Origin of the sequence: Sphingomonas sp. BK580 (assembly GCF_014194975.1) — a bacterium.
In the GTDB taxonomy this organism is placed as follows: Bacteria; Pseudomonadota; Alphaproteobacteria; order Sphingomonadales; family Sphingomonadaceae; genus Sphingomonas.
On record NZ_JACIAY010000007.1, the window covers coordinates 114,630 to 223,793 of the forward strand.

At 72.4% G+C, this 109,164-nt stretch carries 110 protein-coding genes, 1 tRNA gene and 3 pseudogenes (2 of these 114 running past the window's edge); 38 read left to right on the forward strand and 76 right to left on the reverse strand.

All coding sequences use genetic code 11. From position 1 onward, the window contains the following. The 3 genes from FHY05_RS13680 to FHY05_RS13690 form a co-directional block, all read right to left on the reverse strand. Nucleotides 1-15 carry the 5' end (the start) of a metallophosphoesterase gene (locus FHY05_RS13680; protein ID WP_221191198.1) on the reverse strand. The gene continues 1,125 nt to the left of window position 1, outside the view, so only the first 15 of its 1,140 coding nucleotides appear in the window; it begins with the start codon at nucleotides 13-15; the stop codon falls past the left edge of the window. Between the two features lie 40 nt (nucleotides 16-55). Beyond that, nucleotides 56-1,042, reverse strand: coding sequence for a nitronate monooxygenase family protein (locus tag FHY05_RS13685; RefSeq protein WP_183945134.1), 987 nt, complete (start codon nucleotides 1,040-1,042; stop codon nucleotides 56-58). 87 nt (nucleotides 1,043-1,129) lie between these two features. Then, nucleotides 1,130-1,408, reverse strand: a complete 279-nt coding sequence (locus FHY05_RS13690) for a hypothetical protein (RefSeq protein WP_183945016.1) — start codon at nucleotides 1,406-1,408, stop codon at nucleotides 1,130-1,132. A 77-nt stretch (nucleotides 1,409-1,485) separates the two neighbouring features. Here FHY05_RS13690 and FHY05_RS22560 point away from each other — a divergent pair, with 77 nt between their 5' ends. Continuing rightward, on the forward strand, nucleotides 1,486-1,614 hold the full coding sequence (locus tag FHY05_RS22560) for a hypothetical protein (protein ID WP_260181558.1): 129 nt from the start codon (nucleotides 1,486-1,488) through the stop codon (nucleotides 1,612-1,614). A 60-nt stretch (nucleotides 1,615-1,674) separates the two neighbouring features. On the opposite strand, the gene FHY05_RS13695 is transcribed toward FHY05_RS22560, so the two are convergent. The 5 genes from FHY05_RS13695 to FHY05_RS13715 all read right to left on the reverse strand — a co-directional run bounded on the left by FHY05_RS13695 (nucleotide 1,675) and on the right by FHY05_RS13715 (nucleotide 7,484). Continuing rightward, nucleotides 1,675-1,947, reverse strand: a complete 273-nt coding sequence (locus FHY05_RS13695; RefSeq protein WP_183945017.1) for a hypothetical protein — start codon at nucleotides 1,945-1,947, stop codon at nucleotides 1,675-1,677. A gap of 131 nt (nucleotides 1,948-2,078) precedes the next feature. Next, complete coding sequence (locus FHY05_RS13700; RefSeq protein WP_183945018.1) at nucleotides 2,079-3,116, reverse strand: sensor histidine kinase; 1,038 nt, start codon at nucleotides 3,114-3,116, stop codon at nucleotides 2,079-2,081. 7 nt (nucleotides 3,117-3,123) lie between these two features. Next, nucleotides 3,124-3,573, reverse strand: coding sequence for a response regulator (locus FHY05_RS13705; RefSeq protein WP_183945019.1), 450 nt, complete (start codon nucleotides 3,571-3,573; stop codon nucleotides 3,124-3,126). Continuing rightward, the gene (locus FHY05_RS13710; protein WP_183945020.1) at nucleotides 3,570-5,078 is read right to left on the reverse strand and encodes an ATP-binding protein; all 1,509 of its coding nucleotides are present in this window, start codon (nucleotides 5,076-5,078) and stop codon (nucleotides 3,570-3,572) included. The genes FHY05_RS13705 and FHY05_RS13710 overlap by 4 nt, the downstream gene beginning before the upstream one ends. Nucleotides 5,079-5,132: 54 nt before the next feature. Then, nucleotides 5,133-7,484 (reverse strand): PAS domain-containing protein, encoded by a 2,352-nt coding sequence (locus FHY05_RS13715; protein WP_183945021.1) that lies wholly within the window; start codon nucleotides 7,482-7,484, stop codon nucleotides 5,133-5,135. Between the two features lie 361 nt (nucleotides 7,485-7,845). On the opposite strand from FHY05_RS13715, the gene FHY05_RS13720 reads away from it, so the two are divergent. From FHY05_RS13720 to FHY05_RS13730, 3 genes are all read left to right on the forward strand, one after another. Then, nucleotides 7,846-9,174: a sorbosone dehydrogenase family protein gene (locus FHY05_RS13720; RefSeq protein ID WP_183945022.1), complete on the forward strand. Its 1,329-nt coding sequence runs from the start codon at nucleotides 7,846-7,848 to the stop codon at nucleotides 9,172-9,174. Between the two features lie 54 nt (nucleotides 9,175-9,228). Then, nucleotides 9,229-9,369: a lmo0937 family membrane protein gene (locus tag FHY05_RS13725; protein WP_183945023.1), complete on the forward strand. Its 141-nt coding sequence runs from the start codon at nucleotides 9,229-9,231 to the stop codon at nucleotides 9,367-9,369. Nucleotides 9,370-9,464: 95 nt separating this feature from the next. Then, on the forward strand, nucleotides 9,465-9,608 hold the full coding sequence (locus tag FHY05_RS13730) for a lmo0937 family membrane protein (protein ID WP_183921672.1): 144 nt from the start codon (nucleotides 9,465-9,467) through the stop codon (nucleotides 9,606-9,608). Nucleotides 9,609-9,764: 156 nt separating this feature from the next. Here FHY05_RS13730 and FHY05_RS13735 read toward each other — a convergent pair whose 3' ends face one another. The 17 genes from FHY05_RS13735 to FHY05_RS13815 form a co-directional block, all read right to left on the reverse strand. Continuing rightward, on the reverse strand, nucleotides 9,765-10,598 hold the full coding sequence (locus FHY05_RS13735) for a protein phosphatase 2C domain-containing protein (RefSeq protein ID WP_183945024.1): 834 nt from the start codon (nucleotides 10,596-10,598) through the stop codon (nucleotides 9,765-9,767). 28 nt (nucleotides 10,599-10,626) lie between these two features. Beyond that, a complete protein-coding gene (locus FHY05_RS13740; RefSeq protein ID WP_183945025.1) occupies nucleotides 10,627-12,015 on the reverse strand; it encodes a dihydrolipoamide acetyltransferase family protein in 1,389 nt (462 codons plus the stop codon). A 6-nt stretch (nucleotides 12,016-12,021) separates the two neighbouring features. Continuing rightward, complete coding sequence (locus tag FHY05_RS13745; protein ID WP_183945135.1) at nucleotides 12,022-13,026, reverse strand: alpha-ketoacid dehydrogenase subunit beta; 1,005 nt, start codon at nucleotides 13,024-13,026, stop codon at nucleotides 12,022-12,024. Nucleotides 13,027-13,207: 181 nt separating this feature from the next. Further along, nucleotides 13,208-14,485: a 3-methyl-2-oxobutanoate dehydrogenase (2-methylpropanoyl-transferring) subunit alpha gene (locus tag FHY05_RS13750; RefSeq protein ID WP_260181559.1), complete on the reverse strand. Its 1,278-nt coding sequence runs from the start codon at nucleotides 14,483-14,485 to the stop codon at nucleotides 13,208-13,210. A 280-nt stretch (nucleotides 14,486-14,765) separates the two neighbouring features. Then, nucleotides 14,766-14,978, reverse strand: coding sequence for a hypothetical protein (locus tag FHY05_RS13755; protein WP_183945026.1), 213 nt, complete (start codon nucleotides 14,976-14,978; stop codon nucleotides 14,766-14,768). Then, the gene (locus FHY05_RS13760; RefSeq protein ID WP_183945027.1) at nucleotides 14,975-15,187 is read right to left on the reverse strand and encodes a hypothetical protein; all 213 of its coding nucleotides are present in this window, start codon (nucleotides 15,185-15,187) and stop codon (nucleotides 14,975-14,977) included. Before FHY05_RS13760 ends, FHY05_RS13755 begins: the two co-directional genes overlap by 4 nt. 286 nt (nucleotides 15,188-15,473) lie before the next feature. After that, complete coding sequence (locus tag FHY05_RS13765) at nucleotides 15,474-16,373, reverse strand: flagellin (protein WP_183945028.1); 900 nt, start codon at nucleotides 16,371-16,373, stop codon at nucleotides 15,474-15,476. Between the two features lie 6 nt (nucleotides 16,374-16,379). Next, a complete protein-coding gene (gene flgK / locus FHY05_RS13770) occupies nucleotides 16,380-17,717 on the reverse strand; it encodes a flagellar hook-associated protein FlgK (RefSeq protein WP_183945029.1) in 1,338 nt (445 codons plus the stop codon). Beyond that, complete coding sequence (locus FHY05_RS13775) at nucleotides 17,714-18,070, reverse strand: rod-binding protein (protein WP_183945030.1); 357 nt, start codon at nucleotides 18,068-18,070, stop codon at nucleotides 17,714-17,716. The genes flgK and FHY05_RS13775 overlap by 4 nt, the downstream gene beginning before the upstream one ends. After that, complete coding sequence (locus FHY05_RS13780) at nucleotides 18,070-19,170, reverse strand: flagellar basal body P-ring protein FlgI (protein WP_183945031.1); 1,101 nt, start codon at nucleotides 19,168-19,170, stop codon at nucleotides 18,070-18,072. Before FHY05_RS13780 ends, FHY05_RS13775 begins: the two co-directional genes overlap by 1 nt. Next, entirely contained in the window at nucleotides 19,170-19,898 is a 729-nt protein-coding gene (locus FHY05_RS13785) for a flagellar basal body L-ring protein FlgH (protein ID WP_183945032.1), read from the reverse strand. The genes FHY05_RS13780 and FHY05_RS13785 overlap by 1 nt, the downstream gene beginning before the upstream one ends. Nucleotides 19,899-19,906: 8 nt before the next feature. Beyond that, entirely contained in the window at nucleotides 19,907-20,698 is a 792-nt protein-coding gene (gene flgG / locus FHY05_RS13790; protein WP_183945033.1) for a flagellar basal-body rod protein FlgG, read from the reverse strand. A gap of 14 nt (nucleotides 20,699-20,712) precedes the next feature. Next, the gene (locus FHY05_RS13795) at nucleotides 20,713-21,465 is read right to left on the reverse strand and encodes a flagellar basal body rod protein FlgF (RefSeq protein ID WP_183945034.1); all 753 of its coding nucleotides are present in this window, start codon (nucleotides 21,463-21,465) and stop codon (nucleotides 20,713-20,715) included. Between the two features lie 32 nt (nucleotides 21,466-21,497). Further along, nucleotides 21,498-22,778 (reverse strand): flagellar hook protein FlgE, encoded by a 1,281-nt coding sequence (locus FHY05_RS13800; protein ID WP_183945035.1) that lies wholly within the window; start codon nucleotides 22,776-22,778, stop codon nucleotides 21,498-21,500. Between the two features lie 41 nt (nucleotides 22,779-22,819). Beyond that, nucleotides 22,820-23,542, reverse strand: coding sequence for a flagellar hook assembly protein FlgD (locus tag FHY05_RS13805; RefSeq protein WP_183945036.1), 723 nt, complete (start codon nucleotides 23,540-23,542; stop codon nucleotides 22,820-22,822). Between the two features lie 2 nt (nucleotides 23,543-23,544). Beyond that, nucleotides 23,545-23,955, reverse strand: coding sequence for a flagellar basal body rod protein FlgC (gene flgC / locus FHY05_RS13810; RefSeq protein WP_132908352.1), 411 nt, complete (start codon nucleotides 23,953-23,955; stop codon nucleotides 23,545-23,547). Nucleotides 23,956-23,959: 4 nt separating this feature from the next. Next, the gene (locus FHY05_RS13815) at nucleotides 23,960-24,316 is read right to left on the reverse strand and encodes a flagellar basal body protein (protein WP_183945037.1); all 357 of its coding nucleotides are present in this window, start codon (nucleotides 24,314-24,316) and stop codon (nucleotides 23,960-23,962) included. Between the two features lie 635 nt (nucleotides 24,317-24,951). Between FHY05_RS13815 and FHY05_RS13820 the strand changes: the two genes are divergently transcribed. The 9 genes from FHY05_RS13820 to FHY05_RS13860 all read left to right on the forward strand — a co-directional run bounded on the left by FHY05_RS13820 (nucleotide 24,952) and on the right by FHY05_RS13860 (nucleotide 31,498). Continuing rightward, on the forward strand, nucleotides 24,952-25,677 hold the full coding sequence (locus tag FHY05_RS13820; RefSeq protein WP_183945038.1) for a motility protein A: 726 nt from the start codon (nucleotides 24,952-24,954) through the stop codon (nucleotides 25,675-25,677). Continuing rightward, nucleotides 25,674-26,195 carry a hypothetical protein gene (locus FHY05_RS13825; RefSeq protein WP_183945039.1) on the forward strand — a complete coding sequence of 174 codons (522 nt, stop codon included), beginning with the start codon at nucleotides 25,674-25,676 and terminating at the stop codon, nucleotides 26,193-26,195. Before FHY05_RS13820 ends, FHY05_RS13825 begins: the two co-directional genes overlap by 4 nt. Next, on the forward strand, nucleotides 26,192-26,710 hold the full coding sequence (locus FHY05_RS13830; RefSeq protein ID WP_183945040.1) for a flagella basal body P-ring formation protein FlgA: 519 nt from the start codon (nucleotides 26,192-26,194) through the stop codon (nucleotides 26,708-26,710). Before FHY05_RS13825 ends, FHY05_RS13830 begins: the two co-directional genes overlap by 4 nt. A 78-nt stretch (nucleotides 26,711-26,788) precedes the next feature. Then, nucleotides 26,789-27,085 carry a flagellar biosynthesis anti-sigma factor FlgM gene (flgM, locus tag FHY05_RS13835; protein ID WP_183945041.1) on the forward strand — a complete coding sequence of 99 codons (297 nt, stop codon included), beginning with the start codon at nucleotides 26,789-26,791 and terminating at the stop codon, nucleotides 27,083-27,085. Continuing rightward, nucleotides 27,072-27,383, forward strand: a complete 312-nt coding sequence (locus tag FHY05_RS13840; RefSeq protein WP_183945042.1) for a flagellar protein FlgN — start codon at nucleotides 27,072-27,074, stop codon at nucleotides 27,381-27,383. The genes flgM and FHY05_RS13840 overlap by 14 nt, the downstream gene beginning before the upstream one ends. A gap of 183 nt (nucleotides 27,384-27,566) precedes the next feature. Continuing rightward, on the forward strand, nucleotides 27,567-28,433 hold the full coding sequence (locus FHY05_RS13845) for a lytic transglycosylase domain-containing protein (protein WP_183945043.1): 867 nt from the start codon (nucleotides 27,567-27,569) through the stop codon (nucleotides 28,431-28,433). 4 nt (nucleotides 28,434-28,437) lie between these two features. Next, nucleotides 28,438-30,501 carry a flagellar biosynthesis protein FlhA gene (flhA, locus tag FHY05_RS13850; RefSeq protein WP_183945044.1) on the forward strand — a complete coding sequence of 688 codons (2,064 nt, stop codon included), beginning with the start codon at nucleotides 28,438-28,440 and terminating at the stop codon, nucleotides 30,499-30,501. Continuing rightward, nucleotides 30,498-31,274 (forward strand): sigma-70 family RNA polymerase sigma factor, encoded by a 777-nt coding sequence (locus FHY05_RS13855; protein WP_183945045.1) that lies wholly within the window; start codon nucleotides 30,498-30,500, stop codon nucleotides 31,272-31,274. Before flhA ends, FHY05_RS13855 begins: the two co-directional genes overlap by 4 nt. A 71-nt stretch (nucleotides 31,275-31,345) precedes the next feature. Next, the gene (locus FHY05_RS13860; RefSeq protein WP_183945046.1) at nucleotides 31,346-31,498 is read left to right on the forward strand and encodes a hypothetical protein; all 153 of its coding nucleotides are present in this window, start codon (nucleotides 31,346-31,348) and stop codon (nucleotides 31,496-31,498) included. 285 nt (nucleotides 31,499-31,783) lie between these two features. Here the strand turns inward: FHY05_RS13860 and FHY05_RS13865 are convergent, their stop codons facing one another. After that, nucleotides 31,784-32,611, reverse strand: a complete 828-nt coding sequence (locus tag FHY05_RS13865; protein ID WP_183945047.1) for a flagellin — start codon at nucleotides 32,609-32,611, stop codon at nucleotides 31,784-31,786. 456 nt (nucleotides 32,612-33,067) lie between these two features. Next, on the reverse strand, nucleotides 33,068-33,892 hold the full coding sequence (locus FHY05_RS13870) for a flagellin (RefSeq protein WP_183945048.1): 825 nt from the start codon (nucleotides 33,890-33,892) through the stop codon (nucleotides 33,068-33,070). 279 nt (nucleotides 33,893-34,171) lie between these two features. On the opposite strand from FHY05_RS13870, the gene FHY05_RS13875 reads away from it, so the two are divergent. Genes FHY05_RS13875 through FHY05_RS13905 form a run of 7 tightly spaced genes read left to right on the forward strand, consistent with a single transcriptional unit; the run spans nucleotide 34,172 to nucleotide 41,032 of the window. Continuing rightward, entirely contained in the window at nucleotides 34,172-35,443 is a 1,272-nt protein-coding gene (locus tag FHY05_RS13875; protein WP_183945049.1) for a sigma-54-dependent Fis family transcriptional regulator, read from the forward strand. Further along, the gene (fliE, locus tag FHY05_RS13880) at nucleotides 35,440-35,796 is read left to right on the forward strand and encodes a flagellar hook-basal body complex protein FliE (RefSeq protein ID WP_183945050.1); all 357 of its coding nucleotides are present in this window, start codon (nucleotides 35,440-35,442) and stop codon (nucleotides 35,794-35,796) included. Before FHY05_RS13875 ends, fliE begins: the two co-directional genes overlap by 4 nt. A gap of 1 nt (nucleotide 35,797) precedes the next feature. After that, a complete protein-coding gene (gene fliF, locus FHY05_RS13885) occupies nucleotides 35,798-37,540 on the forward strand; it encodes a flagellar basal-body MS-ring/collar protein FliF (protein WP_183945051.1) in 1,743 nt (580 codons plus the stop codon). Continuing rightward, nucleotides 37,537-38,565, forward strand: a complete 1,029-nt coding sequence (gene fliG, locus FHY05_RS13890; RefSeq protein ID WP_311721295.1) for a flagellar motor switch protein FliG — start codon at nucleotides 37,537-37,539, stop codon at nucleotides 38,563-38,565. Before fliF ends, fliG begins: the two co-directional genes overlap by 4 nt. Then, on the forward strand, nucleotides 38,558-39,304 hold the full coding sequence (locus FHY05_RS13895; RefSeq protein ID WP_183945052.1) for a flagellar biosynthesis protein FliH: 747 nt from the start codon (nucleotides 38,558-38,560) through the stop codon (nucleotides 39,302-39,304). Before fliG ends, FHY05_RS13895 begins: the two co-directional genes overlap by 8 nt. Then, nucleotides 39,298-40,629, forward strand: a complete 1,332-nt coding sequence (locus FHY05_RS13900; RefSeq protein WP_183945053.1) for a FliI/YscN family ATPase — start codon at nucleotides 39,298-39,300, stop codon at nucleotides 40,627-40,629. Before FHY05_RS13895 ends, FHY05_RS13900 begins: the two co-directional genes overlap by 7 nt. Beyond that, nucleotides 40,622-41,032 carry a hypothetical protein gene (locus FHY05_RS13905; protein ID WP_183945054.1) on the forward strand — a complete coding sequence of 137 codons (411 nt, stop codon included), beginning with the start codon at nucleotides 40,622-40,624 and terminating at the stop codon, nucleotides 41,030-41,032. The genes FHY05_RS13900 and FHY05_RS13905 overlap by 8 nt, the downstream gene beginning before the upstream one ends. A gap of 149 nt (nucleotides 41,033-41,181) precedes the next feature. Here FHY05_RS13905 and FHY05_RS13910 read toward each other — a convergent pair whose 3' ends face one another. From FHY05_RS13910 to FHY05_RS13925, 4 genes are all read right to left on the reverse strand, one after another. Beyond that, nucleotides 41,182-41,499 (reverse strand): hypothetical protein, encoded by a 318-nt coding sequence (locus FHY05_RS13910; protein WP_260181563.1) that lies wholly within the window; start codon nucleotides 41,497-41,499, stop codon nucleotides 41,182-41,184. A 258-nt stretch (nucleotides 41,500-41,757) separates the two neighbouring features. Next, nucleotides 41,758-42,177 carry a hypothetical protein gene (locus tag FHY05_RS13915; protein WP_183945055.1) on the reverse strand — a complete coding sequence of 140 codons (420 nt, stop codon included), beginning with the start codon at nucleotides 42,175-42,177 and terminating at the stop codon, nucleotides 41,758-41,760. Beyond that, nucleotides 42,174-43,244, reverse strand: a complete 1,071-nt coding sequence (locus FHY05_RS13920) for a hypothetical protein (protein ID WP_183945056.1) — start codon at nucleotides 43,242-43,244, stop codon at nucleotides 42,174-42,176. Before FHY05_RS13920 ends, FHY05_RS13915 begins: the two co-directional genes overlap by 4 nt. 313 nt (nucleotides 43,245-43,557) lie before the next feature. Beyond that, nucleotides 43,558-44,184 (reverse strand): TIGR02281 family clan AA aspartic protease, encoded by a 627-nt coding sequence (locus FHY05_RS13925; RefSeq protein ID WP_183945057.1) that lies wholly within the window; start codon nucleotides 44,182-44,184, stop codon nucleotides 43,558-43,560. 254 nt (nucleotides 44,185-44,438) lie between these two features. Here FHY05_RS13925 and thrS point away from each other — a divergent pair, with 254 nt between their 5' ends. The 6 genes from thrS (at nucleotide 44,439) to FHY05_RS13955 (ending at nucleotide 51,821) form a co-directional block, all read left to right on the forward strand. Then, nucleotides 44,439-46,439 (forward strand): threonine--tRNA ligase, encoded by a 2,001-nt coding sequence (gene thrS / locus FHY05_RS13930; RefSeq protein ID WP_183945137.1) that lies wholly within the window; start codon nucleotides 44,439-44,441, stop codon nucleotides 46,437-46,439. Between the two features lie 327 nt (nucleotides 46,440-46,766). After that, a complete protein-coding gene (locus FHY05_RS13935; RefSeq protein ID WP_183945058.1) occupies nucleotides 46,767-47,357 on the forward strand; it encodes a Uma2 family endonuclease in 591 nt (196 codons plus the stop codon). Nucleotides 47,358-47,403: 46 nt separating this feature from the next. Next, the gene (locus FHY05_RS13940; protein WP_183945059.1) at nucleotides 47,404-47,745 is read left to right on the forward strand and encodes a hypothetical protein; all 342 of its coding nucleotides are present in this window, start codon (nucleotides 47,404-47,406) and stop codon (nucleotides 47,743-47,745) included. Between the two features lie 83 nt (nucleotides 47,746-47,828). Continuing rightward, a complete protein-coding gene (gene infC / locus FHY05_RS13945; RefSeq protein ID WP_132910175.1) occupies nucleotides 47,829-48,362 on the forward strand; it encodes a translation initiation factor IF-3 in 534 nt (177 codons plus the stop codon). A 211-nt stretch (nucleotides 48,363-48,573) separates the two neighbouring features. After that, nucleotides 48,574-51,384, forward strand: a complete 2,811-nt coding sequence (locus FHY05_RS13950) for a TonB-dependent receptor (RefSeq protein WP_183945060.1) — start codon at nucleotides 48,574-48,576, stop codon at nucleotides 51,382-51,384. A 221-nt stretch (nucleotides 51,385-51,605) separates the two neighbouring features. Continuing rightward, entirely contained in the window at nucleotides 51,606-51,821 is a 216-nt protein-coding gene (locus tag FHY05_RS13955) for a hypothetical protein (protein ID WP_183945061.1), read from the forward strand. 711 nt (nucleotides 51,822-52,532) lie between these two features. Here the strand turns inward: FHY05_RS13955 and FHY05_RS13960 are convergent. The 18 genes and pseudogenes from FHY05_RS13960 to FHY05_RS14045 all read right to left on the reverse strand — a co-directional run bounded on the left by FHY05_RS13960 (nucleotide 52,533) and on the right by FHY05_RS14045 (nucleotide 68,319). Next, nucleotides 52,533-53,654 (reverse strand): OmpA family protein, encoded by a 1,122-nt coding sequence (locus FHY05_RS13960; protein WP_183945062.1) that lies wholly within the window; start codon nucleotides 53,652-53,654, stop codon nucleotides 52,533-52,535. Between the two features lie 120 nt (nucleotides 53,655-53,774). Beyond that, nucleotides 53,775-54,275, reverse strand: a complete 501-nt coding sequence (locus tag FHY05_RS13965) for a DUF2793 domain-containing protein (RefSeq protein WP_183945063.1) — start codon at nucleotides 54,273-54,275, stop codon at nucleotides 53,775-53,777. Nucleotides 54,276-54,632: 357 nt separating this feature from the next. Next, complete coding sequence (locus tag FHY05_RS13970; RefSeq protein WP_183945064.1) at nucleotides 54,633-56,732, reverse strand: phage tail protein; 2,100 nt, start codon at nucleotides 56,730-56,732, stop codon at nucleotides 54,633-54,635. A gap of 252 nt (nucleotides 56,733-56,984) precedes the next feature. Further along, a complete protein-coding gene (locus tag FHY05_RS13975; protein WP_311732481.1) occupies nucleotides 56,985-57,326 on the reverse strand; it encodes a peptidoglycan endopeptidase in 342 nt (113 codons plus the stop codon). 295 nt (nucleotides 57,327-57,621) lie between these two features. Continuing rightward, nucleotides 57,622-58,412, reverse strand: a pseudogene (locus FHY05_RS13980) (DUF2163 domain-containing protein). Then, the gene (locus FHY05_RS13985) at nucleotides 58,409-60,688 is read right to left on the reverse strand and encodes a DUF2460 domain-containing protein (RefSeq protein ID WP_183945065.1); all 2,280 of its coding nucleotides are present in this window, start codon (nucleotides 60,686-60,688) and stop codon (nucleotides 58,409-58,411) included. The pseudogene FHY05_RS13980 and the gene FHY05_RS13985 overlap by 4 nt, the downstream one beginning before the upstream one ends. Beyond that, nucleotides 60,688-61,236 carry a tail tape measure protein gene (locus tag FHY05_RS13990; protein WP_183945066.1) on the reverse strand — a complete coding sequence of 183 codons (549 nt, stop codon included), beginning with the start codon at nucleotides 61,234-61,236 and terminating at the stop codon, nucleotides 60,688-60,690. The genes FHY05_RS13985 and FHY05_RS13990 overlap by 1 nt, the downstream gene beginning before the upstream one ends. After that, the gene (locus FHY05_RS13995; protein WP_183945067.1) at nucleotides 61,229-61,441 is read right to left on the reverse strand and encodes a phage tail assembly chaperone; all 213 of its coding nucleotides are present in this window, start codon (nucleotides 61,439-61,441) and stop codon (nucleotides 61,229-61,231) included. Before FHY05_RS13995 ends, FHY05_RS13990 begins: the two co-directional genes overlap by 8 nt. Beyond that, nucleotides 61,438-61,767, reverse strand: coding sequence for a GTA-gp10 family protein (locus tag FHY05_RS14000; RefSeq protein ID WP_183945068.1), 330 nt, complete (start codon nucleotides 61,765-61,767; stop codon nucleotides 61,438-61,440). The genes FHY05_RS13995 and FHY05_RS14000 overlap by 4 nt, the downstream gene beginning before the upstream one ends. Then, nucleotides 61,764-62,165 carry a phage major tail protein, TP901-1 family gene (locus FHY05_RS14005; protein ID WP_183945069.1) on the reverse strand — a complete coding sequence of 134 codons (402 nt, stop codon included), beginning with the start codon at nucleotides 62,163-62,165 and terminating at the stop codon, nucleotides 61,764-61,766. Before FHY05_RS14005 ends, FHY05_RS14000 begins: the two co-directional genes overlap by 4 nt. 360 nt (nucleotides 62,166-62,525) lie before the next feature. After that, nucleotides 62,526-62,933 carry a DUF3168 domain-containing protein gene (locus tag FHY05_RS14010; protein ID WP_183945070.1) on the reverse strand — a complete coding sequence of 136 codons (408 nt, stop codon included), beginning with the start codon at nucleotides 62,931-62,933 and terminating at the stop codon, nucleotides 62,526-62,528. Beyond that, nucleotides 62,921-63,109 (reverse strand): hypothetical protein, encoded by a 189-nt coding sequence (locus FHY05_RS14015; protein ID WP_183945148.1) that lies wholly within the window; start codon nucleotides 63,107-63,109, stop codon nucleotides 62,921-62,923. Before FHY05_RS14015 ends, FHY05_RS14010 begins: the two co-directional genes overlap by 13 nt. Continuing rightward, nucleotides 63,106-63,621, reverse strand: coding sequence for a hypothetical protein (locus FHY05_RS14020; RefSeq protein ID WP_183945071.1), 516 nt, complete (start codon nucleotides 63,619-63,621; stop codon nucleotides 63,106-63,108). Before FHY05_RS14020 ends, FHY05_RS14015 begins: the two co-directional genes overlap by 4 nt. Before the next feature lie 366 nt (nucleotides 63,622-63,987). After that, nucleotides 63,988-64,992, reverse strand: coding sequence for a phage major capsid protein (locus tag FHY05_RS14025; protein ID WP_183945072.1), 1,005 nt, complete (start codon nucleotides 64,990-64,992; stop codon nucleotides 63,988-63,990). 487 nt (nucleotides 64,993-65,479) lie between these two features. Then, entirely contained in the window at nucleotides 65,480-65,896 is a 417-nt protein-coding gene (locus FHY05_RS14030; RefSeq protein ID WP_311732482.1) for an HK97 family phage prohead protease, read from the reverse strand. Then, a complete protein-coding gene (locus tag FHY05_RS14035; protein ID WP_183945073.1) occupies nucleotides 65,893-66,225 on the reverse strand; it encodes a DUF6127 family protein in 333 nt (110 codons plus the stop codon). Before FHY05_RS14035 ends, FHY05_RS14030 begins: the two co-directional genes overlap by 4 nt. Next, nucleotides 66,222-67,308: pseudogene (locus FHY05_RS14040) on the reverse strand (phage portal protein). The gene FHY05_RS14035 and the pseudogene FHY05_RS14040 overlap by 4 nt, the downstream one beginning before the upstream one ends. A gap of 600 nt (nucleotides 67,309-67,908) precedes the next feature. Then, nucleotides 67,909-68,319: a low affinity iron permease family protein gene (locus FHY05_RS14045; protein WP_183945140.1), complete on the reverse strand. Its 411-nt coding sequence runs from the start codon at nucleotides 68,317-68,319 to the stop codon at nucleotides 67,909-67,911. Between the two features lie 185 nt (nucleotides 68,320-68,504). Here FHY05_RS14045 and FHY05_RS14050 point away from each other — a divergent pair, with 185 nt between their 5' ends. Continuing rightward, entirely contained in the window at nucleotides 68,505-68,909 is a 405-nt protein-coding gene (locus FHY05_RS14050; RefSeq protein WP_260181564.1) for a GFA family protein, read from the forward strand. Between the two features lie 130 nt (nucleotides 68,910-69,039). Here FHY05_RS14050 and FHY05_RS14055 read toward each other — a convergent pair. The 4 genes and pseudogenes from FHY05_RS14055 to FHY05_RS14070 all read right to left on the reverse strand — a co-directional run bounded on the left by FHY05_RS14055 (nucleotide 69,040) and on the right by FHY05_RS14070 (nucleotide 72,566). Beyond that, nucleotides 69,040-70,294, reverse strand: a pseudogene (locus FHY05_RS14055) (DNA-packaging protein). A 38-nt stretch (nucleotides 70,295-70,332) separates the two neighbouring features. Further along, on the reverse strand, nucleotides 70,333-71,583 hold the full coding sequence (locus FHY05_RS14060) for a hypothetical protein (protein ID WP_183945074.1): 1,251 nt from the start codon (nucleotides 71,581-71,583) through the stop codon (nucleotides 70,333-70,335). A 146-nt stretch (nucleotides 71,584-71,729) separates the two neighbouring features. Beyond that, nucleotides 71,730-72,137: a hypothetical protein gene (locus FHY05_RS14065; RefSeq protein WP_183945075.1), complete on the reverse strand. Its 408-nt coding sequence runs from the start codon at nucleotides 72,135-72,137 to the stop codon at nucleotides 71,730-71,732. Nucleotides 72,138-72,492: 355 nt separating this feature from the next. Next, nucleotides 72,493-72,566: transfer RNA gene (locus FHY05_RS14070), tRNA-Gly, on the reverse strand. A gap of 570 nt (nucleotides 72,567-73,136) precedes the next feature. Here FHY05_RS14070 and FHY05_RS14075 point away from each other — a divergent pair. Continuing rightward, nucleotides 73,137-75,365 carry a TonB-dependent siderophore receptor gene (locus FHY05_RS14075; protein ID WP_183945076.1) on the forward strand — a complete coding sequence of 743 codons (2,229 nt, stop codon included), beginning with the start codon at nucleotides 73,137-73,139 and terminating at the stop codon, nucleotides 75,363-75,365. A gap of 250 nt (nucleotides 75,366-75,615) precedes the next feature. Continuing rightward, nucleotides 75,616-76,095: a DUF1440 domain-containing protein gene (locus FHY05_RS14080; RefSeq protein ID WP_183945077.1), complete on the forward strand. Its 480-nt coding sequence runs from the start codon at nucleotides 75,616-75,618 to the stop codon at nucleotides 76,093-76,095. A gap of 414 nt (nucleotides 76,096-76,509) precedes the next feature. Here the strand turns inward: FHY05_RS14080 and FHY05_RS14085 are convergent, their stop codons facing one another. The 5 genes from FHY05_RS14085 to FHY05_RS14105 form a co-directional block, all read right to left on the reverse strand. Continuing rightward, nucleotides 76,510-77,952, reverse strand: a complete 1,443-nt coding sequence (locus FHY05_RS14085) for a hypothetical protein (RefSeq protein ID WP_183945078.1) — start codon at nucleotides 77,950-77,952, stop codon at nucleotides 76,510-76,512. Nucleotides 77,953-77,996: 44 nt separating this feature from the next. Further along, nucleotides 77,997-79,391, reverse strand: a complete 1,395-nt coding sequence (gene lpdA / locus FHY05_RS14090; protein WP_183945079.1) for a dihydrolipoyl dehydrogenase — start codon at nucleotides 79,389-79,391, stop codon at nucleotides 77,997-77,999. A 76-nt stretch (nucleotides 79,392-79,467) separates the two neighbouring features. Beyond that, a complete protein-coding gene (locus FHY05_RS14095; protein ID WP_132910401.1) occupies nucleotides 79,468-79,806 on the reverse strand; it encodes an acyl-CoA thioesterase in 339 nt (112 codons plus the stop codon). A gap of 62 nt (nucleotides 79,807-79,868) precedes the next feature. Further along, nucleotides 79,869-80,099, reverse strand: a complete 231-nt coding sequence (locus FHY05_RS14100) for a hypothetical protein (protein ID WP_183945080.1) — start codon at nucleotides 80,097-80,099, stop codon at nucleotides 79,869-79,871. 13 nt (nucleotides 80,100-80,112) lie between these two features. After that, nucleotides 80,113-81,474, reverse strand: coding sequence for a pyruvate dehydrogenase complex dihydrolipoamide acetyltransferase (locus FHY05_RS14105; RefSeq protein ID WP_183945081.1), 1,362 nt, complete (start codon nucleotides 81,472-81,474; stop codon nucleotides 80,113-80,115). A 145-nt stretch (nucleotides 81,475-81,619) separates the two neighbouring features. On the opposite strand from FHY05_RS14105, the gene FHY05_RS14110 reads away from it, so the two are divergent. Beyond that, nucleotides 81,620-82,072, forward strand: coding sequence for a universal stress protein (locus FHY05_RS14110; RefSeq protein ID WP_183945082.1), 453 nt, complete (start codon nucleotides 81,620-81,622; stop codon nucleotides 82,070-82,072). 185 nt (nucleotides 82,073-82,257) lie between these two features. On the opposite strand, the gene FHY05_RS14115 is transcribed toward FHY05_RS14110, so the two are convergent. Further along, nucleotides 82,258-84,036, reverse strand: a complete 1,779-nt coding sequence (locus FHY05_RS14115) for an ABC transporter transmembrane domain-containing protein (RefSeq protein ID WP_183945083.1) — start codon at nucleotides 84,034-84,036, stop codon at nucleotides 82,258-82,260. 156 nt (nucleotides 84,037-84,192) lie between these two features. Between FHY05_RS14115 and FHY05_RS14120 the strand changes: the two genes are divergently transcribed. Further along, on the forward strand, nucleotides 84,193-85,437 hold the full coding sequence (locus tag FHY05_RS14120) for a polyhydroxyalkanoate depolymerase (protein WP_183945084.1): 1,245 nt from the start codon (nucleotides 84,193-84,195) through the stop codon (nucleotides 85,435-85,437). A gap of 178 nt (nucleotides 85,438-85,615) precedes the next feature. On the opposite strand, the gene dprA is transcribed toward FHY05_RS14120, so the two are convergent. Both dprA and plsY read right to left on the reverse strand, forming a co-directional pair. Further along, nucleotides 85,616-86,707: a DNA-processing protein DprA gene (gene dprA / locus FHY05_RS14125; RefSeq protein WP_183945085.1), complete on the reverse strand. Its 1,092-nt coding sequence runs from the start codon at nucleotides 86,705-86,707 to the stop codon at nucleotides 85,616-85,618. Between the two features lie 14 nt (nucleotides 86,708-86,721). Then, entirely contained in the window at nucleotides 86,722-87,357 is a 636-nt protein-coding gene (gene plsY / locus FHY05_RS14130) for a glycerol-3-phosphate 1-O-acyltransferase PlsY (RefSeq protein WP_409321782.1), read from the reverse strand. Nucleotides 87,358-87,464: 107 nt separating this feature from the next. On the opposite strand from plsY, the gene murI reads away from it, so the two are divergent. Continuing rightward, a complete protein-coding gene (gene murI / locus FHY05_RS14135) occupies nucleotides 87,465-88,247 on the forward strand; it encodes a glutamate racemase (protein ID WP_183945086.1) in 783 nt (260 codons plus the stop codon). A 421-nt stretch (nucleotides 88,248-88,668) separates the two neighbouring features. Further along, nucleotides 88,669-89,913 (forward strand): 5-aminolevulinate synthase, encoded by a 1,245-nt coding sequence (gene hemA, locus FHY05_RS14140; protein WP_183945087.1) that lies wholly within the window; start codon nucleotides 88,669-88,671, stop codon nucleotides 89,911-89,913. A gap of 410 nt (nucleotides 89,914-90,323) precedes the next feature. Here the strand turns inward: hemA and FHY05_RS14145 are convergent, their stop codons facing one another. Next, nucleotides 90,324-91,487 carry an NAD(P)/FAD-dependent oxidoreductase gene (locus tag FHY05_RS14145; protein ID WP_183945143.1) on the reverse strand — a complete coding sequence of 388 codons (1,164 nt, stop codon included), beginning with the start codon at nucleotides 91,485-91,487 and terminating at the stop codon, nucleotides 90,324-90,326. A 156-nt stretch (nucleotides 91,488-91,643) separates the two neighbouring features. Next, the gene (locus tag FHY05_RS14150) at nucleotides 91,644-95,072 is read right to left on the reverse strand and encodes an amidohydrolase family protein (protein ID WP_183945088.1); all 3,429 of its coding nucleotides are present in this window, start codon (nucleotides 95,070-95,072) and stop codon (nucleotides 91,644-91,646) included. A gap of 159 nt (nucleotides 95,073-95,231) precedes the next feature. Between FHY05_RS14150 and FHY05_RS14155 the strand changes: the two genes are divergently transcribed. Beyond that, entirely contained in the window at nucleotides 95,232-95,975 is a 744-nt protein-coding gene (locus tag FHY05_RS14155; protein WP_183945089.1) for a Crp/Fnr family transcriptional regulator, read from the forward strand. A gap of 36 nt (nucleotides 95,976-96,011) precedes the next feature. Here the strand turns inward: FHY05_RS14155 and FHY05_RS14160 are convergent, their stop codons facing one another. The 5 genes from FHY05_RS14160 to crcB form a co-directional block, all read right to left on the reverse strand. Further along, entirely contained in the window at nucleotides 96,012-96,650 is a 639-nt protein-coding gene (locus FHY05_RS14160; RefSeq protein ID WP_183945090.1) for a trimeric intracellular cation channel family protein, read from the reverse strand. A gap of 7 nt (nucleotides 96,651-96,657) precedes the next feature. After that, nucleotides 96,658-97,041 carry a PaaI family thioesterase gene (locus FHY05_RS14165; RefSeq protein WP_183945091.1) on the reverse strand — a complete coding sequence of 128 codons (384 nt, stop codon included), beginning with the start codon at nucleotides 97,039-97,041 and terminating at the stop codon, nucleotides 96,658-96,660. Continuing rightward, nucleotides 97,038-97,487 carry a PaaI family thioesterase gene (locus FHY05_RS14170; protein WP_183945092.1) on the reverse strand — a complete coding sequence of 150 codons (450 nt, stop codon included), beginning with the start codon at nucleotides 97,485-97,487 and terminating at the stop codon, nucleotides 97,038-97,040. Before FHY05_RS14170 ends, FHY05_RS14165 begins: the two co-directional genes overlap by 4 nt. A gap of 178 nt (nucleotides 97,488-97,665) precedes the next feature. Beyond that, nucleotides 97,666-98,796: an RluA family pseudouridine synthase gene (locus tag FHY05_RS14175; RefSeq protein ID WP_183945093.1), complete on the reverse strand. Its 1,131-nt coding sequence runs from the start codon at nucleotides 98,794-98,796 to the stop codon at nucleotides 97,666-97,668. After that, the gene (gene crcB / locus FHY05_RS14180) at nucleotides 98,793-99,167 is read right to left on the reverse strand and encodes a fluoride efflux transporter CrcB (RefSeq protein WP_183945094.1); all 375 of its coding nucleotides are present in this window, start codon (nucleotides 99,165-99,167) and stop codon (nucleotides 98,793-98,795) included. The genes FHY05_RS14175 and crcB overlap by 4 nt, the downstream gene beginning before the upstream one ends. 485 nt (nucleotides 99,168-99,652) lie before the next feature. On the opposite strand from crcB, the gene FHY05_RS14185 reads away from it, so the two are divergent. Beyond that, nucleotides 99,653-99,874 carry a hypothetical protein gene (locus FHY05_RS14185; protein WP_183945095.1) on the forward strand — a complete coding sequence of 74 codons (222 nt, stop codon included), beginning with the start codon at nucleotides 99,653-99,655 and terminating at the stop codon, nucleotides 99,872-99,874. Nucleotides 99,875-99,938: 64 nt separating this feature from the next. On the opposite strand, the gene FHY05_RS14190 is transcribed toward FHY05_RS14185, so the two are convergent. The 6 genes from FHY05_RS14190 to FHY05_RS14215 form a co-directional block, all read right to left on the reverse strand. Then, nucleotides 99,939-100,505 (reverse strand): glycine zipper 2TM domain-containing protein, encoded by a 567-nt coding sequence (locus FHY05_RS14190; RefSeq protein WP_183945096.1) that lies wholly within the window; start codon nucleotides 100,503-100,505, stop codon nucleotides 99,939-99,941. Nucleotides 100,506-100,599: 94 nt separating this feature from the next. Beyond that, nucleotides 100,600-101,028: an OsmC family protein gene (locus FHY05_RS14195; protein ID WP_183945097.1), complete on the reverse strand. Its 429-nt coding sequence runs from the start codon at nucleotides 101,026-101,028 to the stop codon at nucleotides 100,600-100,602. A gap of 107 nt (nucleotides 101,029-101,135) precedes the next feature. Continuing rightward, nucleotides 101,136-101,441, reverse strand: coding sequence for a glycine zipper 2TM domain-containing protein (locus FHY05_RS14200; RefSeq protein WP_183945098.1), 306 nt, complete (start codon nucleotides 101,439-101,441; stop codon nucleotides 101,136-101,138). A gap of 295 nt (nucleotides 101,442-101,736) precedes the next feature. Further along, entirely contained in the window at nucleotides 101,737-102,525 is a 789-nt protein-coding gene (locus FHY05_RS14205; protein WP_183945099.1) for a crotonase/enoyl-CoA hydratase family protein, read from the reverse strand. Nucleotides 102,526-102,612: 87 nt separating this feature from the next. Beyond that, entirely contained in the window at nucleotides 102,613-105,420 is a 2,808-nt protein-coding gene (locus FHY05_RS14210; protein ID WP_183945100.1) for a TonB-dependent receptor, read from the reverse strand. A 464-nt stretch (nucleotides 105,421-105,884) separates the two neighbouring features. Then, the gene (locus FHY05_RS14215; RefSeq protein ID WP_183945101.1) at nucleotides 105,885-106,091 is read right to left on the reverse strand and encodes a hypothetical protein; all 207 of its coding nucleotides are present in this window, start codon (nucleotides 106,089-106,091) and stop codon (nucleotides 105,885-105,887) included. A 186-nt stretch (nucleotides 106,092-106,277) separates the two neighbouring features. Between FHY05_RS14215 and FHY05_RS14220 the strand changes: the two genes are divergently transcribed. Genes FHY05_RS14220 through FHY05_RS14230 form a run of 3 tightly spaced genes read left to right on the forward strand, consistent with a single transcriptional unit; the run spans nucleotide 106,278 to nucleotide 107,844 of the window. Further along, nucleotides 106,278-106,934, forward strand: a complete 657-nt coding sequence (locus FHY05_RS14220) for an HAD-IA family hydrolase (RefSeq protein ID WP_183945102.1) — start codon at nucleotides 106,278-106,280, stop codon at nucleotides 106,932-106,934. Then, nucleotides 106,931-107,146 carry a hypothetical protein gene (locus FHY05_RS14225; protein ID WP_183945149.1) on the forward strand — a complete coding sequence of 72 codons (216 nt, stop codon included), beginning with the start codon at nucleotides 106,931-106,933 and terminating at the stop codon, nucleotides 107,144-107,146. Before FHY05_RS14220 ends, FHY05_RS14225 begins: the two co-directional genes overlap by 4 nt. Then, entirely contained in the window at nucleotides 107,143-107,844 is a 702-nt protein-coding gene (locus FHY05_RS14230; RefSeq protein ID WP_183945103.1) for an ATP12 family chaperone protein, read from the forward strand. The genes FHY05_RS14225 and FHY05_RS14230 overlap by 4 nt, the downstream gene beginning before the upstream one ends. 124 nt (nucleotides 107,845-107,968) lie before the next feature. On the opposite strand, the gene gmk is transcribed toward FHY05_RS14230, so the two are convergent. Both gmk and FHY05_RS14240 read right to left on the reverse strand, forming a co-directional pair. Continuing rightward, nucleotides 107,969-108,628 carry a guanylate kinase gene (gene gmk / locus FHY05_RS14235; protein ID WP_183921647.1) on the reverse strand — a complete coding sequence of 220 codons (660 nt, stop codon included), beginning with the start codon at nucleotides 108,626-108,628 and terminating at the stop codon, nucleotides 107,969-107,971. 193 nt (nucleotides 108,629-108,821) lie between these two features. Beyond that, nucleotides 108,822-109,164, reverse strand: partial view of a metallophosphoesterase family protein gene (locus FHY05_RS14240; RefSeq protein ID WP_311732483.1) — the end only. It continues 440 nt past the right edge of the window; only the last 343 of its 783 coding nucleotides appear in the window; its start codon lies off the right edge, out of view — the gene reads right to left on this strand; the stop codon is at nucleotides 108,822-108,824.

Below are 109,164 nucleotides of genomic sequence, written 5' to 3' on the forward strand. Positions count from 1 at the left end.
CCTCCCCCGGCCCAACCAGCGACGCGCGTCCGCGTTGCATCGCCCGCGGCGCGGGTCAGCCGGCGCGGCGCTCCAGCGCGTGCGCCGCCTCGGCCATCAGCGCGGCGATGATATCCGCGATCGGCTCCTCTTTGGTGACCATGCCGACCGACTGGCCCGCCATCACGCTGCCGTGCTCGACGTCGCCGTCGATCACGGCGCGGCGCAGCGCGCCCGCCCAATAATGCTCGATCTGCAGCTGCGCCTCGGCCATCGCCACCCGCCCCTCGTCGAGCGAGGAGGCGACCTCGCGCTGCTTGGCGGTGAACAGCTCGCCACCCGCGTTCTTGAGCGCACGCACCGGGATCACCGGCAGACGCGGGTCGATCTGCACGCTCGCCACCGCATCGCGCGCACTGGCGCGGATGAACGCCTGCTTGAACCTCGGGTGCGCGATCGACTCGGTGGCGCAGACGAAGCGCGTGCCGAGCTGGACCCCCGCCGCACCCATGTCGAGATAGCCCGCGATCGCCTCGCCGCGGCCGATCCCGCCGGCGACGAACACCGGCACCTGCTCGGCGATCTCGGGCAGCATTTCCTGCGCGAGCACGCTGGTCGAGACCGGGCCGATGTGGCCGCCCGCCTCCATCCCCTCGATCACCAGCGCGTCGACGCCCGAGCGGATCAGCTTCCTGGCGAGCGCCAGCGTCGGCGCGAAGCAGATCACCTTCGCGCCGCCCGCCTTGATCGCCTCGAGCGAGCCCTTGGGCGGCAGCCCGCCGGCGAGCACGACATGGCCGACGCCGTGGCGCGCGCACACCGCGACCAGCTCCTCCAGCGCGGGGTGCATGGTGATGAGATTGACGCCGAACGGCCTGTCGGTGAGCGACTTGGTGCCGGCGATCTCGGCGTCGAGCAGCTCGGGCGTCATCGCGCCGCAGGCGATCACGCCGAAGCCGCCCGCGTTCGACATCGCCGCGACGAGATGGCGCTCGCTTACCCAGGACATCGCGCCCGCCATGATCGCCACCTCGCTGCCGAGGAAGGCGACACCGCGCGCCATGCGGCGGTGGAGGCGCGCGGCGCCGCTCGTGGCGTCGTTAGCGGGGGCGGCGGCGGGAGCGAGCGTGTCGGTCATGCCCTGCCCTAATCAAGCCGGGCGGCGACGGCAATCACCCGCGCCGCGGCGGCCGGCGCGGGCCGCGCTCGCCTGCTTTCTCCGCATCATGGCCGCGGTCGGCGGATGCACGCCGCTGCGCGGAGACAGCGCGGCGATCGACCCCGGGGGAGTGACGATGCCGGACGACAGATGGCCGCGCCGGCGCCGCGCGGCGCTGCTGCTGGTGCTCGTCGCGGCGAGCTGCTCGCGGGATCGCTCGCGCTGGCGCTCAGCCTCCTTCGCTGTCCAGCGGCCAAGAGACTGAACCAAAGCGAGAAAATACGGAAAATGCGGCAGTACGACTCGCTTTTAGCGGCGCCCGCGCAGGACTAATCTAGGCGAACAACATGACGGAGGGGATGATGGACGGCATGATGTCGACGCGTCGGCGCTACTCGGTACTCGCGGTGCTCACCGTGGCGAGTTGGAGCACGGTCGCGGTGGCGGCCGAGCTGGTGCTGCAGTTGGCGCGCTGAGGCGCGCCGCCGACGGGTCGGCGCGGTACCCGGGGGGGCGCCGCGCCGACCGAGGTCCGGTCAGTTGCTGTCGCTGTTGTCGTTATTGTCGTCGCCATTGTCGGCGACGAGCAGCACGATGCCGGTCAGCGCGGCGAGGATGCCGATGCTGATCAGCGTGGTGGTCGGCACCTCGGCGCCGATCCTGCTGGCATCGGTGCTGCCACTGGCGGCGCGCGCCGCGTGCGCGACCGAGAGCGAGGACGCCGGGTTGGCAGCGGGCGCGGCGACCGCCGCGACGGGCAGCGCGAGCATCGCGGCGACACCCGCGACAAAGTTGATGAGACGCGACATTCGGTGATCTCCCTGACGGCGCCACCTCTGCGCGCGGCGCGTGGGGCTTCCTAGAACAGGCTGTTGTTGCAGTCATTTGACAATTGCGGCGGGTGGGGCAGCCGATCCTCCCCGGCGAGGTAGGATTGTTGTTACCGGATCGCCGCCGCCAGCACCGCGCGTGTGCCCGGGTGCGCGGCGTCATAGTCGAGCGCCGCGTCCAGGCTCTGCGCCATCGCCCGGATCAGACGCGAGCCGACGCCGGTGCCCTTCGGCCCGTCGTCGCCGATGCCGATCCCGTCATCCTCCACCACCAGGCGGAAGCGCAGTTCGCCGTCGCGCGCCAACGCGATGCGTACCTCGCCGTCGCCCCCCGGATAGGCGTATTTGCAGGCGTTGCTGACGAGCTCGGTGACGATCACGCCGAGCGACACCGCGCGGTCGGTCGGCAGCCGCAGCGGCTCGGCGGCGAGCGACAGTCGGCGCGGCGCCTCGCTGGTCGACCAGGTCGCGCCGAGTTCCTCGATCAGCTGCGCGAGATAGTCGCGCATCTCGACGTGCTCGACGTCGTCGCCCGTATAGAGCCGGCGATGCACCTGCGCGATCGCGCTGATGCGGCGCTGCGTGTCCTCGAGCGCGGCGCGCGCGCCCGGATCCTGCAGCGCGCTCGACTGCATCCGCACCATCGCGGAGACGAGCTGGAGCGAGTTGGCGACGCGGTGATTCACTTCCGCCAGCAGCGCCTCCAGCCGCGCGTTGCTGGCGCGCAGGTCGGATTCGGCGCGGGTCTTCAGAGCCTCGATCTCGGCGCGCGCGAGCACCTGGCGGAAGGTGGCGTCGAGCAGGTCGAAGAAGTCGTCCCCCGGCGTCTTCACCACGTAGTCCGCGGCGCCCGCCCGCAGCGCGGCCACCGCGACCCGCGTCTCCTCCGAGCCGCTGACGTAGACCACCGCGGGCGGTGCTGGCAGCGCGTGGAGCCGCTCGAGCGTCTCCAGGCCGTCGATCCCCGGCATGTAATGGTCGACGGCGACCAGGTCGAACGGCTCGGCCGCCGCGGCCGCCACCCCCGCCTCGCCGCCGTCCGCGGTGGTGACGTGATAGCCGCGCCGCTCGAGCGCGCGCGCGACCAGCCGGCGGATGCCGGCGTCGTCGTCGATGTAGAGGATGCGGGTCGCCGCGGGGTCGCTCACGGCGGGCTCAGTTCGTCCCGTCGAGGTCGGGTACCTGGATCACCGAGAGGAACAGCCCGAGCTGGCGGATCGCCTGGGCGAAGCTCTCATAGTTGACCGGCTTGGTGATATAGACGTTGGCGCCCAGGTCGTAGCAGCGCTGGATCTCGCGCGAATCGTCGGTGGTGGTCAGCACCACCACGGGGGTGCGCTTCACCGGACCGTCGCTGTTCTTGATCCGCGTCAGGATGTCGGTGCCGCTCATATCGGGCAGGTTGAGATCGAGCAGGATCAGCGCCGGGCCGCTCAGCGCGGGGCCGACCGGATCGTTGAAGATATAGTCGAGCGCGCTCGTGCCGTCGGTGAAGTGACGGATCTCGTTGAGGATGCCGGCACGGCGGATGTTCTTCTCGATGAGGCGCGCGTGGCCCTCGTCGTCCTCGATCATGACGATGCCGACCGACTGATGCGCGTTCATTCGCTTTTACCCTGTGATTCAAGTGTCAACGGTAGCGATAGCGTGAAGGTCGCGCCCTGTCCCAGGTTGGACTCGACTCCGATCGTGCCGCCGAGCCGGAACACCAGCGCGCGCACCGTGGCGAGCCCGATCCCCTCGCCCGGCTTGTCCTGCGCGCCCGAGCGGCGGAACAGGTCGAACACGCGCGCGTGGTCGCGCGGGTCGATGCCGCGGCCGTTGTCGGCGATGGCATACACCAGGCGCTGCGCCTCGCGCCGCCCGCTGACCGTGATCCGGCCGGGTACGCCGGGGCGGAGGTATTTCACGGCATTCTCGATCAGGTTGGAGAAGACCTGGTCGAGCGAGAAGCGGTCGCTGATCACCTCGGGCAGACGGCCGTCGATCTCCAGCGTGGCGTCGGCCTCGGCGAGCCGGTGCGTGAGCGTGTCGCGGATCTGGCCGATCAGCTGGCCGACGTCGATCCGCTCGGGCGCGAGCTGGCGCCGGCCCTGCCGCGAGAGCTGGAGGATGGCGTTGATCAGCCGGTCCATCTTCTGCGTCGAGGCGCGGATGAAGCCGATCGCCTCGGGCAGGTCCTCGCGCGCGGACAGTTTCGCGTCCTCGCTGAGCAGCTGCGGCGCCTCGGCCTCGACCGAGTCGACCAGCGCGCCGAGCTGGCCGGTCGCCGCCTCCAGCTCGGCGGTGAAGCCCATCACGTTGACCAAGGGCGAGCGCAGGTCGTGGCTGACGATATAGGCGAAGCGTTGGATCTCCTCGTTGGCGCGGGTGAGATCCTCCGTCCGCTCGGCCACCATCTCCTCCAGGCTGTCGGCGAGCGCCTGGGTGGCGTCGCGCGAGCGCGCCAGATCGCGGGTATAGGCCAGTACGGTCAGCAGCGCGATCACCGCCAGCGCGCCGAGCAGCACCGCGGCGAGCACCAGCACGGCGTAGAAGGCGCGCTCGGTGACCCGCAGCTCGCGGTCGCGGATCGCGAGCAGGCGGCGCTCCTCGCGCGCCATCCGGTCCATCAGGAAGCGCACCGCGCGCATGCTGCTCGCCTCGGTGTCGGCGCGGAAGGCGGCGAACGCGGCGGGCTGGTCGCCCCGCTCCACCAACGCCATCGTCTCGGCACGGCGCTGCGACAGCGCGCCGAGCTGGAGCCGCAGCCCGGCGATCGTGTCGCGCTGGCGCGGGTTGTCGGCGGTGAGCCGCGCCAGCGTGGTCAGCCGTCCCGGCAGCTCGGCAGCGGCGCGATGATAGCCCGCGCGATACGCCGGCACGGCGGGGGCGAGCAGCGCGCCGCGCCGCGTCGCCTCGGCCTCCTCGATCACCCGGCGCAGCTCGAGGATCGCTTTCTCCACCTCGTAGGTATGGACGACCGCGCGGGTATGGACCTGGTTCTGCCGCGTCACCCAGGCGGCGCCGCCGCCGGCGGCGAGCAGCGCGACGAAGCCGGGCACCAACAGCGCGGTGAGCCGGGGCGCGATCTTGCCCGCGGGGGGGAGAAGGAAGCGGGGTGTTGCCACGGCCGCCCGGTTAGCGCGGGAACGGCGCCGATGCCAGCCGCGACACGCGTCGCCTCACCCCTGGCCCGCGCTCGCCGAGACGGGGACGGCGATGGTGCAGTGCGCGCCGTCCGGCTCCAGCGTCAGCGCCGCGCGCGCGCCGAGCTGATACGGCAGCGCCTGCTCGATCAGCTCGCGCCCCTGCCCGCCCCCGCGCGTGCCGCCGCCCGCCGGCATCGCCACGCCCCGCTCGCGCCAGTCGATGTGGAGCCACGGCCGCGCCCCGGGCGCCGCCGGTTCGAGCCGCCACGTCACCGTCAGACGCCCCCCCGGCTGGCCGAGCGCGCCGTATTTCACCGCGTTGGTGGCGAGCTCATGCAATGCCATGGCGAGCGTCTGCACCGTCGAGGAGCGCAGCCGCACGCCGGTGGGTCCTGCGAGCGTGGCGCGCTCGATGCCGCCCATCGCGGCCAGCTCGGCGCGCAGCAGGTCGTCGAAGGTGACGCGGTCGACGTCGTTGAGCCGCGACAGCAGCGCCTGCACGCGCGCCAGCGCGTCGAGCCGGTCGGTGAAGCGCGCGCGGAAGTCGGCGAGGCCGGTGCTGGTCCGCGCCGTCGTGTCCGCGATCGAGCGTACCACGCCCATCAGGTTGCGCGTGCGGTGCTGCAGCTCCGCGATCAGCACCGCCTGCCGCTCCTCCCACGCGCGCCGGTCGGTGACGTCGACCATCGCGCCGACCATTCGGGTCGGGCCGTCGGCGTCGTAGAAGAAGCGGCCGCGCAGGTCGTGCCAGCGCACCGTGCCGTCCGGCAGCAGGACGCGAAGCTCGCGGCTGTATTCGGTCCGCTCGACCAGCGCGCTGCGCAGCGCTTCCTCCGCACCGTCGCGGTCTTCGGGATGCAGCCGGTCACGCCACGCCTCGTAGCTCGGCACCACCTCGCCGATGGCATAGCCCTGCATGCGGAAATGCTCGTCCGACCAGTGCACCTTGCCCGAGCGCACGTCCCAGTCCCACAGACCGAGCCGGCCGACCTCCACCGCGCTGCGCAACCGCTCCTCGCTGCGGCGAACGGCTTCCGCGGCCTCGCGCGCATCGGTGATATCCTCGCCGATGCCGCCGATCAGCGTCACCGCGCCCGTGTCGTCGCGGATCGGGAAGGCGGTGTCGCGGATCCAGCGAGTCGCGCGATCGATCGGCCGGAGGATGCGATAGTCGAAGCCGACATGCTCGCCGCCGCGCACCCGCGCCATCGCCGCCTCGGCCAGCGCGCGATCCTCGGGGTGGACGAGATCGAGCCAGCTCTGCACCGCGTCGCCCGCGATCGCGCGATCGCGGCTCAGCCCGTAGACGGTCTCGAACGCGGGGGTGAGATACTCCCAGCGCAGCGTCGTCGCGTCGCGGATCCAGAGCACGTCGTGCGACGCGTCGCCGAACTGGCGCAGCCGCTCCTCGCTGCGGCGCACCTGATCCTGCGCGGCGGCGTCGCGCAGGCGGAGCAGCTCCTCCTGCGCGCTCTTCCAGGCGCCGATGTCCTTGGTGGTGGTCGCGACGCCGTCGTCGAGCTTGACCACGGTCTGCAGGAACCAGCTGTCGAACTGCTCGTGGACATTGTGGCGCTCGTCCTGGCGCGGCTCGCCCGTCTCGGTGACGTGCTTGAAGGTGGCGAAGATGCCCTCCTCCACCACGCCGGGGTTGCGCTCGAGCAGGCTCTGGCCGCGTACCTCGCCGTAGCGGCTCTCCGAGGTGTGATTGTTGAGCAGCCAGCGGAAATCGACGATCTCGCCGCGCTCGTCGCGCACCGCCTCGAACACCTGGATCATGTCGGTGGAGGCGTCCATCGTCGCGCGCAGCAGGTCGCGCCCGCGCGCCAGCTCGGCGGTGCGCCGGCGCAGCACCAGCGCGCTCGCGGCGAACCGGGCGAGACTGCCGAGCAGGCGCGCGTCCTCCTGATCGAACGCGCGGTCGCCTCCGTGCGCGACGAGCCACAGGGTGCCGGCGGCGCGCCCTTCGTGGTGGAACGGCACGAGCAGCAGCTCGCGCGTCGGCGGGTCGAGCACGGGGCCTGGAAACAGTTCCTCGGGTCGCTCGAACAACAGCGTGGCCCCGCGCGCGATCGCGACACCGCACGGGCTCGCGTCGAGCGGCATCTCGCCACCGCGATAGCCCGCCCAGGCACCCGACAGCGCCTCCCAGCGGAAACTTTGCGGCTCGCGGAGGCTGACTCCGGCAGAGCCGGCGACGCGATGCGCGACGATCAGGTCGGTGAGCCGCTGCAGCAGCTCGGCGGGATGATCGGCGAGGTCGCGCGCCAGCGCCGACAGGATCGCCGCCTCGGTGGCGTGGTCGGGCGCGCGCGTCGGGCGCGCCGCGAGCGCGGCCGCGGCATCGCGCGCGAGCGTGACGGCGCTGACCGATCCACCGTGCATAGAGCTCCTCGTCCCCGCCAGACGCGGAGCTTACACGGCCGTCGATGCGTCGTCACGCCGGGCAGGTTCACGCCGCGGCGACGGGACGCGGGGCGAAGCGCCGACGCCGCAGCGTCGTCCCGAGCGGACCGAGCGCGACGATCATCTGTCGCGCGCGACGCCGCCTCGATACCGCGGCCCGTCGCGAGGCGCCGATCTGCGCCCCGCATCGATCGTCGTACGTGGCGGTACCGCCGAGACGCCAGCCCTATCACGCCCCATCGTCCCGCCGCCTGCGACGCCAGGCGGTGCACCGACGGCCCCCGCCGGCCGGGACACGCGACGGTGGCGCGGCGAGCGGCTTGGCCCTACATCTGACGACATGCGCAGACACATCCTCGCCGTGCTCGGCCTCCTCGTCCTCGCCGCGATCGGCGTCTTCGCCTATCTCGCCTGGCCCGACGCCGCGCGGCTCGACCTCGCCACGGTGACCGGTGCGCGGCCGACGATCACGCCGCCGCGCGAGCAGATGCTGCCCACCGTCAAGACCGCCGACCCGATCGGCTGGAAGGGGGGCGAGGCGCCCACCCCCGCCGCGGGGCTGCGGGTCGCCGCTTTCGCGACCGGGCTCGACCATCCGCGCTGGCTCTACCGCCTGCCCAACGGCGACGTGCTGGTGGCCGAGACCAACTCGCCGCCGCGCGAGGGCGGCGGCATCCAGGGCTGGGTGATGCGCCACCTGCTCGGCAAGGTCGGCGCGGGCGGCCCCTCGGCCAATCGCATCACGCTGCTGCGCGACGCCGACGGGGACGGTCGCGCCGAGATCCGCACCGTGTTCATGACCGGGCTCACCTCGCCCTCCGGCATGGTGCTATTCGACGGCCAGCTCTACGTCGCCAACACCGACTCGCTGGTGCGCGTGCCCTATACCGAGGGGGCGACCAGCATCACCGCCAAGCCCGAGCTGGTGGTCAAGCTGCCCGGCGGCGGCAACCACTGGGCGCGCAACGTCATCGCTGCCGAGGACGGGCGCACCTTGTACGTCTCGGTCGGTTCGGCCTCGAACGTCGCCGAGGGGGGGCTCGCGCGCGAGAAGTTCCGCGCCGCGATCCTCCAGGTCTATCCCAAGGAGAAGACCTTCCGCGTCTTCGCCACCGGGCTGCGCAACCCCAATGGCATGGCGCTGGTGCCCGGCACCAACCGGCTGTGGACCGTGGTGAACGAGCGCGACATGCTCGGCTCCGATCTCGTCCCCGACTATCTCACCGCGGTGGAGCTGGGCGACCAGTTCGGCTGGCCCTGGTATTATTGGGGCGGCTATACCGACACGCGGGTCGAGCCGAAGAACCCCGAGCTCCAGCAATATGTGAAGCGTCCCGACTATGCGCTGGGGCCGCACGTGGCGGCCTTGGGGCTGAGCTTCGCGGGCGACGCCAAGCTCGGCGGCCAGTTCGCACAGGGCGCCTTCGTCGGCGAGCACGGCTCGTGGAACCGCAAACCGCTGTCGGGCTACAAGGTCGTGTTCGTGCCGTTCGACCCGGCCGGCTGGCCGGTGAAGGCGGCCAAGCCGGTCGACGTGCTGACCGGCTTCGTCACCCCCGACGGCGATGCGCATGGCCGTCCCGTCGGCGTGATCACCGATCGCGCCGGCGCGCTGCTCGTGGCGGACGACGTCGGCAACGCGATCTGGCGAGTCACCGCCGCGCGCTGACCCGGGCCGCGCCCACCCGCGCTATAATGAGCGCGGGCGGGTGCGGAGAGAGCGATGCTGTGGACAGTCGTCGTCATCCTGGTGGCCCTGTGGCTGCTCGGGTTCGGCTTTCACCTGACCGACGGGTTGATCCACCTGCTGCTGGTGATCGCGCTGATCGCGGGCCTCGTGCAGCTGTTCACCGGGCGCCGCTGAGCCGCACGCGCGCGGCTGTAACGAAATGTTGCCAGCATGCGGAACAGCAGCCCTGTAGCGAGTGTTTTCGTCTTATAACTCAGGAGGTTACCTCGATGCTCTGGACGATCGCCGTCATTCTCCTGGTGCTCTGGCTGCTGGGCTTCAGCCTCCACGTCGCCGGCGGGCTCATCCACATCCTGCTCGTGGTGGCGATCATCGTCGGGCTGGTGCAGCTGTTCAGCGGCCGCCGGGTGTAGGCGGCGAGTCCTCGACGACCGCAGCCCACGTCGTCCCCGGCTCGACCCGGGATCCATCCCGCCCCGCACGCCTCGCGGCTGCCCGCGCGGAATCGTGGATCCCGGCTCAAGGCCGGGGCGACGACCATAGGACGGGCCGCCCCGCCGACCGGTCCCCTAGAGACGGGGATGAGGCCCCACCCGCACCCATAGCGCGGTGGCATCGTCGCTGCGCTTGAAGCGTGGGAAACGGCCGCAGGCGGCGTCGTCCCGCTCGATCGCGCGCAGTTCCACGGCCAGTGCCGCGAGACCGCGCGCGCGTACCGCGTCCATCAGTGCGGGCGCGTCATAGGCGCCGTAGCTGTCGACGAGCGCGGCGAAGCCGTCGCTCATGAGCAGCAGCCCGTCACCGGGCGCGACCGCGACGCTGGCGTGATCGGTCGCCGCCGCCGCGGCCGCCGCGTCGACGCCGAGCACGCGCCGTCCCGGCCGCTCGCGCGCGGCACGACGGTCCGCGGTCACCGCCGGCGTTCGCACCGTACCGAGCGCGTCTCCCAGCGCCGCCGCCTCGGCGCTCTCCGCGGCGCGGTCCGGCGCAGGGGTGAGCCAGTCGACCGCACCGTCGGCGCGCGCGCGCAGGATCGCGCAGTCGCCCGCCCAGGCCACCTCGAGCGTGTCGCCGACGAGCTGGACCGCGGCGAACGAGGCGCTCGGCAGCTCCCACGCGCCGACCGGTTCGCGCTGCCGCTCGGCGGTGTAGCGCGCCGCCACCGTCTCATACGCCGACGCGCAGGTGGCGCGCAGGTCGGCGCCCTCACCCAGCGCGAACGCGGCGTCGACGGTCGCGGCGAGCCAGGCCGCACCGCCGCGGTCGCCCAGCAGCCCCGGCGGGGCGAGGTCGGTGGCGCCGTCGATCACCCAGGCGCAACGCGCGCTCGCGCCGGCGCGGTCGTCGTTGGGCGTGGCGCTGTCGCCGCACAGGCTGAGCGACTGGAGCAGGTCGAGGTGCATGGCCCCGACCCTAGCCGCCCCCGCCGGCTCAGTCGACGAAGAGCAGCGCCGGCGCCTCGATCAGCCCCTTCAGCGCCTGGACGAAGCTGGCCGCGTCATGCCCGTCGACCACGCGGTGATCGCAGCTGATCGACAGGTTCATCAGCTTGGCCCGACGGATCGCGTCGCCGCGCCCGGCTTCCTCGGGGGCGACGAAGACGGGGCGCTCGACGATCTTGTTCGGGCCGATGATCGCCACCTCGGGGCGGTTGATCACCGGCGTGGTCGCGATGCCGCCGAGCGGGCCCAGCGAGGTGAGCGTGATCGTGCCGTTGCCGAGCTCGTCGGGGCGCAGCTTGCCCGCGCGCGCCGCGGCGGCGAGTCGCGCGATCTCGGTGGCGAGCTGCCAGACGTTGCGGTCCTGCGCGTCGCGGATCACCGGCACGGTCAGCCCGGCGTCGGTCTGCGCCGCCATGCCGAGATGGACGCGGCCGTGGCGCGTCACCACGCCGGCCTCGTCGTCGTAGCGCGCGTTGAGCATCGGGAAGTCGGGCAAGGTGCGGCACAGCGCCACGATCAGCAGCGGGAGCAAGGTCAGCTTGGGCCGCTCGCCGCGTCGCGCGTTGAGCTGCGCGCGCAGCGCCTCCAGCCCGGTGACCTCGATCTCCTCGACATAGGTGAAGTGCGGGATGTGGCGCTTCGCCGCGGCCATGTTCTCGGCGATGCGCCGGCGCACGCCGATGACGCGGACCTGCTCGTCGTCGCGCGCGCGGCTGGCGTGGGGCGCGTGATAGCCGTCGCCGGCACCGTAGCGGAGGAAGGCGTCGAGATCGGCGTGGCGCACGCGATCGCCCTCGGCGACACGGACCTGCGCGAGGTCGACGCCGAGGTCGCGCGCGCGGGCGCGGACGGCGGGCGAAGCGAGGATGGGACGACTCAACTCCTTCCCAGGACGGGGAGGAAGACCATCCGCGGCAGGCTGATGGTGGAGGGGGGCGTCCCCGGGCGGGGCGGTGATTGTGGTGGACGTCGCGGCCGGGAGCGTTCGCTGCGCCCCCGCTCCACCAACGGCTTCGCCGGCGCGCTCCTCCGGCCCCAAATCTTCCGCTTCGAGCGTCTCACCTACTCCCGGATTCTCCGCCTCGAGCGTGTCCTCCTGCACCGCAGGCGGCTCGTCAGCGACACCGCCCCCCTCCCCCTCGGTCTCGATCACCACCAGCGGCGCGCCGATCGAGACCTGATCGCCGACCTCGCCCGCGCGCTCGACCACCACGCCCGCGACCGGGCTCTCCATCTCGACCGTGGCCTTGTCGGTCATCATGTCGGCGAGCTGCTGGTCCTCCTCGACGCGGTCGCCGACCTGGACGTGCCAGGCGACGATCTCGGCCTCGGATATGCCCTCGCCGATGTCGGGCAGCTTGAAGGTGAAGCGCGCCATGTGCGTTTAGTCCTTGAGTATCTTCTTGAGCGCCTGGCCGATCCGCACCGGTCCGGGAAAATAGGCCCATTCCAGGCTGTGCGGATACGGCGTGTCGAAGCCGGTGACCCGCTCGACCGGCGCCTCGAGATGGTAGAAGCAGCGCTCCTGCACCAGCGCGGCGAGCTCGGCGCCGAAGCCGCCGGTGCGGGTCGCCTCGTGCACCACCATGCAGCGGCCGGTCTTCTTCACCGAGCGCTCGATCGCCTCGATGTCGAGCGGGACGAGCGTGCGCAGGTCGATGATCTCGGCGTCGATGCCGGTGTCCGCCACCACCTGCGCGCAGACGTGCACCATCGTGCCATAGGCGAGCATCGTCACCGCCTCGCCCTCGCGCACCACCTTCGCCCGGCCGAGCGGGACGGTGTAATAGCCAGTCGGCACCTCGCCGCCGGGATGCTTCGACCAGTTCTCCGCCGGGCGGTCCCAATGGCCGTTGAACGGGCCGTTGTAGATCCGCTTGGGCTCGAGGAAGAGCACCGGGTCATTGTCCTCGATCGCGGCGATCAGCAGGCCCTTGGCATCATAGGGAGTCGAGGGGATCACCGTCTTGATCCCCGAGACGTGCGTGAAGATGCCCTCGGGTGACTGCGAGTGGGTCTGGCCGCCGAAGATGCCGCCGCCATAGGGCGATCGCACCGTGATCGGCGCGGTGAAGTCGCCGGCCGAGCGATAGCGCAGCCGCGCCGCCTCGGAGACGAGCTGGTCGAGCGCGGGATAGATGTAATCGGCGAACTGGATCTCGGGCACCGGGCGCAGGCCGTAGGCGCCCATGCCGATCGCGACGCCGACGATGCCGATCTCGGTGATCGGCGTGTCGAACACGCGGGTCTTGCCGTATTTCGCCTGCAGCCCCGCGGTGGCACGGAAGACGCCGCCGAAATAGCCGACGTCCTCCCCCATCACGATCACGTCGGGGTCGCGCGCCATCATCTCGTCCATCGCCGAGTTGATCGCCTGGATCATGTTCATCCGGGTGGTGGGTGCCTCAACGGCGGTCTCTAGCGTATCGTTCACCCAACCCACTCCGTCATTCCCGCGCAGGCGGGAATCCATGACCGCTGACGTCGCGACACTTGCGAGAACCACCGCGTCTGGATCCCCGCCTCCGCGGGGATGACGACGATGGGCGTGGCGCGGTGAGGCGCCATCGTCACTTCCGCGCCCACGGCCGGCCGCTCGCCGCTTCCTCGTCGATCATCATCTGCCGCTGCTCGCGCAGGTGCCAGGGCATCTCCTCGAACACGCCGTCGAACAGCGAGTCGAGCGGTTGCGCCAGGCCGTGGCCGAGGATGCCGTTGGCCTCCGCGGCCTTCTGCGCGGCGCGGACCTCCTCGGTGACCGCGCGGTCCATCGCTTCCTGCTGCGCCTCGTCCCACTCGCCGATCGCGACGAGATGGTCCTTGAGCCGGCGGATCGGGTCGCCCAACGGCCAGGCCGTCGGCTCGCCGGTGGAGCGATATTGCGAGGGGTCGTCCGACGTAGAGTGGCCCTCGGCGCGATAGGTGAAATGCTCGATCAGCGTCGGCCCGACGTTGGTGCGCGCGCGCTCCGCCGCCCACAGCGTCGCCGCATAGACCGCGAGCGGGTCGTTGCCGTCCACCCTCAGCCCCGCGATGCCATAGCCGATCGCGCGCGCCGCGAAGGTGGTCGCCTCCGCCCCGGCGAAGCCCGAGAAGCTCGAGATCGCCCATTGGTTGTTGACGACGTTGAAGATCACCGGCGCGCGATACACGGTGGCGAAGGTCAGCGCGGAGTGGAAGTCACCCTCCGCGGTGCTGCCCTCGCCGCACCAGGTCGCGGCGATGCGCGTGTCGCCCTTGGAGGCCGAGGCCATCGCCCAGCCCACCGCCTGCGGGTATTGCGTGGTGAGATTGCCCGAGATCGAGAAGAAGCCGAAACGCTTCTCCGAGTACATGATCGGCAGCTGCTTGCCCTGCAGCTTGTCGCCAGTGTTCGAGTAGATCTGGTTCATCATGTCGACCAGCGGGCAGCCGCGCGCGATCAGCAGCCCCTGCTGGCGATAGGAGGGGAAGCACATGTCCTCGGCGTCGAGCGCGTGCGCCGCGGCCACCGACACCGCCTCCTCGCCGAGCGACTTCATGTAGAAGCTGGTCTTGCCCTGGCGCTGCGCGCGGAACATGCGCTCGTCGAAGGCGCGCACCGTCGCCATGTGGCGCAGCATGCGGCGCAGCGTGTCGGGGCTGAGCCGCGGGTTCCACGGGCCGACGGCCTGATGCTGCTCGTCGAGCACGCGCACCATCGTATAGGCCAGATCGGTGAAGTCGCGCGGGTGCGCGGCGGTGTCGGGGCGCGGCGCGGCGCCGGCGGGGGGCACCTCCAGGTCGCCGAAATCGGCCGCGTCGCCGGGGCGAAAGCGCGGCTCGGGCACGTGCAGCGTCAGCGGCTTCAGGTTGCGGGCGTCGCCCAAGGTCCACTCTCCTGGCACCCTGGTCCTGCCGGGGCGCTTCGCCGCGGCTTGTAATTATATTTCAAGCCTAGCGGAAGCCCCCTGTTGATGCCGCGCGGTCGACGGCGGGGACGCACCGGTGGCGCCGGAGAACGCGACCGCTCGAGCGGAGGACGAGCGGTCGTCGCCAGTCCGGCGTCCCCCCGAGCTCGTGTCAGGAGGACGCGATCAGGAGAGGACGATCATCTCTCTCGAAGGCCGTGGCCGGAGGCCGCTCCCTCGAAGAGGGAGCAGCCGCTCCTCATCCGCGCGGCGGCACCCCTGCACGGCCTGCGCGATGGCGGTCATAGGCCTTCTTCGCCACGTAGGCGCCACCCAGCGCCATGCCGAGCGGCCCCATCCGGGTGACCGCGCGCGTCGCCAGCGCGCCGACGACCGCGCCGCCGACGCCGCCGCGGCCGTCGCGCCGATCCAGCTCGCGCCCGAGCAGCGCGCCGATGATGGTCCTGATCATGCTTTCACCCTCTCCGAGATCGTGTCGCCGAGCGTCTCCAGCCCCTTCAGCACGCCCCAGCCGACCGCGTAGGTGATCGCGACGGGCAGGACGAACTTGAGGACATTCGCGGTGATCGCGCCGTAGAGCGCCCCGTCCGCCGCGCTGTCGTCGCCGGACATCGCGTCGATCGCGCCGCCGACCAGCGCGCCGATGGTGGTGGCACCCATGTGGAAAGACCCTCGCCGTTGCGCTGCATCAATGCGGCGCGGCGACGCCGGTTCCTCGGCGCTCGCACGTGTGCCGGCTCGGCACGGGTCGTCCGATCTGCAGGAAGAGGTTCGTCGGTCCCCCCGGGTGGGGAGGATGCAGCTTCTTGGGCTGACGAGGGGCGTCACCGAGCGTCAGGTCAGGGACACTCCCGCGCCGCGGTGTCCCGCCGCGCGCGTCGCGCGCCGGGACAAGCCGAAGCCCCACACCTCCCTCGCGGGAGAGGATCCGCGGGAGGGCGCGACGTCAGCGCAGGTAGGTGAACAGCGACAGCTGCGACAGTTTGGAGAAGCTCGCCTGGGTGGCCGAGAGGATCGTCATCGTCTTGGACAGCTCGGTGTACGCCTGGGTGACGTCGGTGTCCTCCAGCGTGGAGCGCAACTCGGCCCGGTCGACGCCGGCGTTGGTCAGCAGGTTCTGCTGCAGGTCGACCCGCGCCGCGCGCGCGCCGACCGAGGCCTGCACGGTCGAGACCTGGTCGCTCGCGGTCTTGAGCGAGTCGATCGCGGCGCGCGCTTTCTCGCCGGTCGGCTCGCCCGCCTGCAACGCGGTGGCGAGTGCCGACAGCATCGCCAGCGTGTCGCCCTTGCTCGAGGTGAAGATGCGCGCCGCGGTCTCGGTCGGCTGGATCGACAGGCCGTTCTCGCCGATCGGCACCTCCGACAGGCTCGGCGCGGTGTTGTAGGTGAACGTGCCGTCCTTGTTGTCGATCACCGCGGGGGTGCCCGCCGCGCTGCCGAACAGCGGCTGGCCGCGCAGGTCGTTGGTGTTGCCGAGCGACACCAAGGTGGCGATCACCGACTGGAGCTGGTCGCCGATCACCTTGCGGTCGCCGGCGCCGAGCGTGTCGGTGGCGGCGTTGTTCACCAGCTCGGTGGCGCGCTGCATCTGCTCGGTGATCGAGCCCATCGTGCCGTCGGCCTGCTTGAGCAGCGAGCCGGCGAGATCGAGGTTGGTCTTGAACGCGGCGGCGTCGGCGTCCTTGCGGTCGAACTCGGCGAGCTGCTGCGCCACCGCGACATTCTCGGACGGCGAGCTGATCTTCTTGCCGGTGGCGATCTGGGTCTGCAGCTTGGTCGCGGTCGTCATCAGCGCGCCCATCCGGGCGGCGGAGCGATCGTAGAGGAGGTTGCTGGAGATCTGCATGACGGCTTACCTGATCTCGAGGATCGACTGGAAGGTCTCGCGCGCGACCTGGATCACGCGGCTGGACGCCTGATAGGCCTGCTGGAAGCGGACGAGGTCGACCGCCTCCGAGTCGAGGTTCACCCCCGAGGCCTCGGACCGCGCGGTCACCGCGCCGTCGTAGATCGCGGTCTGCGCGTCGCCCACCAGCCGGCGCTGCTTGAGCGTGGCGGCATTGTCGGTGGTGAGCGCCTGGACCTTGCTCTCGAACTGGTTGCCGGTGCGCAGCGACGCGAGCGCGGCGAGGTTGGACGAGTCGCGCACGCCGCCGCCGGTCTTGGCCGCGGCGATCTGGCTGCCGTCGGTCAGCGCGACCGAGAAGTCGGCGGGGTCGCTGGTGTTGGCGAAGAAGGGCTTGCCCTGCGTGCCGGTGAGATCCTGCCCCTGCTTCTGCAGGTCGTTGACGCTGGTGGTGAGATCGGTGGCGATCGCGCCGAGCTGGTCGCGCGTGGCGGCGATCCGCTGCGCGCCCTCGATCATGCCCGCCAGCGCGCCGCCCTCGGGATTGGCCTGGACCGCGACGCCGCTCGGCTTGAGCACGTTGAGCACCGCGTTGCCGCCGGTGCGCGCGTAGCTCATCTCGCTCGCTTCCTTCGGGTCGACCAGCACCGGGCCGTTGCTGGCGCCGGCACGCACGGTGGCGCGGCCGAAATCGTCGACCTGGACGTTGACCTCGGTCAGCGCGCTCATCTGCTGGAGCAGGTCGTCGCGCTGGTCGGCCAGCCCCGCCGCCGCGGCCGAGCCCGGCTGCGACTTGACGATGCCCTGGTTGACCTTGAGCAGCGCCTGGCTGAGCCGGTTGAGCTCGCCCACCGTCTGCTGCGCCTTGGTGTCGAGCTCGGCCATGCCGTCGTCGAGCGCCTTGGCGGTGACCTTGAACGAATCGGCCAACGTCGCGGCGCTGCCCAGCATGCCGGCGCGCAGCGCGCTCGACGTCGGCTCGGCCTGGAGCGCGGTGCTCGCCGCGAAGAAGCCGGTGAGATTGGTGGAGAGTGCGCCGCCGGTCATGGCGCCCTCGATCCGCTCGAGCCAGACGGTGCTCGCCTCGGTCTTCTTGGCGTCCGAGCTGGCGCTGCGCACCGATGCTTCGAGATAGGGGCTGCTGTTGCGCGCGATCCCGTCGACCACCGCGCCCATGCCGTTGAGCGACGAGTTCCAGCCGTTGCTGGTCTGCACCTCGCGGATCGTCGCGCTGCGCCGCACGTAGGACGCGTTGCCGGCGTTGGCGATGTTCTCCGACGTCGTCGTCAGCGCGGTCTGGTACGCGCGGACGCCCGAAGCGCCGATGGAGAGCAGATCACTCATTCCACCGGCGTGCCATGATTCCCGTTAAGATCCGGTTGAAATTGCGCCAGGAACTTGCTCATCGCGGCGCCGATGCCGATCGGTTTGTGGGTCGCCATCTCCTGCACCACCTTCTGGTCCGACATGTCGCGGAAGGTGGTGAGCGCCTTGCTGTCGAACAGCGGGTCGGCGAGTTTGGCCTGGCGCATCGACTTCAGCATCATGCCGGTGAAGACCGATTCGAACTGCTGCGCGGCCTTGTCGAGGTTGGCCTTGGTGGCGGTGCGGCTGAGCCCGGTGTCGAGCCCGGTCTTGCCGGTGATCGCGACGCCCCCAACACTCGCAGGGACTCCGTTGACGGGTGAGTCGCCCATCAGAGCACCACCAGCTCGGCCTTGAGCGCGCCGGCCTCCTTGAGCGCCTCGAGGATCGCGACCAGGTCGGCCGGGCTCGCGCCGATCGCGTTCACCGCCTTCACCACGTCGGCCAGCTTGGGGCCCGGGTTGAGCAGGAACATCGGCTTCTTCTCCTCCGAGACCTGCACGTTGGAGCGGTTCTCCAGCGCGGTCTGGCCCTGGCTGAGCGGCGCGGGCTGGCTGACGCGCTGGCTCTCGTCGATGCGGACGGTGAGCTTGCCGTGCGTCACCGCCGCGGCGCCGACCCGCACCGCCGAGTTGATCACCACCGTGCCGGTGCGCGCGTTGACGATCACCTTGGCGGGCGGCTCGGCCGAGGCGACGTCGAGGTTCTCGATCTCGCTCATCAGCGTGGCGCGCACGTCCGCGCCGGTCGGCGCGCGCACCGCGACCGACACCGCGTCGATCGCCTGCGCGGTGCCGGCACCGAACTTGCGGTTGATCGAGGCGGCGACGTTCTGCGCGGTGGTGAAGTCGGCGCGCTGGAGGTTGTAGGTGACGAAGGGCGTGTCGGCGAAGCCGGTCGCGACCGCGCGCTCCACCGTCGCGCCCTCGGGGATGCGGCCGGTCGAGGGGATGTTGACGACGATCTTGGAGCCGTCCGCGCCCTCGGCGCCGAGCCCGCCGACCGCGAGATTGCCCTGCGCCATGGCGTAGACCTGGCCGTCGGCGCCCAGCAGCGGGGTCAGCACCAGGCTGCCGCCGCGCAGGGACTTGGCCTTGCCCATCGAGGCGACGGTGATGTCGATGCGCTGGCCGGGCTTGGCGAAGGCGGGCAGCTCGGCGGTGATCATCACCACCGCGGCGTTCTTGAGCCCTGGGTTGACGCCCGCGGGCAGCTGGAGCCCGAAGCGCGACGCCACCGCCTTCACCGACTGGACGGTATATTCGAGATTGTCGTCGCCGGTGCCGGGCAGGCCGACCACGACGCCGTAGCCGGTCAGCTGGTTGGCGCGGATGCCCTGGAAGCCGCCCAGATCCTTGATCCGGTCGGCGTGGGCGGGGCCGGCGACGGCGGCGGCGAGCGCGGCGAGCGCGAGGAGCAGCTGGCGGATCATCAGAACGGGCTCACGACCTGGAAGAAGCGGGACAGCCAGCCCTGCCGGCTGGACCGCGCGACGTCGCCCTTGCCGGTATAGGCGATCTGCGCGTCGGCGACTCGGGTGGAGGGCACGCGATTGTCGCGGTCGACGTCGGCGGTGCGGACGATGCCCTTGATCTGGACGAACTCGTCGCCGCGGTTGAGCGTCACCCGCTTCTGCCCGCGCACCAGCATCGTGCCGTTGGGGTAGACCTCGGCGACGGTGACCGACATCTCGCCCGAGAGCGAGTTGGCCTGGTCGGCGGTGCCGCTGCCGTTGAAACCGCGCTTGCCGCTCGAGCCCACGTCGGTGCCGCTGACGATCCCGCCGAGCGGGCCGGTCGACGGCGGGGTGAGCGAGAAGCTGCCGTCCGAGGCGAGCTTGGACGAGGACGACTTGGAGGCGGCGGTGCGCTCCACCAGCACGATCGTCAGCGGGTCACCGACGCGGCGCGCGCGCCAGCCCTCGTAGAGCGCGGCATAACCGTCCGCCACCTGGAAGATCGCGCCGTTGGCGGCGGGCGGCGCGGGCGGCTGGGCCGGCGCGTGCACCGCGGAGAAATCCTCCGCCGGCTTCTTCTTGAGCACCTTGCCGAGCAGCCCGGCGTGCGCGGGCGCGGGCACCAGCGCGGCGGCGGCGAGCGCACCCAGTGCGGCGCCCAGAGCGACGCGTGCGCGGCGGCGGAGGGTGGAGGGACGAGTCATGTGCGATTCTATGACATGTTCTGGTTAACGTATTTCAGCATGTCGTCGGTGGCCGAGATCATCTTTGAATTGACCTCATAGGCGCGCTGGGTCTCGATCATGTCGACCAGCTCTTCCACGACGTTGACGTTGCTCGCCTCCAGCGTGCCCTGGCGGATGCGGCCGCGGCCGTCCTCGCCCGCGACACCGAGGTTGGCGGCGCCGCTGGCGGCGCTCTCGGTGAGGAAATTGTCGCCGGTCGCGGTGAGGCCCGCCGGGTTGGGGAAGCTCGCGACCTGGATCTGGCCGAGGTTCTGCGCCTGATCCTGCCCCGGCACGGTGGCCGAGACGGTGCCGTCGAGCCCGATCGTGATCTGCGTCGCGTTGGCCGGCACGGTGATGCCGGGCATCACCTGATAGCCCTGGCTGGTGATCAGCAGCCCCTCGGGCGAGCGCGAGAAATTGCCCGCGCGCGTGTAGCCGAGCTGGCCGCCGGGCATCTGCACTTGGAAATAGCCGTCGCCGTCGAGCGCGAGGTCGAGGCTGTTGCCGGTCTGGTTCATCGAGCCCTGCGTCTCGGTGCGCGACGTGCCCTGCACGCGCACGCCGGTGCCGAGGTTGAGCCCGGTGGCGTACTTGCTCTCCGCGGTCGACTGCGCGCCCGCGGCGGTGACGACCTGGTACGACAGCGTCTCGAACGAGGCGCGGTCGCGCTTGAAGCCGGTGGTGCTGACGTTGGCGAGGTTGTTCGAGATGACTCGCATGCGCGTGTCCTGGGCGTCGAGCCCGGTACGCGCGATGTGCATGGCGGACGTGGTCATGGTCTAATCCTTCCTCAGCCCGGCAGGCGCATCACCGATGCGCTCGACTCGTCCATGGATTTGGCCTCCTTGAGCAGGTTGGCCTGGAGCTCGTAGCTGCGCTGGTTCTCGATCATGTCGACCAGCGCCTCGGTCATGTTGACGTTCGATCCCTCGAGCGCGCCCGCGGTGACCTTGCCGTCGAGATTCTCGGGCAGCGTGCCGCCGCCGCGCACGTGGAGCAGGTTGTCGAGCCCCTTCACCGTGTCCGACCCGGCGGAGGAGACCAGCTTGAGCCGGTCGATCACCTGCGGCTGTCCACTCTTGTCGCCCTGCGGCACGATCGAGACCGAGCCGTCCAAGCCGATCGACACCGACTCATACGGCGGCAGCGTGATCGGGCCGCTCGACCCCATCACCAGGAAGCCGTCGCCGGTCTGCAGCGTGCCCGATTCGGAGACGGTGAAGTCGCCGCGGCGGCTGTACGCCTCGCTGCCGTCGGCGCCCTGGACGGTGAGCCAGGTGTCGCGGTCGCCCAGCGCGACGTCGAGCGGGCGGCCGGTCTGCTGCATCGCGCCCGGCGCGCGGTCGGCGTCGCGCACCTCCTCCGAGGTGGGCGCGCGCGCCGACAGCTGCGACGAACCGTCGGAGAGGATGATGCGGTCGAACGAGACGCGGTCGGCGCGGAAGCCGGTGGTCGACGCGTTCGCCATGTTGTTGGCGATCGCGGCCTGCGCCTGCATGTGCGCGCGCAGGCCCGTCGCCGCGGTGTAGACCAGCTTGTCCACTTACGTCCTCTCCTAGAACCCCGCCCCTGCGCTTACGCGCGGATGTTGAGGATCGACTGCGAGACCTGAGTCGCCGTATCCAGGGCCTTCGCGTTCGCCTGGAAGTTGCGCTGTGCCGCAATAAGGTTAACAAGCTCTTCGGTGATATCGACGTTCGAGCCCTCGAGCTGGCCCGACTTCAGGCTGCCGAAGCCCTCCGCCGCGGCGAAGCCCAGCGTCGCCTTCCCCGAGATGCCGGTCGCCTGCCAATAGTTGCTGCCCGCCTGGCGCAGACCGGTCGGCGCCGAGAACTTGGCGATCGCCACCTTGCCCAGCGGTACGATGTCCGAGTTGGAGTAGCTCGCCTTGATGATGCCGGCGTCGTCGACGGTGATGCCGACGAGCTGGCCGACCGCGACGCCGTCCTGCGTGCGCGCGCTCACCGCCGAGGCCGCCGCGGTCTGGGTCGAACCGGTGAGGTCGAGCGTGATGCCCTGCGCCGCGGCGCCCGAGGCGGGGATGAAGTCCTCGAACTGGATCGTCTGCGCGCCGGTCAACGCGCCCTTGGTGTCGTACACCTGGGTGATCGGACCGGCCTGGGCCTCGCCCTTCGGCGTCAGCATCTGGTCGCCGACGTACGTGAAGACCTGCCACGTGCCGGTGTTCGGCGGCGTCGCGTTGGGCTGTCCCTCCGCGGTGCGGACGTAGTAGCTCGTCATCGTCATCGGGTTGCCGTTGGCGTCGTAGATGCGCGTCGCGACCGAGTTGTTGTACGTCGTGGTGTCGGTGCGCTTGAAATCGGCCGGGTCCTTCACCGTCGCGGTCGACGGGATCTGCACCTTGGTGGCGACGTTGTTGGTCATCTTCGGCGTGCCGCTGGTCGGCTGGATCTGCAGGTTGGTCAGCGACTTGTCGCCGGTCGCCGTGACGTTGCCGTCGTTGTCGACCGGGTAGACCATCAGGTAGCTGCCCTGCGCGTCGATCACGTTGCGGCTCTCGTCCACGGTGAAGGCGCCGGTGCGGGTGTAGTTGACCTGGTCGGACAGGCCGGTCGACTTCACCACGAAGAAGCCCTCGCCCAGGATCTGCATGTCGAGCGCGCTCTTGGTCTGGTTCGACGAGCCGTCGCTGAACTGCTGCACCGTGCCCTTCACCGACACGCCCGAGCCGACCATCTTGCGCGGGTCGGTCGAGACGTTCGACGAGATCACGTCCGCGAAGGCTGTGCGGCTCTTCTTAAAACCGTTGGTGGAGACGTTGGCGAGGTTGTGGCTGATGACCGACATGTCGGTCTGCATGGCCTGGAGACCGGAGAGCGAGGTGAAGAAGGACATGGTGCGTGCTCCTGGGGAAAGCGGAAGAAGAGGAAGAAGGGTTAGGCGACCTTGCGGACCGCGGCGGGATCGACCGTGCCGAGTCCGGTGACGTTGAGGACGGGCGTGCCGCCGGCGGGCAGGCTGGCGCTCTCGACCGGCGCCCACACCAGTGAGGTCGCGTCGACCAGGGTCGAGCCCTTCGCCGCCTCGACGGTGACGGTGTACGGGCCGTTCTCGATCTTGTTGCCGGCCTCGTCCTTGCCGTCCCAGCTGTAGCTGGCCTCGCCCGCCGCCTGCGCGCCGAGCTGGATGTTCTTGACGACGCGGCCGTCCTTGTCGGCGATCGAGACGTCGACGTCGGTCGCGTCGCCGGCCAGCTCGACCGCGCCGGCGATCCCGCCCGAGGTGCGCTCGTAGGCGGTCTTGCCCGCGGTCAGCACGGTGCGACCGACGAAACCCATCGCGTCGGTCGCGCTGGTGGAGTTGAGCCGCGTGCTGATGCCCGACAGCGTCTGGTTCATCTCGCTGATGCCCGCGACCGACGAGAACTGCGCCATCTGCGCGACCATCTGGGTGTTGTCGACCGGGTTGAACGGGTCCTGATAGGCCAGCTGCGCGGTCATCAGCGCGATGAAGTCCTTCTGCCCCAGCGTCGACTTGCCGGTGGTGGCGCTGACACCGGCGGCGGTGGTGGTGTTCGAGCGCGCCACGCCGGCGGAGGCGAAGATCGCATCCTGCGTGGCCTTGTCGATGGCGGAGGTGTTGGCGGTGATGCTGGTCATGATCAGCGGCCCATCTTGAGGGTATCGAGGATCAGCGTCTTGGCGGTCTGCATGACCTCGACGTTGTTCTGGTAGGTGCGCGCGGTCTCCATCATGTCGACCAGCTCGCGCGATTCATCGACCGCGGCGTCGAAGACGTAGCCGTCCTTGTTCGCCATCGGGCTGCCGGGGTCGTAGCGCTTGGTCGGCGCCTCGCCCGCGGTGACGATCTGCTGCACGTCGGTGGTGGAGAGCCCGCTGGCCGCGTCGAAGCTGGTGCGGAACACCGGCTTCATCGTCTTGTAGGCGGCCTCCTCCGAGCCCGCGACGCCGCCGGCGTTGGCGAGGTTGGAGGCGGTGGTGTTCATCCGCGTCAGCTGCGCCGACATCGCGCGGCCGGCGACCTGGAAGATGGTGAGCGGCGAGCCGGACATCGTCTTACTCCCCCTTCAGCGCGCGCGTGATCTGGCCGATGCGCCCGTTGAGGAACGAGAGCGTCGTCTGGTACTGGACCGCGTTCTCGGCGAAGGCGGTCTGCTCGGTGGCGAGCTCCACCGTGTTGCCGTCCATCGACGGCTGGGTCGGCACGCGATACTTCAGCGCGTCGGCGACGCCGCCCGCGCCCTGCTGCTCGACCGCGCCGAGCGCGGCCTTGAAGTCGATGTCGCGGGCCTTGAAATTGGGCGTGGACGCGTTGGCGATGTTCGACGCGAGCACGCCCATGCGCTGACCGCGCACCTCCAGGGCTGCTCCGTGAACTCCGAACAAACTCTCAGCCACTGGCCGAACCTCCATGCGAGACGGGGATCGCCCGTCGCCTCGCGGGAATGTCAGCAAGCGGCGTGCCAATTACTTCGTGCGGGGCGGATCTGGGCCGGAGAGGCGCGGAGCGGCAAGGGCTTGCCGGTTGCCGGTCAGGTTTGCCGGCAAGCGGCGCTGCCCGGCGGTTGCCGGGTAGCTGCCTAGGGCTGGTGGCCGGGGGCCAGACGTTTGCAAGGCCGCGAACGCTACCGTGCTCCGGCGAAGGCCGGAGCCCAGGTGGGATGGCGTTGGTGAGACCCACGAAGATCCACCCGACTGGGCCCCGGCCTTCGCCGGGGCACGAGGGGTGTGGGGCTCCCCTCACTCCCCCTCTCCTTCCGTCATCCTGAGCTCGTCTCAGGATCCACCCTGCCGCTTACTCAGGCGCCGAGGCGCCTGCGGACCGGTGGATCCTGAGACGCGCTCAGGATGACGCTAGTGGAGAGGGTAGCGCCCCCCTCTCCCCTCCACCGCGGCGAACGCCGGGGTCCAGTTGGGGCACGCTGGTGGATTTCTCAGCGGTTATCCCACCTTAACCCCGGCGTTCGCCGGGGTGATAGAGAATGAAGCATTGCCTCCCTCACCATCGCGCCCCGCCCAACTGGCCCGCCCCTTGCAACGACGCGGGCATGACTCCCGGCATGTTCCTCGATCCCGCCGCGCTCGCTATCGTGTTCGGCGGCACCGCGCTCGCCGCGGCGCTGCGCACCCCCGCGCGCGACCTCGGCCGCGCGCTGCTCGCGCTGCGCGTGCTGCCGCGCCGTCGCTTCCGCGCCGACGCCCGGCTCGACCAGGTCGCCGCGCTCAGCCGCATCGCGCTGCGCCACGGCGTCCACGCGCTCGACCGCAGCGTGATCCACGACGCCGACGTCGCCGCCGCGGTGGCGCTGATCGTCGACGGCGCGCAGCCGGACGCGGTGGTCGCCGCGCTCGACACCGCGCGGCGCGCCCGGATCGAGCGCCACCGCCTCGTCACCGACTGCTGGACCGGGGTCGCCGAGGCCGCGCCCGCGCTGGGCATGGTCGGCACGCTGGTCGGGCTGGTCGCGATGTTCACGCGGATGAGCGACCCGGGCGCGATCGGCGCCGCGATGGCGGTCGCGCTGCTCGCTACCTTATATGGCGCGCTGCTCGCCAACCTCGTCGCGATGCCGATCGCCACCCGGCTGCGCGCCGCCGCGCGCGCCGAGGCGATCGAGCGCGCCCGCCTCGTCGCGCCGCTGGCCGAGCTCGCCGCGCGCGAGGCGCCGCGCGTGCGCGCCGGCGCGCGGCTCCACCCCGCGCCCGAGCCGGTCGCCGTCGCGGACGGCGATCCCGAGAACACCGCGGCCGCACCGCACGAGCGGGCGGCATGAGCGACGACGAGCTCCTCGCCGACGAGGCACCCGCGCGCGCGCTGTGGCTGATGACGCTGGCCGATCTCGCGCTGCTGCTGGTCGGCTTCTTCGTGCTGCTCCAGGCCAACCAGCAGCTCGACCCGCGCGCTCTCGCCGCCGGGCTGGCGGAGGGCTTCGGCGCCGAGGCGCCCGCGGCGATGCCGGTGGCGAGCTACGGCGTCGGCGGGTTCGCGCCGGGCAGCGCGACGCCCCCCGGCACCCCCGCCGGGCTCGCCGCCTGGGCGCGCGCCGAGCTGCGCGACCCGCGCGTGAGCCTCACCGTCACCGGCGCGACCGACGGCACCGCCGCCGACGTCGACCCGCGCTCGCGCAGCGCCACCCTCCTCGCCGCCGACCGCGCGCGCGCGGTCGCCGCGGCGCTGGCCACCGCGGGCGTCCCCGACGCGCGGCTCGGCCTCGCCACCGCGGTGCGCCCCGGCCGCCGCCAGGTACTCGTCACGCTCGCCTTCGCGGGCGAACAAGGGAAAAAGCCATGATCGCCGCCCTCCTCCTCGCCGCCGCCGCGACCGGCGCCGGCTTCCAGGACACCGACGCGCTCGACCGCGCCGTCGCCGCCTTCACCGCGCGCCCGATCGGCAGCGAGGGCGGCGCGCGCGCCCCGGTCGACGCGCGCATGCGCCTCGCCGCCTGCCCGATGGTGGCGATGTCGTGGCGCACCGAGGCGCATGACGCGGTGGTGATCGCCTGCGCCGGCCCGTCGTGGCGGCTGTTCGTCCCCGTGATCGCGCCGCCGCGTGCCGCCGGCGCCGCCGCGCCACGCGCCGCCGCGGCGGCCGCGGCGCCGGTGCGCGCCGACCCGGTGATCCGCCGCGGCGACGCGGTGACGATCGAGGCGGGCAGCGACGGCTTCGCGATCACGCGCGAGGGCGTCGCGATCAGCGACGCCGCCCCCGGCGCGCGCGTCATGATCAAGGTCGACGACGCGCCGCGCCCGGTGCAGGCGGTGGCGGTCGAGGCGGGGCGCGCGACGCTGCCCGGCTGGACCGAATGAGCCGCGATAAAAAAGTGCTAAAGTTGCGCCACGGCCTGTCGTTTTTCCCGATGTCAGCGGAGGCCGACAGGTGCAGTCATGGTGGAATCGGTAGGACCCTCAACGATCAAGGCGAACGACCTGCGGGTCGCCAGCGTGGCGCGCGTCAGCGCGCCGACGCCGGCCGCCGCCCCGGTCGCGAGCAGCGCGACGACCGCGATTGCGGCGCCGCAGACGCTCGCCAAATCGCTCGCCGCCGAGCCGCCGGTCGACGGCGACCGCGTCCAGCAGATCAAGACCGCGATCGCCAACGGCACCTTCCCGCTCTCGCCCGCGACCATCGCGGACCAGTTCATCGCACTTCGTTTCGACTGGATGGCCAATGAACAGGCGTGACGCGCTGGTGCGCGTGATCGACATGCTCCACGCCGAGATCGCGGCGCTGAAGACGAACGACATGAACGCGCTGGAGCGCGCCACCGGCAACAAGCTGCGCGCGATCGAGACGCTCCGGGCGCTCGGCGACGGCCCGGCCGACGCCGAGCTGCGCGGGCTGGTCGAGGAGGCCGACCGGCTCAACGACACGTGCCGGATCTACGTCAACCTGATGGCGGCAAATGTCCGCCGCCGCCTGCAACTTCTTTCCGGCCAGGGCGGCGGCGCCTACGGTCGCGCGGGGCTGGCCTACGCGTAAGGCGCGCGCGTCTTCATCCCACACGCTGTTCCCCGGCGAAGGCCGGGGTCCAGTTGGGTGAATCCCAGCGAGAACCACGGCGACCTTCCCAACTGGGCCCCGGCCTGCGCCGCGGAACAGGTTAGCGCGTAAGGCGGAACGCGCCCGCCCTCAATCTGGCACGCCTCTTGCTCCACGCATGGCATGACCGTCTCCGCGCTCACCCCGGCCACCGGCCGCGTCACCTCCGCGATCCAGCGCGCGGCGCAGCGCACCGGCGTCGACTTCAACTATCTCCTCGGCCAGGCCAAGATCGAGAGCGGGCTCAACGCCAGCGCGCGCGCCAGCACCTCCTCCGCCTCGGGCCTGTACCAGTTCGTCGAGCAGAGCTGGCTCGCGGTGGTGAAGAAGCACGGCAGCGAGCACGGGCTCGGCTGGGCGGCGGACAGCATCCAGCAGTCGGGCGGGCGCTTCACCGTCACCGGCGGCAACCGCGCCGCGGTGCTGGGGCTGCGCAACGATCCCGAGGTCGCCTCGCTGATGGCGGCCGAGCATGCCAGCGACAACAAGGACGCGATCGAGGCGTCGACCGGGCGCGCGGCGACCGGCACCGACCTCTATATGGCGCATTTCCTCGGGCTGGGCGGCGCGCGCACCTTCCTCTCGGCGATGCAGAGCAATCCCGAGCGCAGCGCCGCCTCGCTCTTCCCCGCCGCCGCGCGCGCCAACCGCGGCGTCTTCTTCGACAGCGACGGCTCCGCGCGCTCGCTCGGCGAGGTGTACCAGCGCTTCGCCGGCAAGCTGGGCGACGGCGCCGCGTCGATGGGCGCGACCACGCCGTCCGACCGGCTGCAGTTCGCCGCACAGGCGCTGGCGATGGGCGACGAGAACACCGTCGTCACCGGCGCGGGCGAGAGCGCGACCGACGCGCTCGCCTGGGCCCGGTCGACGCTAGGCCAGTCGACGCTCGGCCAGATCAAGGGCGTCCAGGCGCAGCAGGCCAGCCTGCTCCGGCCGACCCCCGCCAACGCGCGGCTCGCCTACATGATGCTCGCGCGGATGGGGAACTGATCCGATGAAGCTGCTCGCCAACGCGCGCCAGGCCGCGCTGCCCGCCGCGATCCTGCTGCTCGTCGTCCTCATGGTGGTGCCGATCCCGGCCTTCATGCTGGACGTGTTCTTCATCATGAACATCACGATCAGCCTCGCGGTGCTGATGGTGGCGCTCAACGCCGAGAAGCCGCTCGACTTCTCGTCGTTCCCGACGGTGCTGCTGTTCGCCACGCTGTTCCGGCTCGGCCTCAACGTCGCCTCGACTCGCATCGTGCTGGTCCACGGCCACACCGGCTCGGCCGCGGCGGGGCACGTGATCGAGGCCTTCGGCTCGTTCGTGATCGGCGGCGACTATGTCGTCGGCCTGTTCGTCTTCGCGATCATCGTCATCATCAACCTGATCGTGGTCACCAAGGGCGCCGGCCGCGTCTCCGAGGTGTCGGCGCGCTTCACGCTCGACGCGCTGCCCGGCAAGCAGATGGCGATCGACGCCGACCTCAACGCCGGCCTGATCACCCCCGACGACGCCAAGAAGCGCCGCGTCGAGGTCGCCACCGAGGCCGACTTCTACGGCTCGATGGACGGTTCGTCCAAGTTCGTGAAGGGCGACGCGGTCGCCGGCCTGTTGATCCTCGCGGCGAATATCGTCGGCGGGCTGATCCTCGGGCCCGTGAGCCACGGGCTGACGATCGCCAAGGCGGCGCAGAGCTACACGATGCTGGCGATCGGCGACGCGCTGGTGGCGCAGGTGCCCGCGCTGCTGCTCTCGATCGCCGCCGCCTCGATCGTCACCCGCGTCAGCTCGGACAAGGACCTCGCCGGCCAGATCGGCGGGCAGTTCGGCTCGGCGCGCACCTGGGCGCCGGTGGCGGTGATCCTGACGCTGCTCGGGCTGCTGCCCGGCATGCCGCACTTCGTCATCCTGCCGCTCGCCGCCATCGCCGGCTTCGCCGCGTGGAAGCTGCACCAGAACGCCAAGCGCCCGCAGATCGTGGAGGCCCCGGTCGCGGTCGAGCAGCCCGACCCGTCGAAGATCGGCTGGGACGAGGTGACCGAGGCGATGATGGTCAACCTCGACGTCGGCTACGGCCTGGTGCCGCTGGTCGACGAGCGCCGCGGCGCGCCGCTGATGAGCCGTCTCACCGGCGTGCGCCGCCAGCTGAGCAAGGAGCTGGGCTTCGTGGTGCCGCAGGTGCGCGTGCGCGACGACATCAACCTGGCGCCCTACACCTATCGCGTGATGCTCGGCGGCGTCTGCGTCGGCGAGGACCAGGTCTCGCCCGACGAGATGCTGGCGCTCGACACCGGCCAGGGCTTCGGCGAGCTGATCGGCAAGAAGGCCAAGGACCCGACCTTCGGGCTCGACGCGACCTGGATCTCGCCGGGCGACGCCGATGCCGCGACCGGCCAGGGCTATCTGGTGGTCGACGCCGGCACGGTGATGGCGACGCACCTCAACCACGCGCTCGGCGCCAACGCCGCCGACCTGCTCGGCGCCGACGAGGTGCAGTCGCTGCTCGACGGGCTCAAGGAGCGCGCCCCGCAGCTGGTCGCCGCGCTCGCGCCGCTGCCGCAGACCGCGCTGGTGGCGGTGCTCAAGGGGCTGCTGTCCGAGGGCATCCAGCTGCGCGAGTTCCGCCGCATCGCCGCCGCGATCTCGATGGCCGCGCAGAAGACGCACGATCCCGTCGAGCTGATCGAGCTGATCCGCCCCGAGCTGGGCCCGCTGATCATCGCCAAGCTGGCCGGCGTGCGCGAGCCGCTGCGGGTCATGACGCTCGAGGGCGGGCTGGAGCAACTGCTCGGCCAGGGGCTGCGCAGCGATCCCAGCCGCCAGGTGATCGAGCCCGAGCTCGGCCGCCGCATCGTCGACGCACTCCAGGCGGCGGCGCAGCCGCTGATGGCCGAGGCCAAGCCGTTCGCGCTGGTCGTGCAGCCGGCGATCCGCGTCGCCGTCCGCAAACTCATCCGCACCGTTCTCCCGGATACCCCTGTCATGAGCTTCTTCGAAGTGCCCGAGGACAAGCCCGTCGAGGTCGTCGCGATCATCGGTGGCCAGCACCAGCCGCAGGCGCTGGCGGCATGAGCGCCGAGCCGATGCGCGGCGCCTTCGCCGCCGCCCAGCCCGCCCCTCTCCCCGCGGCTCAGGCCACCGCCCCGCTGACCTACTCGCGCCCGCGCAAGCGCGACGAGAACGCGCTGGTGCAGCAGCACCTGCCGCTCGTCCGTCGGCTGGCGTGGCACGTCCACGGCTCGGTCTCAACCGCGATCGAGGTGGAGGACCTGGTCCAGGTCGGGCTGGTCGCGCTGGTCGAGGCGGTCGCCGCCTTCGAGGACCGCGGCCAGGTGACGCTCAAGCAATATCTCGTGACGCGGCTGCGCGGCGCGATGATCGACGAGCTGCGCCGCCACGCCGCGATGACGCGCGGCGCGATCCGCCGCAAGCGCGAGTACGCGCGCGCGGTCAACCAGCTCAGCCACGAGTACGGCCGCGCGCCGACCGACCGCGAGATCGCCGCCAAGCTCGAGGTATCGCCCGAGAAGCTGCGCACCGATTATGCCGCGGCGGAGGCGGTGCGCTACGAGTCGATCGACGAGGTCTATGCCGACGACCAGCCGTGGTTCGCCAGCGACACGCCCGACGCCTTCGAGCAGCTCTCCGAGGCGCAGACGCGCGACCGGCTGATCGCCGCGATCTCTTCCTTGCCCGAGCGCGAGCAGATGGTGATCCAGCTCTACCACGTCGAGGAGCTCAACCTGGAGGAGATCGGCCAGGTGCTGGGCGTCGGCGCCGCGCGCGTGTGCCAGATCAAGTCGAGCGCGCACGCGCGGCTGAAGAAGGCGATGACGCGCGGCTGAGGCGGGATCGCGGCGGGATCCGGGCCCGGGCGCGGGCGTTGCCCCGCGACCATGTCCGAGAGGAGCCGCCGATGACCGACTCACGCCAGCCCGACCCCGCCGCCGCGCCGCTCACCGAGCCCGCACGCGACCGCGACGCCCCGGCCAACCCGAGCGTGGACCAGCTGCCCGAGGGCGAGCCCGAGGACAATCCCGACGACCTCACGGTGCAGGGCGGGGAGTGAGCGACACCTGAGATCCTCCCCGCTCGCGGGGATGCGGACCGCCGGCCGCAGGCCGGTGGTGGAGGGGGTGTGCCGCGAGCGCAGCCCTCGTGGAAGCCCCCTCCACCAGCCTGCGGCTGGTCCCCCTCCCCGTGCCGAGGAGGATTCTGCCTGCCGCTGCCCTCGCCGCTTCGCCACAAGCGGAACCCCCGCCAGCCTCGCTGACGGGGGTCCCGCGATCCACTTAGCTCGCTCCGGCGCCGGCCCCGCCATGTTCGGGGGCGAGGGGCCGGCGCGCATCGGCGATTAGCCGAGCAGCTTCATCACGCCCTGCTGCGACTGGTTGGCCTGCGCCAGCATCGCGGTCGAGGCCTGGTTGAGGATCTGCGACTTGGCGAGCGCGGTGGTCTCGGTCGAGAAGTCGGCGTCCTCGATGCGGCTGCGCGCGTCGGTCAGGTTGGTGACGTTGGCGGTGGCGTTGTTCACCGCCGACTCGAGGCGGTTCTGCGCCGAACCCAGCGAGGCGCGCGCGCTCGAAACCTGCGCGATCGCGGCGTCATACTGATCCAGCGTCGCGTTGTTGGCGGCGGTGGCGTCGGCGAAGCTCAGGTCGGTCACGGTCTTCAGGCCGCCCGCCGCGGTGAAGTCGACCGACTTCAGCGTGACCTTGTCGCCCGTGTTGGCGCCGGTCTGGATGTCGAAGCCGGTCGCCGCCGCCGAGTCGAACAGCTTCTTGCCGTTGAACGAGGTGGTGGTGACGATCGAGCTGATCTGGTCCTTGAGCGCCGACTGCTCGGCGCGGATCGACGAGACGTCGGCCGCGGCATAGGTGCCGTTGCTCGCCTGCACCGTCAGCTCGCGCATGCGCTGCAGCATGTTCGAGACCTCGCCCAGCGCGCCTTCCGCGGTCTGCGCCATCGAGATGCCGTCGTTGGCGTTGCGGATGCCCTGGCTCATGCCGCGGATCTGCGACGTCATCGAGTTGCTGATCGCGAGGCCGGCGGCGTCGTCCTTCGCCGAGTTGATGCGCTTGCCGGTCGACAGGCGCTCCATCGAGACCGACAGGGCCTTGTTCGCCATGTTCGAGGCGGTGGTCGCGCGCAGCGCCGAGGTGTTCGAGTTGATCACGGTCATGGGACTATCTCCATCTGCCCGGCCCGCTTGCCGCCCCCGAATGCGCAGGTGGCCGTGCCGTCTTCCCTACAAACGACCGATCCGGCGGGAGATTTAGAGTTTTCGTGAGGCCGAAGATCCTACCCGCTCGCGGGCAGGGGGACCGCGTCCGAAGGGGGGTGACGGAGGGGGGCTGCCGCGAACGAGCCGGTGCGTGAGCGGAGCCCCCCCACCAGCCTCGTCTGTCGTGCCGGTGGGATGGCCCCCGGCAATGCCAGCCATGTCCGGGGACATGGCGGCCTGCACGCCCCCCCCCGCGCGAGCGGAGAGGATTTCGCCTGCCGCTGCGCTCGGCTCCGCCACGAACGAGAAACCCCCGCCAGCATCGCTGACGGGGGCCCCGCATCCCTTTCAACCATCACCCGGCGCCGGCCCCGCCACGTTCGGGGGCGAGGGGCCGTCGGTGGGCGTCGGCGATTAGCCGAGCAGCTTCATCACGCCCTGCTGCGACTGGTTGGCCTGCGCCAGCATCGCGGTCGAGGCCTGGTTGAGGATCTGCGACTTGGCGAGCGCGGTGGTCTCGGTCGAGAAGTCGGCGTCCTCGATGCGGCTGCGCGCGTCGGTCAGGTTGGTGACGTTGGCGGTGGCGTTGTTCACCGCCGACTCGAGGCGGTTCTGCGCCGAACCCAGCGAGGCGCGCGCGCCCGAGACCTCGGCGATCGCCGCATCATAATCGCCGAGCGAGGCGGTGGTCGCGGCGTCGGCGAACGTCTTGGTCGTGACGATGTTGAGCTTCGACGCGGCGTCGCCGAAGTCGACCGACTTGAGCGTGACCTTGTCGCCCGTGTTGGCGCCGGTCTGGATGTCGAAGCCAGTCGCCGCCGCCGAGTCGAACAGCTTCTTGCCGTTGAACGAGGTGGTGGTGACGATCGAGCTGATCTGGTCCTTCAACGCCGACTGCTCGGCGCGGATCGAGGCGGTGTCATTGTCGGCATAGGTGCCGTTGGCCGCCTGCACCGTCAGCTCGCGCATGCGCTGCAGCATGTTCGAGACCTCGCCCAGCGCGCCTTCCGCGGTCTGCGCCATCGAGATGCCGTCGTTGGCGTTGCGGATGCCCTGGCTCATGCCGCGGATCTGCGACGTCATCGAGTTGCTGATCGCGAGGCCGGCGGCGTCATCCTTCGCCGAGTTGATGCGCTTGCCGGTCGACAGGCGCTCCATCGAGACCGAGAGCGACTTGTTGGCCATGTTCGAGGCGGTGGTGGCGCGCAGGGCCGAGGTGTTCGAGTTGATCACGGTCATGGGAAAGTCTCCGTCTGCTTCGGCCCGCCCCGCCGCCCCCGAATGAGCAGGTGGCCGCGCCGTCACCGCCTCAAACGACCGTGATCCGCGAAGCTTTAGCGAAAAACTTTAGCCCCGATCGGTGATCGAGGACCGCGGCCCGATCCCCTCCCCTACGTACGCGCGCGCGTGGCGCGGACGCTCGCGCCCCCGGAAAAAACCTGCCGGCCACCGGCAATTATACTCCGCGTTAACCACTGGCGGCGCATTCAAGCCTTCGAGATTCGAGGGATATTTCCGATGCGTTCGATCATGCCGTCAGCCAGTGTGGAGCGCGAGCACCTGACGCTCGTGTCCTCGCTGCGCGCGCAGGGCTTCGCCATCCAGCCCGCCGGCGCCCGGCCGCAGGCGGGGGTGAGCTACCTCGTCGCCGCCGGCGAGCCGATCCCGGCGCCGGCGCGCACGCTGATCGTCGGCAGCGGCGAGCGCGCGGTGCTCCCTTTCCGCGACGGCCAGCCCGCGCGCATCGCCTACGGCCACGACGACGCCGCCGTCGGCAACGCCTTCGCCCGCGCGCTGATCGGCGGCGCGGAGCTGCCGACCGCCGCCGACCCCGAGTCGCTCGCGCTGCTGGCGCTGGCCGAGCGCGTCGCCCAGGCCGACATCACCGTGCTGATCAACGGCCCGACCGGCACCGGCAAGGAAGTGCTGGCGCGCACCATCCACCTCCAGTCGGAGCGGCGCGACGGCCCGTTCATCGCGATCAACTGCGCCGCGCTGCCCGAGACCATGCTCGAGGCGATGCTGTTCGGTCACCAGAAGGGCAGCTTCACCGGCGCCTCCTCGGGCGGCGAGGGCTTCTTCCGCGCCGCCAACGGCGGCACGCTGCTGCTCGACGAGGTCGCCGAGATGCCGCTCAACCTCCAGGCCAAGCTGCTGCGCGTGCTGCAGGAGCGCGAGGTGGTGCCGATCGGCGCGACCATGCCGCAGCCGGTCGACGTGCGCGTGATCGCCTGCGCCAACCGCGACCTCCAGGAGGAGGTGGCGGCGGGCCGTTTCCGCGCCGACCTATACTACCGCCTGTCGGTCTTCCCGCTCACCACCAAGGCGCTGGCCGAGCGCGCGCAGGACATTCCCGCGCTCGCGGCGACGATGATCCTGCGCCACGCCGGCAACCGCCCGGTCGTTCCCTGGCCGAGCGACGAGGCGATCGCGGCGCTGGTCGCGCACGACTGGCCCGGCAACGTCCGCGAGCTCGAGAACGTGATCCAGCGCGCCCTGCTGTTCTGCGGCGGCGACACGATCGAGGCGGCGCACATCGTGTTCGACCGCCCGAGCGCGCCGCGGCTCGCGCCGGTCGCGGCCCCGGTCGACGACGCCACGCTCGGCCAGGTGGTGCAGCTCTCCGAGTTCGCCGCGATCCGCGAGACGCTGGCGGCGTGCGGCGGCAGCCGGATCGAGACCGCCAAGCGGCTCGGCATCTCCGAGCGGACGCTGCGCTACCGCCTCGCCAAGGCGCGCGAGCAGGGTGACGATCTCGCGTCCGGCACGCAGCGGGCGATCTCGGCATGAGCGCGGTGGGAGGCGTCGGCGGCATCGACCGCGTGATGGCGCTGCGCGCGCAGATCCTCGAGCGCAACGCCGCGCTGAGCCGCGCCGGCGCCGCCGCCCCGGCCGCCGCGCCGCAGGGCGCGTCGGCCAACGCGACGAGCTTCGCCGACACGATGCAGTCGGCGCTCGCCAAGGTGAACGACGGCCAGCAGAAGGCCTCGGCGCTGAGCGAGCAGTACGAGCGCGGCGAGACCGTCGACATCGCCAAGGTGATGCTGGCGCGCCAGGAGGCCTCGGTCGGCTTCGAGGCGACGCTGCAGGTCCGCAACAAGATCCTGTCCGCCTACAAGGACATCATGAGCATGCCGGTCTGATATGAGCAACGCTCTCACCCCCTCGCCGCAGAACCCCGCGCCGATCACGCTGGTGCCGGAGAAGTTCGCCAACCCGCTGCGCCAGATCCAGGGCGTGTTCGCGCAGCCCGCGGTGCGACGCGCCGGCCCGATGGCGATGATGGTCGGCCTGATCGGCGCCGCCGGCCTCGCCTGGTCGGCGCTGTCGACGCCGCCGCAGAAGGTGCTGTTCTCGGGCCTGCCCGACTCGGACAAGGCCGCGGTGACCAGCGCGCTGACCGCCGCCAACATCACCAGCCACATCGATTCCTCGTCGGACGCGCTGACCGTCGACGAGGAGGATTTCAGCAAGGCGCGGATGCTGCTCGCCGGCCAGGGCCTGCCCAAGGCGGCGCCGGGCGGCTACGCCATCCTCGACCAGCTGCCGATGGGCGTCAGCCGCGCGGTCGAGGGCGAGCGGCTGCGCCAGGCGCGCGAGACCGAGCTGGCGCGCTCGATCCAGGAGATCGACGCGGTCGCCGAGGCGCGCGTCCACCTCGCCATGCCCGAGGCCAGCGTGTTCGTGCGCGACAATGCCGCGCCGTCCGCCTCGGTGGTGCTCAAGCTCCAGGGGGGGCGCTCGCTGAGCGACGCGCAGGTCCGCTCGATCGTCAACCTGGTCGCCTCCTCGGTGCCGGGGATGAAGCCCGACGCGGTCACCGTGGTCGACCAGCTCGGCGGCCTGCTCACCAAGTCGGGCGACGGCCCCGACGCCGCCAACGACAAGCGCATCGAGTTCCAGCGCCGCGTCGAGGACAAGTACCGCCAGCAGCTGATCCAGCTGCTGACGCCGCTGGTCGGCGCGGGCAATTTCACCGCCGAGGTGCAGGCCGACGTCAACCTCGACGAGACCAGCGCGACGCGCGAGAGCTATGACAAGGACGGCCGCCTGCGCGCCGAGACCGGCAACTGGACCGGCAACATGGCGACCGGCCAGGCGCCCGCGGGCATCCCCGGCGCGCTGAGCAACACGCCGCCGCCGGCCTCGCAGCTGTCGACGCCGCAGCCCGCCACCGGCGCGCCCGGCACACCGCAGCCCCAGCCGGTGGCCGGCGGCCCCGCGCCCGACCCTGCCAAGCAGAGCGACTCGTTCCAGCGCGCCTATGACCTCAACAAGGAGGTGTCGGTCACCCGCGCGGCGCCCGGCAACATCAAGCGACTGTCGGTCGCGGTGCTGCTGCGCGACCCCGAGAAGGGCAAGCGCACCGCGATGGAGATCAACCAGATCAACGATCTGGTGAAGAGCGCGGTCGGCTTCGACCAGACCCGCAACGACAATGTCACGGTGATCAGCCGCAAGTTCGCCGACGCCACCGACGCGAACGACGCGCCCAAGTGGTACGACAATGCCTGGCTGCCGGTGCTGGCGCGCAACGTCACCGCGCTGATCATCGCGCTGCTGGTCCTGCTGCTCGGCGTGCGCCCGATCGCCAAGGCGCTGATGAAGAAGCGCGAGGACGCCAGCCCGGCGACGCTGTCGGCGCCGGCCGCGACGCCGGGCACCCCGCTGCTCGGCGAGGACGGCGAGCCGCTGCTCGGCGCCGACGGGCAGCCGCTGATGGGCGAGGCCGGCATCGCGGTGGCGCCGCCGGTCAGCCTCGACCAGATCGAGACGAGCCGCAGCTACGAGGAGCGGATCGGCGCGGTGCGCGGCTTCACCCGCGACAACCCCGCGCGCGCGGCGCTGGCGGTGCGTGACATGATCACCGCCGAGGCCAAGTCGTGAGCGCGGTCGCCGCCGCCCCGCGCACCTTCACCGGCGTCGAGCGCGCCGCGGTGCTGATGATGCTCGTCGGCGAGGAGGAAGCCGCCGCGATCCTGCAGAAGCTCGATCCCGAGGAGGTCCGCAAGCTGGGCAGCGCGATGTTCGCGGTGGCCGACGTCAGCGAGCAGGAGGTGGAGCTGGTGCTCGACGATTTCGTCGGCCGCGCGCGCGAGCGCACCGGCATCACCTTCAACCCCGGCCCCAAGGTGGAGGCGGTGATGACCCGCGCGCTCGGCCGCGAGAAGGCCGAGAGCGTGCTGGCGCAGATCACCCCGCCCGAGGCGGTGTGCGAGATCGACCTGCTCGACTGGCTCGACGCCAGCGAGATCGCGACGATGCTCGACAAGGAGCACCCGCAGATCGCCGCGGTGCTGATCGCCAACCTCGACCCCGCGGTCGGCGGCCAGGTGCTCGAGCTGCTGCCTGAGGCGGTCCAGCCCGACATCCTCCACCGCATCGCCAAGCTCGGCCCGATCACCCCCGAGGCGGTCGAGACGCTGCGCACGCTGATCGCGTCGCGCAGCGGCGGCGGCGGCAGCGGCGGCGGCCCGGTCGGCGGGCTCCAGCTCGGCGGCGCGCGCGAGGCGGCCAAGATCCTGCAGGGCGCGCGCAAGGCGACCGAGCAGCGCGTCATGCCCAAGCTGCTCAAGATGGACCGCGACATCGCGCGCCAGATCGAGGAGGCCATGTTCGTCTTCGACAACCTGCTGGAGCTCGACGACAAGTCGCTGGGCACGCTGATCCGCAACGTCGACGGCGACACGCTGACGCGCGCGCTCAAGGGCGTGGACGAAGCGGCGCGCAACCGTATCCTCGGCTGCATGTCGGCGCGCGCCGCCGACGGCATCCGCGACGACATGGAGGCGCGCGGCCCGATGAAGCTGAGCGAGGTGCTCGAGGCGCAGAAGGTGATCATCCAGATCGCGCGCAACCTCGCCAAGGACGGCACGATCAACATGGGGGCAGGTGACGACGATTATGTCTGAGGCGACGTTCGTCATCGGGCTGCCGGCACGTGCCGACGCGGCCGCCACCACGCGCGCGCGCGCGCAGTCCGAGTCCACCGGCGGCTTCACCCCCGCCGACCTGATCGCGCGGATCGAGCAGGCGTTCGGCGCGCGCCCGCCCGAGACGGCCGCGACCGCCGAGCAGCCGCGCCACTTCGCGCCGGCCGACCCGGCGAGCGACCCGACCGCTGGCTGGGACATGCTCGACCACGAGGCGCAGCCGCTGCCCTGCCTCGAGCAGGTCGAGGCCGCGCGCGCGGAAGGCTATGAGGAGGGCTTCGCCGCCGCCACCCACGCCGCGCAGGCCGAGGCGGCGCGCGACCGCGCGCTGCTCGACGGCGTCGCCGCGCAGCTGCGCGCCGGCGGCGCGATCGACCGCGCCGCGCTGGCCGAGACGCTGCGCCGCACCGTGCTGACGCTCGTCACCGCGGTGGTGGGCGAGACCGGCGTCTCGGGTCCGCTGCTCGCCGCGCGAGTCGAGGCCGCGGTCGACCTGCTCGCCGACGCGAGCGAGTCGGCGATGCTGCGGGTCAACCCCGACGACGTCGCGCTGCTCGCCGGGCTGCTGCCCGACACGATCTTCCCGGTCGGCGACGCCGCGGTGGCGCGCGGCAGCTTCGTCATGGAGGCGGCCTCGACCATCGTCGAGGACGGTCCCGCGCTGTGGATGGAGCAGCTGACGGCGGCGATCGAGCGCGCGGCGGTGCCCGCGTGCTGAACCGCTTCGCCGACGATTACCTCGCCACACTGGCGGGCGCGGCACCGCGCTTCGCCGCCAAGGTCTCGGGCCGGCTGTCGTCCTACGACGGGCTGCTGATGGAGGCGGTGGGGCTGTCGCTGCCGGTCGGCACCGTGTGCCGCATCGGCGCCGCGGGCACCGCGCAGGTCGAGGCCGAGGTGATCGGCTTCCGCAACGGCCGCACGCTGATGATGAACCTGGGCGGACCCGCCGCGCTGCTGCCCAACGCGCCGGTGCGCCCGCTCGGCGCGCCCGGCGAGGCCGAGGTCGGCGCGGCGCTGCTGGGGCGCGTGGTCGACGGCTCGGGCGCGCCGATCGACGGGCTCGGCCCGATCCGCGGCGCGGGGCGCTGGCCGCTCGCCGGGCACATGCAGTCGCCGCTCGACCGCGGCCGCGTGCTCGCCCCGCTCGACGTCGGCGTGCGCGCGATCAACGGGCTGCTCACCGTCGGCCAGGGCCAGCGCGTCGGCATCATGGCGGGCTCGGGCGTCGGCAAGTCGGTGCTGCTCGGCATGATGGTGCGCGCGGCGCAGGCCGACGTGATCGTGATCGGACTGATCGGCGAGCGCTCGCGCGAGGTCGCCGACTTCCTCGAGACCAAGGTGGCGGGCGAGGCGCGCCAGCGCGCGGTGGTCGTCGCGGTGCCCGCCAACCACTCGCCGGTGCTGCGCATCCGCGGCGCGCTGCGCGCCACCGCGATCGCGGAGGCCTTCCGCGCCGAGGGCAAGAAGGTGCTGCTGATCATCGACTCGCTCACCCGCGTCGCGCACGCCGGGCGCGAGATCGGGCTGGCGCTGGGCGAGCCCGCCTCGGCGCGCGGCTATCCGCCCTCGGCGATCGCGATGCTGCCCAACCTGCTGGAGCGCGCGGGCTCGGACGTGAACACCGGCGGCTCGATCACCGGCATCTACACCGTGCTGGCCGACGGCGACGACGGCAACGACCCCGTGGTCGACTCGGCGCGCTCGATCCTCGACGGCCATATCGTGCTGAGCCGCGCGATGGCCGAGCGCGCGGTCTATCCCGCGATCGACGTCTCCAAGTCGATCAGCCGCGTGATGAACGACATCGTGCCCGCCGAGCACCAGCAGGCCGCGCGCGCGCTGCGCCGCCACCTCGCCACCTACGAGGAGAACCGCGACCTGGTGCTGATGGGCGCCTATCGCTCGGGCAGCGACGCCGCGATCGACAACGCCATCGCCTATCACCCCGCGATCACCGAGTTCATCCGCCAGGAGACGTCGCAGGTGGTGCCGCTGGCGGACGCCGCGGCCGAGCTGGTCGGCGTGTTCGGCGATGGCTGACGCGGCGCGGCTCAAGCGGCTGCACCGCGTGCGCACGCTCCAGCTCGGGCTGGCGCGCGCGGACGAGGCGCGCGCGCGGGCGCAGCTGACGAGCGAGACCCAGCTGGCGCACCGCATCGGCCAGCTGGTCGACGCGGTGGCGCCGGTGCCGACCGCGGCGACGGGCGCGGTCAACCTCGCCGCGGCGGCGCATTTCCGCGAGCGGCTGCAGCGCTCGGCCGAGGCGGCGGTGAACCGCGTGCGCATGGCCGAGCAGCACGCCGAGCGCAGCGGCGCGGCGACAAGGTCGGCGCGGCGCGACCAGAATGCGGTGGAGAAACTGATCGACCGCCAGCGCGCCGAGGACGTGCGCGCCGAGATGAAGGCGCTGGAGGACGCGCCCGCGCCGGTGCCGCGGTGGTAGGGGCGGCGGCGGGGGCGGCGTGGCCCCTCCTGTTCCCCGGCGCAGGCCGGGGCCCAGGTGGGAAGGTGCCGGTGGGGGGCACGCTGGCCCGCCCAACTCGCCCCTCCCTCACCCGCCGGCCGCGGTCGATCGCGGGCGCTCGTCGAGCGTCAGTCGCCGCTCACCTCGCCCAGGTCGTCCTTCAGCTTCGCCCTGACGCGCCTGCGCCGAGCGTCCCTGATCAGCTCGCTGATCTCGTCGAGCAGCACGATCCCGTCTTCGGCTTGCCCCGTCTTCATATCGGGATCGGCTTCGAACAGTGCCTTGGCACGCGCGGACATGTCGATCGCCTTGGCGTAATTGTCCTCGCCCAGCTTCTCTCGCACGAGCTCTAGGCCATTGTTCAACTCATAAAAGTCCGCCTCAAGGAATGTTTCCGGAAAGTAGCCGGTTTTCTTTTTGAACTTTCTTGGGACATGCAATACCATCGCTCCGAGTTAGTCGTATATCTCCCCGAGTGTTTTTGGGATATATGGCCCTGGCTTAGTGACAGAACTGCTAAAGAAGTAATCTTCTTCTTCCGCGTCGTTCATTCTGCAGCTTCCCTCCGGGAGGCATCTCCCCCCTGCGTTGACCTGACAATCGCGACTGCAACTGGCAAACCGCTGTGGCGCGAGATCTGTCGGCCTGCCGGTCGGACGTGCCGTCCATTCGGCATCCCGCCAGCCGCCCACCACAGCAGACCGTCAGTCGCCGGTCACCTCGCCCTCATCGTCCTTGAGGCCGCTCTCGTAGCGGTGGCGCCGCACCGCGTTGATCAGCTGATCGATCTCGTCGAGCAGCCGATTGCCTTCCCTCGTCTTCTCGCTGGCGATATCTGGTGCCTGTAAAAACAACGCCTTCGCGCGGCCTGACAGCTCGATTGCCTTGGCGTGAACATCCTTCCCGAGCTTCTCCCGCATACGGTCTAGGCCACTGTTGAGTTTGAAGAAACTTGATTCCAGGCTTAAATCAGGAAAATACCCCGTCCTATCTTTGAAGTGAGGAGATTTCAGCATCATCGAGCCAAGCTGATCTTCAATTTCGCTCAGTGCTTGTGGTATGTATGGACGCGGTTTTGCATAGGAGCTTCTGTAAACAAAGTGTTCTTCTTTATCCTGACTCATTTTCCATTCCCCCTTATGATGTAGCTACCTCCCTCCTGCCGCGGACGTATGATCACGACTGCGGAAGGCCTTGACCTTCCCTCAAAAAATTCCTTAACTTGACCACCGCTCATCGTTTTCTCCGCAATAGACACATCAAAGAAGACATTTCCGATGCGAAGGTCGGGCAGGCGATACCCGGAGCCGTCATGTAGATATTCTCTCCTGTTGACGGCAATCTCACGATCGGCGGATGTAATAACGCCTGCGAGGTGGAATTTTTCTCTCAAGCCGTTGCGCACTTCCCGATCGATGAAATTTCCTAAGGCCTCTCGCTTGTGGAGGCGAATCGGCAGAGCTGAAGCTGCCAGTCGCGCGGTGCCATCATCGTGAGCCTCATCAGCGATCTGCTGCATTGTTCGGACAGCCTCGACCCGCAACGGCCCAAGATCACCTTTGACACGCATCATAACAACGGCGCGATTGAAACGAAGGTCATCGATGAGGCGTCGCTGACCCGCCTCGGTGGACGGAAACTGGAACGATTGGTAAACGAAGGTCGGATCCAGCGCCTTGATGTCCGCGAGAATTTTGTCCGCCTGCGCGCGCATGAGGGCGGTACGGATCTCTGCGCCAGGGCCTGTTATGTTCAGGAAGCCGTCCAACGGCGCCAGCAAGGCGCCGGCCGGCGTGTCACGCAGGATCGGCAGCTCATCCAGCGTCATCGGATCCTCGAAGGCGCGGATGTTGCCGCCGCGCGTCTCGGGCGGCTCCGGCGCGCCGATCGGGATCAGCGTCGGCCCCGGCTCACCCGGCCGATAGACGCCGTCCGAACGGACGACACCGCCGCCCTCTCCTACACCACCGCCTTCACCTCCTCGCCCCGGCGGTCCGTCGCGCGACGCCGCCTCGCCGCCCGGGCCGGAGGTGAAGCGACCGTCGCGCGGGTCGTGCCAGGGGTTGAACTTCAGCTCGACGCCGTCGTCGCGGCGCGTCGGGATTCGCCCCGTCCGTATCCAGATCGAGAATAAGCGCCGTCGTTCGGCGGGGCTCACCCCCGCCGGTATCCATGCCCGCTCCATGTTCATCGTGTCGCCCCGCTCTGCTGACGCGGCGAGAACATCTGAGCAACATTCCCCAACAAGGCGATCGCCGATGGCGTGCAATCACCGTGCTGGGTCAACGCGAGGAGAGGGCGGCGCGATCGGTGTGTCGAGGGGCGTTTGCCCCTACGCTGTCGCCCCGGCGAAGGCCGGGGCCCAGTTGGGTAGGCCGTGGTGGGACTTACCAACGTCTTCCAACTGGACCCCGGCTTTCGCCGGGGTGACGGTTAGTGTGGGGCGAGAGGGAGCATCCTGGCCGTCAAGATGACAGCCCGATGGCCCCGCCCCCGCCGCCCCTCTACGCCTCCTGCGGGTGGTGCGGCGTGAGGATCAGCGTGCGCCCCTCGACCCGCCACGCGCTCAGCCGCGACAGGAAGTTCATCCCCACCACGTCGACGTCGCCGAACGCAGGCGACACCACCACCGCGAGGTCGCGCGCCACCACGTTGCCGAAGCGCAGCTCCGCCAGCGCCCCGGTGTCGGCGCGGATCGTGCCGTTGGCGGTCTTGAGCAGCAGCGGGAAGGTCGCGGGCCGCACCTCCACCCCCGCGGCCGCCGCGGTGGCGGGCGACAAAGCGGTGATCGTCGCGCCGCTGTCAACCAGCAGCCGCCGCTCCACCGTTGCCCCCAGCGGGCCGAGCCGCGCGCGCACGTAGAAATGGCCGTCGGGGCTCATCTTGACCCGCGTCTCGCTGCCCGAGACCTGCTGGCTCTCGACGTCGAGCGCGGCGGCGACGCGGCCGAGCCAGGGGTCGAAGCGCTCGCGTTCCACCAGCAGCGTGTAGAGCAGCACCGCCAGCCCGCCCCACACCGCCAGGCTCACCAGCGTGCGCAGCAGCGGCACGCGCCGCGCCACGATCGCCGCCACCAGCAGGGCGCCGAGCAGCAGGTAGAAATGCGGGTTGGCCGAGACGTCGACGGGCATGCCCCAGATATAGGGACGCCTCCGCCGCGGATAAGGCCACGCTGGCGCCGCGGCACGCGCGCGGCTATATCGGTGCCACCATGCGCACGGCCCGGCTCACTACTAGCATCCCGGCGCGGCCAACGGCCGGCGCGCGCGTCACCCGCTGACGCGCCCCGCCGGCCGCGCCACGCCGGGCAGGCTCCCTCTTTTCGTCGCGTCACGCGCGCCTTAGGGCGTGCCCCACGGTTCTCGCAGGAAGATACTCCATGGACATGCTCTCGATCACGCTGCCCGACGGTTCGGTCCGCGAGGTGGAGCCGGGCACCACGCCCGCGGCGATCGCCGCCGCGATCGGGCCCGGGCTGGCCAAGGCCGCGATCGCGGCGCGGGTCGACGGCGAGCTGCGCGACCTCTCGCGCCCGCTGACGCAGGATGCGACGCTCGCGCTGGTGACCCAGCGCGACGAGGCCGAGGCGCTCGAGCTGGCGCGGCACGATCTCGCGCACGTGCTCGCCGAGGCGGTGCAGCATCTCTTCCCGGGCACGCAGATCACCTTCGGCCCCGCCACCGACGACGGCTTCTACTACGACTTCGCGCCCCCCAAGATCGATGGCAAGGACCGGCCGTTCACCGACGAGGACCTGCCCGCGATCGAGGAGGAGATGCGCCGCATCATCGCGCGCGACGAGCCGTTCACGCGCGAGGTGTGGACGCGCGAGCAGCTGATCGAGACGTGGCAGCGCCAGGGCGAGACGTTCAAGGCGGAATGGGCCGCCGAGCTGCCCGACCACGAGGAGCTGACGATCTACCGTCAGGGCGAGTGGCTCGACATGTGCCGCGGCCCGCACATGCCGACGACGGGGCGGCTCGATCCGCAGGCGTTCAAGCTGACGCGCGTCTCGGGCGCCTATTGGCGCGGCGACCAGAAGAACGCGATGCTCAGCCGCATCTACGGCACCGGCTGGCTCAACAAGAAGCAGCTCGACGCGCACCTTCACATGCTGGAAGAGGCGGCCAAGCGCGACCATCGCCGCATCGGCCAGGACATGGACCTGTTCCACCTCCAGGCCGAGGCGCAGGGCTCGGTGTTCTGGCACCCCAAGGGCTTCGTGCTGTGGCGCCAGCTCGAGGCCTATATGCGTCGCCGCCTCGACGCGGCCGACTATGCCGAGGTGAAGACGCCGCAGCTGATGGACGCGCGCCAGTGGGAGCAGTCCGGCCACTGGGGCAAGTATCGCGAGAATATGTTCGTCGTCCCCGACGAGATCCCCAACGTTGAGGAAGAGGGGCCGGTGCTCTCGGGCGAGGGCGACCTGATGGCGCTCAAGCCGATGAACTGCCCGGCGCACGTGCTGATCTTCAAGCAGGGGATCAAGAGCTACCGCGACCTGCCGATCCGCATGGCCGAGTTCGGCTGCTGCCACCGCAACGAGCCGCACGGCGCGCTGCACGGCATCATGCGCGTCCGCCAGTTCACCCAGGACGACGCGCACATCTTCGTGCGCGAGGACCAGCTGGTCGAGGAGGTGCGCAAGTTCTGCGAGCTGCTCGACAGCGTCTACCGCGACCTCGGCTTCGAGGATTATGCGGTGAAGCTGGCGCTGCGCCCCGACAAGCGCTTCGGCGACGACGCGATGTGGGACAAGTCGGAACAGGAGCTGCGCGACGCGGTGCACGCCTCGGGGCTGTCGGACGCGATCAAGGCGAAGTTCGAGGAGCTGCCCGGCGAGGGCGCCTTCTACGCGCCCAAGCTGGAGTTCCACCTCACCGACGCGATCGGGCGGACGTGGCAGGTCGGCACGATCCAGTCCGACCGCGTGCTGCCCGAGCGGCTCGACGCCAGCTACGTCGGCGAGGACGGCCAGCGCCACCGCCCGGTGATGCTCCACCGCGCCATCCTCGGCACGTTCGAGCGCTTCATCGGCATCCTGATCGAGCATCACGCCGGGCGCTTCCCCTTGTGGCTCGCGCCGGTGCAGGCGGTGGTCGCGACGATCGTCTCCGACGCGGACGGCTACGCCGCCGAGGTCGCGGCGGCGCTGCGCGCGGCCGGGATCCGGGTCGAGACCGACACGCGCAACGAGAAGATCAACTACAAGGTGCGCGAGCATTCGGTGGCGAAGGTGCCGGTGCTGCTGGTGGTCGGCAAACGCGAGGCGGAGGAGCGCAAGGTCGCGCTGCGCCGGCTCGGCAGCCAGGCGCAGGAGGTGGTGACGCTCGACGCGGCGGTGGCGATGCTGCGCGGGGAGGCGACCCCGCCCGACCTGCGCTGAGGCGGGCGGGCGCGGGCTGACCCGTGTGGCCGCCGGCGGGAGGATGTCGGAACGAGGTTACCGTCTCGCTTGTGACCTAAAACGGTCGATTGCGGCGGTACCAGGGTCCTGTCCCGTCATGCGGGGCCCTTCGACAAGCTCAGGAGAGCCTTGACCCGGCATCCGTGGTGCAGCGTACACTGCGGCCGTTGCCCTTGCGGCGGCATCGATCCCGGCTCAGGCTTGTCCTGAGCGACGTCGCAGGCGGCGTCGAAGGGCCGGGATCCCTTGGCATCGCGCCGTGGCGAGCAGCGAGCGGGCGCACGCACCTGACGGAAGGAGGTAGCGGTGACGATCTGGCAGGAGATCAAGGCCGGCACGATCCCGCCCCGGCTCACCGTGGCGGATATCTACGCGCTCACCGAGGCGGGGCTGCTGGCCGAGAACGAGCATTTCGACCTGATCGACGGAGAGATCGTGCCGATGGCGGCGTCCAAGTCGAGCGACCACGAGCGGGTCAAGCAGCGCCTCGGCCATCTGCTCAACCTCAGCCTCCCGCGCGCGCTCGGGGTGTTCGTCGAGGCGGAGATCGCCTTCGCCCCGTCCGACCTGCACGAGCCCGACCTCGCGGTCTGGCCCACCGAGATCGGCTCGCAGGACGTGCGCGGGCCGGACCTGCTGCTGGTCATCGAGGTGGCGGTCTCCTCGATCGGCTATGACCTGCGCGTGAAAGCGCCGCGCTACGCGACCTTCGGCGTGCGCGACTATTGGGTAGTGGACGCGATCCGCAAGACGATCCGGGTGCACCGTGCGCCGGTTCAGGGCGCGTACAGCGATGTCGAGGAATATGAGGCGCACGACCGCGTGACCGCGTTGCTGTTGCCCGAGGTGAGCGTCTGCCTCGAGGAGATCGACGGTCCGCCCGCGCGGCGCTGGTGATGGTCCCGCGCACGCCGCCGCACCGTAGAGGAGGGAGAGTCCGACGATGCGACCCACGACCGCGCTGCTGCTGCTCCCGCTTCTCCTCGCCGAGCCCGCGACGGCGCAGCGGCCCGGGCCGATCGCGCCGACGCTGCGCACCGACTCGGGCGCGGCGCCCGATCTCTCCACCACGCGCGACAGCATCGCGCGCGAGCGCCGCGCCGGTCGCCTGTCCCGCCGCGACGCCCGCCGCGCCGAGGCCGAGGTCGACGTCAACGCCGCCATCGCCGCGCGCTACGCCAGCGGCGGCGGCCTGTCCGACTCGGCGCGCGCCGAGATCGACAACCGCGATCGTGCCACGCGGAGCCTGCTCGACGCGCCCGCGCGACAACCGGCGCCGCGGTGACGCGCCGCCCCTTCTAAAAGCGCGCGTTCTCCCTTATATTGGCGGGCGACACAGCCAACGGAGATTTACCTATACGTCCCCCCATGATGCGCCGGCCGATGCAGGCGCCGCCGATGAACGGGCCCCGCTTCAACGAGTGGATCCAGAGCCCCAAGGTCCGCGTGATCGACCACGAGGGTGAGAACCTCGGCGTGATGTACACGCGCGAGGCGATGGAGCAGGCGCGCGAGGTCGGGCTCGACCTGGTCGAGGTGTCGCCCAACGCCGATCCGCCCGTCGCCAAGTTCCTCGACGTCGGCAAGTTCAAGTACGAGGCGCAGAAAAAGGCCAACCTCGCGCGCAAGTCGCAGAAGACGCAGGAGATCAAGGAGATCAAGATGCGTCCCAACATCGACGACCACGATTACGACACCAAGATGAAGAAGGTGGTGGAGTTCATCGAGGAAGGCGACAAGGTCAAGGTGACGATGCGCTTCCGCGGCCGCGAGCTGAGCCATGGCCAGCTCGGCATGAACGTGCTCCAGCGCGTCGCCGAGCAGGTCGCGGAGGTCGCCAAGGTCGAGGCCTATCCGCGCATGGAAGGCCGTCAGATGCTGATGGTGCTCGCGCCCAAGTGAGTTGATCGGGCCGCGGCCGAGTGCCGCGGCCCGCGCGCTTTCCGTAGCGTCGCGCCGCCGCGACGTTGCGCGCGCTCCACACCCGATATTGAAAATCACCACGTCGGGCACGAAAGCGCTAGACGAACCTTAGTCGTGCGCTAAGCTCTCCCCAATACCGAACCTTCGAAAACGAGGGGCGGGATAACAGGACCTTGGGAGAGGGACCGCCATGCGACTGAGCAACATCCTCCTGTCGTCGGCCGCGATGATCGTTGCGGCGCCCGCGCTGGCGCAGCAGGCCAGCCCGGTGACCAGCAACGCCGCCGTCGACGGGCAGAGCGACACCACATCCAACCAGGCCGGCGACACGCGCGAGCTCAACGCCAACGACATCGTCGTCACCGCCACGCGCCGTTCCGAGCGGCTCGCCGACGTGCCGATCTCGATCAACGCGGTGAGCCAGCAGGCGCTGCAGAACTCGGGCGCGACCGACATCCGCCAGATGGCGCAGCTCGCCCCCTCGCTCAACGTCTCCTCCACCGGATCGGAGGCCAATGCCTCGGCGCGCGTGCGCGGCGTCGGCACGGTCGGCGACAATCCCGGGCTGGAGAGCTCGGTCGCGGTGTTCATCGACGGCGTCTATCGCAGCCGCACCGGCTCGGGGCTCAACGATCTCGGCGAGGTCGACCGGATCGAGGTGCTGCGCGGGCCGCAGGGCACCCTGTCGGGACGCAACTCCTCGGCGGGCGCAATCAACATCTATACCAAGGCGCCGTCGTTCGACTTCGGCGGCTATGCCGAGGGCACCTACGGCAATTACGACTTCTGGCGCGCCGCGGGCGCGCTGACCGGCCCGATCATCAAGGACGTGCTCGCCTTCCGCGTCGACGGCGTGTGGCAGAAGCGCGACGGCTTCTACCGCGACGTCGCGAACGACACCGATTTCAACAACCGCGACCGCTATTTCGTCCGCGGCCAGCTGCTGCTCGAGCCCTCGTCCGATTTCTCGCTGCGGCTGATCGGCGACTATACGAGGCGCAACGAGAAGTGTTGCGGCGCGGTCTACGTCGACACGCGCGAGAAGATCGATCCGACGCCCGGCGTGCCCGGCGATTACGCGATCAATCCGGCGGGCAACCGCATCGTCAGCGTGATGACCTCGCTCGCCGCGCTGCGCGGCTATCCCGCCGGCTCGGTCTTCCCGAGCGGCAGCGACCCGTACAGCCGCCGCATCGCCAACACGCCGGGGCGCGCCTACTCGAACGTCACCAAGGACTATGGCGCGTCGGGCCAGATCGACTGGAACCTGGGCGGCGCCTCGCTCACCGCGATCACCGCGTACCGCGAGTATAAGTCGGACGGCGCGAGCGACATCGACTATAACGTGCTCGACATCGGCTATCGCCCGAACGACGGCAACAACTACCGCCAGTTCCACACCTTCACCCAGGAGCTGCGGCTCAACGGCGAGGCCTTCGGCGACCGGCTCAACTGGCTGATCGGCGGCTTCTACAGCAAGGAAGACCTGCAGGTCGTCGACAACCTCAAGTTCGGCCGCGACTATGGCGCCTTCGCCGCGTGCCGCATCGTCGCGACGATCAATCCCAACGCGGCGCTGCGCAACCCCGCCAATCCCGGCTGCCTCAGCGCCGCCGGCACCGCGATCCTCTCGGGTCAGGTGCCGGGGACGACCCCGGCGTTCGGCGCGGCGACGCCGCTGCTGCTCGCCAACATCCGCCTGCTGGGCACGCTCAACGACCTCGGCACCACGCGCGACGTCTACGACCAGGACAGCCAGAGCTTCGCGGTCTTCACGCACAATATCTTCAAGCTGACCGACACGCTCTCGCTCACCGGCGGCCTGCGCTGGACGCACGAGCGCAAGAAGTTCGACGCGAGTTTCGGCAACAACAACACGGTGTGTCCGCAGATTCAGACGCTGCTCGGCGCCGGCCCCGCGGGCAACCTCTTCAACAACGCGCAGCTCGCCGCGCTCACCCGCGGCATCGCCACGCTCGCCTGCACCGGCAACAGCTCGGCCGCGCTCAACGGCCGGCAGATCGCGGACGATTTCAGCGAGAGCCAGTTCACCGGCACCGCGGTGCTGAGCTGGAAGCCGAGCGACCGGCTGATGACCTATGCCAGCTACTCGCGCGGCTACAAGGCGGGCGGCTACAACCTCGACCGCTCCGACCTGGGTGACGCCTATAATCCCGCGACGATCGCCAACATCGACGCGGGCCGGCTGCGCTTCGATCCCGAGACGGTCAACGCCTATGAGATCGGCTTCAAATACTCGAGTCGCGCCTTTACCTTCAACGCCGCGGCGTTCCGCTCGGAGTTCAAGAACTTCCAGCTCAACACCTTCAACGGCACCAACTATGTCGTCGAGAATATCGGCTCCTGCTCGGAGAGCCTGAACGGCGCCGACCGCGACGCCAGCGCGACGACCGGGGTCTGCACCGGCGACGTCAAGTACGGCGTGCGCAGCCAGGGCGTCGAGCTCGAGGCCGGGATCTACCCGGTCGAGCACCTCGCCTTCAACATGGGCTACACGCTGGCCGAGACCAAGTATCGCCGCAACCTGGTCGGCTCGGACGCGGGCGCGGCGCTGGACCCGGCGCTGTTCCTGCTCTCCGGCGCGCAGATCTCGAACGCGCCGCGCAACGTGATCACGACGTCGCTGAGCTGGACGCCGCCGATCGGGGGCAGCGGGATGAGCGCCTTGTTCTACGTCGATCAGCGCACGTCGTCGGACTATAACACCGGCTCGGATCTGTTCGCCGAGAAGATCCAGGACGGCTTCACGCTGGTCAACGCGCGCGTCGGGCTGCGCGGGCGCGACGAGCGCTGGGCGGTCGAGGTCTGGGCGCAGAACCTGCTCGACACCGATTATCAGCAGGTCGCGTTCAACACGCCGTTCCAGGGCGCGGGCAGCCTCGAGCAGGTGCGCAGCTTCGGCGGCGTCGGCAATCAACTGTTCTCATCGTTCCTCGCCGAGCCGCGTACCTATGGCGTGACGCTGCGGACCCGCTTCTGATCGGTGCTCGACTTGGCGCCACCACCCCGCGCGGTGGCGTTCGCGGCTCGATCCGTCGCTTGACTCACTCGTCCCACGGCGTTCTTGTCGAAGCTATTAACCTTATCTTCGTCAAATTGGGTTAATGATCTGCCGTCAACATCGGCGAATCGGTTCGGACTAGGGGCTTCTTGCGATAGAATAAATTAGCAAGTCGCCCGAGCGCCCGTGGGGGTGAAGTGATGAACGTGGACGTTCTCGGCCAGGCGATGGCCGAGCAGCTCGATCAGATCCTCTGGACCGCGCGCAGCGCGGGCAGCACCCTCATCGTCTCGCGCGGGCAGCACCCCGATGCCATCGGCGTGATGATGCGCGAGGGGCTCGTGCGCGAACGTCTCGGCCATCTCGTGCTCACCCCCAAGGGCCACGCCCGCCGCCGCGAGTGCGCGCCTTACTGAGGCGAAAGCTCGCGCCGATGGGCGCGGCTCGCGATGACACCGCGTCAGCGCCACGCCACCTCCTTGCGGCAATCGCCGCGAGATCGCGCATGGCGCGTGCTGCGTGACCGTGTTCCGGCGAATGCCGGAACCCAGGGAAAAGCGGGGCAGGCTGCAAGGTGCGCGCGGCCCCTGGCTCCCGCGTGCGCAGGGGCACGGAGCGGACAACGCAGGATGTGGCACGTTCCCCGCAGAGCAGTTCTCCGCGAGCGGCCCCTCTCCCTTCTCGGCCTGAAGTCCGTCGTGCCGCGCAGCTCATCCAGCGACGTGGATCCCGAACGGGGTCGGTGATGACGCAAGATGACGAGCTTCCCCGGCGTCACGTAGACATGTCCTCCGAGAAGCAGGATCAACGAGCCCCGGCCTTCATTCCCGCCCCCCAGCCTCGCCGCCGCCCGCTCCAAGGCCCCCCAAGGCAGCACGGACGCATCAGCTCGCCCGATGAGCGACGGCTCTCGCCTCTCGTGCCTCACGCGCGAGAGGCGCCGACGCGCTCTCCTCGTCGCCGAGCCTCCCGAGCGGCCCCCGAGCGCGTCAGACCGCCCCATCCCGCCGCGGACCAGCCCGGACGCGCGCGACGCCCCGGGCGGGCGCCCGGCGCCGCCCAGCTCAAAAAGAAAGGGAGGCCGGCTCGCGCCGACCTCCCCGTCTCGTTCGCCGTAGCGATCGACCTTACTGGCCCGCACCCGGACCGTAGGTGATCTCCACGCGGCGGTTCTGCACCTCGCGGACACCGTCGGCGGTGTCGACACGCGGGCGGCTCTCGCCGAACGCCTCGGTGCTGATCACGTTCTCCGGGATCGCCTTCGAGGTCAGGTACGCCTTGACCGAGTCCGCGCGGCGCTGCGACAGCCCCACGTTGTACTTGGCCGAACCCGAGCGGTCGGCGTGACCCGCCAGCATGACCTGCGCGTTCTGGCAGTTCTGATACTGGGTGACGGCGTTGTCGAGGATCGACGCGGCCTCCGGGGTGATGTCCGACTTGTCCCACTCGAAGAACACGATGAACGGACCCGGCGAGCAGACCACCTCGGGCGGCGGCGGCGGCGGGGGCGGAGGCGGCGGCGGCGGCGGCGGCGGCGGCGGCGGCGGAGCAGCCTCCTCCGGAGCGCCGAAGTTGTAGGTCACGCCGCCGAGCAGGCTGTGCGACCGGAAGCGACCGTCGTACGAGCTGCCGCGCGCGTCGAACAGCTCGACCTTGTCGGCGTTGAAGAAGCGATACTTCAACGACACGTCGAGGTGGTCGCTGAGCGGCGCGCGGATACCCGCCAGCGCCTGCCAGGCGAACACGGTGTCCGAGTCGTCGAGCAGCGTGTAGGAGTTGGTTGGGTTCAGGCGCGCCTGGACCCGCGCCACGCCGGCGCCGCCGCCGACGAAGCCCTGCAGACCATCGTCCTCGCCGAAGTCGAGCAGACCGTTGACCATGAAGCTGAGCGCCGAGGTGCGCCCGCCGACATTGTCATAGGTGCCAGCCGGCAGCTGCGCGGTGCCGCTGATCGGCACGCCAGCGGTGGTCCGGAAGCTGTCGACCGTCGCGCGACGATAGCCGACCTCGGTCTCGAGGCGGAACGCGCCGAAGTCGTAACCGATGACGCCGTCGACGTCCCAACCGTAGTTGGAGTCGGTCGTGCCGGTGCCGGTCAGCGAGGTGGTCGCGCCGGTGATATCCCAATCGATATCCTCGACGATCATCGCGCCGCCCTCTACGCCGACGTACCACGCCTTGTCGCGCGCGAGCGCGGGCGTGGCGAGGGCGGTGGAGGCAAGCGCCATGATCATGGCAAGCTTACGCATCATAATCCCCTTTCCATGGTGTCACTACGGACAGCGCAAACTCACTATCGGCTAGTTGGTTTCCGAACAAGCTGACAAATCCTGGGTGCTGTTGCGCGATTACAACACCGCGGCGCCGGCTCACGATGCGATAAGCCCGTGCGCGCGCAGCGCCGCCAGAACCTTGGCGAGACAGGCGCGCGCGGCGACGTCACCCTCACTTTGCCCCGGATCGGTGATCGCGGCGGCGCGCGCGCCGACCACCTGTTGCCCGTCGACCAGCACGCGCGCGGCGCGCACGACGCCGCTCTCCCAGCCCGCGGCGGTGTACGCGACGACGCACTGGCGTGCGCGGTCCCACGCGCGCAGCCCCTCGCGCGGCGCGACGAACTGCCACCCCGCGCCGCTCCACCCGGCGAGCGCGCCCGCCTGCCCCGCCCACGCGCCGCGCGGTGTGGCGCCGACGAGCCAGCATTGTCCCGGCAGCGGCGCGTCGGGCGGCGCGTCGACCGCGCTCGCCTCGACCGCGCAGCACAGCGCGAGATCGATCAGCGCGAGCGCCTCGTTGTGCGTCTCCTCCTTGTGCGCCTGGCCGCTCACCAGCAGCGGCAGCGCCAGTCGCGCGGTGGTGTCGTCGCTCATCTGTCGTGTTCCTGCTCGTCGTGGGTGGGGAAACGGGTTGGTTCACGCGAGGACGCGCCGACGCGGAGAACGGTGCGGCGCGCCAGCACCGTCGCCGCACGTCGGTGAGGTGCGCCGAGCGACGCCTCGCGCACCGTCGCGGTGGGCGCGCCCCGGCTTGGACACACATCGCGTCCCCGCGCGGATCAGCGACGATCGGCGCGTCCGACGCGCGACGGTGCACGCGGAGGCGCGGCGACGCGGCGGCGTCGCACGCTGGGCACGATCGCGCGCCGACGCGCACGCCGCGGTGTGAGCCGCTGCCGCGGCGAGGCGCACCCGGGCCTCGGCTCCGCGTCGCCGCGCGACCCCACCTCGTTACCCTGCCAGCACCAGCTCCGCCGCGCGCGAGAGCGCCAGCGTGCCCTGTTGCCGAACCGCCACGCGGCGCACGCCATGCCCCGCCGGCAGCCGCAGCGTCGGCGCCGCCACCGTGACTCGGCGGGCGTCGTCGACCGTCACCACGTACAGCTCGCGCTCCTCGCCGAGCGGCACCGGTGCCTCCTCCCAGCGCCAGCCATACCGGCTGCGGCGCACCCAGGTCAGCAGCGTTCCACCGTCCGCGGCGGCGCGCGCGCGCAGATGCACGGGCGCGGGCGGCGCCAGCGCGCCGCCGTCGAGCACGACCTCGGCGCTCACCGGCGCACCATCCCCCACGCCTGCGGCGAGCACGCGCACGGGATCCCCCGCGCGCGCGCCCGGCAACGCCACCGTCACGCACGTCGCGCGCTCCACCAGCACGAAGCGGGCGCCCGCGGGCGACACCGTCACGACGGTGCCGCGGCGCGCGCGCAGCAGCGTCGAGAGGCGCCAGCGCCGCGGCGCGAGCTGGTGCGCGTCGGCGAACTGCACCAGCTCGTCGCCGACCAGGGCGAGGTTGGCACCGCGGTCGAGCGCGCGCGGCGCGCACGTTTCCAGCACCATGTCGTCGTGCGCGAGCAGCAGCTCGATCGTGTTGGCACGGTCCACCAGCGTGCCCGGCGCGCGCGCCAGCGGCGCCACCAGCGCGCCGATCACCGCCGCGGGCGCGGTGTCACCCGCCGCGATCCAGCTCGCCCCGGCGTCGTCGCTCACCAGCAGCGCGGCGCGGCGCCAGCCCGGCGCGGTGCCCGCGGCGAACACCGTCACGCGCTCGACCGCGGACGCGACATCGTCGAGCGGCGGCAGCTCGGCGAGCTGGAGCAGCGTCGCGCCGACCGCGACGTCGGGCGCGCACCGCGCCGTCCCGGCGTCGGCGGGCGCCGCCGCGGTGGGCGCGTCGTCGACCGCGGCGAGCTCGAGCGTCACCGCGTGCTGCTCGTAGCGCGCGCGCGTCACCCGCCACGCCGCCGCCTCGTCGTCGATCCGCACCGCGACGCCGGGCCGCGCCGCCAGCGCGCGCGCGTCGAGCGTCACCGTGCGCGACACGCGCGCGCGCTCGGCGCGGCGCAGCGTATCCCGTGCCAGCGCGGCGGCGCGCGCGGCGCTCAGCGTCGCGGGCAGCTCCACCGTGTCCTCGCGCCAGCCCGCGCCGCCGCGCCGCGCGTGCTGCGCGCCGACCTGATAGTCGCGCGCGGCGTCGTAGTGCGCCACCGTCACCGCGCGCGGCGCGGTCTCGACCGGGCGGCGCAGCGTCTCGCGCGCGATCGGGTCGTCGAGCGCGAGCGTCGTGTCGCAGCGGTCGGCCAGCGCGAGCCCGCCGGGCACCGCGACGAACCAGCCGCCGGTGAGACTCGCCAGCGGCGCCAGCGCGCCCGCCACGCTGTCGCCGCTCGCGGCATAGCCGTCGACGGTGGCGTCGGGACCGGCGCCGACGATCGCGCCCGCGCCGATCGCGCGCGCGACGTCGCCGACGCGCACCGGCGCGGCGTCGGCGACCACCTCGAACGACAGCATCGGCACGCGCCCGCCGAAGTCGGCGAGCTGGAGCTGCTCGAACACCGCATAGGCGATGCCGCGGAACGCCGGCGCGTCGCGCTCGTGCGCGGCGATCAGCGGGTCGGGCAGCTGGTCCTCGGTGCCGCGGTGGAGGCGGAAGCCGGTGGCGCTCTTCCAGTCGCCCGCCGCGCCGCGCAGCAGCTGGCCGTCGGCCCAGATGCGCCGCACCTCGACGATCGCGCGCGCCGACAGCGCCACCGCGAAGGAAGCGGTGTAGCCCGCGTTCGCGCCGCGCCCGCTCTTGCCGTGCGCGGCGTGCGCGGCGGGGGCGGGCTCGGTCGACCACAGCAGGGTACCGCTCACCCGCGTCACGCCGAACAGCAGCGGCAGCGGCGTGGCGTAGGCGGCGCTCTGGACACGCGGCTCGGCCAGCCGCGGCCCGGCGCGGTGGCGCGGCGCGAACAGCGCGCGGTCGAGCTGGTGCCCGAGCAGCCCCCCGATCGCGCCGCCGACCGGCCCGCCGACCGCGCGGCCGAGCGTGGAGAGGACGAGCGTGGCCATGCGGGTGCGTCTCCATGATGATGCGGTCGGCGAGCGTGGCTCGCCCCGCTGTCGTGCCCCGGCGAAGGCCGGATCCCGGTTGGGAAGGTTCGCGCGGGCCTCACCGACGTTCCCCACCTGGACCCCGGCGTGCGCCGGGGTGGAAAGGGTGAGGGCTGCGGAGCGCCTCGCCCATCGGCATCGTCTCCCAGCTGGGCCCCGGCCTCCGCCGGGGAACGATGTCGCGCTCGAAGCAGCTCGGCTGCCCGCCCCTCACCCGCACCAGCGCCACGCCGCCACCAGCGGCCACGGCGGCTCGCCCGGGCGCTCCACCACGCGGCCGACGGCGGCGTCGGCGTGGAGGAGGCCGCGCTCGCTGCGCACCGCGAGGTGGAGCTGCGCCGGCGAGACGCGCAGCAGCAGCACGTCGCCCGGCGAGGCGCCGTCGCACGCGACCAGCCCCGGCGGCAGCGCGAGCGGCGGCAGCGTGCCGCGGCGCAGGCGATAGTCGCGCGGCAGCGTCACCTCCGCCCCGACCCGCGCGAGCGCCACCGCCACCACCCCGACACAGTCGAGACCGAGCGCCGGTTCACGCCCCTGCGCGCGGAAGCGCACGCCGATCAGCGAGCGCGCGGCGGTGAGGACGCAAGATCCTCTCCGACACGGGGAGGGTCGTGCAGGCCGCCATGTCTCCCGGACATGGCTGGCATCGCTGGGGGAAATCCCACCTGCACGACAGCCGAAGGCTGGTGGAGGGGCGCTCCCGGAGACGAGCCGGCCCGTCTGCGGGAGCGCCCCTCCACCACCGCGCTGCGCGCGGCGGTCCCCCTCCGCTTGCAGGGGAGGATCTTGGGCGCTCGGATCCCGCGACGACTCGACCCAAGCACCGACCTTCTCCATGCCCGCTCCCTCACGCCCCCGGATAGCGCGTCAGCAGGTCGTTCCCCGGCACATAGGGTTCGCCACGGAAGTTGACCGAATTGTCGAAGCGCGCCGCGCAGGTGGCGAGCCTCTTGTCGCAGCCCTCCACCAGCTCCACCAGCGCGTCCGCCGCCACCGCGTGCGGCGGCGCCTCCTCCAGCGTCACGCCCGTGCCCGCCGAGCCCGCCACCCCGCTGATTAGCCCCGCGTTGCCGCCGTCGAACCAGCGCAGCACGCCGCCGGCATAGGCGCCCGCCACCGGCTCCGCCGCGTCGAGCGTCAGCGCCGTCCCCTCCGCCGCGACCACGCGCGCGAAGCGCCGCCGCGCCGCCATCATCACGCGGCAGCGGCGGTCGCCCAGCTCGGCGCGGTGAGCTCCACCGCGGGGCGGTCAAGCCGCGCCTGCGCGCCGCTCAGCTCGGCGGTGAAGTCGCGGTCGCGCGCGGTCACGGCGCCGATCCGCCCCTCGCCGAGCGGGAGCGGCGCGGCGGCGGGGTCGCTCCAGTCGACCGCGAGGCAGACCACGCGCGCGCCGTCCCAGCGCCCGTCGGCGAGGTCGCGCGCGGTGATCGCGGCGGCGGTGAAGGCGCCCTCCGCCGCCATCGTGTCGGCGTCGAGCCCGCTGCCCAGCGCCACCGCCGAGGGCGTCATGCCCGGCGCGGCGCGGTAGACCAGCCCGTCGACGACGAGGTCGCGGTCGTGCGCGGTCAGCGCCAAGGTGACGCCGTCGCGCCGCTCGAGCCGCCAGCACAGCGCCAGCGCCAGCACCCGGTCGCTCATGCCTCGCGCAGCTCCACCAGCGGCACGCTGTGCGCGCTGCCCGCCAGATAGGTCGCGCGCGCGACGTTCAGCCGGTCCTCGGCGAAGCGCACCGGCACGTCGAAGTCGAACGACGCGGTTACCGCCGCGCCGGCAGACGGCGCGTCGTCGAGCACGATCACGCCGAGCGGCCCGAGCGTGAACGCCGCGGTCGCCGCCCCCGCCACCGCGACGCGCAGCGTCCCCGCCACCGGTCGCGTGATCCGCCGCGTCGCCGCGCCGTAGCGGGTCACCAGGTCGAAGCGCCGCGTCGCGCCGTCGCCATGGCCCAGCACGACCTCCCGCGCCTGCCAGTCGAACGGGTCGCGCAGCCGGAAGCCGCGCGCCGGCCCCTGGCGCGCGCGGTAGAAAGCGAGCAGCAGCGCGATGTCGGCCTCGCTGCGCACTCCCGGCCCGACGTCGTAGCGCGTGCGCGCCTCGGCCCAGGCGACGGTGCGGGTCTCGTGCCCGCCCGCGCTGGTCGTCACCGCGGTGGAGAAGCCCGGCGCCACCTCGGCCTCGCGCCCCAGCGCGATCGGGAACAGCACGTCGTCGAAGGCGTCCATCTCGTCTTCCCCCTGCCAATAGACCAGCCCGTCGCGCAGCACCTGCGGCAGCGCCCAGAGGTAGCGCGCCGCCACGCCGCGCCGCCGCGCCGCCATCGCCGCAGCGATGATCGGCGCCCACTCACCGCGGTCGGCGGGGCGCAGCACGAAGCCGGACAGATACTCCTGCCGCTCCGCGGGATAGCCGAGCGTCGCGCCGACCAGGGCGGCGCCGCGCTCGCTCGCCCCGGTCGCGCCCGCGGTGACCCAGTCGTAATCCTCGAGCTGGAGCCAATCGAACGCGGGCGCGGCCCAGTCCCCCGGCAGGTTGAGCCGCCGCGCGCCCGGCATGGCGGGATCGAGCAGGGTCGGCAGGTAGATCAGCAGATAGGTCACGCACCCCGGCCAGTCGCCGCGCACCGCCGCCACCAGCGCGGCGGTGGAGCGCGCCAGCGCGGCCGCGGCGCGGTCGAGTGTCGCCAGCTGCGCGGCGTCGAGCGCGCCGCGCAGCGAGGGGATCGCGACCGGCTGGAGCGCGGCGCGCGCGCTCTCGTCGTACAGGCACGGCCGCGCGTCGGCGCTGATCCACCACCACGGCTCGCCGACCTGGAAGCGCGGCGCCAGCCCCGCGCCCGCGCCGATCGCGACGAAGGCGCGCGCCACCGCGTGGAGATAGTCCATCGCGCCCGCGTGGGTCGGCGACAGCAGGGTCGAGGGCGGGTCCCAGCCGGTCAGCGCGGGCGAGCCGTCGGCGGCGCGCTGCTTCCAGTCGTCCCAGCAGTGGCGGTCGAGCAGCTCGTAGGAGAGCGACCAGATCAGCGCATAGCCGAGCCGCGCCGCGCGCCGCGCGAGGTCGGCGTGCCAGGCGGCGCAGGGCGCGTTGAGCGTGCCGCCGCGGCGGCTCACCAGCCAGCGCGTCTCCGCGCCCGCGCCCACCGCCTCGAGCCGAAAATAGTGGCTCATCCCGACGTAGTGGTCGATCGCGCCGCGGTAGCCGAGCTGGAGCGCGTTGCGCAGCAGCCGCGCCGGGGTGAGATGGTAATGGTCGTCGTAGCCGCTCGCCACGCGCAGGTCGTGCGCGGGCACCATCGCGTCGCCGATCGCCAGCACCGCGCCCGCGCCGTCGACGGTGATGCCGCTGAGCTCGGCCCAGCCCTCCGCCGGCGCGTCGAGCGGCGCGGCGCTCCGGTCGTAGCCGGGCGCGACCAGCGAGACGAACATCCGGTCGACGTCGCCCGCCCAGACCGGGTCGCGGTCGGCGGGCCGCGCGTAGCCGGCGTCGAGCGCGGCGAAGTCGAGCGTCACCTCGGCATCCTCGCGCGCGCCGTCGGCGTAGTTCCACAGCCGCACGTACCAGGCGCGCGCCTGCCCGGCGGCGTCGCGCCCCTCGATCGTCAGCGTCGGGCCGTCGACCTCGTCGAGCGCGCGCACCCCCGACGAGCGCCAGCGGAAGCGCAGCCGACAGGCGCGATAGTCGCGCGACGTGTCATAGCCGAGCAAAGGATGGTCGTGGCGATCGACGCTCTCCCAGATGATCCCGGCGAGATCGTCGCGGCGGTAGAAGACGGCGTCGACGCGGAGCACGTCGGGCGCGGGGTTGGTCGCCGCCGCCATCATCGGGCGCGGGAAGTTGACGGTCCAGTAGCGCGGGTCGAAGCGCGTGAGCCAGTCGGTCGCCTGCTCGGCGCGCTCGGTGGCGAGCCGAAAGGGCATCACTCCGCCTCCTCGAGCGCGGCGCGCACCGCGCGCGCCACCTGCCGCGCCGACCGCTCGAGCGCGCGCGGCGCCTCGCCCGCGTGCGCGTTGACGGTGATGGCGAGCCGCAGGTCGCCGCGGCGCGAAGGCGCCGCGGTCTCGCGCAGCAGGTCGATGGTGTCGCGGGTCCGCTGCGTCGGGAAGGACGGGATCACCGCGCCCCGCTCGCGCCCGCCGCCGCCGTGGCCCAGCCCGAACAGCCCGCCGAGGAGCCCGGTGAGCAGCCCGGTCGCGCCGCCGCCGCCGGTGACGCCGGCGACACCGTCGCGCAGCGCCGCGCGCGCCACCGCGTCCATCGCCCCCATCGCCACGCCGCGCAGCTCGTCCATGCCGAGCTTGCCCTTGCGCACCGCCTCGAGCAGCGCGTGCTCCAGCCCGCGGCCGGCGCGCGCGGCGCCGAGCGCGAACGGGCCCTCGACCTGGCCGCGCATCGCGTCCAGGTCGCGCGCGAAACCGGCGGTGTCGGCGCGGACGCCGATCACCAGCCGCTCGATCTCCTCATCCATCGGGGAACATCTCCTGCAAGCGGGCGCGCAGCGCCGCGTCGGGCGGTGGGGGCACATCGGGCGCGAGCGCGGCGCCCGGCGCCGCGAGCTCGGCGGGCGTGGCGCGCCAGAACTCGTCGGGGCGCCAGCCGAGCGCGAGCGCGGCCAGCCCGGCGAGCCGAGTCGCCGCCGCCGCGAAGGTGGCGTCGCTCCCAGCCTCTCTCATCGTCCCGCGAGCACCTGGCGCAGCAGCGCGTGGAGCGCGGGCGTGGCGGCGGCGAGCCCGCCCGCCACCAGCGCCTCGCCGAGCGCGTCGCGGGTCAGCGCGGCGGGCCAGTCGTGGCGGCAGTGCCAGAACAACGTCGCCAGCTCGGCCAGCGCGAGCTGCCCAGCCGCGGCGCGCTCGACCAGCGCGAACAGCGGCCCCAGCTCCTGCTCGGCGGCGATCAGCGCGGTGAAGCTGGGGCGCAGCACGAGCGTCTCGCCGGCGACGCGGATCGCCGCCTCGCCCCTCGCGGGATTGGCGGGCGCGGGATCCGGCGCGGCGCTCATGCCGCCACCACCGCGCCGGAGCTCTCCAGCGCCAGCGTGTAGCTGCGCTCGCCGTTGTAATCGCCGGCATAGTCGAGCTTGGTGACGAGGAAGCGCCCGGCCAGCGCCTCGCCGCTCTCGAAGGTGAGCTGATAGTCGTCGAGCGTCCCCGCCAGCGCGCTGGCGCGCACCCGCGCCTCGGCGGCGGAACCGGTGAAGATTCCCGCCGCGGCGACGCTGACCGAGCGCACGCCCGCGCCGGAGAGCAGTTCGCGCCAGCCGCCCGAGTCCTTGTTGGTGATCGCGACCGCCTCGCCGTTAACGCTGAGCTGCGTGGTGCGCAGCCCCGCGACGGTGCGGTGGCCACCCGCGCCGTCCGCCACCTTGAGCAGGAACGCGCTGCCTCTCTCCGCTGCCATGTCGGTTCTCCTGGTTGATGATGTGATCCGCGGCGGCCACTCGCGTCAGCCCCGTTCCCTTCCCGTCATCCCCGTCCACACCGTCATCCCCGCGGAGGCGGGGATCCAGACACACTGACGTGACGGCTCCTGCGGAGACATCGGCGCCGAAGCCGCCATCGCCGGGGATACGGAGAGCCGAGGGCGGAGCCGCGCCGTCGCTGTGCGATCGTGAGACCTGCGCGTCTGGATCCCCGCCTTCGCGGGGATGACGGAGGGGAGGGTGGGAATGACGGGGGGGGGGGGGGGGGGCGGAGATTGATTCGACGGGAACGCGCCGACGTCGCTGGTCCCGACCCCGCCGCACGCCAGCGCCTCCCCTCACCCCGCCCGCAGCATCCTTACGCGGACGTCGACCAGCGCGGCCCAGCGCGACGGCGCCTCCGCCACCAGCGCGAGCCGCAGCGGGGCGACGGTCACCACCTGCCACGCGCCCGCGCGCGGCGGCAGCGCGAGCAGCGCCGCCTCCGCCGCCGCGGCGAGCCGCTCGGCGCGCGCGCCGCTCTCGCCCTCGTCGCGGATCGTCACCCCCAGCCGCAGCTCGCGCCCGTCGTGCGTCTTGCTGCCCCAGTCGGTCGCGGCGATCTCGCGCAACAGCGCGTAAGGCACCGCCGCGCGCGGCGCAGCGCCGTCGAACACGCGCGTCACGCCGATGTCGCGCAGTGCCGCCAGCGCCGCCGCGCGCAGCGCCGCGTTGGCGCTCTCCGCCGCGGCGCTCACGTCCGCCACCAGCCGAGCCGCGGGTCGGCGAGCCAGCGCCGCACCAGGCCGCGCCCGCTCACCGCGACGCCCTCGTCGACCAGCTCGACCCGCGCGCCGGGCAGCAGCGCGCGCAGCCGCGCCGCGACCCGCGCCTGGATCGCGGCGACGCGGCGCGCAGCGATCCGCTCAACCGCGCCGCTCACGCGCGCGCCTCCGCGACCAGCCGCAGCGACCGGTGCGGTCGCCACAGCGCGGTCACCGCGGCGGGCAGCGGGGTCGCGCCGCCGCGGTCGGCGAAGAGATAGGCTGCGAGCAGCACCGCGCCGTGGCGCAGCGCCGGCGGCAGCCCGGCCCAGTCGCCCGCCAGCCCCGCGGTGAAGGTGATCTCGACCGGCACGGCGGTGCGGACCCAGCCGGTGCCCTGCTCGTCGATGTCGACCATCGCGGCGGCGGGCGCCTCAACGTGGCGCACCGGTCGCGCCGGCAGCGGCTGCCACGCGGCGCGCGCGGGCAGCGACGCGACCAGCGGGCGCGCGATCAGCACCTCGCCGAGGAACAGCTCGGCGGCGCCGAGCGCGGTCTCGACCAGCGCGAGCGCGAGCGCGTCGTCGTCGGTGGCGGCGGCGCGCAGCTCGGCACGCAGCGCGACGAGCGCGGCGGCGCGATCGGCCTCGCCCAGCGCCACCGCGCCGGGGGCGCCGCTGAGGATCGGCATGACGGGTCTCCTGACAGGAGGAAGGGAAGGGCCGGGTCGGCGATCCACCGACCCTTCCCTGGAAGGGGAGTGCGGGCGTTGGCTTGCCCCCCGGCCAAGATGGTGTCCGGGGGGACACCATCTCGCCCGCACTGGCGCGCGGAGCGCGACGGAGGGGTGTCACCGGCGGCGAGTTCCGGTGGACCCACGGCCCGCGACATCCCTCCGTCTGGCCTTCGGCCTGCCACCTCACCTTGCAAGGGAGGATGGAGGTCCGGCTTCGACGAGGAGGCTGTCCACCCGTGGGTCGGTGGGCGGCCTTGGCGTGCCCCCTGGCACACCGAACCCGTGTGGCCCCGCCAAGCGGTGCGGGGAGGAGTTAGCCCCTCACTTCTCCACGAACTTGAGCAGCTTGATCGCGTCGCTGTCGCTCACGCAGCCGGCCACGCGGCGGGTCGCGTAGAAGGTCACGAAGGGCTTGTTGCTGTACGGGTCGCGCAGCACCGCGGTGTCGCCGCGATCGGCGATCAGATAGCCCAGCCGGAAGTTGCCGAAGGCGATCGAGGCGCTGCCCGCCGCCACGTCGGGCATGTCCTCCGCCTCCACCACCGGGTAGCCGAGCAGCGTCGCGGGCTGCGCCGCCGCCATGCCGGGCTGCCACAGGAACTGGCCGTCGTGCGTCTTCACCTTGCGCACGTGCGCGGCGGTGGCGGCGTTCATCACGAAGCACGCGCCCTGGCGGTAGGGCGCGCGCAGCGCCTGGACGAGGTCGATCAGCCGGTCCGCGGGATCGCCGCCGAACGCGCCCGCCGCGCCGCTGGCGAAATATTGCAGCGTGCCGAACGCGCGCGCACCGTCCGCCTCGGCGCTGGCGGGCGAGGTCAGGAAGCCGCGCGGCCGTCCGGCGCCGCTGCCGCTCACGAAGGCGGCGCCCTCGGCCTTGGCGAACTCGGTCGCGATCTCGCCGGCGAGCCACGCCTCGCTGTCGAACAGCGCGTCGTCGAGCATCGCCTGGCTCGCGCTGGGGTTGGCGTAGAGCTCGCCGCCGGGCGGGACCAGCTCGTGGAAGGTCGGCGTCGCGGTGACCGGGCGCGGGTCGGTCTCGCCGGCCCAGCCCGCGGGCGTGCCGCCGCTGGTGATCAGCTTGCGATAGCCCGCGCTGCCGACCTGGACCACGTTGGCGATCGCGCGGATCGGGCTGAGGCCGACGAGCTGCGCGTCGATCGTGCCGTCGAGCTGGGTCGGGATCGCCACCCCACCCTGCTCCCCGGTGGTGCCGGTGAAGGCCTTGGTCTCCAGCGTGGCGCCGGTGCGGATATAGCGCGCGAAGGCGTCGTCGCCCTCGGGCCGCGCGCCCTCCAGCAGCGGGCGCGCGTCGACGGTGTCGGTCATGGTCGGTCTCCTTCTGGGTGGGTGAGGCTGTGGTGTGAGGCAGCGGGCGCCGCGCTCGCCGGGCGTGCGGAGGAGTGGTTCACGCGGAGGCGCGAAGAGGAAGGATTGTTCGCGCAGACACGCGGAGGCGCAGAAAGGGTTCGAGCGCGGCAGCGCTCTTGCATCTCGCCGAAGTGATGCCACGTGACGACCGCCCAACGCGCACCCTCTCCGCGTCTCTGCGCCTCTGCGCCTCTGCGCGAACATCATGCTGGCGCTACGCGCCGGGACGGCGGCGCCAGTCCAAGGCTCTCACGCGAACGCTGGGAGCTGATCCAATCCGGTCGGACTGCCCCGTGCTCCTGCGAACGCAGGAGCGCAGGGCCGAGAGCATCGTCTTCGCGACCCTGGGCTCCGGCGTGCGCCGGAGCACAACTCAGCTCGACCCGACGCCGAGCGCCGTCTCTCTGCCACGCGCTCGTCGCGTCTTCGCGTCATCGCGTGAACCTCATCCCGGCGCATCCGCGGGCGCGTCGGGTGGGAGCGTCTCCGCCCACCAGTCGACCAGCGCCCCCGGCTGCATCGGCACCGCGACCAGGCTCAGCTCGACGAGGTCGGCCGCGACGATCGCGCGGTGCGCGCCCTGGCGCACGCTCCGCGCGCGATACGCCACCGAGAAGCCCGGCAACGCGCCGCGCCGCACCGAGCGCGCCACCGCCGCCTCGTCGACCCGCGCCGCCACCCGCAGCCCGCGCGCGTCCGGCTCGAGCCGCAGCAGCGCCCCCACCGGCGCGCCGCGATGCTGGCACAGCAGCGGGACGAGGCGCGGCGCGGCGCCGAACACGCCCGCGCGCAGCACGTCGCCGGCGCGGTCGACGCGGTCCCACAGCGCGGCATAGCCGCCGCAGCGCAGGCCGCCGCTCACTTGCCGTCCCCGCCGAGGTCGACGCCGAGCCGCATCGCCAGCCCGAGCAGCAGCAGCGCGCCGAGCGTCCGCGTCACCCAGCCGAGCAGCGCGCGCCACGCCGAGCGCTTCGCCGCGCGCCACGTCTGCAGCAACTCGCGCAGCGCGGCGACGTCGCCCGCCGCGCCCGCGTCCGCGAGTCCGAGCCGGGTGAGCGCGCGAGTCGCGCCCAGCTCACCGGCCTGCTCCGCGACCGCGCGCAGTCCCGCCGGGTCGGCGCCCTCCGCCGCCAGCTGCGCGAGCAGCTGCGCCAGCACCGCGGCGGCGCCCGCGTCCTGCGGCGCGCTCATCGCCAGTCCACCATCGCGCGCTTCTCCTCGGGCGAGAGGAAGTCCGCCGCCGCCGCCATCCGCCACAGCCGCTCGCGGTCCTCCGCCAGCGCGGGGACGCGGTCGAGATCGACGCGCAGCGCCGCGTCGCCGCACCAGCGCGCCAGCCCGGCGGCGAGCCCGGTGAGGATCGCGTCGGCGAGCGGCAGCACGGTCAGCCGCCACAGCGCGCGGTTGGCCTCGGCGTAGTTGGCGTGGGTCGAGTCACCCGGCAGGCCGAGCAGCATCGGCGGCACCCCGAAGGCGAGCGCGATCTCGCGCGCCGCCGCCGCCTTGGTGCCGGCGAAGTCCATGTCGGCGGGGGTGAGGCTCAGCGGCTGCCACGTCAGCCCGCCCTCGAGCAGCAGCGGCCGGCCGGCGTTGCTCGCGCCCGCGAAGCCGGCGTCCATCTCGTCGCGCAGCCGGCGGAACTGATCGGGCGACAGCGTCGCGCCGTCGCGCGCGTCATAGACCAAGGCGCCGGAGGGCCGCGCGGCATTGTCGAGCAGCGCCTTGCTCCACGCCGCCGCGGCGTTGTGGATCGCCACCGCGGGCGCGGCGGCGCCGAGGCAGCCGAGGCCGTAATGGTCGTCGAGCGGGTGGAAGCGGCGCAGGCGGATCACCGCCTCGGGCGCGAGCCGCGTGGCGCGCGCGCCGACGCGGTAGAGGAAGGCGCCGGGCCAGCCGTCGGCGCCGAGCTCGACGCTCACCCGCTCGGGGCGCAGCGGGTAGAGCGCGGCGGGCGCGCCGTCGGCGTCGCGCAGCGGCTGGACGAAGGCGTTGCCGTGGAGCAGCAGCTGCGCCGCGACGGTCTCGAGCAGCCCGGGCGCGGCGACCAGCGCGCAGCGCGTCGTCGTCGCAGGCGAGCGGCGCGCTGGCGACGCTCTCGGCGACGAGCCGCACCGCGCGCTGCGCGATGGCGTTGCCGAGATAGCCCGCGCGCACCTGCGCCTCATAGCCCTGCGGCCAGACCGCGGGCGGCGGCGGCGCGGCGATGCCCGACGCGCGCGCCAGCGGCGGCCGCGCCGCCGCGGGGGCGGGCGCGGTCTTGCGGAACCAGGCCATGGAGGTCTCCTCGGACGATGGTGTGTCGGTCGGCAACGATCCGGCGACGACGACCGCGCTGCAGGCGCGCGGGGCGGCGCGGACGCGCGGGAGGCGGGCCGCGGGACGCGGGCGGCGGGCGGCGGGCGGCGACGCCGGCGGGATGGCGCGCGGCCGAAGTCCATTCACACCGGCATGTCGCGACCGGTCGCACCACGCCGACCCCGACCGTCAACCCTCGCCCGTCATTCCCGCGCCGACTTCGATCGACATCCGCGCGCCCACCTCGACCGTCATCCTCGCGAAGGCGGGGATCCAGACGCGCGGACCGTCGAGGGAGCCGCCACGTCAGCGCGTGCGGATCCCTGCCTTCGCAGCGATGACGAAGGGATCGGTCGTGCCCGCCTCTCCCCGACCGTCATCCCCGCGAAGGCGGGGATCCAGACGCGCGGACCGTCGGGCGAGCCGCCACGTCAGCGTGTACGGATCCCTGCCTTCGCAGGGATGACGAAGGAAGGAGCGGTCACAGCGGTGTCAGACGAGCCACGGTCGGTGCGGCGCAGGTCCTGTCTTCGCCAGCGTCGCCCCGAGTTGGGAAAACCGCGGCCCGCGCGTCGCCACCTACCGCCGCTTCAGCAGCGTCTCGACGCTGTCGTCGACGGTGCCGACCTTGCCCGGCTCGTGCCCCGCCTCTTTCTCCAGCGCGGCGCGGATCGCCTCGATCTGGCGGTCGGTCATATGCTCGATACCGATGAACTCGCCGCGCGCGCGGTCGAGCGCGCGGATGATCTCGTCGAGCTTGGCCTGCACCGCCGCGGCGTCGCGATTCTGCGAGTTCTGGATCACGAACACCATCAGGAAGGTCACCAGCGAGGTGCCGGTGTTGATGATCAGCTGCCACGTGTCGGACCAGGCGAAGATCGGTCCCGTCACCGCCCAGGCGAGGATCGACACCAGCGCCAGCGCGAAGGTCACCGGCTGGCCCGAGGCGGACGCGATCCGGGTCGCGAGCGCGGCGAAGAAACGCTCCAACTTCATGAAGTTACTATCGCTCCGTGACGGGCGGCGGGCAAGCTGTCGACTTTGGCGCCGCTGATCGACCTCCTAGGATGATCGCCTATGTTGCTCGGCCCAGCGCGTGGGGGCCCGGATGCCTCCATAAGGAGGGTGGGCTGGACGAAGCATGTCGATAGCGCTCCAGCCATGGGAGGTGCGAGATGAGCGGTGCAACGATGATTGAAGGCGGTTGCCTCTGCGGCGCGTGCAGCTACCGCACGGGCGCCGCGCCCCTCAACGTGCGCGTCTGCCACTGCCGCCGGTGTCAGAAGGCGACCGGTGCCGCCTTCTACGCGAGGGTCATGGTGCCCTTGGTCGGACTTACCATCGCGGGTCCGGTCGGATGGCTGCATGCCGACAGCGGCATCCGTCGCGGCTTCTGCACCCGATGCGGGACGACGCTGTTCTCCGAACGTCAGAGCGCCGGCACGATCGGGCTGTCCATGGGAAGCCTCGATCGACCCGAGCTGTTCGCGCCGACCGAGCACATCTGGACCTCCAGCAAGCAGGCGTGGCTCGTGCTCGACGACGGCAGGCCGCAATATCCCGAAGGGCCCCCGGCATGATCGACCGGGCCGCTCGCGGTCTTCATCGACGCGACCGGGGAACCATGACGCGGAGAGCCGCCGCTCTGCCCCGCGTCATCCGCTCGGGTGTGCCCCAAGCGCCGCGACCCCAGGTCGACGCCGCTCCCTCTCACAGCACGCGCACGCGCACCGCGCCGCCCTCCCCCAGCAGCAGCGCGGTGAGCGCCCAGACGCAGGCGTCAGCGCGGTCGGGCGAGCGGCCCGGCCCCTCGTAGCCGCCCCCCGCGACCAGCCCCGCCAGCTCGTCCTCCAGCGCAGGGAAGGCGCGCGCGTGCCACACCCGCCCGGTCTCGTAGAGCGCCGCCACCGGCTCGGCGCGCGCCGCCTTGCCGCGCGTGGCGTGGACCAGCCGCAGCGGCAGCGCGGCGTCGGCGGCGCGCAGCACCTGCGCCACCATCTCGCCGCCCTGGTTGGCCTCCGCGACGACTCGCTCGGCGGCGTGGCGCGCGGCGCAGGCGGCGACCGCGCGCGCCCAGCGCTCGGGGCTCGCGCCCGCCACGCTCGCGTCCTCGAGCACGTAGCCGTGGCCGTCGCGCCCCAGCCCGGCGGCGACGATGCCGCAGGCATCCCCGCCGCTCCCCGCGGGCGGGTCGACCCCCACCACCACGCGCATCAGCGCGGGCAGGGCGGCGGCGCGCTGGCGCTCGAGCAGCGCACGCGGCCAGAGCGCGCCGGCGACGTCCTCGATCAGCTCGCCGTCGAGTTCCTGCCGGCCGAGCCGGGTCGCGCCGTACTGCGCCGCGACCGCGGCCACGAAGGCGCGCGGCAGGTGCGGGTTGTCGCGCGTGCGCCCGCGCGTCACCGCGGTATCGGGCGCGGCGGCGAGCCGGCGCAGCAGCGCGGTGGCGCGCGGCGTCGTCGTCACCAGCGCCTGCGGTGAGGTGCCCAGCCGCAGCCCCAGCATCAGATTGTCCCACGCCGCGGTGCCGCGCCACTTGCCGAGTTCGTCGGCCCAGGCGAGATGGTGCTCGGGCCCGCGCAGCTGCTCCGGCGCGGCGGCGGAGTAGACCTGCGCCACCGCGCCGCCGGCGAAGCGCAGCTCGCCCAGGCTGGGCCGCCGCGCCGAGGCGCCGCGCCACCGCCAGCAGCCCGCTCGGCCCCTCCACCATCACGCGGCGCGCGTCGTCCTCGGTGGCGCCGACCAGCGCGATCCGCACGCCCGGCCGCGCGCGCGCCAACGCGGCGACCCACTCGGCGCCGGCGCGGGTCTTGCCGAAGCCGCGCCCGGCCTGGATCAGCCAGACGCGCCAGTCGTCCGATGGCGCGAGCTGGCCGGGGTGGGCCCAGCTCGCCCAGTCGGCGACGAGCGCGCGGCGCGTCGCCTCGTCGAGCGCGTCGAACACGGGCGCGGCGTCCGCGCCCATCCAGCGCAGCGCGCGCAGCGATCGGGTGAGCGGCGCGGTCACGCCCACACCCGCGGCAGCGCGGCCGCGGGGCGCGGCGACGGGGGTCCGGCGCCGCCCGGGCGGCCCCGCGGAGCGGAAGCGAGCGCGGTACCGCGAGCGGCCGCGTCGGGCGGGAGCGCGGCGGCAGGGTCCGGCCGCGGCGGCGCGGTGACCGAAAGCGCAGCGTTCCCGGCGGCGAGCGGTGCGGCGCGGACCGCCGCCGCGGTCGCGTCGCGCGCATCGCTCGCCGAGGAGTGCCGCGCGAACCCGTCACGCGCGCGAGGATGCGGCGCGGCGGCGACCGGCGCGGTCGCGGCAGCGGCCGCCGCCGCGCGGGGCAATCGCGCGGCGCCGTCGCCGGCACAGTCGCCCTCGCCGACACCGCCGCCACCGCCATCGCCGCCGCTGTCGCGCGGCGCGGACGCGCGCGCCGGCGCCGTGGTGTCCGCGCCACGGCCGAGTACGCGCTCCTCCGCGCGCGCCGGACCGTCCCCGGCGCGCTCGGCCGGGTCGCCCGCCGCCGCGGCGATCGTGCCATCGCGAGGCCGCGGCGCGGCCCCGTCCTCCGGCGCGAGCGGGTCGGCGTCGGCTCGGTCGGCCGCGTCGCCGGCACCCGCCCGCGGCGTCGCTCCCCAGAGCGCGGCGTCGTCCGCCGCCCAGGCGGCGGCGTCGAGCCGGCCCTCCTCCCACGCCTCCGCCGCCGCGCGCTCGAGCGAGTCGACCGCCGCCGCCGCCGCCGCGCTCACCGGACGCGCGCGTGCGCCCTTGGCGCCGGTGTGGAGCCGCAAGCGCCGCAGCAGCTCGGCGCCCGCGGGGCCCAGTCCGCTCGCGTCGCCGCGCCGCGCCGGCGCGCGCTCGGCCGCAGGCGCCGGCGCGGCGGCGCGGTGGCGCTCGAGGAGCGCGAGCACCGCGGCGACGTCGGGCGCGCGCGCGGGATCGAGCAGACGCCGCACCGTCTCCGCCTCGAGCCGCTCATAGCCGATCGCCAGTGCGTCCCGCCACGCCGCGGCGAAGCGCGCGCTGCGCCGCCGCAGCGCGTAGACCGTCACCGGCGCGATACCGGTCGCGCCCGCCGCGCGCAGCGGACAGCCGGTCATCGCGAGATGGTCGAGGAAGCGCGCGCGGGTGGCGGCGTCGAGCGCGGCGGCGGCGCGCGCCGGGTCCGCGGCCGCCGCGCGATCGCGCGCGCCCGGCGCGGACTGGGCGCCCGGCGCGGACTGGGCGCGCGCCTCCGCCCCGCGCGTCCCACCTGAGCGCTCGCCTCGCATCGCCGATCTCCCGCTGAGAACGCGAACGGGCCGGCACGGCGGGAGCCTCGCTCCCGAACCGCCCGGCCCGACTCGCTTCATCTCGATGTTCCTGTTTTGTACTCGAACAGCGTCGCGCTGTCAAGCCCCGCCCGCGCGCTCGCGGCTCAGCCCAGCGCACGCCCGGTGCCGGGGCTGATCAGCAGGCGGCGGCCACTGAGCGTCTCGACCTCGAGCGAGTCGCCCTCGCGCTCCACGGTGACGAAGCGGTCCGGCCCCGCCGCCGGCGGCAGCTCGCCGCGCCACACCACGCGGCCGTCGCGGTCGAGGCAGACCAGGTTGCGCGAGCGCGCGTCATCCCCGGCGGCCGGCGCGTAGAGCACCACGCGCCGCCCGCCCCCGATCGCGATGCTGCGCGCGACCCGCGCTGGCTCGGGCATCGGCCGCTCTCCTCTTGGGGAAGGAGATACGCGGGCGGCGGCACGGCGGATGCAGCGGGCACGGTCGGGCGAGCGCTCGGGCAGCGCCGGCGCGCCGCGCGCCGACGAGGTCGCGGGATCCGACAACAGCGACATGGCCCATGCTCTCACGCCGGACCGTGGAGTCTACGTCCGGTCATCGATGATCACGCCCTCCTCGGTCGACCGTCGCTCGTGACGTGGTCGGGCGGAGCGCGTCTGATCCGAGGAGAACGGCCGGGAGAGAACGCTGGCACGGTCATCATAAGGCTGCAGCGCTGCCATGGTCCTCGTCCACCGGCTGACCTCTCGGTTCGCGTGCAGGGCCGGCGCGGTGCCGCAGGCGCCCGGGTCCGGGTGAAGAAGGCGACTTCCTGCGTGATGGAAGCGATGCGGCGCCAGCCAGGCACGTCTGGGCGTGACGCGTCTGCGGTCGCCGCTGTGATGATCGTCGCGACCCGGGCAGGGGCGGTGGAGCGGGTAACGGGAATCGAACCCGTGTATTCAGCTTGGAAGGCTGCTGCACTACCATTGTGCTATACCCGCATACCCGCGAGAGGGCGCCACGTCGTGGCGCTCCCCACCGGCCGGCCCGGCCGCCACCCGTCCGATTCCGACGGGCCGCCGCGGGCTCGTCCGGCGTCATACCGGGCCACCGGCGGCGGCACAAGTCGTCCTCGCCCGCGCACCTGCCCCGGGGCGGGGACGTGCGACCCGGGCGCGCCGCGCGAGCCCCGCCCCGCCCCGCCGCGGGGAGCGATCACGGGCGCGGCTCAGTTCGCCGCCGCCCCGACCATCATGATGGACGCGAGCCGCTCCGACCCGCCGGGCTCGCGCGCCACCCGCCGCTCGCTGCGCAGCAGCGCCAGCTTGGTCCGATGGTCGAGGGAGGGCGGTAGTCCGCCACGACCCCGCCCGCGCACGTCACAGCAGCGCGCGGCGCTCCGGGAAAGAGGGACCATGGCGGGCCTTGCCGGCGGCGTCATTGCCGCTTCTCCTCACGTAGGTAGCACCGCGACAGTCCCACCTCCGACCCGCCCCCCCTACACACCCGGCGAACAAGCTATTGATAGTCGTTCGCACAAGCGATAGAGGCGACGGCGAAGGGGTTCTCACATGCATCATCGTCTCGTCCGCGCGTTGCTCGTCGCCAGCGCGCTCTGCCCGCTACCGGCGCTGGCCGCCGCGCCCGACGCGCCGCTCGTCGCCGCGAACGAGGCCGCCGTCGACACCTCCGCCACCACGGACGCGCCCGAGCAGCAGCAGGTCGGCGACGACGTCGTCGTCACCGGCGTGCAGTCGCGCGACGTCGCGTCCGCCGCCACCAAGGGCAGCGCGCCGCTGGCGGAGACGCCGCAGTCGGTCAGCGTCGTGACCGCGGCCGACATCGCCGGGCTCGGCTTGCAGAACCTCAACCAGGCGCTGCGCTTCGTCGCCGGCGTCACGCCGGAGACGCGCGGCTCGAGCGCCGAGGTGTACGACCAGTTCAAGCTGCGCGGCTTCGACGCCGCGGTGTTCCTCGACGGGCTGCGCCAGTTCGACAGCCCGACCGGCTATGCCAATCCCCAGGTCGACGTCTCGCGGCTCGACCGGTTCGAGGTGCTCAAGGGCCCCGCCTCGGTGCTCTACGGCCAGTCGTCGCCGGGCGGCCTGGTGGCGCAGTCGAGCAAGCTGCCGGTCGACGCGCCGCTCTACGGCGCGGTCGCGGCCACCTACGGCACCTTCGACCTCTACCGAGTCGACGCCGACATCGGCGGTCGCGCCGGGGAGAGCGTGCTGTGGCGCGTCTACGGCAGCGCCAACGGCGCCGACACCCAGCAGAAGTTCAGCCGGCGCGAGCGCGAGACGATCTCGGGCGCGGTGACGCTGGGGGCCGGCGGGGCCACCACGCTGACGCTGCTGGCCAATTACTCGCACGATCCGGAGAATGGCGCCTACGGCGTCTTCCCCGCGCTCGGCACGCTGATCGACAATCCCGGCGGCCGGATCTCGTCGCGCTTCGACGGCGGCGAGGCGGGCAACCGCTACCGCCGCGAGCAGGCGTCGGGCACCTATATCCTGCGCCACGATTTCGGCGGCGGGTGGAGCTTCCGCGCCTCCGGCCGCTACCAGAACGTCACCGCGCGGCTGGGGCTGGTCTATGTCAGCGGATCGCCCGCCGACGCGGGGCTGCGCGTCTACAACCGCGCCTCCTACGCGACCGATGAGGAGCTCAACAACTGGACCTATGACAACCAGCTGAGCGGCGCCTTCCGCACCGGCCCGATCGCGCATCAGCTGCTGATCGGCGTCGACCGCCAGGTGGCGCACTCCACCGAGGCCTTCGCCTTCGGCAGCGCGCCCGCGCTCGACGTCTACCAGCCGGTCTACGGCGGCTTCACCGTGCCGCAGACCCCCGCCGCGGTGCCGGACCCGTTCGCCGGGGCCTATGACACGCGCCAGCGCCAGCAGGGCGTCTACGCGCAGGACCAGCTGTCGCTGGGCGCGCTGCGCGTGACGCTCGGCGGCCGTCAGGACTGGGCCTATGCGCGCGAGCGCACGCGGGCGGGCTCGGCGCAGCCCGACGAGAAGTTCACCTGGCGCGCCGCGGCGCTCTACACGCTGCCGTTCGGGCTGGCGCCGTACGTGAGCTACTCCACCTCGTTCCAGCCGCAGAGCGGCCAGGTGCTGCGCGACGACGGGACGCTCGGCCTCCCCGATCCGTCGCTCGGCAAGCAGATCGAGGCCGGCGCCAAGTTCACCGTGCCCGGCACGCCGATCCTGCTCAGCGCCGCCTGGTTCCGCATCGACCAGACCAACGTGCTGACCTCCACGCCCGATTTCACCGTCTCGCGGCAGACCGGCGAGGTGCGCTCCACCGGCGTCGAGCTGGAGGGCTTCGCCCCGCTCGGCCACGGCTTCACGGTGCGCGGCGCGTTCAGCCGCCAGCGCGTGCGCGTGACGAGCGACCCGCAGGACCCGTCGCGCGTCGGGCGCGGGCTGGAGACGGTCGGGCGCGGCGGCACCTCCGTCAACCTCGACTGGACCGCGCCGGGCGGCCCCCTCACCGGGCTGACGCTGGGCGGCGCGCTGCGCCACGCCGACGAGGCCTATGCCGGCGTCTACACGCCGAGCTTCGGCGAGGCCGCGGCGGGGCCGCGCAACAGCCCGGGTTACACCGTCTACGACGCGCTGGTACGCTATGACCTCGGCGCCACCGCGCCGGGCCTGCGCGGGCTGAGCCTCGCGGTCAACGCGACCAACGTCTTCGACAAGAGCTACCTCACCTCCTGCTTCGCCAATTACCAATGGTGCTGGTACGGCAATCGCCGGACGGTGCAGGCGACCTTGGGGTGGAAGTTCTGAGCGGCGGCGAGCGCTCGATGACGGTCGCGGCCGCTGCGCACTAAGCCCCTCCCCGCCCGGCGGGGAGGGCTGGCGGAAGCGCTCCGGGCGGCGCAACCCTCGTGCACCACGCCTTCGAACCAAGCGTGCTGACGGCGGTAAACGCCCCGCCCCGCCGCTATGCGGCGCGGTCGCGCTCCCCGCGAAGGGGAGGAGCGCACCCGCGCCGCGGCCTCGCGCGTTGCGCCCTCCGCCATCATCGGAGACCGTCATGCGCTCGTTCCTCACCACCGTCGCGATCGGCCTCGGCGCCGGGCTCGTCGCCTCGCTCGCGATGGACCAGTTCCAGGCGGCCGCCGCCCCCGCGCTGGGCCAGGGCGGCGGCAACGACGATCCGGCCACGGTCAAGGCCGCCGACAGCGTCAGCCAGCTCGTCGAGGGTCGGGCGGTGACACAGAAGCATCGCCGGCTCGCGGGCGGCGCGATGCATTACGGCGTCGGCGCCGCGCTCGGGATCGGCTATGTCGCCGCGGCGGAGCGCTGGCCCGAGACCGCGACCGGCTTCGGCCTGCCCTTCGGCGCGATGACGATGCTGCTGCTCGATGACCTGCTCGTCCCCGCCGCCGGCTGGGGGCCGTGGCCCGAGGCCGAGGCCAAGGGCAACCTCTACGCGCTCGCCTCGCACCTCGTCTTCGCCGCGACGGTGGAAGGCGTCCGCCGCGGCGCCGACGCGCTGCTCGCGCGCGACTGAGCGGGGGCGGCGGGGGCGGCGAGCCCGCTCTTTCCCCCTGCGTCATCCCGGAGGTATCCCAGGTTCCATGGATGCGGACCCGACGGCCGGCTTGCCCCTGCGCTGGCCTGATCGGTCACCGACGCCCGTGGCCGCGACGCCGCGGTGGAGAGAGGCCGCTGCCTCTCCCATCGCCGTCGTCCCATTCCGAACCGCGCTTCTCCCTTTCCGCGAGAACGACGCCGGCGGCGCGTGCGGCGCCGCGGATCTCGCGTCGAGCCCGTGACCCGCTCGCTCGCGCCGAGTCCACGACGAAGACCATCCCGGTCGGACCGATCGCGTCGCGCGCCCATGAGCCGGGAACCACGCGGTACGGCGGCCCTGTGCGACGCGCGCAGGATGACGCCGCCGGGGCGCGGCTGCCGCCCCTTCGCCTCAGGCCGGCAGCAGGCTCAGCGGGGGCACCCAGTGCAGCAACCGCTGATAATCCTGCGGCGGGTCGGGCAGCGTCGCGCGCTCGGCCACCGCGGCGGCGAGGCACAGGCCGGCGACCAGCACCATCCAGGCGGGCACGCGCCGCAGCGGATAGGTGTCCGCCAGCAGCACCGCCGCCAAGGCGGTCGCGAGCATCGGCCAGAGATGATAGCGCAGATCGGTCGCGATCGAGATCGCGAGGAAGCTGAACTCCAGCGTCACCGCCGAGGCGAGCAGCGCGATCGCCAGCTGGCGCGGCGGCGCGTGGCGCCAGCGCCGCGTCCCGACCAGCAGCAGCAAGGCGAGCAGCAGCCAGGCGAACGGCCAGGCGAGCGGGGTCAGCACCGCCCGCGCGGCGAGCCACATCCACTGCCGCGCTTCCGGGCCCGGGCTGGCAAGCCCGAGCGCGTTGTGCTCGCTCCGGCCCGTCGGCGCCGCGCCGGCGAGCCGCGCCGGCACCAGCCAGCGCTCGGTCATGTTCCAGTGCGCCGAACGCTGCGCGAGGTAGGCGAGCGGATGGTGGAGCGCGGCGTTGGCGAGCCGCAGGTAGAGGTCGCCCGCGCGCTGTGCCTGGAGCGGCGCGATCGCGGCGACGCAGCCGGGCGTGTCGCCGAGCGGATCCCAGAAATAGGGTGTGACGCAGTCGTTGGCGCGCAGCTGCCGCGCCGCCCCGCGCGACAGGCCCACCGAGCGCGACCCCGGCGCGCGCACCGCGATGCCGGCGAGATCGTAGAGCGGCTGCGTCGCCTCCACCCCGCTCGGCTCCGCCCCGATCAGCTGGTGGTTGATCGGCCCCGCGAGCGCCAGCACCAGCGCGAGCAGCACGCCCGCGGCGACGATCAGCGCGCCCGCGCGCCGCACCGGGAGCAGCCCCGCGAGCAGCGGCGCCAGCGCGAAGGCGGCGTTGGCGCGCACCAGCAGCGCGTAGCCGAACAGCAGCGCGGCGAGCAGCGCCGCCGCGGCGGGCACCGGGCGGTCGCGCAGCCGCCACCACGCCACCAGCCCGAACGCCCCCAGCGCGGCACCGACCAGCTGCGCGTCCTTGAGCACCACCGCCTGCCAGCCGAGGAACGGCGGCAGCAGCCCGATGAGCAGCGCCGTCCAGCCCGCCGCGGGGCGCCCGATCCGCGCCAGCGCGCCGGCGATCAGCCCCAGCCCGAGCCAATAGCCGGAGAGCTGGAACACCAGCAGCGGGGTGGCGCCGTCGCCGAGCGGCAGCAGGCGGCGCCACAGCCACGCCATGACCGGCGGGTGCCAGTCGTCGTAGTGGCCGCTCAGGACCTGGCGGAACTGCTCGACCGTGTCATAGTCCGCCACGCCCGGCGCGAACACCACCAGCGAGGCGAGCCACAGCGCGGCGGCGACGAGCAGCGGGTATCGGGCGGGGCGCGTCGCATAGATCATATGGCCGATTATAGGACGGTCACGCCCGACGACGGCACCACCGCTCAGATGTGAAGCGCGCGTCCGTAGGCGCCGAGCACGCTCTCGTGCATCATCTCGCTCAGCGTCGGGTGCGCGAACACCGTCTCCATCAGCTCGTGCTCGGTGGTCTCGAGCTGGCGCGCGACGACATAGCCCTGGATCAGCTCGGTCACCTCGGCGCCGACCATGTGGGCGCCGAGCAGCTCGCCGGTCTTGGCGTCGAACACCGTCTTCACGAAGCCGTCCGCCTCGCCGAGCGCGATCGCCTTGCCGTTGCCGATGAAGGGGAACTTGCCGACCTTCACCGCGCGGCCGCCCTCCTTGGCCTTGGCCTCGGTGAGGCCGACGCTGGCGACCTGCGGGCGCGAGTAGGTGCAGCCCGGGATGTTCCATGTCTCGAACGGGTGCGGGTCCTGCCCCGCGATCTTCTCGACGCAGACGACGCCCTCGTGGCTCGCCTTGTGCGCCAGCCAGGGCGCGCCGGTGACGTCGCCGATCGCGTAGATGCCCTCGACGTTGGTGCGGCCATAGCCGTCGACCTTGATGTGGCCGCGCTCGGTCTGCACGCCGAGCGCCTCCAGCCCGATGTTCTCGGTGTTCGGGACGATGCCGATCGCGACGACGACGTGGCTGTATTCCTCGGTCGTGCTCTTGCCGTCCTTGCCCTTGATCGTCGCCTTGACCGACGCCGCGCCGGTCTCGATCTTCTCCACGCCCGCGCCGGTGAGGATCCTGATCCCCTCCTTGGTGAGGCGCTTCTCCATGAAGGCGCTGACCTCCTCGTCCTCCACCGGCAGGATCCGCGGCAGCATCTCCACGACCGTGACGTCCGCGCCCATGTCGTTGTAGAAGCTGGCGAACTCGATCCCGATCGCGCCCGAGCCGATGACCAGCAGCCTGGTCGGCATCTCCTCGGGCACCATCGCGTGGCGATAGGTCCAGATGCGCTTGCCGTCGGCCTTGGCGAAGGGCAGGTCGCGCGCGCGCGCGCCGGTGGCGACGATGATGTGCTTGGCCTCGAGCTCGACCGTGCCGCCGCCCTGCTTGACGCTCAGCTTCCCCTTGCCGGTGAGCGCGCCGACGCCCTCGACCACCGTCACCTTGTTCTTCTTCATCAAGCCCTTGACGCCGGCGTTGAGCTGGCCCGCCACCTTGCGGCTGCGGTCGACGATCTTGGTGAGGTCGAAGCCGACATTCTCCGCCTTGAGCCCGTAATCGGCGGCGTGGGTCATGTAGTGATAGACCTCGGACGTGCGCAGCAGCGTCTTGGTCGGGATGCAGCCCCAGTTGAGGCAGATGCCGCCGAGCCGCTCGCGCTCGACGATCGCGACCTTGAGCCCGAGCTGCGCCGCGCGGATCGCGGACACGTAACCGCCGGGGCCCGAGCCCAGCACGATGAGATCGTAGGTGTCAGCCATTGCGCCACTCCCGGGCCGCAGCCCCTGTTTGCCATCAGATGGGTGGCGCGGGTCGCGCGCGCACCGTGAATTTCGATCACGCCGCGGGCGGTACCTCGCGCGGGCGGCGGTCCTCGTCGATCGCCACGAAGGTGAAGCGCGCCTCGGTCACCTTGCGCGACTCCTCGCCGTGGCGGTCGCGCGCCCAGCTCTCGACGTCGATCGCGATCGAGGTACGCCCCACCCGCGCGATGGTGGCGTAGACCGAGACCTCGTCGCCGACGTGGACGGGGGCGTGGAACTGCATCCCGTCCATCGCGATCGTCACCGCGCGGCCGCGCGCGCGCCGCGCCGCGGTGAGCCCGGCGGCCGAGTCCATCAGGCTCATCAGCCAGCCGCCGAAGATGTCGCCATAGGCGTTCGCGTCGGCCGGCATCGCGGTGACGCGGATCGTCGGCGCACCGCTCGGGGGCGTTGCGGCGGTGGGAGGCGCCGCGCTCACGCGCGCGTCTCGCCGCCGCGCTGCTCGTCGCGCTGCTGCACCTCCCAGACGTCGCGCGCGCCGAGCAGCCCGACCGCCACCATCGTGCCCGCGCCGACCAGCCAGATCGTCTCCGCGCCCTGCGGGTAGCTCCACGCCGCGCCCTTGAAGACGAGCGCGGTCACGCCCAGCGCGAGCAGCCCCCAGGCCCACTCGCGCCACACCGCGGGCAGCTCCATCTGCGCCATCGCCCGCTCCGGCTCAGGCGAGCATCGCCAGCGGGTTCTCGACGAGCTGCTTGAAGGCCTGCATCAGCTGCGCGCCGTCCGCCCCGTCGATCGCGCGATGGTCGAAGCTGCCCGTCGCCGACATCACCGAGGCGACGCCGAGCGTGCCGTCCTTGAGCACCCAGGGCCGCTTCTCGCCCGCGCCGATCGCCAGGATCATGCCCTGCGGCGGGTTGATCACCGCCTCGAACTGCTTGATCCCGAACATGCCCATGTTGCTGATCGAGGCGGTGCCGCCGGTGAACTCCTCGGGCTTCAGCTTCTTGTCGCGCGCGCGCGCGGCGAGGTCCTTCATTCGCGTCGAGATGCTCGACAGCGAGGCGGTGTCCGCCTCGGTGATCACCGGCGTGATCAGCCCCTCGGGGGTCGACACCGCGACCGAGATATCGGCGCGGCCGAAGCTGACGAGCTGGTCGGGCGTGAACATCACGTTGCACTTGGGCACCTGGATCAGCGCCACCGCGAGCGCCTTGATCAGCAGGTCGTTGACCGAGAGCTTCACCCCGCGCGACTCGAGCCCGGCGTTGAGCTCGCCGCGCAGCTTGAGCAGCTTGTCGAGCTCGACGTCGACCGTGAGGTAGATGTGCGGCACCTGCTGCTTCGACTCGGTCAGGCGGCGCGCGATCGTCTTGCGCATGTTGCTGAGCTTGGTGAGCTCGTGCGGCACGTCGGGGATCGTCGCCGGCCTGGGCGCGGGCGCGGCGGCCTCGGCGGTCGGCGCGGGCGCGGCGGTGCCGGCGGCCGGGGCGGCGGCGCCGGCCTTGGCCCCCTCGACGTCGGCGCGGACGATGCGGCCGTTCGGGCCGGTACCGCTCACCGACGCGAGGTCGACGCCGCGGTCGGCGGCGATGCGGCGGGCCAGCGGGCTCGCCTTGACGCGCTCGCCCGCGGCGCGCTGCGGCGCCGGCGCGGGCGTGCCGGAGGACGAGGCGGTCGGCGCGGCGGCGACCTGCGAGTCGGCGGGCTTGCCGTGATCCTCGACGTCCTCGGGCGCGGGCGCGGCCTCGCTGCCGGTCTTGTTGGGGTCCTCGGGCGAGGGACGCGGCTCGCTGGCCTTCGCCGCCGGCGCGGGGGTGCTCTCACCGGCCTCGTCGCCCTCGCCCTCGAGCAGCGCGATCACGGTGCCGACCTTGACCCCGTCGGTGCCCTCGGCGACCGCGATCTTGGCGATGCGGCCCTCGTCGACCGCCTCGAACTCCATCGTCGCCTTGTCGGTCTCGATCTCGGCCATGATGTCGCCCGCCTTGACCTCGTCGCCCTCCTTGACGAGCCACTTGGCCAGCGTGCCCTCTTCCATCGTGGGCGAGAGGGCAGGCATCTTGATTTCGATGGGCATCGTGAGTCCTCGAGCGGATCCTGGAAGTTGCCCGCGTCTCTCGCGGTTGCGCGACGCAGGGTCAACCCCACCCCCTCCCGCGCCCGCGGCTTGCGCGCGCGCGGCGCGCGGCGGTAAACCCCTCCCGATCAGGGGGCCTTCACCGATGCGCATCTACCTCACCGTCGTCGACGACACCCCCGAGGCGCTGAGCGCGCTGCGCTTCGCCGCGCGCCGCGCGGTGCGGACCAACGGCGGCGTCGAGATCCTCGCGCTGCTGCCGCCGCAGGAGTTCATCCCGTTCGGCGGCGTGCAGGCGACGATGGAGGAGGAGCAGCGCCAGCACGCCGAGGGGCTGGTCGCACGCGCGGCGGGGACGCTGCTGGAGGAATCGGGCGTCCGCCCGTCGCTGACGGTGCGCAGCGGCGACGGCCCCAAGGTGATCCGCGAGATGATCGCGGCCAACCCGCAGATCGCCGCGCTGGTGCTGGGCGCCGCGGCGGGCGGCGCGCCGGGCGCGCTGGTGAGCCACTTCGCCGCCGAGGCGGGCACGCTGCCGGTGCCGCTGATGATCGTGCCGGGCGGGCTGGCGATGGAGGCGATCGACCGGGTGAGCTGAGCGACGGGGCTATCAGCTCGCGGTCACGGAGCGTCAATCCTCCCCGCTCGCGGGGAGGTGGCAGCGCGCCAGCGCTGACGGAGGGGGCTCTCCGCGAGCGCGAACGTCGCGTGGGTGGAAGCCCCCTCCACCACGCCCGTCGGGCGCGGTCCCCCTCCCCGGGCCGGGGAGGATCCGGAAGTCTTCTACGCCGCCGCGTCGAACTGCAGGCTCGCCAACCGCGCGTACAGGCCGCCGCGCGCGATCAGCGTGGCGTGCGTCCCCTCCTCGACGATGCGGCCGCCGTCCATCACCACGATCCGCGAGGCCGCGCGCACCGTCGCCAGCCGGTGCGCGATCACGATCGTGGTGCGAGTCGCCATCAGCCGCTCCAGCGCGTCCTGCACCAGCCGCTCGCTCTCGGCGTCGAGCGCGCTGGTCGCCTCGTCGAGCAGCAGGATCGGCGAGTCGCGCAGCAGCGCGCGCGCGATCGCGATGCGCTGGCGCTGCCCGCCCGACAGCCGTGCCCCGCCCTCGCCGAGGAAGGTGTCGAGCCCCTCGGGCAGCGCGCGCAGGAAGTCCGCGGCATTGGCCGCCTCGGCCGCGGCCCAGACCTGCGCGTCGCTCGCGTCCCAGCGACCGTAGCGGAGGTTGTCGCGCGCGCTGGTGGCGAAGATCACCGTCTCCTGCGGCACCATCGCGATGCGCGCGCGTACCTCCGCCGGATCGGCCTGGCGCAGGTCGACCCCGTCGACCAGCACGCGGCCGGCCGCGGGCTCGTAGAAATGCTCGATCAGCTGGAACAGCGTCGACTTGCCCGCGCCCGAGGGGCCGACCACCGCCACCGTCTCGCCCGGCGCGACGCTGAGGGTGAAATCGTGCAGCGCGGCCATGTCGGGCCGCGTCGGGTAGCGGAACTCGACCGCCTCCAGCGCCACGCGACCCTCGGCCGGCACCGGCAACGCCACCGGGTGCGCCGGCGCCGCGATCGCGGGGCGCTCGTCGAGCAGCTCGGCCAGCCGCCCCGCCGCGCCCGCGCCGCGCAGCAGGTCGCCGTAGACCTCGGTGAGCGCGCCGAACGCGCCCGCGACGATCCCGCCGGTCAGCACGAAGGCCGCGATCGCGCCGCCCGAGAGCCGCCCCGCCGCGACGTCGATCGCGCCCTCCCACAGCACCAGCGTGATCGCGCCGAACACCAGCCCGATCACGATCGCGGTCATCACCGCGCGCAGCCCGATGCGGCGCTTGGCGGCATCCATCGTCGCCTCCACCGCGCCGGCGAAGCGCGCGCCCTCGCGCCCCTCCTGGCCGAACGCCTGGACGATCTTCATCGCGCCCAGCACCTCGTTGACGATCGTGCCGACGTCGGCGACGCGGTCCTGCGAGGTGCGCGAATAGGCGCGCACCTTCCGCCCCAGCAGCGTGATCGGCAGGATCATCAGCGGGATGCCCAGCAGCAGCAGCGAGGCGAGCTTGGCCGAGATGGCGAACAGGTAGATCAACCCGCCCACCGCGGTGAAGCTGTTGCGCAGCGCCACCGAGATGGTCATCCCGACCACCGTCTCGATCTGGCCAGTATCGGCGGTCAGCCGCGAGGCGATCTCGGACGGGCGGTTCTCCTCGTAGAAGGCGGGGCTGAGCGTCATCAGGTGGCGCACCACGCGCTCGCGGATGTCGGCGACGACGCGCTCGCCCAGCCAGGCGACGAAATAGAAGCGCACCGCGGTGCCGAGCGCCAGCACCAGCACGATCATCAGCATATAATGGAACGAGGACGCGACCGCCGCGGACGAGCCGTCGCCGGCGGCGAAGCCGCGGTCGATCACGCGCTTGAAGCTGTACGGGATCGCGATGGTCGCCGCCGAGGTGATCGCCAGCGCGGTGAAGGCGGCCGCGATCTGCGCCGGATAGGCGCGCGCGTGCTGCCACACCATCGTGAGATTACCCAGCCGGCGGGAGGGGGCGGCGTCGGGAAGGCTTGCCATGTCGGGCGCCTAGCAGTGCCCGGCAGGCGGCTCAACGTGTGTGGCGCGGCGGCCACCACGGGACACGATCGTCACCGCGGCCCGCTTCGTGCGTTACGCCCCGGTAGGTTTTGTATTACGACCGATCATGCCCATGTTCCGGGCGGAAGGAAGCGGATGCTCTACGACGCGTACGAATGGCAGCGGTCGTGGCTCGCCTCGGCGAGCGCGATGGCGACGGTGGGGGCCAATTGGCTCAACAACCCCTCCAATCCCTTCGCCTATCTTGGCGGCGGGCCGGTGATGGCGAGCGCGCTCGAGGTGTTCGCGCACGCCTCCGCCTCGCGCGGCAAGCCCGCCTTCGCGCTCGACACGACGATCGTCGAGGGGCGCACGGTGACGGTGACCGAGGAGATCGTGCTCCAGCGGCCGTTCGGCCAGCTCAAGCGCTTCCGCCGCGAGGGCGTCGAGGGCGGCCCGCGGCTGCTGATCGCGGCGCCGATGTCGGGCCATTTCGCCACGCTGCTGCGCGGCACGGTGGAGCGCATGCTGCCCTTCGCCGACGTCTACATCACCGACTGGCGCGACGCGAAGCTGGTGCCGCTCACCGACGGCCAGTTCGACCTCGACGATTACATCGACTATCTGATCGCCTTCCTCGAGGCGATCGGCCCCGACGCGGGCGAGGGGGATGGCCCGCGCGGCGCGCACATGCTGGCGGTGTGCCAGCCCTCGGTGCCGTGCCTCGCCGCGACCGCGCTGATGAGCGCGGACGCCAACCCGTGCCGCCCGCGCACGCTGACGATGATGGGCGGCCCGATCGACACGCGCGAGGCGCCCACCGCGGTCAACACGCTCGCCACCGAGCGGCCGTTCGCCTGGTTCGAGCAGAACGTGATCGCCACCGTGCCGATGCTCTACCCCGGCGCGGGGCGGCGCGTGTACCCGGGCTTCCTCCAGCTCGGCGGGTTCATGACGATGAACCTCGGCAACCACATGATGAGCCACTACGAGCTGTTCAAACACCTGGTCACCGGCGACGGCGAGAGCGCGGACGCGACCAAGCGCTTCTACGACGAATATCGCTCGGTCTGCGACATGACGGCGGAATTCTACCTGCAGACGATCGACACCGTGTTCCAGACGCACGCGCTGCCGCGCGGCACGATGACGCATCGCGGCCGGCCGGTCGATCTCGGCGCGATCACCGACGTCGGGCTGCTCGCGATCGAGGGCGAGCGCGACGACATCTCGGGGCTCGGGCAGACCAGGGCGGCGCTGACCTGCGCCACGTCGCTGCCGGACGAACACAAGCGCTACCACATGGCCGAGGGCGTCGGGCATTACGGCATCTTCAACGGATCGAAGTGGCGGAACCGCATCGCGCCGGTGGTGGAGGAGTGGATCACCGCGCACGGGTGACGCGCGCGGGTGCGTGGGCGTCGGATGACCGCCGCGATCCCGCGAAGTGCTCTCCCTCCCCTGCGGGGGAGCGGCGGGTGGGGCGCTTGCGCGAACGCCGCGCTGGCGGAGAGGCCCCACCCCGACTTCGCCCCTCAAGGGGAGGGGCTCACTCGAAGGGCGGCGACGTCACGTTGCCCTACACCACCCGGCTGACGCGTCCGCCTGGGTGGCGCTCCAGCCGCCCGGCGAGTTCGAGCTCGAGCAGCACGTCCTGGACCAGCGCCGCGGGCAGCGCGCTCTGCCGCACCAGCTCGTCGGCGGCGACGGGCGCCGCGGCGAGCAGCGACTCGACCCGCGCGCGCTCCGCGTCACCGAAGTCAGACGCCGCCGCGCTCACGCTCTCCCACGGTGCGGCCGGCCGCGGCGACGCGCGCGGGTCGAGCGGGCGGAGCTGCTCGAGCACGTCCGCGGCGTCCTGCACCAGCGTCGCGCCGTCGCGGATCAGCGCGTTGCCGCCGCGCGCGCGCGGGTCGCTGGGATGGCCCGGCACCGCCATCACCTCGCGCCCCTGCTCGCCCGCCAGCCGCGCGCTGATCAGCGAGCCCGAGCGCGGCGCCGCCTCCACCACCAATGTCCCGAGCGCCAGCCCGGTCACGATGCGGTTGCGATAGGGGAAGTGGCGCGCGCGCGGCTCGGTGCCGGGCGGCATCTCGGCGAGCAGCAGCCCCTCGCGCCCGATCCGCTCCTGCAGCGCGGCGTGCTGCGGCGGGTAGGCGACGTCGATCCCGCCCGCCACCACCCCGATCGTCCCGGGCAGCGCGCCGAGATGCGCCGCGCCGTCGATGCCGCGCGCCAGCCCCGACACCACGCTCACCCCCGCCGCGGCGAGGTCGCGCGCCAGCGCGCGCGCGAGGCGACACGCCGCCGCGGAGGCGTCGCGCGCGCCGACGATCGCCACCGTCGGCCGCGCCGCCAGCGCGAGATCGCCGCGCAGCGTCAGCACCGCGGGCGAGTCGTCGAGCTCGGCGAGCAAGGGCGGATAGTCGGGATCGCCGAGCAGCAGGTGGCGCCCGCCGAGCCGCTCGAGCAGCGCCCGCTCGCGCGCGATCGTGTCGGGCGGCGGCAGCGGGGGCGCGCGCCCGCCGCCGCGCCGCGCCAGCTCGGGCAGCGCCTCGATCGCGGCGGTCGCGGAGCCGAAGCGCGCGAGCAGGCGGCGATAGCTGACCGGGCCGATCGAGGGCGTGCGGATCAGCCGCAGCCGCGCCGCACGCTCCGCCTCATCCACCATGCGCCGCGCGCCTCTTACCCCTGTTCGACCGTGTCGCCCCCAGCCGGCGCGGCGGAGCGGCCGACGCGCGGCTCGGTGCCGTCGACCAGCCGCGCGATATTGGCGCGGTGCTTCCACAGCACGAGGGCGGCGAGCCCCATCAGCAGCGGCACGAGATCGAACTCCCCCAGCACCGCGGCGGTGACCGGCGTGCTGATCGCCGCCGCCATGCCGGCGAGCGACGAGATGCGCAGCAGGGCGAGCAGCCCCAGCCACAGCGCCGCGAACACCGCGCCCAGCGGCCAGTGCAGCGCCAGCGCCACGCCCATCAGCGTCGCCACGCCCTTGCCGCCGCGCAAGCGCAGCCACACGGGATAGCAATGCCCGACCATCACCGCCGCCGCGGCATAGGGCTCGGCGCCCGGCAGCCACGCCCGCGCCAGCAGCACCGCCGCCGCGCCCTTGCCGAGATCGAGCAGCAGCGTCGCCGCGGCGAGGCCCTTGCGGCCGGTGCGCAGCACGTTGGTGGCACCGATGTTGCCCGATCCGATCTGCCGCAGGTCACCGGCGCCGAACGCGCGGGTGAGCAGCACCCCGAACGGGATCGATCCCAGCAGATAGCCCAGCAGCAGCGCGGCCGCGGGCAGCGTCCAGACGAGTTCGGCGGTCAGTTCCGGTCCCCCATGCCGCCCCTCTCTAACCGAAACATTTCGGGTACGCTACCGCCCGGCGCGGCCGACGTTGCCGGCATCGGCGAGAGGCCGTAAGCGCGCGGGCGATGAGCGACACGCGGCCGATCCTGTTCTTCGACTCGGGCGTGGGCGGGCTCTCGGTGGTGGCGCCGACGCGCGCGCTGCTGCCGCACGCGCCGATCGTCTACGCCGCCGACTCGGCGGGCTTCCCCTATGGCACACGGGGCGAGAGCGAGATCGCGGCGCGCGTGCCCGCGCTGCTGGGGCGGCTGGTCGAGCGCTATCGCCCGCGGCTGGCGGTGATCGCGTGCAACACCGCCTCGACGATCGCGCTGCCCGCGGTGCGCGCCGCGCTCGACGTCCCCGTGGTCGGCACCGTGCCCGCGATCAAGCCGGCGGCGGCGATGAGCGCCACGCGCGTGATCGGGGTACTCGGCACCGAGGCGACGGTGCGTCAGCCCTATGTCGACGACCTCGCCGCGCGGTTCGCCGGCGACTGCCGGGTGCTGCGCCACGGCTCCGCCGCGCTGGTCGAGCTGGCCGAGGCCAAGCTGGCGGGCGAGGCAGTCGATCCCGCCGCGGTCGCCAGCGCGCTGGCGGGGCTGCTGGACCAGCCCGGCGGCGAGCGGATCGACGTGGTGGTCAACGCCTGCACGCACTTCCCGCTGCTCGCCGAGGAGCTCGCCGCGGCGGCGCCTCCGGGCGTGCGCTTCGTCGACGGCGGCCCGGGTATCGCGCGGCGGATCGAGTCGCTCACCGCGGGGCAGGTTTGGGCGGCGGCGCCGGACGTGCTGGTGTTCACCCGGCTCGGCGAGCACGAACGACGCGTCGCGGCGGGACTGGCGTTCGCGCGGGTGGAAGCGCTGTAGTGGGGGCTATGGGGCGGCATAAGTGCTGACCGGCTCGGCTGCGGCTCCCTTCCCGCGTCTGTTACCGTATACCCGGGCTGCGCCTGAGCCGTCCTGCCATGCCCCTGCCCCCCCCTTCCGTCATTCCCGCGAAGGCGGGAACCCAGACGCGCGGGCCTGGCGACTTGAGCCGCGCCGTCAGCGTGTCTGGATCCCCGCCTGCGCGGGGATGACGGAGTGAGGACGGGGAGACGAACGGCGACGACGGAGAGACGCGGACACCGAGCGCCATGACGTCCGGCGCCGCGCCGCACCGCCCTTCCCCGCCATCATTTCCCTCTTGACCCGCGACCGGGGTGGGACAATTTGTCCAAGCGCTCGATCAGACAAAGCGGCCTTATCCGCTGGCCATCGGGGGCGGAGGGGAGTAATCGCGGGCGCCATGATCAGCGACAGCAGAGAGGCGCGCGGCGTCGACTACTCGCGCGTGTTCACGCAGGCGATTGATCGACTCCATGCCGAGGGGCGCTACCGCGTCTTCATCGATATCCTGCGCAACAAGGGCATGTTCCCCAACGCGCGCTGCTTCGCCGGGCACAACGGGCCGAAGCCGATCACGGTCTGGTGCTCCAACGACTATCTCGCGATGGGCCAGCATCCCAAGGTGATCGCGGCGATGGAGGAAGCGCTCCACGACGTCGGCGCGGGCTCGGGCGGCACGCGCAACATCGGCGGCAACACCCACTATCACATCGACCTCGAGCACGAGCTCGCCGACCTGCACGGCAAGGAGGCGGCGCTGCTGTTCACCAGCGGTTATGTCTCGAACGAGGCGACGCTGTCGACGCTGGCCAAGGTACTGCCCGGCTGCATCATCTACTCGGACGAGCTCAACCACGCCTCGATGATCGCGGGCATCCGCAACGCCGGCTGCGAGAAGCGCGTGTTCCGCCACAACGATCTCGCGCATCTGGAAGAGCTGCTCGCCGCCGACGATCCCGCCGCGCCCAAGCTGATCGCGTTCGAGAGCGTCTACTCGATGGAGGGCGACGTCGCTCCCGTGGGCGCGATCTGCGACCTGGCCGACAAGTATAACGCGCTGACCTACCTGGATGAGGTCCACGCCGTCGGGATGTACGGCCCGCGCGGCGGCGGGATCAGCGAGCGCGACGGCGTGGCCGAGCGGCTGACGATCATCGAGGGCACGCTCGGCAAGGCGTTCGGCGTGATGGGCGGCTATATCGCCGCCGACCGCACGATCGTCGACGTGATCCGCAGCTACGCCCCGGGCTTCATCTTCACCACCTCGCTGTCGCCGGTGCTGGTCGCGGGCGTGCTGGCGAGCGTGCGCCACCTCAAGGCGTCGAGCGCCGAGCGCGACGGCCAGCAGGCCGCCGCCGCGACGCTCAAGGCGATGCTGCGCGAGGCCGGGCTGCCGGTCATGCTGGGCGAGACGCACATCGTGCCGGTGATGGTGGGCGATCCGGTCAAGGCCAAGAAGATCAGCGACATCCTGCTCGCCGAGTACGGCGTGTACGTGCAGCCGATCAACTACCCGACGGTGCCGCGCGGCACCGAGCGGCTGCGCTTCACCCCCGGCCCGGCGCACGACGAGGCGATGATGCGCGAGCTGACCGCCGCGCTGGTGGAGATCTGGGACCGGCTGGAGCTGCGCCTGGCGGCGTGAACGTCGGCGGGGGGGCGCTTCTGTCCCTGCCTAGCACCGTCGTTGCCTGCGGGCGCGCTGGCTTCTTCCGTCATCCCCGCGGAGGGGCGGATGCAGACGCGCTGACGCCCGCGGGTAAGCGGCGCGAGCGCGGGCGCGTCTTCCCCTTCCGTCATCCCCGCGGAGGCGGGGATCCAGACGCGCTGGCGCCCGCGGGTAAGCGGCGCGAGCGCGGGCGCGTCTTCCCCTTCCGTCATCCCCGCGAAGGCGGGGATCCAGACGCGCTGGCGCCCGCGGGTAAGCCGCGCGCCTGCGGCACCACCGTGGCCGCTCGACGAAGCGTACGCGACGGAGCCGCTACCTCAGCGTGTCTGGGTCCCCGCCTCCGCGGGGATGACGAGGGCGGTGGTGCGCCGACGCCCTCGCCCCGCTCACACCGCCTGCCCGGCCGCGTAACCGCTGGCCCACGCCCACTGGAAATTATACCCGCCGAGCCAGCCGGTGACGTCCACCGCCTCGCCGACCGCGTACAGCCCCGGTACCTTGCGCGACTCCATGCTCTTGGACGACAGCTCGGCGGTAGAGATGCCGCCGACGGTCACCTCGGCCTTGGCGAAGCCCTCGCTGCCGTCGGGGTGGAAGCGCCAGTCCGCCAGCCGCCGCTCCGCCTCGGCGAGCGCGCGGTCGCTCGCCGCGCCCAGCTCGCCCAGCCCGAGCCGCTCCGCCAGCGCCTCGGCGAGCCGCGCCGGCAGCCCCAGCGCGCCCGCCAGCGTCGCGCGCGGACGCGCGCGCTTGGCCTCGACCAGCCAGCCCGGCGCGGCGTCGGGGCGGAAGTCGATCGCGACGTCCTCGCCGCGGCGCCAGTAGCTCGACACCTGGAGGATCGCCGGTCCCGACAGGCCGCGGTGCGTGAACAGCGCCGCCTCGGCGAAGCGCGCCTTGCCGACGCGCGCCTCCACCGCCGTGGCGACGCCCGACAGCGCGCGGAACAGCGCCTCGCTGCCGGGCAGCGTCAGCGGCACCAGCGCGGGACGCGGCTCGACCACCTTGAGCCCGAAGCGGCGCGCGATGTCATAGGCCACGCCGGTCGCGCCGAGCTTGGGGATGGAGGGGCCGCCCGTCGCCACCACCAGCGCGGGCGCGCGATAGGTACGCGCGCCGTGCGTGACGGTGAAGCGCGCGTCGGCGTGCTCGATCGCGCCGAGCGGGGCGCCGAGCCGCACCGCGACGCCGCCCGCCTCGCATTCGCCGAGCAGCAGCTCGACGATCTGGCGCGCGCTGCCGTCGCAGAACAGCTGGCCCAGCGTCTTCTCGTGCCAGGCGATGCCGTGCCGCTCGACCAGCGCGAGGAAGTCCTGCGCGGTGTAGCGGCCCAGCGCCGACTTGGCGAAATGCGGGTTGGCGGAGAGGTAGCGGTCGGCGGTGGCGTGCAGGTTGGTGAAGTTGCAGCGACCGCCGCCGGAGATCAGGATCTTCTTGCCCGGCGCGTCGGCGTGGTCGAGCACGACGACGCGGCGCCCGCGCTGCCCCGCCACCGCCGCCGCCATCAGCCCGGCGCCGCCCGCGCCGAGCACGATCGCGTCATGGTCTTCCATGCGCGCGCCGTGACATAGCCGGACGGGATGCGCCAGTCGGCGATGCTGTCGCTCGGGCGCGGCGAGAAACGTGACCTCTTCTTCCGTCATCCCCGACGTGGTCGGGGATCACGGAAGTGAACGGACGCGAGCCGTCGGCAGACCGCGCCGCGTCGCTCAGTCCACGTCGCCGAAGCCGTGCCCGATCGTCGGCCGGCCCGCCGCGCCGCTCGCGTCGCCCGCGCGCTCCCACCAATAGGGCTGGCGCCTGCGCGTGCCGGTGGCGACCTCGTTGAGCGTGGCGGCGTCGTACAGCCGGCCGCCGAGCATCACCTGCGCCACCTTGTCGCTGTTGCGGATGTCCGCGGTGGGGTCGGCGTCGAGCACCACCAGGTCGGCGAGCTTGCCCGGCTCGAGCGAGCCGACGTCCTTGGCGTAGCCGAGCGACGTCGCCGCGGCGATCGTCCCCGCGCGCAGCGCCTCGATCGGCGTCATGCCGCCGCGCACGAAACTCCACAGCTCCCAGTGCGCGCCCAGCCCCGGCTGCTGGCCGTGCGCGCCGATCGCGACGGGCACGCCCTTCGCCGCGAGCTTCCTGGCCTCGCGCGCGGTGACGCCGTCGACATAGTCGCTCTCGGGCGCGATCACGCGACGCGCGTTCTGCGCGGCGAGCAGCGCGGGCGGCGCGTGGCGCGACAGCAGCGGGTGGCGCCACACGTCCATGTGCGCGCGCCAGTAGGGATCGCCCGCCGGCCCGCCATAGGCCACCACCAATGTCGGCGTGTAGCCCACCTTGGTCTGCGACCAGAGCTGCACCACGTCGCCGTAGAAGGTCTCGAGCGGGACGTTGTGCTCGACCGTCGCGTTGCCGTCCTGCACCAAGGTCATGTCGAGCGTGAACAGCGAGCCGCCCTCGGGCACCACCTCCATGTTCTCGGCCTGGGCGGCAGCGACGACCATCTGGCGCTGCTCGCGGCGCGGCTGGTTGTAGTTCTTGACGCTGTGCGCCCCCACCGCCTTGAGCCGGCGCACCACCGCCAGCGCGTCGTCGTAATCGTCGATCTGCGCGTAGACGTCGGGCGACCTGGCGCCGTAGATCACCTCGCCGGTGGAGAAGGTGCGCGGTGCGAGCACCAGCCCGGCCTGCTGCATCTCGGCCGCCGGGAAGATCTCGGCCGAGCGCGACGAGGGATCGTGGATCGTCGTCGTGCCGAGCGCGAGATTGGCCATCGCCGACCAGTTCTGCTGCGGCACCAGCTCGTCGTCGCCTTGCGGGCCGTGCGCGTGCGCGTCGACCAGCCCGGGGATGATCGTCTTGCCGCTGACGTCGACCGTCCGCGCGCCCGCCGGGATCTGGACCGACGCGCGCGGGCCGACCGCGACGATGCGGTCGCCGCGGATCAGCACGGTGGCGTCGTCGACGATGCCGCCGTCCGCCGCCGCCATGGTGACCACGCGCGCGCCGGTGAGCGCCACCGTGCCGGTCGGCTTGGCGGCGTCCACCTCCATCGACAGCGACACGCCGGTGCGCGGCGGAGTGAAGGAGGCGCCCTTCGCGCCCTCGTCCGCCGGCGCGGCGCGGAACAGCTGCGCGGTTTGCGCGGTGTAGAGCACCGGCCCAGCGCTCCAGTGGATCTGCGCGCCGCCGTTGGACCAGTGGATGAAGTCGGCGCCGTCCGCGCTGACCCGAGTCGCCGGCAGCGCGCTGCCCTTGGTGTCGACGTCGACCGCCTGCTTGCCCGGCAGCAGCGGCATCACGAACGCCTCGTAGTTCTGGCGGAAGGCGACATAGTCGCCCGCGGGCGAGACCTGATAGTCGTTGACCAGCTCGCCCGCGGCATGGACCCGCTTGTTCTCGCCGGTGAGATCGGTGCTGACGAGCTGGCGCTTGCCGCCGTCGTTGGCGATCATGAAGACGCGGTCGCCGCTCGCGCCGAACTGCGGCTCGGCGGCGTCGCGCGCGACCCGCTCGGGCGCGCCCCCGCTCGTCGCGACGCGGTACACGCCGCTGCCGGGGTTGCCGCGGGGGGAGGTGAGCTCGCCGCCCTGCCCCTGCTCGAACACGATCGTCCGGCCGTCGGGCGAGAAGCGCGGGCGGCGATAGGTGCCCGCCGCGGTGGTGACGGTGCGCGCCGCGCCCCCGCTGGACGAGACGGTGCGGATCTGGCCGAGCGCGTCGTCGCGCCAGCCGACGAAGACGACCTGCTTGCCGTCGCGCGACCAGCTCGGGAACAGTTCGAACCCGTCGTCACCGCGCGTCAGCCGCCTGGCCGCGCCGCCCGCGACCGGCTTGACCCAGAGCTTGCCCAGCGTCTCGAACACCACCTGGCGACCGTCGGGCGAGACCTCGGCCCAGCGCGGCATCCTGGTGGCGAAGCGCGCCGGCGCGACCTCGACCTGGGGATGGACCGAGTCGACCACCACGCGCGTGTCGTCGACGCGGAACGGGATCACGCTCGCCGCGCCGCCGGCGCCGTCCCTCGCCACTGCCACGCGGCGCAGCTTGCCGCCGGCCCAGAACACGATCGCCTCGTCGCGCGGCGTCCACGCCATGTTGGGGTAGACGCCGGTGACCGCCCAGGTCTCCTGCACGTCGCGGTCGAGCGGTCCGTAGATCTTGCGCTCCTCGCCGCTGGCGAGGTCCTTGACCCACAGGGTCGAGACATTGTCGTCGCGGCGCACGAAGGCGATGCGCCTGCCGTCGCGCGACGGCGTCGGCCGCACCGCGCCGCCCGCGCCCGAGACGACCGTCGTCACCTCGCCGCTGTCGAGGTCGTAGCGCTCGATGTCGAACAGGTCGGTGCGCGAGTTCTGCGCGTACTCGAAGATCGGACCGGGCGAGACGTTGCGCGTGTAATAGACGCTCTTGCCGTCGGGCGCGTAGATCGGCTCGCCCAACTCCTTCTGCAGCACCTCGCTGGCGCGCTTGACGAGCTGCACCCCGCCGCCGCCCGACACATGGTAGAGCCACACCTCGCCGGTGCCGAGCGAGCGACCGGTAGTGAAATGCTTCTTCGCGACGATGAAGCGCCCGTCGGGGCTCCACGTCGGCTGGTTGAGCAGGCGGAAGTCCTCCCTGGTGACCTGGCGCTTATCGCTGCCGTCCCGGTTCATCACCCAGATGTTGTCGCCGCCGCCGCGGTCCGAGGTGAAGGCGATGCGGCGCCCGTCGGGCGAGAAGCGCGGCTGGTGCTCGAACGCGAGCCCCGCGGCGATCCGCGTCGGCGTGCCGCCGCTGACGGGCATGGTGTAGATGTCGCCGAGCAGGTCGAACGCGATCGTCTGGCCGTCCGGCGAGACGTCGAGGTTCATCCAGCTGCCCTCGTCGGTGGCGATCCGCACCTCGCGCGTGCGCAGGCCGCGCGGCGCGTTGACGTCCCACTTGGCGGGCTTGGCCTTCTCGCCCACCGGCGCGCCCGCGCGCGGTTGCGGCGGCGGCAGCGGACCGGCCTGGTCGGGCAGCGGCGCGGTCGCCTGGTCTTCCGGCGCCTGGGTCTGCGCCACCGGCGGGTCGTTGGGCGGCGGGCTCACCTGCGCCGCGAGCGGTGCCGAGAGCTGGGCGGCGGCGAGGCAGAGGGCGACGGCGGTGAGAGCGCGATGCGACATTGTGTGAGGATTCCCCTTTCGGCGCCGACGTTAGGGGCTGCGCGGCGTCAGCGAAAGCGTTCCGACGGGCCACAACTTTCATCAATATTTTTAAAGTGCGTCAGAGTCTTCCGCGTTGAAATCGCGCTAGCCTGCGTGTCCTTCTCACGGGGACCATACGTGCTGCACAGCCTGCCTCTACATCGCTTCAACGAGTCGATCGTCCTGCCTGCCGCCGACATCGAGCGGATCCAGGCGATGGGCGAGCCGCCGATGCGGCTGGCACGCCACGCCGTGCTGCGCCGCGAGGGGGAGCCGCCGCGCTTCATCTACCTCTTGATCGAGGGCTGGGTCGCCTCGTCGGTGCTGTTGCCGGGCGGCGACCGCCAGATCACCAAGTTTCATCTGCCCGGCGACCTGCTCGGCACGCCCAGCATGTGCCTGGAGCGCACCGCCGACACGCTGACCGCGCTGACGCCGGCGAGCGTCAGCCGCGTCTCGCTCGCGTCGTTCGGCGAGCTCTTCCAGCGCTCGCCGTCCTTCGCGGCGGCGATGCTGCTGAGCATCCAGCGCGAGCGGGTCGCGCTGATGGACCGGCTCGCCGCGGTCGGCCGCACCCCGGCGCTGGCGCGTGTGTCGGCGCTGCTGCTCGACCTCGCCGAGCGACTCGGCGCGCTGAGCGGCGGCACGATCGACGAGTTCGAGCTGCCCGTGACGCAGGAGCAGATCGGCGATCACCTGGGGCTCACCGCGGTGCACGTCAATCGCGTCTTCCGCCAGCTGGTCGACACCGGGCTGATCCGCCGCAACCGCCAGCGAGTGACCCTGCTCGACCGCCAGCGGCTCCGGTCGGTGTCGGCGCGACAGGAGCGCGAGCCGGCGAAGGACGTGAGCTGGCTGGTGGGCGGCCAGGCGGGGGCGTGAGTCTCTCCTGGTTCCCTCCCGCCCCGCGGCGAGGAGCTAGTCCCGCTCCCCATAGGCCGGCAGCGCCAGCTTCCACCGGATCGCCGCGGCGCGCAGCGCGAAGCCCGCGCTCGCCGCGACGCCCGCCGCCACCACCGGCGGCACGCCGAGCTGGCGCAGTGCGACGTGCAGTCCCGCCGCCAGCGCCGCGGCGGTGACGTACAGCTCGGGGCGCATCAGGATCGAGGGCTCGCCCGCGAGCACGTCGCGGATGATGCCGCCGACGCAACCGGTCACCACTCCCATCAGCGCCGCCGGCACCGGTGGCACGCCGTATCCCAGCGCCTTGGCCGCGCCGTACACCGCATAGGCGGCGAGCCCGACCGCGTCGAACCAGTCGAGCGCGGCGCCGCGCCACCAGCGCTCGGGCGTCGCCCAGATCACCGCCGCCATCACCAGGCACACCGCGGCGACGCGCGCGTCGTGCACCCAGAACACCGGCGCGCCGATCAGCAGGTCGCGCACCGTGCCCCCGCCCACGCCGGTCACCAGCGCGAAGAAGGCCAGCGTCACCGGCGTCTGCGCGCGCCGCGCCGCGGCCAGCGCGCCCGAGGCCGCGAACACCGCGATCCCGGCGACGTCGAGATAGGGCGCGAAGGCCGGCAGCAGCACCGCGGGCTCGAGCGGCGGGGTCATCGCGGGCCTAGTCGCGCTCGATGAGATAGTTCATCCGCGCCGCCGCGATCGGACGGACGCGATCGTCCTGCCACGCCACCGCCTCGACGTTGGCGACGCGCGTGCCCAGACGCGTGATCGTGCCCGCCGCCCGCGTGACGTGATCGCGCCCGCCGCGCATGAAGTCGACGGTGACGTTGATCGGCTTGACGCGCGCGCCGCCCTCCTCCGCCAGCGCGTGGCGCAGCGCGGCGATCGCGGCCACCTCGAGCAGCCCCGAGATCGCGCCGCCCTGGAGGAAGCCCGGCCGGCCGACGACGTCCTCGCCGAAGGGCATGACGATCAGCGGCGCGCCGTCCTCGCCGACCTCGAGCGTCGCGCCGAGCAGCTCGGCATAGGGCGGGAGGGTCACGGCACCACCTTGGGATAGGTGCCGCTCGGCACCATGAACGTGGCCGCGACATGCGCCACCGGGTCGGCGAGGTCGCCGTCGTGCGCGATCCCGCGCGTGAAGGCGATCGAGCGCGCCACGCGCAGGCACTCGGCGCGCCCGATCACGGTCTGGCCGGGGCGCGCCGGGCGGAGGTAGTCGATCCGCAGGTCGAGCGTGGCGTGCGGCGCGAAGGCGGCGATGCGCTGCCACACCGCGATGCTGGTCGCCACGTCCATCAGCGCGATGATCGGGCCCGAGGCGAGCACGCCGCTCTCCTCGTCGCCGATCAGGTCGGGCGAGAAGGGCAGCGCGAGCTCGACCCAGTCGGGCCCGCGATCGTGGTAGCGGATGCCCAGCCGCGCGCTGTGCCCGCCGAAGTTGCGGCTCTGGAGCGCCTTGAGCGCGGCGGCCGGGTCGAGGTCCATGGCCCAGCGTCTACACGCGCGGCGGCGCGGTGCAACCGGGGGGCGTGCTACTCGCCCCCTCCCCTTCAGCGGAGAGGCGGGGGTGGGCCTCGCCGCGAGCGCGCCGCCTGAGGAACCGCCCCGCACCAGCCCCTCCGCTGCGGCTCGCCGCCATCAGCGCACCGCTGCCCAATCTCCCTCACCAGCGCCGGCCGCCGCCCCTGCCCTCCCCGCTTCTGCCCTCGCCGCCCGCGCGCGAGCGCCGCTCGCCGCGGCGCTCCTTGCGCACCGTCTTGGCATGCGCCCGCGCGCGCGCCTTCTTCTCCTCGCGCGTCGGCGGCGCGCGCTCGTCGAGCGGCATCATGTCGCCCGCCATCGCCTCGAAGCCGAGCGAGGCGAGGCTCTCGGCGAAGTGCGACGGCAGCTCGGCGGTGACGTCGATCTCGCCGCCGTCGGGATGGTCGACGCGGAGGCGGCGCGCGTGAAGGTGCATCTTGCGGCTGATCCCGCCGGTGAGGAACGCCGCCGGGCCGCCGTACTTGCCGTCGCCCACGATCGGGTGGCCGATCGCCGCCATATGGACGCGCAGCTGGTGCGTGCGCCCGGTGAAGGGTTGCAGCTCGACCCAGGCGGTGCGGTTGCCGGCGCGCTCGATCACGCGGTAGCGCGTCCGCGCCGGCTGGCCCTCGGCCTCGTCGACGTGCATCTTCTCGCCGCCGGTGCCGGGCTGCTTGGCGATCGGCAGCTCGATCGTGCCGTCGTCGATCGAGGGCACGCCGACGATCAGCGCCCAATAGACCTTCTTCGCGGTGCGCCCCGAGAAGGCCTTGGCGAAGAAGCCCGCGGCGCGCGCGGTGCGCGCCACCAGCAGCGCGCCCGACGTGTCCTTGTCGAGGCGGTGGACCAGCTTGGGCCGACCCTGCGACTCGTCCTGCAAGGCGTCGAGCAGCCCGTCGACGTGCGCGGTGGTCTTGGTGCCGCCCTGCGTGGCGAGGCCGGGGGGTTTGTTGAGCACCAGCGCCTGCGCGTCGCGGTGGATCACCAGCTCGCGCGCGAACGCGATCTCGTCCTCGCTGAGCGGCGCGCGCTGGCGCTCGGGCCTGGCGTCGCTGCGCACCGGCTCGGGCGGGGGCACGCGCAGCACCTGACCGGCCTGGACGCGGTCGCCCGGGCCGACGCGCGCGCCGTCGAGCCGCAGCTGCCCGGTGCGCGCCCATTTGGCGACGGTGGTGAAGCTGGTGCCGTCGAGGTGGCGCTTGCACCAGCGGTCGACGCGGATCCCGTCGTCGTCGAGCGCGACGGTGAACTGGCGGACGCCCTCGGTGCTCATGCCGCCACCCGCACCAGCGCGAGCCCGGCGAACACCGCCGCGATCGCGCCGACCACCGAGACGAACGCGTAGCCGATCGCGCCGAGCGCGGCGCCGCGCTCGATCATCGTCGCGGCGTCGAGCGCGAAGGCGGAGAAGGTGGTGAAGCCGCCGAGCACGCCGACACCGAGCAGCAGCCGCCAGTTCTCGCTCGCGCCGGTGCGCGCGAGCGCGCCGACGAGCAGCCCCATCAGCAGCCCGCCGATCAGGTTGACGGTGAGCGTGCCCCAGGGCCAGTCGGGTCCGAGCGCCGCGGTCATCGCGCGCCCGGTCAGGTAGCGCCCGGCCGTGCCCACCGCGCCGCCCGCCATGACGAGGAAGAGGGAGTTCATCGCGCCGCCCTAGTCGCTTTCGCCGCGGAAGGAAATCGGCGGGCGTGGGAGAACGGTGGCGTCTCCAAAACGTGGAGCGATGGGGAAGACGGAGCGGCGGGATCGTGGCGGCCGAGGTGCTAAGCCGGGGCGCACTGTCGGCGGCGGACGATGGCGACCTCGCTACGGATTGCTCGGCAGTCGACGGATAGAGGTGGCGTCCGTCACCATCGAGAACTGCCGCAGGTTGAGGTCCACCCGACCGCCCCCCAACCGTCATTCCCGCGCAGGCGGGAATCCAGACGCGCTGACGGTCGTGTTAGAGGCGAAACGTCCGCGCGTCTGGATCCCTGCCTTCGCAGGGATGACGGTGGGACGTGGGAGGGGGGCGACGAGAGTCATAGCGATAAGCGTGCGACGGCCGCCCGACGGTGCGTCTCGCGCCAAGGCGGGCCCCTCACCGTCTCACCCTTGCAATACACCTGGTCGCTCGCCATCTTGCCCCCATGCTCAACCTGTTCTCGATCCTGATCGGCCTCGTCGCGCTGCTGCTCGGCATCGTGCCGTTCCTGCCGTTCCTCGCCTGGGGCTATTGGTTCGTCATCCCGATCGCGGTGGTCGGCGCCGCGGTCGGCGCGCTCTCGTCGCGCAACACCGGGCGCAACCTCAACCTCGTGCTGATGCTGATCTTCGGGCTGCGGCTGATGCTCGGCGGCGGGATCATCTGACGCGAGACGGGCCCCGGCATCGCTGCCGGGGCCCGCCCGTACGCATCACTGAACTCAAGAGGCCTCAGCGGCAGACCACCTGGCCGCGGTCGACCTGCTGGCCGAGCAGCGCGCCGCCGCCCGCGCCGATCACGGTGCCGAGCAGGCGCGAGCCGCCGCCCGCGATGATGTTGCCCAGCGCGCCGCCGGCGAGACCGCCGACGATCAGCCCGGTCGTGCCGTCGTTGCGGCGGCAGTAATAACGATTGTCCGAGCCGCGATAGATGCGGTCGTTGCGGCCGAGCGCGCGCGCGCGATAATAGCGACCGTCGCGATAGTAGCGGTCGGCGTAATAGGCGCGCTGCCCGGGCTCGTACCGGTTGTAATCGTAGCGCGCCGAGCGACGCCAGTCGCGCACCCGATCGTTGCGGTCGCGCCGCGCGTCGCGGACGCTGTCACGATACTCGCGGCGCGCGTCATGGACGTCGCGGCGCGAGTCGGCGTCGCGCAGGTCCTCGCGATATTCCTGGCGCGCGTCCCGGATATCGTCGCGATACTCGCGGTTGGCGCGGCGCGGGTCCTGCGGCGCGGCCGCGGCGGGGACGCTGGCCAAGGTAGTGGCGGCGAGCGCGGCGGCGAGGATGATACGCATCACTGATCTCCCTACAGAGTGATGTCGCATGAACGGCGCCGCCGCGCCCCGGTTGCGTGAACGGGAAACTACCTCTTGTTCACTTCAGAGACACTTACGACTCCAACTTGTGCGTCAGCGTCACTTCCGCGTTCAACACTTTGGAAACGGGGCAATTTGCTTTGGCATCCTGGGCGATGCGCTCGAACTCGTCGGGCGCGATGCCCGGGATCTTGGCGGTGAGGTCGAGCTTGGACGAGGTGATGGTGAAGCCGTCGCCGTCCTTGTCGACGGTGACCCGCGCGCTCGTCTCGAGCGTGCCGTCGCTGTAGCCCGCGCCGGCGAGCGCGAAGCTCAGCGCCATGGTGAAGCAGCTGGCGTGCGCCGCCGCGATCAGTTCCTCGGGATTGGTGCCGGGCTCGTCGCCGAAGCGCGTGCCGAAGCCATAGGGTTGCTCGTCGAGCGCCTTGGACTGGGTCGAGGTCCAGCCCTTCCCCTCCTTGCCGAGACCTTCGTAGCGTGCCGAACCACCGCGCGTGGGCATGAGTCACTCTCCCGCTGGGACCTAAAAGAGAAAAGGCGCGGCCCGCACTCGCGGACCGCGCCTCCTCCAACGTCGGTCAGGCCGAAAGGCTCAACCGCGCATCGGTCTCAGCGGCACTGGCGCTTGCCGCTGCGCTCGATCTCGCGGCCGGCGAGCGCGCCGCCGACGCCGCCCAGCACGGTGCCGAGCGTGCGGTCGCCGCGCGAGTCGATGGTGCGGCCGAGCAGACCGCCCGCGACCGCGCCGACGACCAGGCCGGTGGTGCCGTCGGGCTTGCGGCAGCGCAGGCGACCGTCGTTGCCGCGCCACTCGCGATACTTGTACCGGCGCTGCGCGTCGGCATCGACGGTGGCGGCGACGAGCGTCGGCGCGACCATCGCAGCGGCACCGAAGGCCAGCATCAGCTTACGCATGACTTCATTCTCCCGTTCGAAATTCATGTTGGCGACGTAACGTGTCGCTTCTAGCGCGGTTGCATGAACCGGGAACAACGTGGCGTTCATGGTGTTGCACGCGTCCCGTGGCGGGGCGGCGGAGCCTGCGGCGCGGAAGAGGAAGGTTCAAGCGACCATCGCCCGCTCCAGCGTCGTGCTGACCTGATCTCGGGAATCACGGTGCCGCGCACCCGCACGCCGCCGCGCCTGCGGGCCGTGGATCCTGATACGAGGTCGGGATGACGGCCGGGCGGAGGCGAAGGCACCGTCGCACCTACCCCGCGTCGCCGAAACGCGGCGCGCGCTTCGCCAGGTTGGCGCGCACCGCCTCGGCCTGGTTGGGCGAGCGCAGCAGCGCCAGCTGCGCCGCGCTCTCGGCGGCGAGGATGGCGGGCGCGTCGGCGTCGGCGGCGAGCGCGAACAGCCGCTTGGCGGCGCGCACCGCGTCGGGGCTGCGCGCCGCGATGGCGCGCGCGATCGCCAGCGCGCGCTCGCGCGGTGCCGGGTCGAGGTAGGTGACCAGCCCGCACGCCTGCGCCTCGGCGGCGTCGAGCTCGCGCGCGGTATAGACCAATTCGCGCAGCACGTCGTCGCGCACGCTGCCGCGCCACAGCGCATAGCCGCCCATGTCGGGCACCAGCCCCCAATGCACCTCGCGGATCGCCAGCCGCGTGTCGGGATGCGCGACCCGCACGTCGGCGCCGGCGAGCAGCTGGCAGCCGCCGCCGAAGGCGACGCCGTGCGCGGCGGCGATCACCGGCACGGGCAGCGCGCGCCAGCCGGTGCAGACATATTGCACGTCGTTGCTCGAGCCGCGCGTGCGCTCGCCCAGCGCGAGCCCCGACCCGCCCGCCGCCATCGCCGCCATGTCGAGCCCGGCGCAGAAGCCGCGCCCCTCGCCCGAGAGCACCACCGCGCGCAACCCCGGCGCGCCGGCGAGCCGGTCGATCGCCGCCGCCAGCGCGGCGAACATCGCCGGGTCGAGCGCGTTCATCTTGTCGGCGCGTGCGAGCCGCACGTCGGCGACGCCGTCCTCCAGCGCGATCGTCACCCGCTCGTCCATGCCGCCTCCGCTCGCGCACCTCGCCTCACCGCGCGAGGAACGGCCGCGCGGCGCCCGGTGTCAACAGCGGATCGGCGCGGCGCCCGCTCACAGCGACCCGCGCAGCTGCACGCCGACCCAGCGCGGGATGCCGGGCTTGTACTGGTTCCACGACGGTTGCAGGCTGTTGTCGACGTCGAACAGGTTGCGCACCAGCAGCGCGACGTCGAAGCGCCCGTCGCCCAGCCCCAGCCCGGCCGAGACGTCGGTGATCCCCCAGGCGTGCGTCCTCGTGTAGCGCGACAGGGTCGTGTCGGCGAGGTAGCCGCTCTGGACGTCGTGGTTCACGTCGACGTGGAGCACGCGCCCCGGCGCGACCGGGTAGGACCAGTCGCCGAACAGGTTGCCACTCCACCGCGGCGCGCCCGGCAGCGCGCTGCCGCTGGCGTCGTGATAGGGGCCGGCGGGATTGTCGCCGCCCAGCTCGCCGGGGACGGGGGCGCGCGGGAACGAGCGGTAGCGCGCGTCGGTATAGGCGCCGGCGAACCGCAGCGTCGTATAGGGGATGGCGAACAGCGCCACGTCCAGCTCGATTCCCTGGCTGCGCACGCGCGGCACGTTGCCCAGCGCGGCGCGATAGGCCGGGTGGCCGCCCCCGTTGAGCGCGCTCTGCACCGGGTCGTAGACGAAGGTCGACTGGATATAGTCCGCGAAGTCCTCGCGGAAGCCGGTGGCGCTGGCCTGGAGCCTGTGTGCCAGCGCGATCGTGCGCACGCCCAGCTCATAGGCGTCCACCCGCTCGGCCGCGACCGGCAGCGAGGTGCCGCCCGCCGCGCTCGCGCCGACGATCTGCGCCACGCCCGGCTTCTCGCCGTGGCGGTAGGAGGCCACGATCGTGTGCTCGGACATCAGCTTGTAGCTCGCCGCGAGATCGCCGGTGACGAGCGTGCCGCGATACGGCGCGGCCTCGCTCCGGCGATAGAGCGCGCCGAGCCGCGCGGCGCGCACCCCCTTGGCGGCGCCGAGCTGCGCGCGCTGCGCGTCGGTGAGATCGGCGTAGCGGGCGACGTGGAAGTATTTCTGCGCGGTGCGATCCGCCAGCGCGCGCTGCGCGGCGTCGTTGCCGGCGGTCAGCGCGCCGTTCGCGTCGCTGTCGAAGCCGCCGAGCGCCACGTCGTTGACGCGCGCGGGGTCGAGCTCGGCGGCGAACCCCTCGGACTGGATGACGCTGCGCGCGCGGCTGTGCCGCGTCTCGCGCGACAGCCGCGCGCCGGCGTCGAGCGTGAGCCGCGCCGACGCGTCCCAGCTGAGGTGCGAGTAGGCCGCGAGCGTGCGGTTGAGGTAGCGCTCCTGCCGCTTGGTGATCAGCGCGTCGGCGGCGTTGAGCAGCAGCCCGCGCCCGGCCGGGTCGACCGCGTCGGGTAGCGCCGGATCGACCGGGTCGAGCAGCGCATATTGCGCGGGGCTGGCGTACCAGGCGCCGGCGTCCGAGCCGTAGCGTTCGGTCTGGCTGTAGTTGGGGAACAGCCCGCGATAGGCGAACAGGCCGCCGCGGTAGCTCAGCGCCTTGCGCGGCCGGGCGTCGAGCCGCAGCTCCTGGCTCCACTGCTCGAACGACGTCTGCGTGCCGCGCGGCGCGCGCAGCCACTCGAACTGCGTGTGCGAGCCGGCCCCCTGCGAGAAGGAATAGTCGCGCCAGGCCGTGATCGAGCGCAGCACCGTGTCGGGCGCGAGCGTCAGCCGGATGTCGCCCGAGGCGCCCCTCGTGGCATAGGTGTTGGGATATTCGCCGATGGTGTTGATCGCCTTGGCGGTGAAGTCGCGCACCGAATAGTCGCCGCGCTGGCGGAACCAGCGCCGCTCGAGATGGCCGGTGTCCTCGTTGGCGTAGTTCACCGCCGCGGGGCGCCCCGTCGTGGGATCGATCCAGTCATAGGTCGGCGGCGACTTGAGGTTGAAGGCGAAGCAGTTCTCGCAGATCTCGCGGTTGGTGGGGGTGATATCCGCGATCAGCCGCGCCTCGATCGCGGGCGCGGGCGTCACCAGCAGCTGCGCGCGCACGCTGGTGCGATCGGTGTTGCGCCACGTGAAATGCGTGTCGTTGCGGTTCCGATAGGGACCGTCCGCCTGCTCGCGGTTGATCGAGACACGATAGGCGAGCACGTCGTCGACGATCGGCCCGCCCAGGACGGCAGTCGCGACCAGGGTGTTGCGCTGGCCGACCGTGACCGCGGCCTCGGCCTCGGGGGTGAAGCTCGGCTTGCGCGTGCGGATCACGACCCGCCCCGCGTCGGTCGCGCGCAGCCCGTCGCTGCCGGTGGGCCCCCGCACCACCTCGACCGTCTCGACGTCGAGATAGTTGCTCAGCGCCGAGATCGCGCTGATGCCGTGGCTGACGTCGTCCACCGCGACGCCGACGCTGGGTTCGAGCACGCCCGCGCCCGCGGCCCAGCCGACGCCGCGGACGAAGATCGACGCGGTGTTGGGGTTGTTCCACGAGGTGCGCACGTTGCCGACGCGATTGACGATATCGCGGAAGTTGTTGACCTGGAACTTCTCCAGCTCCTCGCCCGTGACCGCCGAGGTGGAGCGCGGCGCGTCCTTGAGCCGGACCGCGGTGACGGTGATCGCGTCGTCCAGCCCGCGGTCACCGCGGTCGTCGCTCGGCGTGGCGGCGGGTGCGGGACTGGCGGCGGCGACCGCGGGCGTGTCCGGTGCCGTGACGCCGACCCGCGCGAGCGCCGCCCGCAAGTGCGCCACCTCGTCCTGGAGCGCCGCGTTGCGCTGGCGCAGCGCCTCGGCATCCTGCGCCGCGACGGGCAGGGGCAGCAGCGGCGCCACGCCGGCGAGCAGCAGCGCCAGCCAGCGCCGCCGGAACCGGGCTTGAGCGATACCGAGAGAAGGATAGAACGACATCGCAGCGACTCCTCGATCTCGCGGACGATCGCTCGCGCGCGACGAGGATCGCCGACAGGGACTGAAAGCCCTCTCCCACGCCGATGATATGAACGGCGCGGGATGATCGAAGATAGATTTTCTGTGATCGACGCGAGAACTTAGCAGAATCTCGCGATTACTTGGATTTGCAGCTCGACCGCAGTGTCTTTCATCCGTTCCGGGTCAGTTATGCTACACGTCGAACCCGGACGCTTGCTAGTGCGCGAGGACAAAGCCCCCTCCCCTTCATCGAAGGGGTCTGGGTGGGGCGTGGCCAGGAGCGCCGCGCTCGCGGACGACCCCACCTCCCGCCCCCTTCCTGTAAGAAAGGGAAGTCGCCCGGCGTCTACGAGAAGAACGTTCGTCCCACCGCTGCGGTAACCGCCTTGTCCGGAGGTCAGCCCCGCTCGCGCGAGCGCGAGCGCGCGACTCGCCCGGCCCGGTCAGACGGAGAGCGTCTGCCCGGTCGCCAGCCCCCAGGCGGCGTACACCGACAGAGCGGCGGTCAGCGCGCAGGTCGCGCCGAACAGGACGTAGCCCACGTAGGTCAGCACTGCCGGGTTCGGCCGCGCCAGCCGGCGATTATGCGACGCGCCCGAGAGCACGAAGCTCAGCAGCATGCCATAGGTCAGTGCAACGGCTTCCAGCATTCCCCACACCCTCGTGATCGGTCATCCACGCGGCCGCCCCCCGACGCCCGCGCCGGCTTAACCATATTCGTTCCCTCCTACGAAGAGGTTAATGAGCGCTCCGCCGCGCGACGCGCACGCCTCGCCGCTGCGCCGCAGCATGAAGCTGGCTGGCGCTCGCCCGGCGGACGTCCTAAGCGCGCGCTCATGTCCCCACGTCTCGCCGTGTTCGACTGCGACGGCACGCTCGTCGACAGCCAGGCCAACATCTGCCGCGCGATGGAGGCGGCCTTCGCCGGCCACGGCCTGCCCGCGCCCGCGCGCGAGTCGATCCGCGGCATCGTCGGGCTCAGCCTGGTCGAGGCGATGGCGGTGCTCGCGCCCGCCGCCGGGGCGGCGCGGCACGCGGCGCTCGCCGCCGACTACAAGACCGCCTTCCAGCGCATGCGCGCCGAGGCGGCGCTCGATCCCGAGCCGCTGTACGACGGGCTGGTCGACGCGCTCGACGCGCTCGCGACGGCGGGCTGGCGGCTCGGCGTCGCCACCGGCAAGTCCGACCGCGGGCTCGCGCTGCTGCTCGCGCACCACGGCCTGACCGAGCGCTTCGTCACGCTGCAGACCGCCGACCGCCACCCGTCCAAGCCGCACCCGTCGATGCTCCACGAAGCGATGGCGCAGGCCGGGGCGGCGCCCCATATGACGGTGATGATCGGCGACACCAGCTTCGACATGACGATGGCGCGCGCCGCGGGCGTGCGCGCGGTGGGTGTGACCTGGGGCTATCATCGCGAGGAGGCGCTGTGGGCCGCGGGCGCGCAGGCGGTGGCGCGGCGCTGCGACGAGCTCGCCGGGTGCTGCGCGTGAGCGCGCCGAACGACCCCGCCTTCGCGCGCTGGTCCGCGATCGCGGGGGTGCGGCTGGCGACGAGCTTCGGCGCGATCCTGGGCGTGTTGCTGCTCGGCCGCGCGGAGACGCTGCCGACGCGGCTGCTCGGCGTGGCGATCGTGCTCTCGGCGCTGTGGGTGATGGCGACGGTGCCGCGCGCGCTCGCGGCGCGGTGGCGGAGCGAGCGATGAGGCGCTTCTGGCGCGAGGTGGCGGTCGACGCCGAGCGCGTCGTCCGGCTCGACGATCGCCCCGTGCGCACCCCCGGCCGCGTGCCGCTGGCGCTGCCGAGCGCCGCGCTCGCCGCGCTCGTGGCGGACGAGTGGCGCGCGGTCGGCGAGACGCTCGACCCGCGCGCGATGCCGCTGACCGGACTGGCCAACGCCGCGATCGACCGGATCGCGCCCGCGCGCGCCGACTTCGCCGCGGGGCTGGCGCGCTACGCCGAGAGCGATCTGCTCTGCTACCGCGCCGACGCGCCCGCCGCGCTGGTCGAGCGTCAGGCCGCCGCCTGGGACCCGCTGCTCGCCTGGGCGCGCGAGCGCTATGACGTGCACTTCGAACTGGTCACCGGCGTGATGCACCGCGCCCAGCCGGCGGCGACGCTGGCGCGACTCGGCGAGGCGGTGGCGAGCCGCGACGCCTTCGCGCTCGCCGCGCTGTCGCCGCTGGTGACGGTGACGGGCACGCTGGTGGGCGCGCTCGCGCTCGCCGAGGGCGCGGTGTCGGTCGAGACCCTGTGGGACGCGGCCACGCTCGACGAGCGCTGGCAGGCGGAGCACTGGGGCGACGACCCGCTCGCCGTCGCGGCGACCGAGGCACGCCGGCACGACTATGACGCGGGAGTGGCGTTCCTCGCGGCGCTGGAGGAGCTGCCGGTCGACGAGTGATCGTGCTCCGGCGCACGCGGGAGCCCAGGAGCACCGGGGTTGCGCGCGCCCCTGCGCTCCCGCGTGCGCAGGAGCACGACCGCTCAGATGGTCCGACCCGCCATGCCGGGGCCGACGCTTCCCCTCACCCCGCCGGCGTGCGCAGCTTGCGGATGAAGCCGATCAGCCCGGTCTGGCGCGAACGCTTGAGCCGCTCCGCCGCCAGGATCGTCTTCACCTTGGCGAAGCAGCTCTCGACCTCGTCGTTGACCAGGACATAGTCGTACCCGTCCCAGTGGCTGATCTCGGCGTCGGCGCGCGCCATGCGGCGGTCGATGATCTCCTGCGCGTCGGTGGCGCGGCCCTCGAGCCGGCGGCGCAGCTCCTCCATCGAGGGCGGCAGGATGAACACGCGCACCACGTCGCCGCCCGCGATCTGGTGGAGCTGCTGCGCGCCCTGCCAGTCGATGTCGAACAGCACGTCCTTGCCCGCCGCCAGCATCGCCTCGACCGGCGCGCGCGGCGTGCCGTAGCGCTGGTCGAACACGTGCGCCCATTCCAGGAACTCGTGGTTGGACGCCATCTCGCGGAAGCGGTCGAGCGAGACGAAGTGATAGTCGCGCCCGTCCTCCTCGCCGCGCCGCATCGCGCGGGTGGTGGCGGAGACCGACAGCGACAGCTCGGGCTCGCTCGCCAGCAGCATCCGCGCGATCGTCGACTTGCCCGCGCCCGAGGGCGAGGAGAGGACGAACAGCACGCCGCGGCGCTTCATATGGTGCGGGTCGGCGGGGGTGGCGGAATCCATGCCGGCTGATGCCCCGCGCGGTCGCGGCGCGTCAAGGCAAAGCGTCCGCGCGCGCCAGGGGCTTAAGGGTCAACCATCGGCAAAGCGCCACCGTGCTCCTGCGAAGGCGGGAGCCCAGGGCCACGAGCGTATCCCCCGCGGCTCTGGGCTCCGGCGTGCGCCGGAGCACGAGACCGCCCGGATCGATCGCAATCTAGCCGGCAGCGACCGCCTGGACGATCGCCAGCCCGTCGCGGTCGATCCGCAGCGCCGAGAGCACGCCGGTCTCATAGGCGCCGGTGTCGAGCCCGATGCGGTGCGGCAGCAGCATCGGCCGCTCGCTCGCCCAGGTATGGCCGTGCACCACGATCGTCTCGGCGGGGCGCGGATGCTCGAGGAACTCGTCGCGGATCCACAGCAGGTCGTCGCGCTGCTGCGCGCGCAGCGGCACACCCGGCCGCACCCCGGCGTGGACGAAGGCATAGTCGCCGACGCGCACCATCGGCTCGAGCCGCTCGAGGAGGCGATGATGCGCCACGGGCATGACGTCGAACAGG

Excerpts from the sequence above, each read along its gene's own strand:
- FHY05_RS14200 (WP_183945098.1), bottom strand. The coding sequence starts at position 101,441 with ATGCGTAAGCTGATGCTGGCCTTCGGTGCCGCTGCGATGGTCGCGCCG.
- FHY05_RS13915 (WP_183945055.1), bottom strand. The coding sequence starts at position 42,177 with ATGAGTCAGGATAAAGAAGAACACTTTGTTTACAGAAGCTCCTATGCA.
- FHY05_RS13760 (WP_183945027.1), bottom strand. The coding sequence starts at position 15,187 with ATGGGTGCCACCACCATCGGCGCGCTGGTCGGCGGCGCGATCGACGCG.
- FHY05_RS14190 (WP_183945096.1), bottom strand. The coding sequence starts at position 100,505 with ATGCGTATCATCCTCGCCGCCGCGCTCGCCGCCACTACCTTGGCCAGC.
- FHY05_RS13965 (WP_183945063.1), bottom strand. The coding sequence starts at position 54,275 with ATGAGCGACGACACCACCGCGCGACTGGCGCTGCCGCTGCTGGTGAGC.
- FHY05_RS13720 (WP_183945022.1), top strand. The coding sequence starts at position 7,846 with ATGCGCAGACACATCCTCGCCGTGCTCGGCCTCCTCGTCCTCGCCGCG.
- FHY05_RS13875 (WP_183945049.1), top strand. The coding sequence starts at position 34,172 with ATGCGTTCGATCATGCCGTCAGCCAGTGTGGAGCGCGAGCACCTGACG.
- FHY05_RS14170 (WP_183945092.1), bottom strand. The coding sequence starts at position 97,487 with ATGGACCTCGACCCGGCCGCCGCGCTCAAGGCGCTCCAGAGCCGCAAC.
- FHY05_RS14205 (WP_183945099.1), bottom strand. The coding sequence starts at position 102,525 with ATGGACGAGCGGGTGACGATCGCGCTGGAGGACGGCGTCGCCGACGTG.
- murI (WP_183945086.1), top strand. The coding sequence starts at position 87,465 with ATGAGCGACACGCGGCCGATCCTGTTCTTCGACTCGGGCGTGGGCGGG.
- FHY05_RS13725 (WP_183945023.1), top strand. The coding sequence starts at position 9,229 with ATGCTGTGGACAGTCGTCGTCATCCTGGTGGCCCTGTGGCTGCTCGGG.
- FHY05_RS13735 (WP_183945024.1), bottom strand. The coding sequence starts at position 10,598 with ATGCACCTCGACCTGCTCCAGTCGCTCAGCCTGTGCGGCGACAGCGCC.
- FHY05_RS14215 (WP_183945101.1), bottom strand. The coding sequence starts at position 106,091 with ATGCTGGAAGCCGTTGCACTGACCTATGGCATGCTGCTGAGCTTCGTG.
- FHY05_RS13805 (WP_183945036.1), bottom strand. The coding sequence starts at position 23,542 with ATGACCAGCATCACCGCCAACACCTCCGCCATCGACAAGGCCACGCAG.
- FHY05_RS13940 (WP_183945059.1), top strand. The coding sequence starts at position 47,404 with ATGCGACCCACGACCGCGCTGCTGCTGCTCCCGCTTCTCCTCGCCGAG.
- FHY05_RS14210 (WP_183945100.1), bottom strand. The coding sequence starts at position 105,420 with ATGTCGTTCTATCCTTCTCTCGGTATCGCTCAAGCCCGGTTCCGGCGG.
- FHY05_RS14195 (WP_183945097.1), bottom strand. The coding sequence starts at position 101,028 with ATGCCCACGCGCGGTGGTTCGGCACGCTACGAAGGTCTCGGCAAGGAG.
- FHY05_RS13775 (WP_183945030.1), bottom strand. The coding sequence starts at position 18,070 with ATGGGCGACTCACCCGTCAACGGAGTCCCTGCGAGTGTTGGGGGCGTC.
- gmk (WP_183921647.1), bottom strand. The coding sequence starts at position 108,628 with ATGGATTCCGCCACCCCCGCCGACCCGCACCATATGAAGCGCCGCGGC.
- FHY05_RS13715 (WP_183945021.1), bottom strand. The coding sequence starts at position 7,484 with ATGCACGGTGGATCGGTCAGCGCCGTCACGCTCGCGCGCGATGCCGCG.
- FHY05_RS14085 (WP_183945078.1), bottom strand. The coding sequence starts at position 77,952 with ATGATCTATGCGACGCGCCCCGCCCGATACCCGCTGCTCGTCGCCGCC.
- FHY05_RS13905 (WP_183945054.1), top strand. The coding sequence starts at position 40,622 with ATGGCTGACGCGGCGCGGCTCAAGCGGCTGCACCGCGTGCGCACGCTC.
- FHY05_RS14095 (WP_132910401.1), bottom strand. The coding sequence starts at position 79,806 with ATGCCGGCCGACGCGAACGCCTATGGCGACATCTTCGGCGGCTGGCTG.
- FHY05_RS13765 (WP_183945028.1), bottom strand. The coding sequence starts at position 16,373 with ATGCAGATCTCCAGCAACCTCCTCTACGATCGCTCCGCCGCCCGGATG.
- dprA (WP_183945085.1), bottom strand. The coding sequence starts at position 86,707 with ATGGTGGATGAGGCGGAGCGTGCGGCGCGGCTGCGGCTGATCCGCACG.
- FHY05_RS13860 (WP_183945046.1), top strand. The coding sequence starts at position 31,346 with ATGACCGACTCACGCCAGCCCGACCCCGCCGCCGCGCCGCTCACCGAG.
- FHY05_RS13910 (WP_260181563.1), bottom strand. The coding sequence starts at position 41,499 with ATGGTATTGCATGTCCCAAGAAAGTTCAAAAAGAAAACCGGCTACTTT.
- FHY05_RS13990 (WP_183945066.1), bottom strand. The coding sequence starts at position 61,236 with ATGGATGAGGAGATCGAGCGGCTGGTGATCGGCGTCCGCGCCGACACC.
- fliE (WP_183945050.1), top strand. The coding sequence starts at position 35,440 with ATGAGCGCGGTGGGAGGCGTCGGCGGCATCGACCGCGTGATGGCGCTG.
- FHY05_RS14110 (WP_183945082.1), top strand. The coding sequence starts at position 81,620 with ATGCGCATCTACCTCACCGTCGTCGACGACACCCCCGAGGCGCTGAGC.
- flgG (WP_183945033.1), bottom strand. The coding sequence starts at position 20,698 with ATGACCACGTCCGCCATGCACATCGCGCGTACCGGGCTCGACGCCCAG.
- FHY05_RS13820 (WP_183945038.1), top strand. The coding sequence starts at position 24,952 with ATGACTCCCGGCATGTTCCTCGATCCCGCCGCGCTCGCTATCGTGTTC.
- FHY05_RS13685 (WP_183945134.1), bottom strand. The coding sequence starts at position 1,042 with ATGGCGCGCGGTGTCGCCTTCCTCGGCAGCGAGGTGGCGATCATGGCG.
- FHY05_RS13815 (WP_183945037.1), bottom strand. The coding sequence starts at position 24,316 with ATGGAGGTTCGGCCAGTGGCTGAGAGTTTGTTCGGAGTTCACGGAGCA.
- thrS (WP_183945137.1), top strand. The coding sequence starts at position 44,439 with ATGCTCTCGATCACGCTGCCCGACGGTTCGGTCCGCGAGGTGGAGCCG.
- FHY05_RS13895 (WP_183945052.1), top strand. The coding sequence starts at position 38,558 with ATGTCTGAGGCGACGTTCGTCATCGGGCTGCCGGCACGTGCCGACGCG.
- FHY05_RS13925 (WP_183945057.1), bottom strand. The coding sequence starts at position 44,184 with ATGCCCGTCGACGTCTCGGCCAACCCGCATTTCTACCTGCTGCTCGGC.
- FHY05_RS13845 (WP_183945043.1), top strand. The coding sequence starts at position 27,567 with ATGACCGTCTCCGCGCTCACCCCGGCCACCGGCCGCGTCACCTCCGCG.
- lpdA (WP_183945079.1), bottom strand. The coding sequence starts at position 79,391 with ATGGCTGACACCTACGATCTCATCGTGCTGGGCTCGGGCCCCGGCGGT.
- hemA (WP_183945087.1), top strand. The coding sequence starts at position 88,669 with ATGATCAGCGACAGCAGAGAGGCGCGCGGCGTCGACTACTCGCGCGTG.
- FHY05_RS13730 (WP_183921672.1), top strand. The coding sequence starts at position 9,465 with ATGCTCTGGACGATCGCCGTCATTCTCCTGGTGCTCTGGCTGCTGGGC.
- flgM (WP_183945041.1), top strand. The coding sequence starts at position 26,789 with ATGGTGGAATCGGTAGGACCCTCAACGATCAAGGCGAACGACCTGCGG.
- flgK (WP_183945029.1), bottom strand. The coding sequence starts at position 17,717 with ATGAGTGATCTGCTCTCCATCGGCGCTTCGGGCGTCCGCGCGTACCAG.
- FHY05_RS14050 (WP_260181564.1), top strand. The coding sequence starts at position 68,505 with ATGAGCGGTGCAACGATGATTGAAGGCGGTTGCCTCTGCGGCGCGTGC.
- FHY05_RS14100 (WP_183945080.1), bottom strand. The coding sequence starts at position 80,099 with ATGGCGCAGATGGAGCTGCCCGCGGTGTGGCGCGAGTGGGCCTGGGGG.
- FHY05_RS13960 (WP_183945062.1), bottom strand. The coding sequence starts at position 53,654 with ATGCGTAAGCTTGCCATGATCATGGCGCTTGCCTCCACCGCCCTCGCC.
- FHY05_RS13745 (WP_183945135.1), bottom strand. The coding sequence starts at position 13,026 with ATGAACATGATCCAGGCGATCAACTCGGCGATGGACGAGATGATGGCG.
- FHY05_RS13840 (WP_183945042.1), top strand. The coding sequence starts at position 27,072 with ATGAACAGGCGTGACGCGCTGGTGCGCGTGATCGACATGCTCCACGCC.
- FHY05_RS14060 (WP_183945074.1), bottom strand. The coding sequence starts at position 71,583 with ATGCGAGGCGAGCGCTCAGGTGGGACGCGCGGGGCGGAGGCGCGCGCC.
- FHY05_RS14000 (WP_183945068.1), bottom strand. The coding sequence starts at position 61,767 with ATGAGCGCCGCGCCGGATCCCGCGCCCGCCAATCCCGCGAGGGGCGAG.
- FHY05_RS14175 (WP_183945093.1), bottom strand. The coding sequence starts at position 98,796 with ATGAGCACCGAGGGCGTCCGCCAGTTCACCGTCGCGCTCGACGACGAC.
- FHY05_RS14145 (WP_183945143.1), bottom strand. The coding sequence starts at position 91,487 with ATGGAAGACCATGACGCGATCGTGCTCGGCGCGGGCGGCGCCGGGCTG.
- FHY05_RS14230 (WP_183945103.1), top strand. The coding sequence starts at position 107,143 with ATGAGGCGCTTCTGGCGCGAGGTGGCGGTCGACGCCGAGCGCGTCGTC.
- FHY05_RS14080 (WP_183945077.1), top strand. The coding sequence starts at position 75,616 with ATGCGCTCGTTCCTCACCACCGTCGCGATCGGCCTCGGCGCCGGGCTC.
- FHY05_RS13855 (WP_183945045.1), top strand. The coding sequence starts at position 30,498 with ATGAGCGCCGAGCCGATGCGCGGCGCCTTCGCCGCCGCCCAGCCCGCC.
- FHY05_RS14150 (WP_183945088.1), bottom strand. The coding sequence starts at position 95,072 with ATGTCGCATCGCGCTCTCACCGCCGTCGCCCTCTGCCTCGCCGCCGCC.
- FHY05_RS13800 (WP_183945035.1), bottom strand. The coding sequence starts at position 22,778 with ATGTCCTTCTTCACCTCGCTCTCCGGTCTCCAGGCCATGCAGACCGAC.
- FHY05_RS13705 (WP_183945019.1), bottom strand. The coding sequence starts at position 3,573 with ATGAACGCGCATCAGTCGGTCGGCATCGTCATGATCGAGGACGACGAG.
- FHY05_RS14020 (WP_183945071.1), bottom strand. The coding sequence starts at position 63,621 with ATGCCGATCCTCAGCGGCGCCCCCGGCGCGGTGGCGCTGGGCGAGGCC.
- FHY05_RS13955 (WP_183945061.1), top strand. The coding sequence starts at position 51,606 with ATGAACGTGGACGTTCTCGGCCAGGCGATGGCCGAGCAGCTCGATCAG.
- FHY05_RS13740 (WP_183945025.1), bottom strand. The coding sequence starts at position 12,015 with ATGGCGCGCTTCACCTTCAAGCTGCCCGACATCGGCGAGGGCATATCC.
- FHY05_RS13755 (WP_183945026.1), bottom strand. The coding sequence starts at position 14,978 with ATGATCAGGACCATCATCGGCGCGCTGCTCGGGCGCGAGCTGGATCGG.
- FHY05_RS13785 (WP_183945032.1), bottom strand. The coding sequence starts at position 19,898 with ATGACTCGTCCCTCCACCCTCCGCCGCCGCGCACGCGTCGCTCTGGGC.
- FHY05_RS13830 (WP_183945040.1), top strand. The coding sequence starts at position 26,192 with ATGATCGCCGCCCTCCTCCTCGCCGCCGCCGCGACCGGCGCCGGCTTC.
- flhA (WP_183945044.1), top strand. The coding sequence starts at position 28,438 with ATGAAGCTGCTCGCCAACGCGCGCCAGGCCGCGCTGCCCGCCGCGATC.
- FHY05_RS13825 (WP_183945039.1), top strand. The coding sequence starts at position 25,674 with ATGAGCGACGACGAGCTCCTCGCCGACGAGGCACCCGCGCGCGCGCTG.
- FHY05_RS14065 (WP_183945075.1), bottom strand. The coding sequence starts at position 72,137 with ATGTCGCTGTTGTCGGATCCCGCGACCTCGTCGGCGCGCGGCGCGCCG.
- FHY05_RS13995 (WP_183945067.1), bottom strand. The coding sequence starts at position 61,441 with ATGAGAGAGGCTGGGAGCGACGCCACCTTCGCGGCGGCGGCGACTCGG.
- infC (WP_132910175.1), top strand. The coding sequence starts at position 47,829 with ATGATGCGCCGGCCGATGCAGGCGCCGCCGATGAACGGGCCCCGCTTC.
- FHY05_RS13920 (WP_183945056.1), bottom strand. The coding sequence starts at position 43,244 with ATGAACATGGAGCGGGCATGGATACCGGCGGGGGTGAGCCCCGCCGAA.
- FHY05_RS14120 (WP_183945084.1), top strand. The coding sequence starts at position 84,193 with ATGCTCTACGACGCGTACGAATGGCAGCGGTCGTGGCTCGCCTCGGCG.
- FHY05_RS13780 (WP_183945031.1), bottom strand. The coding sequence starts at position 19,170 with ATGATCCGCCAGCTGCTCCTCGCGCTCGCCGCGCTCGCCGCCGCCGTC.
- fliF (WP_183945051.1), top strand. The coding sequence starts at position 35,798 with ATGAGCAACGCTCTCACCCCCTCGCCGCAGAACCCCGCGCCGATCACG.
- FHY05_RS14115 (WP_183945083.1), bottom strand. The coding sequence starts at position 84,036 with ATGGCAAGCCTTCCCGACGCCGCCCCCTCCCGCCGGCTGGGTAATCTC.
- flgC (WP_132908352.1), bottom strand. The coding sequence starts at position 23,955 with ATGTCCGGCTCGCCGCTCACCATCTTCCAGGTCGCCGGCCGCGCGATG.
- FHY05_RS14185 (WP_183945095.1), top strand. The coding sequence starts at position 99,653 with ATGCTCAACCTGTTCTCGATCCTGATCGGCCTCGTCGCGCTGCTGCTC.
- FHY05_RS13970 (WP_183945064.1), bottom strand. The coding sequence starts at position 56,732 with ATGGCCACGCTCGTCCTCTCCACGCTCGGCCGCGCGGTCGGCGGGCCG.
- FHY05_RS14160 (WP_183945090.1), bottom strand. The coding sequence starts at position 96,650 with ATGACCCCGCCGCTCGAGCCCGCGGTGCTGCTGCCGGCCTTCGCGCCC.
- FHY05_RS13865 (WP_183945047.1), bottom strand. The coding sequence starts at position 32,611 with ATGACCGTGATCAACTCGAACACCTCGGCGCTGCGCGCGACCACCGCC.
- FHY05_RS14220 (WP_183945102.1), top strand. The coding sequence starts at position 106,278 with ATGTCCCCACGTCTCGCCGTGTTCGACTGCGACGGCACGCTCGTCGAC.
- FHY05_RS14025 (WP_183945072.1), bottom strand. The coding sequence starts at position 64,992 with ATGACCGACACCGTCGACGCGCGCCCGCTGCTGGAGGGCGCGCGGCCC.
- FHY05_RS14075 (WP_183945076.1), top strand. The coding sequence starts at position 73,137 with ATGCATCATCGTCTCGTCCGCGCGTTGCTCGTCGCCAGCGCGCTCTGC.
- FHY05_RS13870 (WP_183945048.1), bottom strand. The coding sequence starts at position 33,892 with ATGACCGTGATCAACTCGAACACCTCGGCCCTGCGCGCCACCACCGCC.
- crcB (WP_183945094.1), bottom strand. The coding sequence starts at position 99,167 with ATGAACTCCCTCTTCCTCGTCATGGCGGGCGGCGCGGTGGGCACGGCC.
- FHY05_RS14005 (WP_183945069.1), bottom strand. The coding sequence starts at position 62,165 with ATGGCAGCGGAGAGAGGCAGCGCGTTCCTGCTCAAGGTGGCGGACGGC.
- FHY05_RS14105 (WP_183945081.1), bottom strand. The coding sequence starts at position 81,474 with ATGCCCATCGAAATCAAGATGCCTGCCCTCTCGCCCACGATGGAAGAG.
- FHY05_RS13950 (WP_183945060.1), top strand. The coding sequence starts at position 48,574 with ATGCGACTGAGCAACATCCTCCTGTCGTCGGCCGCGATGATCGTTGCG.
- FHY05_RS22560 (WP_260181558.1), top strand. The coding sequence starts at position 1,486 with ATGACGGAGGGGATGATGGACGGCATGATGTCGACGCGTCGGCGCTAC.
- FHY05_RS13695 (WP_183945017.1), bottom strand. The coding sequence starts at position 1,947 with ATGTCGCGTCTCATCAACTTTGTCGCGGGTGTCGCCGCGATGCTCGCG.
- FHY05_RS13985 (WP_183945065.1), bottom strand. The coding sequence starts at position 60,688 with ATGCCCTTTCGGCTCGCCACCGAGCGCGCCGAGCAGGCGACCGACTGG.
- FHY05_RS14035 (WP_183945073.1), bottom strand. The coding sequence starts at position 66,225 with ATGAGCGCGCCGCAGGACGCGGGCGCCGCCGCGGTGCTGGCGCAGCTG.